99 protein-coding genes and 2 pseudogenes (1 of these 101 running past the window's edge) are annotated in these 115,343 nt (G+C 72.4%); 71 read left to right on the top strand and 30 right to left on the bottom strand.

The window, feature by feature from the left end; genetic code table 11:
- Positions 1-352: 352 nt before the first annotated feature.
- The 18 genes from ACFVST_RS05680 (at position 353) to ACFVST_RS05765 (ending at position 23,455) form a co-directional block, all read left to right on the top strand.
- A complete protein-coding gene (locus ACFVST_RS05680; protein ID WP_390147189.1) occupies positions 353-535 on the top strand; it encodes an SPOR domain-containing protein in 183 nt (60 codons plus the stop codon).
- A gap of 115 nt (positions 536-650) precedes the next feature.
- Complete coding sequence (locus ACFVST_RS05685) at positions 651-1,058, top strand: ATP-binding protein (RefSeq protein WP_390147191.1); 408 nt, start codon at positions 651-653, stop codon at positions 1,056-1,058.
- A gap of 157 nt (positions 1,059-1,215) precedes the next feature.
- Positions 1,216-3,879, top strand: coding sequence for a SpoIIE family protein phosphatase (locus ACFVST_RS05690; RefSeq protein WP_390147193.1), 2,664 nt, complete (start codon positions 1,216-1,218; stop codon positions 3,877-3,879).
- A 35-nt stretch (positions 3,880-3,914) separates the two neighbouring features.
- Positions 3,915-5,009: a hypothetical protein gene (locus tag ACFVST_RS05695; protein ID WP_390147195.1), complete on the top strand. Its 1,095-nt coding sequence runs from the start codon at positions 3,915-3,917 to the stop codon at positions 5,007-5,009.
- Positions 5,010-5,377: 368 nt separating this feature from the next.
- Entirely contained in the window at positions 5,378-7,762 is a 2,385-nt protein-coding gene (locus ACFVST_RS05700) for an ABC transporter substrate-binding protein (protein WP_390147445.1), read from the top strand.
- 137 nt (positions 7,763-7,899) lie between these two features.
- Positions 7,900-9,816: a translational GTPase TypA gene (typA, locus tag ACFVST_RS05705; RefSeq protein ID WP_390147197.1), complete on the top strand. Its 1,917-nt coding sequence runs from the start codon at positions 7,900-7,902 to the stop codon at positions 9,814-9,816.
- A gap of 604 nt (positions 9,817-10,420) precedes the next feature.
- The gene (locus tag ACFVST_RS05710) at positions 10,421-12,073 is read left to right on the top strand and encodes an ABC transporter substrate-binding protein (protein WP_390147199.1); all 1,653 of its coding nucleotides are present in this window, start codon (positions 10,421-10,423) and stop codon (positions 12,071-12,073) included.
- Positions 12,074-12,261: 188 nt separating this feature from the next.
- Positions 12,262-13,188 carry an ABC transporter permease gene (locus ACFVST_RS05715; RefSeq protein WP_390147201.1) on the top strand — a complete coding sequence of 309 codons (927 nt, stop codon included), beginning with the start codon at positions 12,262-12,264 and terminating at the stop codon, positions 13,186-13,188.
- Between the two features lie 33 nt (positions 13,189-13,221).
- Positions 13,222-14,142 (top strand): ABC transporter permease, encoded by a 921-nt coding sequence (locus tag ACFVST_RS05720; protein ID WP_390147203.1) that lies wholly within the window; start codon positions 13,222-13,224, stop codon positions 14,140-14,142.
- Between the two features lie 49 nt (positions 14,143-14,191).
- A complete protein-coding gene (locus ACFVST_RS05725) occupies positions 14,192-15,238 on the top strand; it encodes an ABC transporter ATP-binding protein (protein ID WP_390147205.1) in 1,047 nt (348 codons plus the stop codon).
- Positions 15,231-16,391: an ABC transporter ATP-binding protein gene (locus ACFVST_RS05730; protein ID WP_390147206.1), complete on the top strand. Its 1,161-nt coding sequence runs from the start codon at positions 15,231-15,233 to the stop codon at positions 16,389-16,391. Before ACFVST_RS05725 ends, ACFVST_RS05730 begins: the two co-directional genes overlap by 8 nt.
- Positions 16,392-16,499: 108 nt before the next feature.
- Positions 16,500-16,934 (top strand): VOC family protein, encoded by a 435-nt coding sequence (locus tag ACFVST_RS05735; RefSeq protein ID WP_390147208.1) that lies wholly within the window; start codon positions 16,500-16,502, stop codon positions 16,932-16,934.
- Positions 16,931-17,518 (top strand): GNAT family N-acetyltransferase, encoded by a 588-nt coding sequence (locus tag ACFVST_RS05740; RefSeq protein ID WP_390147210.1) that lies wholly within the window; start codon positions 16,931-16,933, stop codon positions 17,516-17,518. Before ACFVST_RS05735 ends, ACFVST_RS05740 begins: the two co-directional genes overlap by 4 nt.
- 123 nt (positions 17,519-17,641) lie before the next feature.
- On the top strand, positions 17,642-19,273 hold the full coding sequence (locus ACFVST_RS05745; protein ID WP_390147212.1) for an ABC transporter substrate-binding protein: 1,632 nt from the start codon (positions 17,642-17,644) through the stop codon (positions 19,271-19,273).
- Between the two features lie 102 nt (positions 19,274-19,375).
- The gene (locus ACFVST_RS05750; RefSeq protein WP_390147214.1) at positions 19,376-20,299 is read left to right on the top strand and encodes an ABC transporter permease; all 924 of its coding nucleotides are present in this window, start codon (positions 19,376-19,378) and stop codon (positions 20,297-20,299) included.
- Positions 20,292-21,278, top strand: coding sequence for an ABC transporter permease (locus tag ACFVST_RS05755; RefSeq protein WP_390147216.1), 987 nt, complete (start codon positions 20,292-20,294; stop codon positions 21,276-21,278). Before ACFVST_RS05750 ends, ACFVST_RS05755 begins: the two co-directional genes overlap by 8 nt.
- A gap of 25 nt (positions 21,279-21,303) precedes the next feature.
- On the top strand, positions 21,304-22,335 hold the full coding sequence (locus ACFVST_RS05760; protein WP_390147218.1) for an ABC transporter ATP-binding protein: 1,032 nt from the start codon (positions 21,304-21,306) through the stop codon (positions 22,333-22,335).
- Positions 22,328-23,455, top strand: a complete 1,128-nt coding sequence (locus tag ACFVST_RS05765) for an ABC transporter ATP-binding protein (protein ID WP_390147219.1) — start codon at positions 22,328-22,330, stop codon at positions 23,453-23,455. Before ACFVST_RS05760 ends, ACFVST_RS05765 begins: the two co-directional genes overlap by 8 nt.
- Here ACFVST_RS05765 and ACFVST_RS05770 read toward each other — a convergent pair.
- Positions 23,430-25,625: a prolyl oligopeptidase family serine peptidase gene (locus tag ACFVST_RS05770; protein WP_390147221.1), complete on the bottom strand. Its 2,196-nt coding sequence runs from the start codon at positions 25,623-25,625 to the stop codon at positions 23,430-23,432. The two genes, ACFVST_RS05765 and ACFVST_RS05770, sit on opposite strands and share 26 nt — an antisense overlap.
- 379 nt (positions 25,626-26,004) lie before the next feature.
- Here ACFVST_RS05770 and ACFVST_RS05775 point away from each other — a divergent pair, with 379 nt between their 5' ends.
- From ACFVST_RS05775 to ACFVST_RS05810, 8 genes are all read left to right on the top strand, one after another.
- On the top strand, positions 26,005-26,199 hold the full coding sequence (locus ACFVST_RS05775) for a hypothetical protein (RefSeq protein ID WP_390147223.1): 195 nt from the start codon (positions 26,005-26,007) through the stop codon (positions 26,197-26,199).
- A 44-nt stretch (positions 26,200-26,243) separates the two neighbouring features.
- The gene (gene mshB / locus ACFVST_RS05780; RefSeq protein WP_390147224.1) at positions 26,244-27,128 is read left to right on the top strand and encodes an N-acetyl-1-D-myo-inositol-2-amino-2-deoxy-alpha-D-glucopyranoside deacetylase; all 885 of its coding nucleotides are present in this window, start codon (positions 26,244-26,246) and stop codon (positions 27,126-27,128) included.
- A 64-nt stretch (positions 27,129-27,192) separates the two neighbouring features.
- The gene (locus tag ACFVST_RS05785; RefSeq protein WP_390147226.1) at positions 27,193-27,639 is read left to right on the top strand and encodes a DUF6113 family protein; all 447 of its coding nucleotides are present in this window, start codon (positions 27,193-27,195) and stop codon (positions 27,637-27,639) included.
- Positions 27,640-27,868: 229 nt separating this feature from the next.
- On the top strand, positions 27,869-29,920 hold the full coding sequence (locus ACFVST_RS05790) for a hypothetical protein (RefSeq protein ID WP_390147228.1): 2,052 nt from the start codon (positions 27,869-27,871) through the stop codon (positions 29,918-29,920).
- A 104-nt stretch (positions 29,921-30,024) separates the two neighbouring features.
- Positions 30,025-31,023 (top strand): ABC transporter ATP-binding protein, encoded by a 999-nt coding sequence (locus ACFVST_RS05795; RefSeq protein WP_390147230.1) that lies wholly within the window; start codon positions 30,025-30,027, stop codon positions 31,021-31,023.
- Positions 31,020-31,760, top strand: a complete 741-nt coding sequence (locus tag ACFVST_RS05800) for an ABC transporter permease (protein WP_390147232.1) — start codon at positions 31,020-31,022, stop codon at positions 31,758-31,760. Before ACFVST_RS05795 ends, ACFVST_RS05800 begins: the two co-directional genes overlap by 4 nt.
- Complete coding sequence (locus ACFVST_RS05805) at positions 31,757-32,986, top strand: sensor histidine kinase (protein WP_390147234.1); 1,230 nt, start codon at positions 31,757-31,759, stop codon at positions 32,984-32,986. Before ACFVST_RS05800 ends, ACFVST_RS05805 begins: the two co-directional genes overlap by 4 nt.
- Positions 32,983-33,597, top strand: coding sequence for a response regulator (locus tag ACFVST_RS05810; RefSeq protein ID WP_390147235.1), 615 nt, complete (start codon positions 32,983-32,985; stop codon positions 33,595-33,597). Before ACFVST_RS05805 ends, ACFVST_RS05810 begins: the two co-directional genes overlap by 4 nt.
- Before the next feature lie 25 nt (positions 33,598-33,622).
- Here the strand turns inward: ACFVST_RS05810 and ACFVST_RS05815 are convergent, their stop codons facing one another.
- Positions 33,623-34,477, bottom strand: a complete 855-nt coding sequence (locus ACFVST_RS05815; RefSeq protein WP_390147237.1) for a tetratricopeptide repeat protein — start codon at positions 34,475-34,477, stop codon at positions 33,623-33,625.
- A 63-nt stretch (positions 34,478-34,540) separates the two neighbouring features.
- Positions 34,541-35,566 carry a GNAT family N-acetyltransferase gene (locus ACFVST_RS05820; protein WP_390147239.1) on the bottom strand — a complete coding sequence of 342 codons (1,026 nt, stop codon included), beginning with the start codon at positions 35,564-35,566 and terminating at the stop codon, positions 34,541-34,543.
- A 140-nt stretch (positions 35,567-35,706) separates the two neighbouring features.
- Here ACFVST_RS05820 and fdxA point away from each other — a divergent pair, with 140 nt between their 5' ends.
- A complete protein-coding gene (gene fdxA, locus ACFVST_RS05825; RefSeq protein ID WP_390147241.1) occupies positions 35,707-36,027 on the top strand; it encodes a ferredoxin in 321 nt (106 codons plus the stop codon).
- Positions 36,028-36,135: 108 nt separating this feature from the next.
- Positions 36,136-37,245, top strand: a complete 1,110-nt coding sequence (gene dapC / locus ACFVST_RS05830) for a succinyldiaminopimelate transaminase (RefSeq protein WP_390147243.1) — start codon at positions 36,136-36,138, stop codon at positions 37,243-37,245.
- 89 nt (positions 37,246-37,334) lie between these two features.
- Here dapC and ACFVST_RS05835 read toward each other — a convergent pair.
- Positions 37,335-37,610, bottom strand: a pseudogene (locus ACFVST_RS05835) (ATP-binding protein); the annotation flags it as partial.
- Positions 37,611-37,781: 171 nt separating this feature from the next.
- Positions 37,782-38,786, bottom strand: a complete 1,005-nt coding sequence (locus ACFVST_RS05840) for a heavy metal transporter (RefSeq protein ID WP_390147245.1) — start codon at positions 38,784-38,786, stop codon at positions 37,782-37,784.
- Positions 38,787-38,916: 130 nt separating this feature from the next.
- On the opposite strand from ACFVST_RS05840, the gene dapE reads away from it, so the two are divergent.
- Complete coding sequence (gene dapE / locus ACFVST_RS05845; protein WP_390147247.1) at positions 38,917-39,996, top strand: succinyl-diaminopimelate desuccinylase; 1,080 nt, start codon at positions 38,917-38,919, stop codon at positions 39,994-39,996.
- 184 nt (positions 39,997-40,180) lie between these two features.
- Positions 40,181-40,933, top strand: coding sequence for a TIGR00730 family Rossman fold protein (locus ACFVST_RS05850; protein ID WP_390147248.1), 753 nt, complete (start codon positions 40,181-40,183; stop codon positions 40,931-40,933).
- A gap of 87 nt (positions 40,934-41,020) precedes the next feature.
- Here ACFVST_RS05850 and folP read toward each other — a convergent pair whose 3' ends face one another.
- Positions 41,021-41,881: a dihydropteroate synthase gene (gene folP / locus ACFVST_RS05855; RefSeq protein WP_390147250.1), complete on the bottom strand. Its 861-nt coding sequence runs from the start codon at positions 41,879-41,881 to the stop codon at positions 41,021-41,023.
- A gap of 167 nt (positions 41,882-42,048) precedes the next feature.
- On the opposite strand from folP, the pseudogene ACFVST_RS05860 reads away from it, so the two are divergent.
- The 3 genes and pseudogenes from ACFVST_RS05860 to ACFVST_RS05870 all read left to right on the top strand — a co-directional run.
- Positions 42,049-42,351: pseudogene (locus ACFVST_RS05860) on the top strand (DivIVA domain-containing protein); the annotation flags it as partial.
- A 143-nt stretch (positions 42,352-42,494) separates the two neighbouring features.
- Positions 42,495-43,076: a DNA-3-methyladenine glycosylase I gene (locus tag ACFVST_RS05865; protein ID WP_390147251.1), complete on the top strand. Its 582-nt coding sequence runs from the start codon at positions 42,495-42,497 to the stop codon at positions 43,074-43,076.
- Between the two features lie 385 nt (positions 43,077-43,461).
- A complete protein-coding gene (locus tag ACFVST_RS05870; protein ID WP_003966491.1) occupies positions 43,462-43,629 on the top strand; it encodes a DUF3117 domain-containing protein in 168 nt (55 codons plus the stop codon).
- A gap of 165 nt (positions 43,630-43,794) precedes the next feature.
- Here the strand turns inward: ACFVST_RS05870 and ACFVST_RS05875 are convergent, their stop codons facing one another.
- On the bottom strand, positions 43,795-44,448 hold the full coding sequence (locus tag ACFVST_RS05875) for an O-methyltransferase (RefSeq protein WP_390147447.1): 654 nt from the start codon (positions 44,446-44,448) through the stop codon (positions 43,795-43,797).
- 213 nt (positions 44,449-44,661) lie between these two features.
- On the opposite strand from ACFVST_RS05875, the gene sigE reads away from it, so the two are divergent.
- The 5 genes from sigE to ACFVST_RS05900 all read left to right on the top strand — a co-directional run bounded on the left by sigE (position 44,662) and on the right by ACFVST_RS05900 (position 50,013).
- Positions 44,662-45,468, top strand: a complete 807-nt coding sequence (gene sigE, locus ACFVST_RS05880; RefSeq protein ID WP_390147253.1) for an RNA polymerase sigma factor SigE — start codon at positions 44,662-44,664, stop codon at positions 45,466-45,468.
- The gene (locus ACFVST_RS05885) at positions 45,465-46,424 is read left to right on the top strand and encodes an anti-sigma factor family protein (protein ID WP_390147255.1); all 960 of its coding nucleotides are present in this window, start codon (positions 45,465-45,467) and stop codon (positions 46,422-46,424) included. Before sigE ends, ACFVST_RS05885 begins: the two co-directional genes overlap by 4 nt.
- 205 nt (positions 46,425-46,629) lie before the next feature.
- Positions 46,630-48,468: a trypsin-like peptidase domain-containing protein gene (locus tag ACFVST_RS05890; protein ID WP_390147257.1), complete on the top strand. Its 1,839-nt coding sequence runs from the start codon at positions 46,630-46,632 to the stop codon at positions 48,466-48,468.
- 158 nt (positions 48,469-48,626) lie between these two features.
- A complete protein-coding gene (locus tag ACFVST_RS05895) occupies positions 48,627-49,085 on the top strand; it encodes a sec-independent translocase (RefSeq protein WP_390147259.1) in 459 nt (152 codons plus the stop codon).
- Positions 49,086-49,353: 268 nt separating this feature from the next.
- Entirely contained in the window at positions 49,354-50,013 is a 660-nt protein-coding gene (locus ACFVST_RS05900; protein WP_390147260.1) for a hypothetical protein, read from the top strand.
- A 65-nt stretch (positions 50,014-50,078) separates the two neighbouring features.
- On the opposite strand, the gene ACFVST_RS05905 is transcribed toward ACFVST_RS05900, so the two are convergent.
- The 3 genes from ACFVST_RS05905 to ACFVST_RS05915 form a co-directional block, all read right to left on the bottom strand.
- Entirely contained in the window at positions 50,079-51,212 is a 1,134-nt protein-coding gene (locus ACFVST_RS05905; RefSeq protein ID WP_390147262.1) for an Mrp/NBP35 family ATP-binding protein, read from the bottom strand.
- A gap of 70 nt (positions 51,213-51,282) precedes the next feature.
- Positions 51,283-51,849, bottom strand: a complete 567-nt coding sequence (locus ACFVST_RS05910) for a DUF1003 domain-containing protein (protein ID WP_390147263.1) — start codon at positions 51,847-51,849, stop codon at positions 51,283-51,285.
- Positions 51,833-53,194 carry a magnesium transporter MgtE N-terminal domain-containing protein gene (locus tag ACFVST_RS05915; protein WP_390147265.1) on the bottom strand — a complete coding sequence of 454 codons (1,362 nt, stop codon included), beginning with the start codon at positions 53,192-53,194 and terminating at the stop codon, positions 51,833-51,835. Before ACFVST_RS05915 ends, ACFVST_RS05910 begins: the two co-directional genes overlap by 17 nt.
- A 213-nt stretch (positions 53,195-53,407) precedes the next feature.
- On the opposite strand from ACFVST_RS05915, the gene ACFVST_RS05920 reads away from it, so the two are divergent.
- Complete coding sequence (locus ACFVST_RS05920) at positions 53,408-54,166, top strand: hypothetical protein (RefSeq protein WP_390147267.1); 759 nt, start codon at positions 53,408-53,410, stop codon at positions 54,164-54,166.
- A 10-nt stretch (positions 54,167-54,176) separates the two neighbouring features.
- Here ACFVST_RS05920 and ACFVST_RS05925 read toward each other — a convergent pair whose 3' ends face one another.
- Together ACFVST_RS05925 and ACFVST_RS05930 are read right to left on the bottom strand one after the other, a co-directional pair.
- Positions 54,177-54,704: a hypothetical protein gene (locus ACFVST_RS05925; protein WP_390147269.1), complete on the bottom strand. Its 528-nt coding sequence runs from the start codon at positions 54,702-54,704 to the stop codon at positions 54,177-54,179.
- Between the two features lie 35 nt (positions 54,705-54,739).
- Positions 54,740-55,861, bottom strand: coding sequence for a magnesium and cobalt transport protein CorA (locus ACFVST_RS05930; protein WP_390147271.1), 1,122 nt, complete (start codon positions 55,859-55,861; stop codon positions 54,740-54,742).
- A gap of 583 nt (positions 55,862-56,444) precedes the next feature.
- On the opposite strand from ACFVST_RS05930, the gene ACFVST_RS05935 reads away from it, so the two are divergent.
- The gene (locus tag ACFVST_RS05935) at positions 56,445-57,047 is read left to right on the top strand and encodes a suppressor of fused domain protein (RefSeq protein WP_390147273.1); all 603 of its coding nucleotides are present in this window, start codon (positions 56,445-56,447) and stop codon (positions 57,045-57,047) included.
- 27 nt (positions 57,048-57,074) lie between these two features.
- On the opposite strand, the gene ACFVST_RS05940 is transcribed toward ACFVST_RS05935, so the two are convergent.
- On the bottom strand, positions 57,075-58,328 hold the full coding sequence (locus tag ACFVST_RS05940) for an MFS transporter (RefSeq protein WP_390147275.1): 1,254 nt from the start codon (positions 58,326-58,328) through the stop codon (positions 57,075-57,077).
- Between the two features lie 217 nt (positions 58,329-58,545).
- Here ACFVST_RS05940 and ACFVST_RS05945 point away from each other — a divergent pair, with 217 nt between their 5' ends.
- The 3 genes from ACFVST_RS05945 (at position 58,546) to ACFVST_RS05955 (ending at position 61,010) form a co-directional block, all read left to right on the top strand.
- A complete protein-coding gene (locus ACFVST_RS05945; RefSeq protein WP_390147448.1) occupies positions 58,546-59,187 on the top strand; it encodes a DUF6758 family protein in 642 nt (213 codons plus the stop codon).
- Between the two features lie 110 nt (positions 59,188-59,297).
- Positions 59,298-60,164, top strand: coding sequence for a PHP domain-containing protein (locus ACFVST_RS05950; protein WP_390147277.1), 867 nt, complete (start codon positions 59,298-59,300; stop codon positions 60,162-60,164).
- A gap of 240 nt (positions 60,165-60,404) precedes the next feature.
- Positions 60,405-61,010 (top strand): MarC family protein, encoded by a 606-nt coding sequence (locus tag ACFVST_RS05955; RefSeq protein ID WP_390147279.1) that lies wholly within the window; start codon positions 60,405-60,407, stop codon positions 61,008-61,010.
- Positions 61,011-61,103: 93 nt separating this feature from the next.
- Here the strand turns inward: ACFVST_RS05955 and ACFVST_RS05960 are convergent, their stop codons facing one another.
- Positions 61,104-61,256 (bottom strand): hypothetical protein, encoded by a 153-nt coding sequence (locus ACFVST_RS05960; protein WP_390147281.1) that lies wholly within the window; start codon positions 61,254-61,256, stop codon positions 61,104-61,106.
- A gap of 217 nt (positions 61,257-61,473) precedes the next feature.
- On the opposite strand from ACFVST_RS05960, the gene ACFVST_RS05965 reads away from it, so the two are divergent.
- Complete coding sequence (locus ACFVST_RS05965) at positions 61,474-62,433, top strand: NYN domain-containing protein (RefSeq protein ID WP_390147282.1); 960 nt, start codon at positions 61,474-61,476, stop codon at positions 62,431-62,433.
- 42 nt (positions 62,434-62,475) lie between these two features.
- Here ACFVST_RS05965 and ACFVST_RS05970 read toward each other — a convergent pair whose 3' ends face one another.
- The gene (locus tag ACFVST_RS05970) at positions 62,476-63,336 is read right to left on the bottom strand and encodes an alpha/beta fold hydrolase (protein WP_390147284.1); all 861 of its coding nucleotides are present in this window, start codon (positions 63,334-63,336) and stop codon (positions 62,476-62,478) included.
- 97 nt (positions 63,337-63,433) lie between these two features.
- Positions 63,434-65,179 carry a DEAD/DEAH box helicase gene (locus ACFVST_RS05975; protein WP_390147286.1) on the bottom strand — a complete coding sequence of 582 codons (1,746 nt, stop codon included), beginning with the start codon at positions 65,177-65,179 and terminating at the stop codon, positions 63,434-63,436.
- Between the two features lie 579 nt (positions 65,180-65,758).
- Here ACFVST_RS05975 and ACFVST_RS05980 point away from each other — a divergent pair.
- Positions 65,759-66,526, top strand: coding sequence for a ferritin-like fold-containing protein (locus ACFVST_RS05980; protein WP_390147288.1), 768 nt, complete (start codon positions 65,759-65,761; stop codon positions 66,524-66,526).
- Between the two features lie 16 nt (positions 66,527-66,542).
- Here ACFVST_RS05980 and ACFVST_RS05985 read toward each other — a convergent pair whose 3' ends face one another.
- The 4 genes from ACFVST_RS05985 to ACFVST_RS06000 all read right to left on the bottom strand — a co-directional run bounded on the left by ACFVST_RS05985 (position 66,543) and on the right by ACFVST_RS06000 (position 68,521).
- Entirely contained in the window at positions 66,543-66,806 is a 264-nt protein-coding gene (locus ACFVST_RS05985; protein WP_390147290.1) for a hypothetical protein, read from the bottom strand.
- Between the two features lie 270 nt (positions 66,807-67,076).
- A complete protein-coding gene (locus ACFVST_RS05990; RefSeq protein WP_390147292.1) occupies positions 67,077-67,304 on the bottom strand; it encodes a DUF3107 domain-containing protein in 228 nt (75 codons plus the stop codon).
- A gap of 161 nt (positions 67,305-67,465) precedes the next feature.
- Positions 67,466-68,110: a TetR/AcrR family transcriptional regulator gene (locus ACFVST_RS05995; RefSeq protein ID WP_390147294.1), complete on the bottom strand. Its 645-nt coding sequence runs from the start codon at positions 68,108-68,110 to the stop codon at positions 67,466-67,468.
- Between the two features lie 177 nt (positions 68,111-68,287).
- Entirely contained in the window at positions 68,288-68,521 is a 234-nt protein-coding gene (locus tag ACFVST_RS06000) for a hypothetical protein (protein ID WP_390147296.1), read from the bottom strand.
- 269 nt (positions 68,522-68,790) lie between these two features.
- Between ACFVST_RS06000 and ACFVST_RS06005 the strand changes: the two genes are divergently transcribed.
- The 8 genes from ACFVST_RS06005 (at position 68,791) to ACFVST_RS06040 (ending at position 78,509) form a co-directional block, all read left to right on the top strand.
- Entirely contained in the window at positions 68,791-69,843 is a 1,053-nt protein-coding gene (locus ACFVST_RS06005) for an alpha/beta fold hydrolase (protein ID WP_390147298.1), read from the top strand.
- 8 nt (positions 69,844-69,851) lie between these two features.
- Positions 69,852-71,591 carry a DUF3152 domain-containing protein gene (locus ACFVST_RS06010; RefSeq protein ID WP_390147300.1) on the top strand — a complete coding sequence of 580 codons (1,740 nt, stop codon included), beginning with the start codon at positions 69,852-69,854 and terminating at the stop codon, positions 71,589-71,591.
- A gap of 230 nt (positions 71,592-71,821) precedes the next feature.
- The gene (locus ACFVST_RS06015; RefSeq protein WP_390147449.1) at positions 71,822-73,606 is read left to right on the top strand and encodes a DUF3492 domain-containing protein; all 1,785 of its coding nucleotides are present in this window, start codon (positions 71,822-71,824) and stop codon (positions 73,604-73,606) included.
- A complete protein-coding gene (locus ACFVST_RS06020; RefSeq protein ID WP_390147302.1) occupies positions 73,603-74,928 on the top strand; it encodes a hypothetical protein in 1,326 nt (441 codons plus the stop codon). The genes ACFVST_RS06015 and ACFVST_RS06020 overlap by 4 nt, the downstream gene beginning before the upstream one ends.
- A gap of 367 nt (positions 74,929-75,295) precedes the next feature.
- Positions 75,296-76,255: an NAD-dependent epimerase/dehydratase family protein gene (locus ACFVST_RS06025; RefSeq protein WP_390147304.1), complete on the top strand. Its 960-nt coding sequence runs from the start codon at positions 75,296-75,298 to the stop codon at positions 76,253-76,255.
- Positions 76,243-76,992: a spherulation-specific family 4 protein gene (locus ACFVST_RS06030; RefSeq protein ID WP_390147306.1), complete on the top strand. Its 750-nt coding sequence runs from the start codon at positions 76,243-76,245 to the stop codon at positions 76,990-76,992. The genes ACFVST_RS06025 and ACFVST_RS06030 overlap by 13 nt, the downstream gene beginning before the upstream one ends.
- Positions 76,993-77,055: 63 nt before the next feature.
- Positions 77,056-78,234 carry an adenylyltransferase/sulfurtransferase MoeZ gene (gene moeZ, locus ACFVST_RS06035; RefSeq protein WP_390147308.1) on the top strand — a complete coding sequence of 393 codons (1,179 nt, stop codon included), beginning with the start codon at positions 77,056-77,058 and terminating at the stop codon, positions 78,232-78,234.
- 128 nt (positions 78,235-78,362) lie between these two features.
- Positions 78,363-78,509, top strand: coding sequence for a hypothetical protein (locus tag ACFVST_RS06040; RefSeq protein WP_390147310.1), 147 nt, complete (start codon positions 78,363-78,365; stop codon positions 78,507-78,509).
- 63 nt (positions 78,510-78,572) lie between these two features.
- Here ACFVST_RS06040 and ACFVST_RS06045 read toward each other — a convergent pair whose 3' ends face one another.
- From ACFVST_RS06045 to ACFVST_RS06055, 3 genes are all read right to left on the bottom strand, one after another.
- A complete protein-coding gene (locus ACFVST_RS06045) occupies positions 78,573-80,186 on the bottom strand; it encodes an alpha/beta hydrolase (protein ID WP_390147451.1) in 1,614 nt (537 codons plus the stop codon).
- A gap of 157 nt (positions 80,187-80,343) precedes the next feature.
- Positions 80,344-81,909 carry an alpha/beta hydrolase gene (locus ACFVST_RS06050; RefSeq protein ID WP_390147312.1) on the bottom strand — a complete coding sequence of 522 codons (1,566 nt, stop codon included), beginning with the start codon at positions 81,907-81,909 and terminating at the stop codon, positions 80,344-80,346.
- A gap of 114 nt (positions 81,910-82,023) precedes the next feature.
- The gene (locus ACFVST_RS06055; protein WP_390147314.1) at positions 82,024-84,843 is read right to left on the bottom strand and encodes a YbhN family protein; all 2,820 of its coding nucleotides are present in this window, start codon (positions 84,841-84,843) and stop codon (positions 82,024-82,026) included.
- A gap of 150 nt (positions 84,844-84,993) precedes the next feature.
- Here ACFVST_RS06055 and ACFVST_RS06060 point away from each other — a divergent pair, with 150 nt between their 5' ends.
- The 5 genes from ACFVST_RS06060 to nudC all read left to right on the top strand — a co-directional run bounded on the left by ACFVST_RS06060 (position 84,994) and on the right by nudC (position 95,018).
- Positions 84,994-85,404 carry an MGMT family protein gene (locus tag ACFVST_RS06060; protein WP_390147316.1) on the top strand — a complete coding sequence of 137 codons (411 nt, stop codon included), beginning with the start codon at positions 84,994-84,996 and terminating at the stop codon, positions 85,402-85,404.
- Between the two features lie 241 nt (positions 85,405-85,645).
- Positions 85,646-88,978 (top strand): ATP-dependent helicase, encoded by a 3,333-nt coding sequence (locus tag ACFVST_RS06065; protein ID WP_390147318.1) that lies wholly within the window; start codon positions 85,646-85,648, stop codon positions 88,976-88,978.
- Between the two features lie 90 nt (positions 88,979-89,068).
- A complete protein-coding gene (locus tag ACFVST_RS06070) occupies positions 89,069-92,542 on the top strand; it encodes a UvrD-helicase domain-containing protein (RefSeq protein ID WP_390147319.1) in 3,474 nt (1,157 codons plus the stop codon).
- Positions 92,543-92,552: 10 nt separating this feature from the next.
- Entirely contained in the window at positions 92,553-93,974 is a 1,422-nt protein-coding gene (locus tag ACFVST_RS06075) for a dipeptidase (protein ID WP_390147321.1), read from the top strand.
- 96 nt (positions 93,975-94,070) lie between these two features.
- Positions 94,071-95,018 (top strand): NAD(+) diphosphatase, encoded by a 948-nt coding sequence (nudC, locus tag ACFVST_RS06080; protein WP_390147323.1) that lies wholly within the window; start codon positions 94,071-94,073, stop codon positions 95,016-95,018.
- Between the two features lie 14 nt (positions 95,019-95,032).
- Here the strand turns inward: nudC and ACFVST_RS06085 are convergent, their stop codons facing one another.
- Together ACFVST_RS06085 and ACFVST_RS06090 are read right to left on the bottom strand one after the other, a co-directional pair.
- On the bottom strand, positions 95,033-95,275 hold the full coding sequence (locus tag ACFVST_RS06085; protein WP_390147325.1) for a mycoredoxin: 243 nt from the start codon (positions 95,273-95,275) through the stop codon (positions 95,033-95,035).
- A 110-nt stretch (positions 95,276-95,385) separates the two neighbouring features.
- Positions 95,386-96,594: an LAETG motif-containing sortase-dependent surface protein gene (locus tag ACFVST_RS06090; protein WP_390147327.1), complete on the bottom strand. Its 1,209-nt coding sequence runs from the start codon at positions 96,592-96,594 to the stop codon at positions 95,386-95,388.
- A gap of 346 nt (positions 96,595-96,940) precedes the next feature.
- Between ACFVST_RS06090 and ACFVST_RS06095 the strand changes: the two genes are divergently transcribed.
- The 4 genes from ACFVST_RS06095 (at position 96,941) to ACFVST_RS06110 (ending at position 100,489) form a co-directional block, all read left to right on the top strand.
- A complete protein-coding gene (locus ACFVST_RS06095) occupies positions 96,941-99,160 on the top strand; it encodes an ATP-dependent DNA helicase UvrD2 (RefSeq protein ID WP_390147329.1) in 2,220 nt (739 codons plus the stop codon).
- 197 nt (positions 99,161-99,357) lie between these two features.
- Complete coding sequence (locus ACFVST_RS06100) at positions 99,358-99,636, top strand: hypothetical protein (RefSeq protein ID WP_390147453.1); 279 nt, start codon at positions 99,358-99,360, stop codon at positions 99,634-99,636.
- A 167-nt stretch (positions 99,637-99,803) separates the two neighbouring features.
- A complete protein-coding gene (locus tag ACFVST_RS06105) occupies positions 99,804-100,172 on the top strand; it encodes a WhiB family transcriptional regulator (protein ID WP_390147330.1) in 369 nt (122 codons plus the stop codon).
- Complete coding sequence (locus ACFVST_RS06110; protein WP_390147332.1) at positions 100,169-100,489, top strand: hypothetical protein; 321 nt, start codon at positions 100,169-100,171, stop codon at positions 100,487-100,489. The genes ACFVST_RS06105 and ACFVST_RS06110 overlap by 4 nt, the downstream gene beginning before the upstream one ends.
- Positions 100,490-100,990: 501 nt before the next feature.
- Here ACFVST_RS06110 and ACFVST_RS06115 read toward each other — a convergent pair.
- A complete protein-coding gene (locus ACFVST_RS06115; protein WP_390147334.1) occupies positions 100,991-102,445 on the bottom strand; it encodes an ABC1 kinase family protein in 1,455 nt (484 codons plus the stop codon).
- A 47-nt stretch (positions 102,446-102,492) separates the two neighbouring features.
- The gene (locus ACFVST_RS06120) at positions 102,493-103,641 is read right to left on the bottom strand and encodes a TOMM precursor leader peptide-binding protein (RefSeq protein ID WP_390147336.1); all 1,149 of its coding nucleotides are present in this window, start codon (positions 103,639-103,641) and stop codon (positions 102,493-102,495) included.
- Between the two features lie 393 nt (positions 103,642-104,034).
- Here ACFVST_RS06120 and ACFVST_RS06125 point away from each other — a divergent pair, with 393 nt between their 5' ends.
- From ACFVST_RS06125 to ACFVST_RS06140, 4 genes are all read left to right on the top strand, one after another.
- Positions 104,035-104,631 carry a M48 family metallopeptidase gene (locus ACFVST_RS06125; protein WP_390147338.1) on the top strand — a complete coding sequence of 199 codons (597 nt, stop codon included), beginning with the start codon at positions 104,035-104,037 and terminating at the stop codon, positions 104,629-104,631.
- 168 nt (positions 104,632-104,799) lie between these two features.
- The gene (locus tag ACFVST_RS06130; RefSeq protein ID WP_390147340.1) at positions 104,800-106,503 is read left to right on the top strand and encodes a TerD family protein; all 1,704 of its coding nucleotides are present in this window, start codon (positions 104,800-104,802) and stop codon (positions 106,501-106,503) included.
- A gap of 12 nt (positions 106,504-106,515) precedes the next feature.
- Positions 106,516-107,196: an AIM24 family protein gene (locus ACFVST_RS06135; protein ID WP_390147342.1), complete on the top strand. Its 681-nt coding sequence runs from the start codon at positions 106,516-106,518 to the stop codon at positions 107,194-107,196.
- 13 nt (positions 107,197-107,209) lie between these two features.
- Positions 107,210-107,965 carry an AIM24 family protein gene (locus tag ACFVST_RS06140; protein ID WP_390147344.1) on the top strand — a complete coding sequence of 252 codons (756 nt, stop codon included), beginning with the start codon at positions 107,210-107,212 and terminating at the stop codon, positions 107,963-107,965.
- 66 nt (positions 107,966-108,031) lie between these two features.
- Here ACFVST_RS06140 and ACFVST_RS06145 read toward each other — a convergent pair whose 3' ends face one another.
- Both ACFVST_RS06145 and ACFVST_RS06150 read right to left on the bottom strand, forming a co-directional pair.
- Positions 108,032-108,577, bottom strand: coding sequence for an NUDIX hydrolase (locus ACFVST_RS06145; protein ID WP_390147346.1), 546 nt, complete (start codon positions 108,575-108,577; stop codon positions 108,032-108,034).
- Positions 108,574-110,064 carry a zinc-dependent metalloprotease gene (locus tag ACFVST_RS06150; RefSeq protein WP_390147348.1) on the bottom strand — a complete coding sequence of 497 codons (1,491 nt, stop codon included), beginning with the start codon at positions 110,062-110,064 and terminating at the stop codon, positions 108,574-108,576. The genes ACFVST_RS06145 and ACFVST_RS06150 overlap by 4 nt, the downstream gene beginning before the upstream one ends.
- A 191-nt stretch (positions 110,065-110,255) precedes the next feature.
- Between ACFVST_RS06150 and ACFVST_RS06155 the strand changes: the two genes are divergently transcribed.
- The 4 genes from ACFVST_RS06155 (at position 110,256) to ACFVST_RS06170 (ending at position 113,485) form a co-directional block, all read left to right on the top strand.
- Positions 110,256-111,374 (top strand): SDR family oxidoreductase, encoded by a 1,119-nt coding sequence (locus ACFVST_RS06155; RefSeq protein WP_390147350.1) that lies wholly within the window; start codon positions 110,256-110,258, stop codon positions 111,372-111,374.
- A 64-nt stretch (positions 111,375-111,438) separates the two neighbouring features.
- Complete coding sequence (locus tag ACFVST_RS06160) at positions 111,439-111,897, top strand: molybdenum cofactor biosynthesis protein MoaE (protein WP_390147351.1); 459 nt, start codon at positions 111,439-111,441, stop codon at positions 111,895-111,897.
- 213 nt (positions 111,898-112,110) lie between these two features.
- The gene (locus ACFVST_RS06165; protein WP_390147353.1) at positions 112,111-112,296 is read left to right on the top strand and encodes a hypothetical protein; all 186 of its coding nucleotides are present in this window, start codon (positions 112,111-112,113) and stop codon (positions 112,294-112,296) included.
- Between the two features lie 70 nt (positions 112,297-112,366).
- Positions 112,367-113,485 carry a PDZ domain-containing protein gene (locus ACFVST_RS06170; protein WP_390147355.1) on the top strand — a complete coding sequence of 373 codons (1,119 nt, stop codon included), beginning with the start codon at positions 112,367-112,369 and terminating at the stop codon, positions 113,483-113,485.
- Between the two features lie 64 nt (positions 113,486-113,549).
- On the opposite strand, the gene ACFVST_RS06175 is transcribed toward ACFVST_RS06170, so the two are convergent.
- Positions 113,550-114,125, bottom strand: a complete 576-nt coding sequence (locus ACFVST_RS06175) for a PPA1309 family protein (protein WP_390147357.1) — start codon at positions 114,123-114,125, stop codon at positions 113,550-113,552.
- Positions 114,126-114,267: 142 nt separating this feature from the next.
- Here ACFVST_RS06175 and ACFVST_RS06180 point away from each other — a divergent pair, with 142 nt between their 5' ends.
- Positions 114,268-115,343, top strand: partial view of a UPF0182 family protein gene (locus tag ACFVST_RS06180; protein ID WP_390147454.1) — the 5' portion only. 1,903 nt of this gene lie beyond the right edge of the window; only the first 1,076 of its 2,979 coding nucleotides appear in the window; it begins with the start codon at positions 114,268-114,270; the stop codon falls past the right edge of the window.

Below are 115,343 nucleotides of genomic sequence, written 5' to 3' on the forward strand. Positions count from 1 at the left end.
TCCCCCCCCCGGGCTGGGGGGGGGGTCGCGGCCCTGCCCCGCCGGCCCGCGCACCCCACCCGCTCCCCCAACCCCCCGGGGCCCCGGGCCATACGCGCGGACCGGCGCCGCCGTGGTGTGCGCAGGCCGCGCGGAAGTCCGGGCGAGGTCCGCCCGCGAGTACCCCTCCGCGTCCGTAATCCCCCTTCGTGGCCGGGTACTTCTCCCTCTCGGTGTACCTCTTTGTGTAATTCCGTATCCGCTGCGTGAAGGTCGGGCGTACGCTCGGGCATATGCGGAGTGCGGTTGTGTGTGAGATCCCCGCGGACGGGGCGGCCGACGGTGGATTCGGGACGGGCGGGGGAGAGGTGCGATGAGCGAGAGCACGGCGCCCCTGGTCTGGCATGTGATCCGGCAGGACGGCAGCGGATACCGCTACCGCGTGAGCAGTTACGCCACCCGCGCCGAGGCTCAGCGCATAGCCGACAGCCTCGACGCCGCCGCAGGCGCCCGGCTGTACCGCGTCGAGCACGTCACCGCCGCCGGCAGCCGCTGACTCGGCGTCACAGGCTTACGTCACGGGCTTATAGGACATTCATCCGGGATCCGGGGATTGAGCCCGGGGGCAGGGCGGGTATTCACCTTTTGTCCCCATTTGCTCGCTCTGGGAAGTGATCGGCGTGATCGACACGGCCGGGGACTGCGTCGAGTGGACGTTTCCCGCGGACCCCGGTGCCGTACGCACCGCCCGCGCCGCCGTACGCAGCCAGCTCTCCGACTGGGACCTCGACTCGGTCGGCGACACCACCGTCCTTCTGGTCAGCGAACTGGTCACCAACGCACTGCGGCACGCCTCCGGCCCCATCGGCGTCCGCCTGGTCCTCCCCGTCGTACGCCCCGGCAATCTCGTGGTGGAGGTCTCCGACCCGCTGCCCGATCCGCCCCGCGCCCGCCCCGCCACCCCCGAGGACGAGAACGGCCGCGGCCTCCAACTCGTCGCGCACGCCACCCGGCGCTGGGGCACCCGCCGCATCCCCGAGGGCAAGACGGTGTGGTTCGAGCTGCCTCTGCCTGGTTAGAAGACAGGAAGTGCCGGGCTGGGACCGGCCGGAATGAGGTCGCGACCGGTCTGTGATCGTGAACACCGTGTCGCGCGGGGCGGTAGTGCTGGATACTGCGGGGCATCCGCACCCGTTGACCGGTGCCGGACGTGGTGAGCTGGAGGGGACGGTTCGCGTGCGCGAGATACCAGCGAAGGCGTCTGCCGAGGGTCGGTCCGACGACCCGTCGGGCGGACCCGGGGCCGAGGCCGCACACCAGGCTGGCGATGTCCGCTGGCAGAAGGCGGGCGACACCGCCTGGCAGACCAGCCCGCCCGGATCGCTCTACGACTATGTACGGGTCGCCTCCTTCTCGCTGGGTCCCGACGGACTCGTCGACCAGTGGAGCAGCCGCGCCGAGGAACTCTTCGGGGTCCCCGCCGAGCAGGCCGTCGGCCGGGACCCGCTGGAGTCGTTCGTGCCCGCCGGGCATCGCGCCGACGGCCAGCGCAAGATGGCCGAGATCCTCGACGGCCGCGAGTGGACCGGCACCGTGCCCTTCCACCTCCCCTCCTCCGGGCAGCACCCCGGCGGCCTGGAAGGCGTCGCCGAGGTCTATCTGATGCCGACCAGGACCGAGGACGGGCGCCGCGGCGCCGTCTGCATCGTGGTCGACGTACGCGCCCTGCGGCGGATAGAGACCGACCTCGCCGCCTCGCAGGCCATCTTCGGCCAATCCCCGTTCGGCTTCCTGCTGTTCGACACCGCGCTGCGGGTACGGCGGGTCAACCGCCGCTTCGCCGCGGTCTTCGGCGGCGACGCCGAGGAGCACCGCGGCCACACCGTCCACGACTATCTGCCGCGGCCCGAGGCCGACCGGCTGGCCGCCGCGCTGCGCCGCGTCCTGGAGACCGGCGAGTCCGCCACCGACATGCAGTTCGTGGGCCCCGTCCCCGGCTCCGCGGAACGCCGCCACTGGTCCCTCAACCTCTACCGGGTGCACAGCGGTTCGGGCGCGCCCATCGGAGTCGCCGGACTCGGCACCGACGTCACCAGCCGGCACGCCGCCGCCCGCGAAGCCGCTCACGCCCGCCGCAATCTGGCCCTGCTCAACGAGGCCAGCGCCCGCATAGGCAACTCCCTCGACCTGGAGACCACCGCCCGCGAACTCCTCGACGTGGCCGTCCCCGGCTTCTGCGACATCGCCTCCGTCGACCTCTTCCAGGGCCTCCTCAAGGGCGACGAGACCCCGCCCGGCCGGTCCGGGCAGTGGGAGGACACCGCGTCCGGCACCGGCAGCGCCCCGCTGCGCCGGGTCGCCTTCGCCAGCGCCGTCGCCGATGTGCCCTTCGGACCGGAACCGGTCGAGGTCGGCGCCGTCCACCGCTACCCGTTCGCCTCGCCCTGCGCCGACGCCCTGCGTACCGCGCGCTCCCGCCAACTCCCCGCCGACGGCGGCCTGATCCGCTCCACCCTCGCGGTGCCGATGGTCGCCCACGACACCGTGATAGGCCTCGCCCAGTTCGCCAGGACCAAGGGCAGCGAGCCCTTCGGCGAACGCGACCGGGCCCTCGCCTCCGAACTCGCCGCCCGCGCCGCCGTCTGCATCGACAACGCCCGCCTCTACCGCCGCGAACACGAACGCGCCCTCATCCTCCAGCGCTCCCTGCTGCCGCCCGGCGCCCCCGAGGCCGCCGGGCTCGACATCGCCTGCCGCTATCTGCCGGGCAACGCGGCCACCGAGGTCGGCGGCGACTGGTTCGACGTCATCGAACTCCCCGGCCACCGCACCGCCCTCGTCATCGGCGACGTCATGGGCCGCGGCCTGCGCGCCGCCGTCGCCATGGGCGAACTCCGCACCGCCGTACGCACCTTGGCCCTGCTCGACCTGGAACCGGCCGAGGTCCTCTCCGCCCTGGACGAGATCGCCCGCGGCCTCGGCACCCCCGGCGGCATCCCGCAGGCCACCCTCCCCCGAGCCCGAAGGCGCACCGGCGGCGGCACCCCCGCGAGCGGCGCGACCGACGCCGACCTCTCCGAGGTCTACCTCGCCACCTGCGTCTACGCCGTCTACGACCCCGTCACCCGCCGCTGCACCTTCGCCAACGCCGGGCATCTGCCGCCCGTCCTGGTCGAACCGGGCGAGAGCGCGCTGATGCTGGACGTACCCCCCGGAATGCCGCTCGGCGTCGGCGGCGAACCCTTCGAGGAGGTCGAGGTGGAGATCGCGGAGGGCTCCCTGCTCGCCCTCTACACCGACGGCCTGGTCGAATCCCGCGACCACCCCCTGGACGAGGGCCTCCAGGCCTTCCTCGGCACCCTCACCGAACCGGCCCGCCCCCTGGAGGACGTCTGCGACCACGTCCTCGGCAGCCTCTACACCCGCCACGGCGAGGACGACGTGGCCCTGCTGATGGCGCGTATGCAGGGCCTGGCGCAGAACTCGGTCGGCGACTGGACCCTGCCCAGGGAACCGGTCAGCGTCGGCCGGGCCCGCGAACTCTCCCGCGACCAACTCGCCGCCTGGGACCTGGAATCCCTTGCCGACACCACCGAACTGCTCGTCAGCGAACTCGTCACCAACGCCCTCCGCTACGGCGAGGGCGACATCCGGCTGCGGCTGCTGCTCGACAGCACCCTGGTGTGCGAGGTGTGGGACGCCGGCCTGGTGCAGCCCCGCCGCCGCCGCGCCCGCGACACCGACGAGGGCGGCCGCGGCCTGCAACTCGTCGGACTGCTCAGCGCCGCCTGGGGCTCCCGGCGCACCCCCCACGGCAAGACCGTCTGGTTCGAACTCGCCCTGCCCAAGAGCGGCGAGGGCCCCGCCGACCCCACCGAGGCCCTGCTCAGCCTCTTCTGACGGGGTGCCACCCACAGGACCGTACGCTGCACTCCATGAGGGTGGGGACCACGGAGTCGGAACGGGGCGGCCTGCGCGCCCGGAGCAGACGCGCCGCGGCCCGCCTCGGCCGCAACTGGCGCCACCCGCGCCTGAAATGGCCCAAACGCGCGGCCCTCGCCCTGGCGCTGATCCTGCTCCTGCCGACCGCCGCCGCCGCGATCTCGCTGCGCGCCAACTACGCCGGCACCCCGGCCGACGGCACCAAGTCCCGTACCAGGGACGCCTTTTGGCTGGGGCACGCCTGGGTCGACGGCCGCAGGACCGAGTCCGATGTACGCGCCCTCGCCGCCCGCCTCCGCGGCACCGGCATCCGCGACCTGTACGTCCACACCGGACCGCTGGAGCACGACGGCACCCTGCCCGCGCGCCGCCACCCGCGCGCCGCCTGGCTGATCCGCACCGTCCACCGCGCACTGCCCGGCGTACGGGTACAGGCCTGGCTCGGCGACAAGCTCGCCACCGAGACGCCCGACGGGATGCACCTCACCGACCGCGCCGTCCGCACCCGCATCCTGACCGCCACCGCCCAGGTACTCGACGCGGGCTTCAACGGCGCTCACTTCGATCTGGAGCCGCTGCACTCCGGCGACCGCGACTACCTGGACCTGCTGGACCGGCTGCGGTCACTCACCCGGTCCCGGCACGCCCTGCTCTCCGTCGCCGCCCACCAGATCGACCCGCTGCCCGGCCTGCACACCGCGGGCAGCGCCCTCTTCGACCACCCCAAGTACTGGTCGCAGTCCTATTTCGGCCAGGTCGCCCGCCGAGTCGACCAGATCGCCGTCATGTCCTACGACACGGGAATGCAACTCCCCAGCCTCTACGGCGGATACGTCGCCCAGCAGACCGCGCTCGCGCTGGAGGCCACTCCCGAGAGCACCGATCTGCTGATGGGGATGCCGTTCTTCCGCGAGGACACCTTCGGCCACCGCGGCTCGGCCGAGACGGTCCGGGCCGCCATCCGCGGCGCCCGCCTCGGCCTCAGCCGCACCGACCGCACCCGCGAACACTTCGGCCTCGCCCTCTACGTCGACTTCACCGCCCGCGAGCAGGACTGGCACGACTACCGAGACGGCTGGCTGCCCTAGGCCGTGTCGTTTGGATCTCCGTGGTGGAAGGAGCGGGTTCTGGTGCGTGCTCTCGGTGTGCCGGCCGGACGTCCTCGTACTGGACGTACTTGGGTGTTCGGCCGGTGCAGCGAGAGTGCGTGCCAGGGCCCGCGACGCCACGGAGATCCAAACGACATGGCCTAGCAGCCTCCGACCTCTTCGAACGCCCGTTCCCTTTGTTGCGCCGCACGGGTGGGCTTCTGTGGCAGCGGTGCGTGTCTGGACCCGAACGGATCGAACGGTCACCTTCAGTGGGCGATAGATGTGATCAGCTCCATATACCGCCAAACGTGAACAACCCGGTACGTCGTGAGGCGATGGCCGGGCAGGCCCCGGAGGTACCAGAGATGTCCCACGACGGCGTCAGACTGCGCCCGGTCCTGCGTGCTGCCGCATTCCTGACCGCGGGTGTACTCACCGTGCCGTGCCTGGCCGGATGCAGCTCCGACGAGAAGCCCGGACCCCCGGCCGCCGCCCAGGACATCGCGTCCACCGCCCGCGACCGGATCGCCGACGGCGGCACCCTCCGCTGGGCCGCCGACTCGGTGCCCCAGACCCTCAACGCCTTCCAGGCCGACGCCGACGACACCACCTCCCGGGTCGTCGGCGCCGTACTGCCCACCATGTTCCGGCTCGACTCCAACGGGCAGCCGCAGCGCGACACCGACTACCTGCGGTCCGCGAAGGTCGTCGAGACCAAGCCCAAGCAGGTCGTCCGCTACCAGCTCAGCCAGCAGGCGGTGTGGAGCGACGGGCGGGAGATCGGCGCCGCCGACTTCGCCGCCCAGTGGCGCGCCCTCTCCGGCAGGAACTCCGCGTACTGGACCGCGCGCAACGCGGGCTACGACCGGATCGAGAAGATCGAACGCGGCGGCAACGACCTGGAGGTGCAGGTCACCTTCAGCAAGCCGTACGCGGACTGGCGCTCCCTCTTCTCACCGCTCTACCCCAAGGAGGTCATGTCCTCGCCGGACGCCTTCAACGACGGGGCACGCCGCCAACTCAAGCTCGCCGCGGGCCCGTTCGCCCTCGACAAGGTGGACACCGACGCCGGCCAGGTCGTACTGAAGCGGAACCCGCGCTGGTGGGGGACGCCCGCGAAGCTTGACAAGATCGTCCTCAGCTCGGTCTCCGGTGACAAGCGGATGGCCGCGCTGCGGGCCGGGCGGATCGACCTCGCCGATGTCTCCGCGCAGCAGGCGGGACGTATCAGCGAGGCCGCGCGCGCGGGCGGTCCCGCGGGCACCCCGGCTCCCGGACGGGGCAGTGCGAGCGGGGCGCCCGGCTCGCAGCGGTCCGGGGCGGCGGGCGAGGGGGAGGACCACAGGACCGAGGCCCGCGCCCACCCCCGGCAGATGAAGCCGCTCACCGAGGAGCAGAAGGACCTGCGCCGCTACAACCTGCGCAAGTCCCTCGAACCCGCCTACACCCAGCTCGCCCTCAACGGCTCCGAAGGACCGCTCTCCGACGAGCGGGTACGGCGCGCGGTGGCCCGTGCCCTCGACCGGCACGACCTCGCCCGCCTCGTCCTCAGCCCCCTCGGCCTGCCCGCCCGTCCGGTCGGCAGCCATCTCGCCCTGGCCGGCCAGCAGGCGTACGCCGACGGCAGCGGCGCCCTCGGCAAGCAGGACACCAAGGAGGCGCAGGCCCTGCTCACCGACGCCGGCTGGGTGCACGGCGGCCCGGCCACCGCGGACAAGCAGAACAGCGCGGAGAAGAAGGCCGGCGAGAAGGACGAGAAGAAGGCCGGTAACGCCGCGGGCGGCGAGGCCGACGGCGGCAAGGCCGACCACAAGAAGGCCGACGAGGAGAAGGCCGACCAGAAGAAGGCCGAGAAGAGGGACGAGAAGAAGGACGAGAAGCAGGACGACGGCGGGGACGACGGGAAGAACCGGCAGCAGCATCTGGACCGCGGCGGAATGCCCGGCGCGTACGCCCCCGAGGGCACCGCCGCCCCGCACTCCGGTTCCCCCTCGAAGGACGCCGCGGCCCACCCGGGCACCTCCGCCGGGGTGCTCGCCAAGAACGGCAAGCCGCTCACCCTGCGCTTCGTCCTCCCGTCCGGGCCGGGCTCGGAGTCGCTGCGCACGGTCGGGGACCGCATCTCCCGGATGCTGACGAAGATCGGTATCCGCACCGAGATCGCCAAGGTCGCCGACGACAGCTACTTCAAGGACCATGTGGCGGCCGGAGACTACGACATGGCGCTCTACTCCTGGCCCGCCTCCGCCTACCCCGCCACCGACGGCCGCCCCATCTTCGCCAAGCCGGTGCCGGCCGCCGACGGCTCGCTCAACGTGGAGCAGAACTACACCCGGGTCGGCACCGACCACATCGACCAGATCTTCGACCAGGCGCTGACCGAGCTGGACCCGAAGAAGGAACGGGACCTGGTGCGCAAGGCCGACACCCGGATCTGGGCCGAGGCCGGTTCCATCCCCCTCTACCAGCGGCCGCAGCTGGTCGCCGCCAAGGGCAATCTGGTCAACGCGGGCGCCTGGGGATTCCAGTCGCCGGACTACGCGGACATGGGCTTTCTGAAGTCCGGGGCCCGTCCCGGTCCGGCTCCGAGCACCTCCACCTCGCCCGCCGCCACCTCCTCGCCGTCCGGGGCGTCCGGTCCTTCGCGGGCCCCGTCGCCGTCCGCCTCGGCGCCTTCCGCGAAGCCTTCCGCGAAGCCCTCGGACCAGGCGTCGGGGGAGTCCGAGGAGGGTGGCGACGAGGAGGACTGACCGGCCCGCGCGGGCCGTGGTCCCGGCGGCCACGTAACATGGGGTGAGGCCGTGGCGTGTCCAGCCCGGCGGGGCGCGCGTACCAACCGACAGCGGTACGCGCAGCCGATCACTTACTCCGGGAGAAGCGCCACAATATGGCTGGCACCATCGCGCGTCACGACATTCGCAACGTCGCCATCGTCGCCCACGTCGACCACGGCAAGACCACCCTCGTCGACGCCATGCTGAAGCAGGCGGGCGCGTTCGCCGAGCACGCCGCCGACAAGCTCGACGACCGCATGATGGACTCGAACGACCTGGAGCGTGAGAAGGGCATCACGATCCTGGCCAAGAACACCGCCGTGAAGTACCACCCCAAGGACGGCGGGGAGCCCATCACCATCAACATCATCGACACCCCGGGCCACGCCGACTTCGGTGGCGAGGTCGAGCGCGGGCTGTCGATGGTGGACGCGGTGGTGCTGCTGGTCGACGCCTCCGAGGGCCCCCTCCCGCAGACCCGGTTCGTCCTGCGCAAGGCACTCCAGGCCCGGCTGCCGGTGATCCTCTGCATCAACAAGACGGACCGCCCCGACTCCCGGATCGACGAGGTCGTCAACGAGGCCTACGACCTCTTCCTCGACCTGGACGCCGACGAGGACCAGATCGAGTTCCCGATCGTCTACGCCTGCGCCCGGGACGGCGTCGCCTCGCTGACCAAGCCGGAGGACGGCACGGTCCCCACCGACAGCTCCAATCTGGAGCCGTTCTTCAACACCCTGCTCTCGCATGTGCCGGCCCCCTCCTACGACGAGGAGGCGCCGCTCCAGGCGCATGTCACCAACCTCGACGCGGACAACTTCCTCGGCCGGATCGCGCTGCTCCGGGTCGAGCAGGGCGAGCTGCGCAAGGGGCAGACCGTCGCCTGGATCAAGCGGGACGGCAGCATGGCCAACGTCCGCATCAGCGAGCTGATGATGACCGAGGCGCTCACCCGCAAGCCCGCCGAGAAGGCGGGGCCGGGTGACATCTGCGCCGTCGCCGGTATCCCCGACATCATGATCGGCGAGACGCTGGCCGACCCGGAGCACCCGGTCGCCCTGCCGCTGATCACCGTCGACGAACCGGCCATCTCCATGACCATCGGTACCAACACCTCGCCGCTGGTCGGCCGTGGCGGCACCGGCAAGGGCGCCGAGGCGAAGGCCGCGGTCAAGGACCGCAAGGTGACCGCACGCCAGGTCAAGGACCGGCTGGACCGCGAGCTGATCGGCAATGTCTCGCTGCGGGTGCTGGACACCGAGCGCCCCGACGCCTGGGAGGTGCAGGGCCGCGGTGAGCTGGCGCTGGCGATCCTGGTGGAGACCATGCGCCGGGAGGGCTTCGAGCTGACCGTCGGCAAGCCGCAGGTCGTCACCCGCGAGATCGACGGCAAGCTGCACGAGCCGGTGGAGCGGATGACGGTGGACGTCCCCGAGGAGCACATGGGGGCCGTGACCCAGTTGATGGGTGTCCGTAAGGGCCGGATGGACAACATGTCGAACCACGGCTCCGGTTGGGTCCGGATGGAGTTCGTGGTGCCGTCCCGCGGTCTGATCGGTTTCCGTACCGAGTTCCTCACCAGCACCCGCGGTACCGGTATCGCGCACTCCATCCATGAGGGGCACGAGCCCTGGTTCGGGAACCTCAGCACCCGGAACAACGGCTCGCTGGTGGCGGACCGTTCGGGCGCGGTGACCGCGTTCGCCATGACCAACCTCCAGGAGCGCGGCGTCCTCTTCACCGAGCCCGGCACCGAGGTGTACGAGGGCATGATCGTCGGGGAGAACTCCCGCTCCGACGACATGGACGTCAACATCACCAAGGAGAAGAAGCTCACCAACATGCGGTCCGCCACGGCCGATGTGACCGAGTCGATCGTGCCGCCGCGGAAGCTGTCGCTTGAGCAGTCCCTGGAGTTCTGCCGGGACGACGAGTGTGTGGAGGTGACCCCGGAGGCGGTCCGCATCCGCAAGGTCAACCTGGACGCCCGCGAGCGCGCCCGCGCCGCCTCCCGCGCCAAGCACGGCTGACCGAGGCCGCTACCGGCCGGGCCCGGCCCCCGTCCCCCTTCACCGGGTGGCGGGGGCCGGGCCTGCGGTGTTGTGGGGGATTCGCTCTGGCCGGCTCCCGCGCCGGACCCGATGGGATGCCCGAACAGGTCGGAACCGCAACGGTGTTGGCCGAAATTCGACCCCTGGTCTACGCGCGTCATTCACGCTACGCTGCGTGGACCCCGCGGGTGATCTGCTCTGCGGTACGCCGGGTCGGGTTGATGCAGATTCCCCGACTGCAGCGCAACTCATTTACCTCACCCGTGCGTCCGGATTGCGGACAGTCGTGACCGATAGATATGTAACACGTCCGTTTCGCAACCATCTATCTCGGATCGATTTGTCCGGATTTTGGAAGAAGTAGCCGCGAGGTGTGATCGAACCGCAACCAAAAGACTGTGGTCGGCTCGTAGCCCATGGCTGATAGTTGAGCCGGTAGAGCTCGGGTCAATGGGTCACGCGCTGTGGGGAGCGCCGACTCTCGGGCCACACTGGGGCACTTTGATCTTCGACGTCAGGGGTGGCGGAGAAGCGAACGGTGCCCCCTCTTGCAGTGAACAAGTGGACTCATGAGGAGGAACCCATGCGTGGTGCCCAGAGCGCCAAGTGGGTCGCGGGGGCGATAATCATCGCGCTGTCTGCGACGGCCTGTGGCGGCAGCGACGACGGAGACGGCGGCAAGAAGGAGAGCGCCGGCAAGGCCGGCGGCACCTTCAAGCTCGGCATCACCGAGCCGGTCGCCATCGACCCTTACAACGCCCAGGAGTCGGAAGGCATCCTGGTCACGGACAACCTCTTCACGGGTCTGTACGAGCCGACCGCCGACGGCAAGGTCATCCCCCGGCTCGCGACCTCGAAGAAGGTCAGCGGCGACGGCAAGACCTGGACCTTCACCATCAAGAAGGGCACCAAGTTCAGCAACGGTGAGGACGTGGACGCCGCCGCCTTCGTCCGCGGCTGGAACCGCGTGGCCCAGAAGAAGGCCGCCTCCGACGTCGCGTACCACATGGCTGGTATCGACGGCTTCAAGGAGGTGCAGTCCGGCAAGACCGACGAGATGAAGGGCCTCTCGGCGCCCGACGCCTCCACCCTGAAGGTCCAACTCGCCGAGCCTGACTTCGAGTTCGACATCAAGACCACGCACACCGTCTTCAGCCCGGTGCCCAAGGTCGCCGGTGACGCGAAGAACAAGGCGTTCAACGCCGCTCCCATCGGCAACGGCCCCTTCAAGATGCAGGGCAAGTGGGAGCACAACAAGTCGATCACCCTGGTCCGGAACGACGACTACGGCCTGGAGAAGGCCAAGCTCGACAAGGTCCAGATCTCCATCCTGAACTCCAACAACGGTGTCACGCTGGAGTACCAGGGCTTCCAGTCGGGCCAGTTCGACTGGGCGCGTATGCCCGTCCCGCAGCTCCCCGCGGCCAAGTCGAAGTACGAGCCGCAGGGTGAGTGGATCGAGCAGGACACCAACGGCATGAACTACCTGCTGCCGATCACCGACAACGGCCCGCTGAAGGACGCCAAGGCGCGCCTCGCGGTGTCCTACGCGATCGACCGGGACGCCATCATCAAGGGCGTCTTCCAGAACATGCAGACCAAGTCGACGACGATCCTGCCGCCGGTCTTCAAGGACGTGTACCAGAAGGACCTGTGCACGTCCTGCGTCAAGCAGGACAAGGCGAAGGCCAAGCAGCTGGCGAAGGAGGCCGGCCTCAAGCCCGGCACCACCCTCCCGATCGCGTACAACACGGGTGCGGGCCACGAGGAGTGGGTGCAGGCCGTCGGGCAGCAGCTTGAGCAGGTGCTCGGCGTCAAGGTGAAGTCGAAGGGCCAGCCGTTCGCGCAGCTCCTCGCCGACCAGCAGGCCCCGAAGGCCACCGGCGCGTACCGCTTCGCCTGGGGCGCGGACTACCCGACCCCGGACAACTTCCTGTACCCGCTGCTGGACACCGCGTCCATCAACAAGGACGACGCGGGCAAGGTCACCGGTGACAACCGCGGCCGCTACAGCAACAAGAAGTTCGACGCGCTGCTGTCGAAGGCCCGGGGCACCAAGGACCAGGCCGCTCGCAACGCGATCTACAAGGAAGCGGAGAAGCTGGCCCTGGACGAGCAGGCCCTGATCCCGCTCTGGAACCGTACGCAGCTCCGTCTGGCGAACACCAAGAAGTTCACCAACATGAAGATGGACTTCCATGAGGACCCGAACCTCGCCGAGCTCAGCCTGAAGTGACAGGCGGCCGCGTCAGCGGCGTCTGAATCGGGGGCCGTGGTGCCTGAGTTCGGACTCAGGTGGCGCGGCCCCCGGCGACCGTCGGGAGCGGCGCGATCCGCCCTCCCGCCCCCCACCCCTAACCCCCCACACACACTTCGGGGCGAGGGTGCTGCTCGGGATGCGGCAGCGAGGTAGAGAGGCAAGTCATGGGAAGGTATGTGGTCCGCCGGCTGGGCCAGCTCGTCGTGGTCGTGCTCGGCGCGACGATGGTGCTGTTCGCCTGCCTGTTCGTCCTGCCGGGCGATCCGGTGGGACAGATCGCAGGCAGCGACAAGGCGCGTGACCCCGCGGTCATCGAGCAACTGCACAAGCAGTACGGGCTGGACAAGCCCCTTTACGCGCAGTACGGCATGTATGTGGGCAAGTTGGCCAAGGGCGACCTGGGCCAGGACTACACACAGAGCAGGCCGGTGACCGAGATCCTCGGTCCCAAGCTCGTCAACACGGCCAAGCTGGCCGTCACCGCGATGGTCTTCGACATCATCATCGGCATCTTCGCCGGTGTGGTGGCCGCGATGCGGAGATACTCGGTATGGGATGTGTCGGTCACCTTTGTGACCACCATGGCCATCGGTGTCCCCTCCATCGTGCTTGGCATGATCATGCAGCGCATCTTCGTGATCCAGCTCGACTGGTTCCCGCTGATCGGGGACGGCGGGGTCAGGTCGATGATCCTGCCCGCGCTGACCCTCGCCATCATCGACGCGGCGCTCGTGGCCCAGCTCGCCCGGAGCACCATGCTCGAAGTGCTGCGCGCCGACTACGTCAAGACCGCTGTGGCCAAGGGGCTTTCGAAGAGCACGGTGCTCTTCCGGCACATCCTCCGGAACTCCGTCATCCCGGTCATCACCTATCTCGGTATCTCCTTCGGCGTGCTCCTCGGTGGAGCGCTCATCACGGAGACGATCTTCAACTGGGACGGCATCGGACTGGCGCTGATCACGGCGATCCAGCAGAACAACAACCCCATCATCGTCGGGGTGGTGACGATCAGTGTGGCGATCTTCGTCCTGCTGAACCTGATCGTCGACCTGCTGTACGCCGCTCTCGACCCGCGCATCCGCCTCGCCTGACCCCGCTGGGTCGCCCCGAATAGGAGTCACACCATGACCGAACTCGCCACGGGCACGGGGGAGCCGACGGCGGCCGATCCCGCCGCGCCTCCGTCCGCCGAACCCAGCGTTGCGCGCGTCAGCCAGTGGGCCGACATCCGGGCCCGTTTCGTAGCGAACAAGCTCGCCGTCGTCGGCCTCGCCATCGTCTTCGTGCTGGTACTGGTGGCGCTGCTCGCCCCGGTGCTCGCGCCGTTCGACCCGCTGAAGCAGAACCTCACCCAGACCCTCCAGGCGCCCGGCAACGGGCACATCCTGGGCACCGACGCACTCGGCCGGGACCAGTTCTCCCGGCTGATCTACGGCAGCCGGATCGCCGTCGTCGTGGGTCTCGCCTCGATCCTGGTGGCCGCGGTCATCGGGATCGTGCTGGGCGCGCTGGCCGGTTACTTCGGCCGGTTCACCGACACCGTGATCATGCGCGTCGCGGACGTGTTCTTCGCCTTCCCGCTGCTCATCGGCGCCATCGTGATCATCCTGCTGATGGGTCGCGGGGTGCTGCCGGTGGTCCTCTCGCTGGGTATCTTCCAGTGGGCCACCTTCGCCCGCCTGCTCCGCAGCCAGGTCCTGTCGGTCCGCGAGATGGACTACGTACAGGCCGCCAAGGCGCTCGGGGCGGACGGTCCGCGGATCATCCGCCGGCACATCCTGCCCAACTCGATCTCCGCCGTCCTCGTCTACGCGACCAGCAACGTCGGTATCGCCATCGTCGCCGAGGCCTCGCTGTCCTACCTCGGTGTCGGTGTGCCGCCCGAGGTGGCCGAGTGGGGCAACATGATCGCCGCCGGCAAGGACTTCATGGGCGTCAAGGACTACCTGTGGACGTACCCGAGCCTGGCCATCGTCATCACCGCCCTGGGCTTCGTGCTGCTGGGCAACGGTCTGCGCGACGCACTCGACCCGAAGCTCCGGTGAGGCAGCCGTGAGTCGACCCAACGTGAGCAAGCAAGACGAAGGTGATGGCATGACCAGCGTCGAGACCGCCCCCGTCGACCGGGGGGCGTCCGGAACGACTCCGCTGCTCGAAGTGCGCGATCTGCACGTCGAGTTCAAGCTGCGGGACGCCGTGACCAAGGCCGTCAACGGTGTCAGCTACAGCGTGGACGCCGGGGAGACGCTCGCCGTGCTCGGTGAGTCCGGCTCCGGCAAGTCCGTGACGGCGCAGGCCGTGATGGGCATCCTGGACAGCCCGCCCGGACGGATAGCCGGCGGCCAGATCCTCTTCCAGGGCCAGGACATCCTGACCCTGGACGAGAGCGAGCGGCGCAAGCTGCGCGGCGCCAAGATGGCGATGATCTTCCAGGACGCGCTGTCCTCCCTCAACCCGGTCCTCTCGGTGGGCTTCCAGCTCGGCGAGATGTTCCGCACCCACCAGGGCCTCTCCCGCAAGGACGCCAAGGCCAAGGCGATCGAGCTGATGGACCGGGTGCGCATCCCGGCCGCCAGGGAGCGGGTGGGGGACTTCCCGCACCAGTTCTCCGGCGGGATGCGGCAGCGGATCATGATCGCCATGGCGCTGGCGCTGGAGCCGGATCTGATCATCGCGGACGAGCCGACCACCGCGCTCGATGTGACGGTGCAGGCCCAGGTGATGGACCTGCTGGCGGAGCTTCAGCGCGAGTACAACATGGGGCTCATCCTGATCACCCACGACCTCGGCGTGGTCGCGGACGTCGCGGACAAGATCGCGGTGATGTACGCCGGGCGGATCGTGGAGACCGCGCCCGTGCACGAGCTGTACAAGCGCCCCGCGCACCCCTACACCCGGGGGCTGCTCGAATCGATCCCGCGGCTCGACCAGAAGGGCCAGGAGCTCTTCGCCATCAAGGGCCTGCCGCCCAACCTGCAGAAGATTCCTTCCGGTTGCGCCTTCAACCCGCGCTGCTCGGTGGCGCAGGACATCTGCCGCACCGACCTCCCGCCGCTGGTCCCGGTGACCGAGTCGGACGGCACCGAGATCGCCGGCCGCGGCTCGGCGTGCCACTTCTGGAAGGAGACGATCCATGGCTGAGACCGGCAAGCTCTCGAAGTCCGGCGCTGCCGCGGAGGACGCGACGCCCGGTGTGACCGAGGTGGAGACGGTCGACGCCGCCACCGAGGCAGAGGCGGTCAAGGCCCTGGAGGCCGAGGTCGACCGCGGTGAGCCCATCATCCAGGTACGCAATCTGGTCAAGCACTTCCCGCTGACCCAGGGCATCATCTTCAAGAAGCAGGTCGGCGCCGTGAAGGCCGTCGACGGGATCACCTTCGACCTGTACCAGGGCGAGACCCTCGGCATCGTGGGCGAGTCCGGCTGCGGCAAGTCCACCGTCGCCAAGCTGCTGATGATGCTGGAGACCGCCACCGCCGGCGAGATCTTCTACAAGGGCCAGGACATCACCAGGCTGTCCGGGCGCGCCCTGAAGGCGGTGCGCCGCAACATCCAGATGGTGTTCCAGGACCCGTACACCTCGCTCAACCCGCGGATGACGGTCGGCGACATCATCGGCGAGCCCTACGAGATCCACCCCGAGGTCGCGCCCAAGGGCGACCGGCGGGCCAAGGTCCAGGAACTGCTGGACGTGGTCGGGCTCAACCCGGAGTACATCAACCGGTATCCGCACCAGTTCTCCGGCGGCCAGCGCCAGCGCATCGGCATCGCCCGCGGCCTCGCGCTCAACCCGGAGATCATCATCTGCGACGAGCCGGTCTCCGCGCTCGACGTGTCGGTGCAGGCGCAGGTCATCAACCTGATGGAGAAGCTCCAGGACGAGTTCAACCTCTCCTACCTCTTCATCGCGCACGACCTGTCCATCGTCCGGCACATCTCCGACCGGGTCGGTGTGATGTACCTGGGGCGGATGGCGGAGATCGGCACCGACGAGCAGATCTACGAGCACTCCACCCACCCGTACACCCAGGCGCTGCTGTCCGCGGTGCCGGTGCCGGACCCGGAGGCCCGGGAGGGCCGGGAGCGGATCATCCTCGCCGGTGATGTGCCCTCGCCCGCCAACCCGCCGTCGGGCTGCCGCTTCCGCACCCGCTGCTGGAAGGCGGAGGACAAGTGCGCCTCCGAGACACCGCTGCTGGCGGTGCCGGAGCGGTTCCGCGGCGAGGACTCGCCGGTCGCACACGAGTCGGCGTGCCACTTCGCGGAGGAGAAGAACGTCGTCTCCGCGGTGTGACCTACAGCGGGCCAAGTACCGCGCTGAGGTACTGAGTTGAGGGAGTCCCGGCACCAAGCCCCACGGTGCCGGGACCCCGCCTTTTCGTCGACCGGGAGTGCGAACACGATGTCGCTGCACCATGTGGAGTTGTGGGTGCCGGACCTGGAGCGGGCCCGCGCCGACTGGGGCTGGCTGCTGGACCGCCTCGGCTGGCGGCCGTACCAGGACTGGGCGGCGGGCGTGAGCTGGCGCTGCGGGGCGACGTATCTGGTGCTGGAGCAGTCCCCGGCGCAGCGTCCCGGCGGGCATGACCGGATGCGGCCGGGCCTGAACCACCTCGCCTTCCAGCTGCCGGACGCCGACGCGCTGGACGCCCTGGTCGCCGAGGCCCCCGCGCACGGCTGGCGGCTGATGTTCCCGGACCGGCACCCCTACGCGGGCGGCCCCGGGCACCGCGCCGCCTATCTGGAGAACCGCGACGGCTTCGAGGCCGAACTCGTCGCCCCCGCCGAGCCGTTGACCGGTTCCGGTCCCAACGACCGCCCCGAGGGGGAGAGATGACCGGCACCGACGGGTCCGAGGCCCTGCCCTGGTCCGAACTCGACGGCTACGGCCTGCGGTTGAGGGCCTGGCGGGACGAGGACGTGCCCGCCGTGCTGAGCGGGATGAACGATCCGGAGGTCCAGCGCTGGTCGGTCGGCCCGCCGAGCACCATGGACGAGCGCGACGCCCTGGACTGGATCGCCAAGCGGGCCGAGAACCTCGCCTCGGGCCGGTTGGTGCCCTACTGCGTCACCGACGCCGCCACCGGCGAGGTCCTCGGCAGCGTCGATCTGCACCAGGTGGTACGGCAGTTGGGCCACGCCGGGGTCGGCTACTGGCTGCTGCCGTCCGCCCGCGGCCGCGGAGTGGTAACCCGGGCCGTGGAACTCGCCGTGCGCTGGGCGTTCGGGCCGCTGGGCCTGCACCGGATCGACCTCGGGCACGGGATGGCCAACGAGGCCTCCTGCCGGGTCGCCCAGCGCTGCGGCTTCCTCCCCGAGGGCGTGATGCGGGGCTTCCTGCCGTCCACCGTGCCGGGCGTCTACCACGACACCCACCTCCACGCCCGCCTCGCCACCGACCCGGCCCCACCGATCCGATAGCAGGCTCCTCAGCCCGGCACCCGGCTCCTCCGGATGGGTCGGCTGGATATGCGCGCACCGCAATGCAAGGCGATATTTGGCGACAAGTAGCGTTTTGTACGCGAGGTAGCTGAGGAGACACCCATGCGTGGAGCCACGCACGCCAAGTGGGCCGCCGCCGCGGCAGCCGTCGCTCTCACCGCGACGGCCTGCGGTGGAGGCGGCAGCGGGAGCAGCGGAGGCGGTTCCGGAATCGTACGGTCCTCCTGGGGTGACCCGCAGAACCCCCTCGAACCCGCCAACACCAACGAGGTGCAGGGCGGCAAGGTCCTCGACATGGTCTTCCGCGGCCTGGTCCGCTACAACCCGCGGACCGGCAAGGCGGAGAACGCCCTCGCGGACAAGATTGAGAGCAGTGACTCGCAGAACTTCACCGTCACCCTCAAACCGGGCTGGACCTTCTCCAACGGCGAGAAGGTCACCGCCAAGTCCTTTGTGGACGCCTGGAATTACGGTGCCGGCCTCAAGAACAACCAGAAGAACGCCTACTTCTTCGGCTACATCGACGGCTACGACAAGGTCCACCCCGAGACCGGCAAGCAGACCGCCGACACCCTCTCCGGGCTCAGGGTCACCGGGCCGGACACCTTCACCGTCAAGCTCAACCAGAAGTTCTCCACCTGGCCCAAGACCCTCGGCTACGCCGCGTTCTCCCCGCTGCCCAGCGCCTTCTTCACCGACCACGCGGCCTGGTTGAAGAAGCCCGTCGGCAACGGCCCCTACGCCGTGCAGTCGTACGCCCGCGGCAGCCAGATGTCGCTGCGCAAGTGGGACCAGTACCCCGGCGCGGACAAGGCGCAGAACGAGGGCGTCGACCTCAAGGTCTACACCGACAACAACACCGCCTACACCGACCTCACCGCCGGCAATCTGGACCTGGTGGACGATGTGCCGGTCTCCCAGTTGAAGAACGTCAACAGCGACCTCAGCGGGCGCTACCTCAACACCCCGGCCGGCATCATCCAGACCCTGTCCTTCCCGTTCTACGACCAGAACTGGAACACCCCCGGCGCCAAGAAGGTCCGACAGGGCCTGTCGATGGCCATCAACCGCAAGCAGATCACCCAGACGATCTTCCAGAAGACCCGCACCCCCGCCACCGACTGGACCTCACCCGTCCTCGGCGGCGACGGCGGCTACCAGTCCGGGCTCTGCGGCAAGTGGTGCGACTACAACCCGGCCGAGGCGAAGAAGCTCGTCAAGGAGGGCGGCGGACTGCCCGGCGGACAGGTCACCGTCGCCTACAACGCGGACACCGGCAGCCACAAGGAGTGGATCGACGCCGTCTGCAACAGCATCAACAACTCCCTCGGCAACGACAAGGCCTGCGTCGGCGCCCCCACCGGCACCTTCGCCGACTTCCGCAACAAGATCAGCGGGAAGAAGATGACGGCCCCGTTCCGCGCCGGCTGGCAGATGGACTACCCGCTCATCCAGAACTTCCTCCAGCCGCTCTACTACACCAACGCCTCGTCCAACGACGGCAAGTGGTCCAACAAGCAGTTCGACTCGCTGATCGACTCCGCCAACGGCCAGTCCGACAACGCGGCCGCGATGAAGAAGTTCCAGCAGGCCGAGGGCGTGGTCCGGGACGAGATGGCGGCCATCCCGCTCTGGTACCAGAACGGCAGCGCCGGCTACTCGGACAACGTCAGCAATGTGCAGCTCAACCCGTTCAGCGTGCCCGTCTTCAACGAGATCAAGGTCAAGAGCTGACCCCCGGCGGCGGCCGGGCACACCCCCGGCCGCCGCACCCGGGACGGACCCCAACACCCCGCCCCGGATCGCGAGTTGACCACGTCACGCCAGGAGGGCTCCATGGGACGCTATGTGATCCGGCGCCTGCTCCAGATGGTCCCGGTCTTCCTCGGGGCGACCCTGCTGATCTTCCTGATGGTCAATGTGATGGGCGACCCGATCGCCGGGCTCTGCGGGGAGCGCCAGTGCGACCCGGCGACCGCGGCCCGGCTGAAAGCCGACCTCGGCCTCGACCAGCCCGTCTGGCGGCAGTACCTGACCTATATGGGCAACGTCTTCACCGGCGACTTCGGCACCGCCTTCAACGGCCAGCCCGTCACCGAACTCATGGCGAACGCCTTCCCGGTGACGATCCGGCTCACCCTCATCGCCATCGTCTTCGAGATCGTCATCGGCATCAGCCTCGGTGTCGCCACCGGGCTGCGCCGGGGCCGTCCCGTCGACACCGGCGTGCTGATCACCACCCTGGTGGTGATCTCGGTGCCCACCTTCGTCACCGGTCTGCTGCTGCAACTCCTGCTCGGCGTCCGCTGGGGCCTCATCAGACCCGCCGTCTCCACCGAGGCGGCCGTCGGCGAACTCCTCGTCCCCGGCCTCGTCCTGGCCTCCGTCTCCCTCGCCTACATCACCCGGCTCACCCGCACCTCCCTCGCGGAGAACCGGCGGGCCGACTACGTACGCACCGCCATCGCCAAGGGCCTGCCGCGGCACCGCGTCATCACCCGGCACCTGCTGCGCAACTCGCTGATCCCGGTCATCACCTTCATCGGGACCGACATCGGCTTCCTGATGGGCAGCGCCATCGTCACCGAGCGCATCTTCAACATCCACGGCGTCGGCTTCCAGCTCTACCAGGGCATCCTGCGCCAGAACAGCCAGACCGTGGTCGGCTTCGTGACCGTACTCGTCCTGGTCTTCCTGGCGGCCAACCTGGTCGTCGACCTCCTGTACGCCGTACTCGACCCGAGGATCCGCTATGCCTGACACCCGGCAGTCCCCCGGGCCACCGGACGACTCGGCCGTCGCCGCCACCGGGGCCGGCGGCGCCATGGACCTCGCCACCCAGGAGGCCGGCACCCTCGAAGGCGGCCCCGGTGGCGGCCCCGGTGGCGGCGGGAAACCCCGCAGCCTCTGGTCCGACGCCTGGCACGACCTGCGGCGCAACCCGGTCTTCCTCATCTCCGGGCTGGTCATCGCCTTCCTGGTGCTGATCGCCGTCTGGCCCGGCCTCATCGCCCCCGGCAACCCGCTGGCCTGCGACCTGTCCAAGGCGCAGCAGGGCCCCGGCGACGGCCACCCCTTCGGCTTCGACGGGCAGGGCTGCGACGTCTACACCCGCACCGTGCACGGCGCCCGCGCCTCCGTCACCGTCGGCCTCTGCGCCACCCTCGGCGTCGCCCTCCTCGGTTCCGTACTCGGCGGGCTGGCCGGCTTCTTCGGCGGCTGGCCGGACGCCGTGCTGTCCCGGATCACCGACATCTTCTTCGGCATCCCCGTCGTCCTCGGCGGCCTGGTGCTGCTCTCCGTGGTGACCTCCTCCACGGTGTGGCCGGTGGTCGGCTTCATCGTGCTGCTGGGCTGGCCGCAGATCTGCCGGATCGCCCGCGGCGCCGTCATCACCGCCAAGCAGAACGACTACGTACAGGCGGCGCGCGCCCTCGGCGCCTCCAACAGCCGGATGCTGCTGCGGCACATCGCGCCCAACGCGATCGCCCCCGTCATCGTCGTCGCGACCATCGCCCTCGGTACGTACATCGCGCTGGAGGCCACCCTGTCCTACCTCGGGGTCGGGCTGAAGCCGCCCACCGTGAGCTGGGGCATCGACATCTCCGCCGCCTCCCCGAACATCCGCAACGCCCCGCACATGCTGCTCTGGCCGGCCGGTGCGCTGGCGGTCACCGTGCTCGCCTTCATCATGCTCGGCGACGCGGTGCGCGACGCCCTCGACCCCAAGCTGCGGTGAGCGGCCCCGACCGGGAGGAACCCCGATGACCACCGTGGAGACCGAGCCCGCCACCGAGGGCGCCGGCACCGCCGCACTGCTCGAAGTACGGGACCTGCACGTCGAGTTCGGCACCAGGGACGGCACCACCCACGCCGTCAACGGGGTCAGCTACCGCGTGGACGCGGGGGAGACGCTCGCCGTGCTCGGCGAGTCCGGCTCCGGGAAGTCCGTCACCGCGCAGGCCGTGATGGGCATCCTCGACATCCCGCCCGGCCGGGTCACCGGCGGGCAGGTCCTCTTCCAGGGGCGGGACCTGCTGCGGATGCGGGAGGAGGAGCGGCGCCGGCTGCGCGGCGCCAGGATGGCGATGATCTTCCAGGACGCGCTGTCCTCCCTCAACCCGGTCCTCTCGGTGGGCTTCCAGCTCGGCGAGATGTTCCGCGTCCACCAGGGCGCCTCCCGCAAGGACGCCAAGGCCAGGGCGATCGAACTGATGGAGCGGGTACGCATCCCGGCGGCGGCGCAGCGGGTGGCGGACTATCCGCACCAGTTCTCCGGCGGGATGCGGCAGCGGATCATGATCGCCATGGCGCTGGCGCTGGAGCCGGATCTGATCATCGCGGACGAGCCGACCACCGCGCTCGATGTGACGGTGCAGGCCCAGGTGATGGACCTGCTGGCGGAGCTCCAGCGCGAGTACAACATGGGCCTCATCCTGATCACCCACGACCTCGGGGTGGTCGCGGATGTCGCGGACAGGATCGCGGTGATGTACGCCGGGCGCATCGTGGAGCGGGCGCCCGTACACGACATCTACCGGGCGCCCGCCCACCCGTACACCAAGGGCCTGCTGGAGTCGATTCCGCGGCTCGACCAGAAGGGGCAGGAACTCTTCGCCATCAAGGGGCTGCCGCCCAACCTGGCGCATATCCCGCCCGGTTGCGCCTTCCACCCCCGCTGCCCCCTCGCGCGGGACGTCTGCACCAGCGAGGAACCCCCGCTCCACCGGGTGTCCGGGGACGGTGAAGGCCGGTACAGCGCCTGCCACTTCTGGAGGGAGACCCTCGATGGCTGAGACCACCGCCGAGCCCGCGCCGCTCACCCCGCCCACCCGCCGCGAGCGCGTCCTCGAAGTACGCGGCCTGGTCAAGCACTTCCCGCTCACCCAGGGCGTCCTGGTCAAGCGGCAGATCGGCGCGGTGAAGGCCGTGGACGGCGTCGACTTCGACCTCGGGCACGGCGAGACCCTCGGCATCGTCGGGGAGTCCGGCTGCGGCAAGTCCACCGTCGCCAAGCTCCTGGTCCATCTGGAACAGCCCACCGCGGGCACCGTCCGCTACCGGGGCGAGGACATCACCAAGCTCTCCGGCCGCGCTCTGAAAGCCGTACGCCGCAACATCCAGATGGTGTTCCAGGACCCGTACACCTCGCTCAACCCGCGGATGACGGTCGGCGACATCATCGGCGAGCCCTACGAGATCCACCCCGAGGTGGCGCCCAAGGGGTCGCGGCGCCAGCGGGTGCGGGAACTGCTGGACGTGGTGGGGCTCGATCCGGAGTACATCAACCGGTATCCGCACCAGTTCTCCGGCGGACAGCGCCAGCGCATCGGCATCGCCCGCGGGCTGGCGCTGCGCCCCGAGATCATCGTGGCCGACGAGCCGGTCTCCGCGCTGGACGTCTCCGTACAGGCGCAGGTCATCAATCTGATGGACCGGCTCCAGAGCGAGTTCGACCTCTCCTACCTCTTCATCGCGCACGACCTGTCCATCGTCCGGCACATCTCCGACCGGGTCGCCGTGATGTACCTCGGCCGGATCGTCGAGACCGGCACCGACCAGCAGATCTACGAGCACCCCAGCCACCCGTACACCCAGGCCCTGCTGTCCGCGGTGCCGGTGCCCGACCCCTCGGTACGGGAGGCACGGGAGCGGATCATCCTCAGCGGGGATGTGCCCTCGCCCGCCGATCCGCCGTCGGGCTGCCGCTTCCGCACCCGCTGCTGGAAGGCGGAGGACAGGTGCGCCGCCGAGACTCCGCTGCTGGCGGTGCCTCAGCGGTTCCGCGGCAGCGGGCAGCCCGCCGAGCACCCCTCCGCCTGCCACTTCGCCGAGGAGAAGCAGGTGGTGCCGGCGGAGGCGGTGGCGGACAACTCCCCGGCGGCGGGGCCTACTTCAGGTCCAGGGAGCGTTTGAGGAAGTCGACCTGGAGCAGCAGCAGATTCTCCGCCACCTGCTCCTGCGGGGTCATATGGGTCACCCCGGACAGCGGCAGCACCTCATGCGGGCGGCCCGCCGCGAGCAGCGCCGACGACAGCCGCAGCGAGTGCGCCACCACCACGTTGTCGTCGGCCAGCCCGTGCACCACCATCAGCGGCCGGTGCTGCTCGCCCGGCTCCACCAGCTCCCCCTCGTGCACCAGCGAACTGTGCACATACGGCGCCGGATCCGAGGCCGGATGGCCCAGGTAGCGCTCCGTGTAGTGGGTGTCGTACAGCGACCAGTCGGTGACCGGGGCGCCCGCCACCCCCGCGTGGAACACATCGGGCCGCCGCAGCACCGCCAGCGCCGACAGATAGCCGCCGTACGACCAGCCGCGGATCCCGACCCGCCCCAGGTCCAGCGGGAAGCGGGTGGCCAACTCCCGTACCGCCGCGACCTGGTCGTCCAGGGTGCGGGTGAAGTCGCGGTGGACGGCCTTCTCCCGGGCGGGGGAGTGGCCGGGGGCGCCGCGGCCGTCCGCGACCACCACCGCGAAGCCCTGCTCGGCGAACCACTGAGAGGTCAGATAGGCGTTCTGCGCGGCCACCACCCGCTGCCCGTGCGGCCCGCCGTACGGGTCGAGCAGCACCGGCAACGGGCCGTCGCCCTCCCGGTAGTCCGAGGGGAGCAGCACCGCGCACGGGATGCGGTACGAGCCGTCCTCGTCCGCTCCGGTGGCGGACGCGGCCTCCTCGCCGCCCTCCGGGACGACCGCCACCTCGGTCAGCACCGGGCGCGCGGTCAGTACCGGGCGCTGGGCGCCGGAGGCGACGGTGGCGATCCGCTTGCCGTCCCGCAGCACCCGCACCGAGGCGCCGGGCCGGTCCAGCGCCGACGACACCAGTACGGTCAGCGCGCCCGAGCGCACCGCCGAGTGCACTCCGGGCTCCCGCGAGAGCCGCTCCGTCCCCAGCTCGCTGACGCGGTACACATGGATCTCTCCGGTCTCCGGCTCGGCCGCCGCGGCCCCCGCGGAGGCCGAGACCAGCACATCGTCCTCGCCCACATCCAGCACCGCCCGCACATGCAACTGCGGCCCGGTGAGCGGCCGGTCGCCCAGCGACAGCACCCGGGCCCCGCCCTCGTCGGCGATCCGGACCAGGCGTCCGCTGGGCGCCCAGCACGGCACCCCGGGGAAGAGATCGAGCCACACCGGGTCCTCGTCGGCGTGCACCATCCGGGTCGAACCGTCCGCCGGATCCACCGCCAGATAGAGCTGGCTGCGCTGGTCCCGCGCCTGCACCAGCAGCAGCGGCGCACCCGAAGACGACCAGTGCACCTGCGCCAGATACGGGTAGCGGGCCCGGTCCCACTCCACCTCGGTCCGGCCGCCGTCCAGGCCCAGCACGAAGAGCCGCACCTCGGCATCGGGGGTGCCCGCCGCCGGGTACGCCACCTCGGCCGGCTCCCGGTCCGGGCGGGCCGGGTCCGCGATCCACCAGCGGCGCACCGCCGCGTCGTCCACCCGCGCCACCAGCAGCCGGTCCGACTCCGGCGACCACCAGTAGCCGCGGCTGCGGTGCATCTCCTCCGCCGCGATGAACTCGGCCAGACCGTACGAGACGTGCTCGCCCTCCGGTTCGGCGAGCGCCCGGTCCGCGGAGGGGGCGTCGGGGGCGTCCGGGGTCACCGGGGCGACCCGCAGTGCGCCCCCGGTGACATAGGCGATATGCCGGCCGTCGGGAGAGGGACGCGGGTCGAGCACCGGCCCCGGCACCCTCAACTCCCGTGCCGTACCCACCCGTAGCTCCGCGGTGAACAGCCGCCCGGAGAGGGCGAACGCGGCCACCTCCGCCGCCGCGTCCACGGCGTAGCCGACGATCCCGGCGGAGCCCTCCCGGCTGCGTTCCCGGCGGGCGCGCTCCGCGGCCGTCAGCCGCTCCTCGGCGCCGCCCAGCAGCTCCGCCGGATCGGCGGCCACCCGCTCCCGGCCGGTCCCGGTGTCCAGCACCCACAGCCGGTGCGAGCGGTCGGTGCCGGAGGCGGAGCGGAGGAAGGCGATGCGCTCGCCGTCTGGCGAGACCGTGAACGCCCTGGGGGCGCCCAGCGTGAAGCGCTGGGTGCGGGCGTGCTGGCGTGGGAAGGAGAGCGGTTCACTGGTCATCCCCCGAGGCTATGCGCTGCGGCGGCCCGCGCCTAGGCGCTCCCCGGTCGGGCCGGGGTGGGGTGCGCCGGCGGTGCCGGAGGGGGCGGGAGCCGGGTGCCGCGGGCGGTGCCCGACCGGCGGGGCGGGGGTGTTCGGACCCGTTCACCGGCGGTTCTCGGCCAAGCTCCGCGGGGGCTTCGGCCGGGGTCCGGCCGGGCCCGACCGGTGCCCCTCGGCCATGCGCCCCCTTGTGCTGCCGTGCACCCGTCATATGCGGACCATGCGGTGGGGCGGAAAGTTATGATCAGTCGCGCCGGATGGGTAAGTACCCTTCCAGGGACGCCAGTTCGGCGTTCCGTACCGTTAGTGATCCCGTGGATTTTGGAGGTGGACCGCCGTGGCACTCTCGATTTCGGCGGTGGTGCTGCTGGCGATCATCGTCGTCATCCTGGTCAGGAAATCGGGCCTCAAGGGCGGCCACGCCGTGGTCTGCGTCCTGCTCGGTTTCTATCTGGCCAGTTCCTCGATCGCCCCCAGTATCAGCAGGCTGACCACCAACGTCGCCGGGATGATCGGAGGCATCAAGCTCTGACCACCGCGTCCGGCGGCCCAGCCGCCGGCTCGTAGGCTTGCCCTATGACGGAACCCGCCCGTCGTCTGCTCCTGGTGCACGCGCACCCCGACGACGAATCGATCAACAACGGCGCCACCATGGCCAGATACGCGGCCGAAGGCGCCCATGTGGCCCTTGTCACCTGCACCCGGGGTGAGGAGGGCGAGGTGATCCCGGCCGGGCTCGCCCACCTCGCGGCAGACCGGGAGGACCGGCTCGGAGCCCACCGCGCCACCGAGCTGGCCGCCGCCATGCGGCAGTTGGGCGTCACCGACCACCGCTTCCTCGGCGGCCCCGGACGCTACCGCGACTCCGGAATGATGGGCACCGAGCAGAACACCCGCCCCGGCGCCTTCTGGTCCGCCGACCTGGACGAGGCCGCCGGCCATCTGGTCGCCGTCGTCCGCGAACTGCGCCCCCAGGTCCTCGTCACCTACGACCCCGACGGCGGCTACGGGCACCCCGACCACATCCAGGCCCACCGGGTGGCGATGCGCGCCGCGCAGCTCTCCGCCGACCCGTCCTTCGGCCCCGGATCGGGACGCCCGCACACCATCCGCAAGATCTACTGGAACCGGGTACCGCGCTCCACGGCCCGGGAGGCGTTCACCCGACTGGGTAGGATCCTCCCCGAACTGCCGTTCCCCGCCGCGGCCACCGTCGCCGACGTGCCGGGTGTGGTCGACGACGACCGGATCACCACCGCCGTCGACGGCACCGCGTACGCCGCCGCCAAGGCCGCCGCGATGCGCGCCCACGCCACCCAGATCGACGTCGCCGAACCCTGGTTCGCCCTCTCCAACCACCTCGCCCAGCCGCTCTTCACCACCGAGTGCTACGAGTTGGCGGTCGGCGGCCCGGCGCGGAGCACCCCGGAGACGGACCTCTTCGAGGACGTCCCCGCGTGACACCCCCGGCCCCGGCCGGTACCCCCCCAGTCCAGCAACCAGCCATAGCAGAACGGCGAATCGGATGACTCCCCCCACGTCAGATCCGGGCCGCGGTGCGACCCAGGTGTCCGGTCTCTTCCTCGGTCCGGGCGGGCACCGCCCCGGCCCCGGCCGGATCGCCGCGCTCGCCGGGCTCTTCGTCCTCGGTGCGGTGACCGCCGCCGCCGGGACGCTGGTGCAGGCCGCCTGGTTCCCCGGTGGGCTGCTGCTCGCGCTGGGCGGCGCCGCGGGCGTCTTCCTCGGCGGCAGCCGCGCCACCGGCGGCCGCGTCGGCGCCCTCGCCCCGGCCGCGGGCTGGCTGGTCTCCGTGATCCTGCTCACCGCCAGCCGCCCCGAAGGGGACTTCTTCTTCAGCGCGGGCGCGGGCTCCTATCTGTTCCTGCTGGGCGGGCTGGTGGTGGCTGTGATGTGTGCCACGATCTGGCTGCCCTCCCCACCAGCCGCCCCCGGCGCCCGAGTTGGGCGCTGACGTACCGCTTTGTCACCCCGTCGAGCGGTCCGCATCTAGCACGCGCAGTCGCCTCCCGTACGGCATTCCGCCTGGTTCGTGGTGAGTTGACCGTCGGCTGTCCACAACACTGGGGCGCCGACCGGGTCGGACAGTATGGTGGTGCGCGCCATCGAGCCCCTCCCCGTCAACAACCGGGAGGACCCCCGGGCGTGAAACGGGCGGTGGAGCCAAACCAGGAGAACCTGCCTTGAGTCGAGAAACTGACAGTTCGTCCTCCGGTCCCCAGGGGCGCGGCGGAACCGCCTACCCGTCCGGGACGCCGCCCTACGGCTCCCAGGGCGCGGGCGCCGCTGCCGACGAGGGCACGGACACCGGACGGCAGGCCGACAGCGCACCGTCTCCGGAACGCAAGACCGAGACCACGCTGACCACCAGGATCCGGATCAACATCCCCGGTTCCAGGCCGATTCCGCCGGTCGTCATGCGCACCCCCATGTCCGATGTGAACGAGGGCGCGGCCGACGCCGGAGGCCAGGGTGGACCCGGCGCCGAACCGCAGGCCCCCGCCGCCGAGCCCGAGGCGCCGCAGGCGCCCGCGCCGGAGCGCACCAGCGACTGGTTCGCGCCCCGCAAGTCCGCCGGCCAGACCCGCACCGGCACCGGCGGCCCCACGGCCGACACCGGCGCCACCCCGGCCCTCGGCACCGGCCTCGGCACCGGCCCGGACGGCACGCCCGCCGCCCGCCCCCTCGACGCGACTCCGCCCGTCGGCACCCCCAGCCCGTTCGTCACCCCGGGCCCCATGGGTGCCTCCGCGACGCCCACCGACACCGGCAGCAACCCGGTCCTCGACAACGCCCGCGCCGAGCACCCCGACGCCACCAGCTCGCTCTACCGCGACGGCTCCGGTACGCCCGGCGCCCCGGAGTCCACCGGCAGCTTCCGGCGCCCCGGGGACACCGGCGGAGTCGACGTCAGCGCCGCCGTCGCCGCGGGCCCCCTCGGCGCCCCCAGCGGCCCCACCACCGGGCCCGCCCCCGGCGACGGAGCCTTCGCCCCGGGACGCGGGCCGGGCGGCATCACGGCGAGCGATCTGCCGGGCGCCCCGGGCGGCCCGCGGCGGACGAGCGACGACACCGCGATCCTCACCCCGCAGCAGCCCGCACCCGAGACGGGCGGCAGCCGGGACAACATCTCCGGTTCCACCCTCACCAGCGGAATCCCCCCGGTGCCCGCCTCCGGTGGCCCGCGCACCCCCGGCGGCCCCGGTGAGCCGTCCGCCCGGCACACCCCGCCCCAGCTCCCCGACCCGCCCGAGCGCGACAACCGGTCAGGCGACGCCGCACCCAAGAAGAAGGGCCGCAACAAACCGGCCCTGATCGGTGCCGGAGTGATCGTCCTCGCCGGTCTCGCCTACGGCGCCGGGCTGCTGGTCAACCACTCCGACGTACCCAAGGGCACCACCGTGCTCGGCGTCGACATCGGCGGCGGCACCCGGGACGACGCGACCAAGAAGCTCGACGCGGCCCTCGGCGCCCGTACCACGCAGGCGCTCAAGCTCTCCGTCGACGGGGACGAGGTCTCGCTCAGCCCCGACCAGTCGGGCCTGGCCCTGGACACCGAGGCCACCGTGGCCGACGCCGCGGGCAGCGACTACAACCCGGTCACCGTCATCGGCTCGCTCTTCGGCGGCACCCGCGCCGTCGAGCCGGTGATGCCGGTCGACGAGGAGAAGCTGCACGCCGCCCTGGAGCGGGCCGCGGGCGGCGCCGGCAGCGCCACCGAGGGCTCCGTGCGCTTCGTCCCCGGCAAGGCGGTCCCGGTGTACGGCAAGGCGGGCAAGGGCATCGACGTGGCCGGCTCCACCAAGGCCGTGGAGAAGGCGTACCGCACCCAGGTCGAGACCGGCCGCGCCGCCCCCGCGCAGCTGCCCGTCACCACCCGGCAGCCCACCGTGCCCAAGGCGGAGGTCGACCGGATGATGAAGGAGTTCGCGCGGCCCGCGATGTCCGGCATCGTCACCGTCAAGGCCGGTTCCGCGTCCATCCCGTTCGGCCCCGAGAAGTCACTGCCCAAGATCCTCGGCGTCCAGCCGATCGACGGCAAGCTGGTCGACACCTACGACAAGCAGGCCCTCAAGGAGCTGTACGGCAACACCTTCGACGGGGTCCTGATCACCCGCGCCACCGGCAAGAAGACGCCCGTCCAGCCCGAGGACGTCATCTCCGCCATGCGCAAGGCCCTGCTCGGCAAGACCCCGGCCCAACGCACCGCCACCATCGAGACCAACCCGAACTAGGCAGTGCCCGGGGCGAGTTGAAGCCCCCGCCGGGTCCGGCATGACAGATGTCATGCCGGACCCGGTATCCCCGGCACTGCCGTGCGCCGCCCGTGCCCCGCAGGATGAGGGGCATGACGATCAGCACTGCCACCACCGCCGGCCCGGCGGGCGCCCTGACGGAGGTCGTCCGCTTCGAGCGGGTGACCAAGTCGTACGGCGAGGTCCGGGCCGTGGACGGGCTCTCGCTCGAACTGCGGCCCGGCGAGACCGTGGCCCTGCTCGGGCCGAACGGCGCGGGCAAGTCCACCACCCTCGATCTGCTGCTCGGCCTGCGCAGGCCGGACAGCGGCGAGGTCCGGGTCTTCGGCACCTCACCGCGGGAGGCGATCGTCGCCGGCCGGGTGGGCGCGATGCTCCAGAGCGGCGGCCTGATGGACGAGGTCACCGTCCGCGAACTGGTCAAGCTCGCCTGCGATCTGCACCCCGATCCCCACCCCGTGGACGAGGTGCTGACCCGCGCCGGAATCGCCCCGATCGCCGACCGCAAGGTCAACAAGCTGTCCGGCGGCCAGGAGCAGCGGGTCCGCTTCGCGCTCGCCACCGCCGGCGGCAACGATCTGATCGTGCTGGACGAGCCCACCACCGGGATGGACGTCACCGCCCGGCAGGCCTTCTGGGCGACCATGCGGGAGCAGGCCCACCAGGGCCGTACCGTGCTGTTCGCCACGCACTACCTGGAGGAGGCCGACGCCATCGCCGACCGGGTACTGGTGCTGCACCGCGGCCGGCTGCTCGCCGACGGCACCGCCGCCGAGATCAAGGCGAAGGCCGGCGCCCGCCGGATCGCCTTCGACCTGGACACCATGGACGCCGCCGTGCAGGAGCGGTTGCGCGGCCTGCCGTTCCTCACCTCGTTCAGCCTCTCCGGCGACGGGACCGGCGACGGGGACGGCGCCGCGCACACCCCGCGGACCGTCCGCCTCCAGTCCACCGACGCCGACGCCACCGTCCACGCGCTCTACGGCCTCGGCCTGTACCCGCGCAATCTGGAGGTCGCAGGACTGGGCCTGGAGCAGGCCTTCGTGGCGATCACCGCAGCCGAGGAGGCGAAGACCGCATGACCGGCCTGATCCGGCTCGAACTCATCCGGGCCCTGCGCAACAAGAAGTTCCTGTTCTTCTCCGTGCTCTACCCGTCGGCCCTCTTCCTGATGATCGCCGGCACCCAGGACGCGCACACCGAGGTCGACGGCACCGGCCTCACCCTGCCCACCCTCTTCATGGTGTCCATGGCGTCCTTCGGCGCCCTCACCGCCGTACTGATGGGCAACAGCGAGCGCATCGCCAAGGAGCGGGAGAACGGCTGGGTGCGCCAACTGCGGCTGACCCCGCTGCCCGGCCGCGGCTATGTGGTGGCGAAGACCGCCAGCGCCGCCGTGGTGTCGCTGCCCGCGATCGTGGTGGTGTTCATCGTGGCCGCGGCCACCAAGGGCGTCCGGCTGGAGGCCTGGCAGTGGCTGGCGCTGACCGGCGCGATCTGGGCCGGGAGCCTGGTGTTCGCCGCGCTCGGAGTGGCCGTCGGCTATCTGGCCACCGGCGACGCCGTCCGCCCCATCACGATGATCCTCTACTTCGGTCTCTCGGTGCTGGGCGGGCTGTGGATGCCGACCACCACCTTCCCCGGCTGGTTGCAGAAGATCTCCTCCTGGCTGCCCACCTACGCCTACGCCGGACTCGGCCAGTCCATCGAGCTGGGCGACGCCCCGCACGCCAAGGACCTCGCCATCCTGGTGGTGTCGTTCCTGCTCTTCGCGGGCGGCGCGGCCTGGCTCTACCGCAAGGACACCCGGAAGGCATGAGCGGCGGCACGGACGGTACACGCGGCGCGGCGGAGGTGCCGCTGTCCATGGGCGGCCCCCCGCGCAACAGGCGGGCGGAGCGCAGCAGGCTGCTGTGGATCGGCATCTGGCTGGCGTTCCTCGCCGACCCGGTGCACGAGCAGTTGGACGGCCGGCACTCCACCACCGGCACCGTCCTCGGCTGGATCGGCCTCACCGCCTTCGTCGGCAGCTACTTCGTGCTGGTCTTCCGGCATATGAGCCGCCCCGTGGAACGGCACCTGGTGTGGACGGTGCTCGCCCTGCTGCTGGCCCTGGCGCTGCTGCTGTCGCTGACCCTGGGCGAGGCCTGGCGCACGCTGTTCGTGTACCTGTCGGTGGCCTGCGGGGCGACCCTGCCGCTGGCCACCGCCCGCTGGACCATCGTGGCGGTCACCGCCGTCATGGTCGCCGCCGGCCTCCCCGGTGGCAGCGCCTTCGAACTGGGCCTGGTGGTGCCCGCCCTCCTCGGCGGCCTCGCCATGACCGGCGTACGCCAACTCGTCATGGTCACCGTCGAGTTGCGCCGCGCGCGGGCCACCGTCGCCCAACTCGCCGCAAACGAGGAGCGGTTGAGGCTGGCAAGAGATCTGCACGACCTGCTGGGGCACTCGCTGTCGCTGATCACGCTCAAGAGCGAACTGGCCGGGCGGATGCTGCCCGGCCAGCCGGAGAAGGCCGCCGAACAGGTCGCCGACATCGAACGGGTCAGCCGCCAGGCCCTGGTGGACGTACGGGAGGCCGTGACCGGATACCGCCGTCCGCAGCTCTCCGGTGAACTCGCCGGCGCCCAGGTCGCGTTGACCGCCGCCGGCATCACCGCCGAGGTGCCCCAGGTACAGGACGGCGGCCCGGAACTCCCCGAAGGGCTCACCGGGGAACGGGAGTCGGCACTGGCCTGGGCCTTGCGCGAAGCCGTCACCAACGTCGTACGGCACAGCGGGGCCCGCCGCTGCACCGTCACCCTCGGCGCCCGGCAGACCCTGGACGGCGGGCACCTCGAACTGGCCGTCACCGACGACGGCACTGCCGGCCCCACCACTCCGGGCAACGGCCTCACCGGGCTCGCCGAGCGGCTGGACGCGGTGGGCGGGGCACTGGAGGCGGGCGCGGCACGCGGCGGCTTCCGGCTGGTGGCACGGGTACCGCTGCCCCCGCCCACGGCCCGCGAGGACGGCACCGGGGACACCGTAGGATCCGCCGTATGAGCCGCACGATCCGGGTCCTGCTCGCCGAGGACCAGTCGATGGTCCGCGAGGCACTGGCCGCTCTGCTCGGCCTGGAGGACGACATCGAGGTCGTCGCGCAGGCCTCCCGGGGCGACGAGGTGCTCGACCGGGCCCGCGAGCACCGGGTGGATGTGGCGCTGCTCGACATCGAGATGCCGGGCTGCACCGGGATCGAGGCGGCCGCCCGGGTGCACGCCGAACTCCCCGCGGTGAAGCTGGTCGTCCTCACCACCTTCGGCCGCCCCGGCTACCTCCGCAGCGCCATGGAGGCCGGTGCCGACGCCTTCCTGGTGAAGGACGCGCCCGCCGCCCAACTCGCCGCCGCCATCCGCAAGGTGCTGGCGGGGGAGCGGGTCATCGACCCCTCGCTGGCCGCGGCCGCACTCGCCGGGGGCGCCAATCCGCTGACCGAGCGGGAGCGCGAGGTACTGCGCGCCGCGGCCGACGGCGCCACCAACGCGGAACTGGCCCGCACCCTGCACCTCTCCCAGGGCACGGTACGCAACTACCTCTCCGTCGCCATCCAGAAACTCGCGGTACGCAACCGCGCGGAAGCGGTCAGCACCGCCCGCGACAAGGGCTGGCTGTGAGCCGCCGACTCCCCGGAGTTCCAGGTCAGTTGAGCATGGCGCGGGCGGCGCGGGCCTGACCGCGGAGCCGTTCCGCCGCCGCCTCGTCGACCACCGCGACCACCTCCGCGTACGCCTCGTACTCGGCCGCGCCGGACAGGTAGTCGCCGCGCTGCACCAGGAGTTCGGCGCGCTCCTGGCGCAGCTTCGCCGGGTGGGAGGGCAGCAGCAGGGACAGCTCCAGTGCCCACAGCGCCACCTCCGAGTGCTCGGGCCGGGCGGCGGCCCAGGCCCGGATGTTGTTGAGGATCCGCAGGACGACCTCGTCGGTGCGGGCCGCTTCCTGGATGTCGGAGTCGAGCGGCGCGCCCGTCGCGCCCGCCACCAGCATCCGGGCGTCCTCCCCGACGAGGATCCGGCCGCTGTCGAAGGGGTCGGCCAGCACCCGCTCGCCGGGCCGCCCGAAGCCGACCACGAAGTGCCCCGGCAGCGCCACCCCGTACACCGGGCCGCCCGCACGCCGGGCCACCTCCAGCCACACCACGGACAGCAGGATCGGCAGGCCCCGGCGGCGCCGCAGCACCGAGTGCAGCAGGGAGGAGTCCAGCCGCTGGTAGTCGGCGGGCAGCCCGTGGAAGCCATGGCGCCCGCCCAGCAGCTCCCCCACCGCCTCCGCCCAGGCCAGCGGGGTACCGGGCTGATACGGCAACTCCCCGGCCAGGCGGTCGAGTTCCATCTGCGCGGCGTCCATACCGGCCTGGTCCAGCGAGCCGTCCGCGCAGGCCGCCACCAGCAGGCAGAGCGAGGTCAGATCGGGCCGCTCACCGCGGGCCTCCTCGGCGAAGGCCCGCCGCAGTTCGGCGGCACGCTCGGGCGGCGGGGGAACGGGCGGGGCGAACATGACAAGGAGCCTCTCGAAGGGCGGACATGAGGGGGACGGGGAAGCAGGGGTTGACGGGAGAGCCTAGGGCTCGCGGTGGTGGTGGTACGTGTGGTGTACCCGGAAGCCGAGGCCCTCGTACAGGGCGTCCGCCGCCGGGTTCCCGCGTTCCACCTGGAGCCAGGCGGCGCCGGCGCCCTCGGTGAGCGCCTGCCGGGCCAGCGCCGCCATGACCGCGGTGCCCAGGCCGCGCCGCCGCTGCTCCGGTGCCACCTCCACCGCCATGAACCCGGCCCACCGCCCGTCCACCACACACCGCCCGATCGCCGCCGGTACCGGCCCGCCGTCCGGGTCCGGCACCGTGGCGAACCACACCGAGGGGCCGCCGGACAGGACCTCCAGCACCTCGGGGCGCGGCCGGGTGAACCGCTGGTAGCGCCGCAGCCATCCCTCGTCCACCGACCGGGCCAGCCGCACCCGGTCCGTGTCTCCGGTGTCTCCGGTGGTTCCGGCGTCGCCGGTGTCCGCGAGCCGGGCCAGCGCCCCGATCCGCAGTTCCGCGGTCACCTCCAACTCCCAGCCCAGATCGGCCAGTCGGGCGCACAACTCCTCCTGGGTGCCGCGCGCGCCGGTCGCGGTCTGCACATACGCGGGCAGGCCGCGCCGCGCGTACCAGGCGCGGACCGCGGCCAGCGCCTCGGGCAGCGGCAGGCCCGGATCGCCCAGCGGGAGCACCGAGTTGGCGCGGCGGGTGAAGCCGCCCGCGGCGCGCAGCCGCCACTCGCTGAGCGCCTCCTCCTCCACCGGCGGCCAGGCCCGGGCGGCCACCCGCGCCAGCTCCGGATAGTCCGCCGCGGGGCCGCGGCGCCGCGCCGGCGCGTCCGGCACCACCTTGGCCGCGACCACCGAGCCCTCCGCGATCCGGACCGGCTCGCCGGTGCGACGGGTGATAGACATCACACCCTCGGTCCAGGAGGTCAGCACCCCGACCGTGTCGGTGAACGTTTCACCCGCCCCGCCGCCCGTCCGCAGAGAGCGCACAGACACACGTTTGCCGACGTCAGCGGCGGTTATCCGGACTGCGAGACGCCCACCGGCAGCGAATTCCACGGCTCTGCCCACCCCTCCTGTACGGATCATGGCCCGGAACGGAGATACTAGGTGCGGGCATCGACGACGCCGCGCTCCCGCGCGCCTGGCGGCGGGGCCTGAAGAGGCCCGCCAGCGCCCTACCTAGGAGGAACGACAGCGTGACCTACGTCATCGCGCAGCCTTGTGTCGACGTCAAGGACAAGGCGTGCATTGAAGAGTGCCCGGTCGACTGCATCTACGAGGGTCAGCGGTCCCTCTACATCCACCCGGATGAGTGCGTCGACTGCGGCGCCTGTGAGCCGGTCTGCCCGGTCGAGGCGATCTTCTACGAGGACGACACCCCGGAGGAGTGGAAGGACTACTACAAGGCGAACGTCGAGTTCTTCGACGAGCTGGGTTCGCCGGGCGGAGCGAGCAAGCTCGGCCTGATCGAGCGCGACCACCCCTTCATCGCCGCTCTCGACCCGCAGAACCAGTAGGCGGCGGCGCGCTCCGGCGCGCGACCGCGGTCCCGTAGGGCCTGTCCGGCGGTTCCCGCGGGGCAGGCCCTCGGGCGATCCGCCGTACGTACAGGAAAGTGAGCCCCCGTGTCCGCAGTCGCAGCGTCCCTCGCCGACCGGCTTCCCGCGTTCCCGTGGGACAAGCTCGAACCGTACAAGGCGACCGCGGCCGCCCACCCCGGCGACATCGTCGACCTGTCCGTCGGCACCCCCGTCGACCCGGTGCCCGAGGTGGTGCGGAAGGCGCTGGTCGCGGCCGCCGACTCGCCGGGCTATCCCACCGTGTGGGGCACGCCCGAGCTCCGGGACGCGATCACCGGCTGGTGCGGGCGGCGGCTCGGGGCACAAGGGATGACGCACCGCGGGGTGCTGCCCGTCGTCGGCTCCAAGGAACTGGTCGCCTGGCTGCCCACCCAACTCGGCCTCGGCCCCGGCGACACCGTGGCCTACCCGCGGCTCGCGTACCCCACCTACGAGGTCGGCGCCCGGCTCGCCGGCGCCCGGCCCGTCGCCTACGACGACCCGACCGGACTGGACCCGCGCGGCCTGAAGCTGCTCTGGCTCAACTCCCCGTCCAACCCCACCGGCCGGGTCCTGGACGCCGCCGAACTCACCCGCGTCGTGGTCTGGGCGCGGCAGCACGGGGTCCTGGTCCTCAGCGACGAGTGCTATCTGGAACTGGGCTGGGAGGCCGACCCGGTCTCGGTACTGCACCCCGAGGTGTGTGGCGGCTCCCACGAGGGCCTGCTCGCCGTCCACTCGCTGTCCAAGCGGTCCAACCTCGCCGGGTACCGGGCCGCGTTCCTCGCCGGTGACGAGAAGGTCCTCGGGGAACTGCTGCTGATCCGCAAGCACGGCGGGATGATGACCCCCGCCCCCACCCAGGCCGCCGCGGCCGCCGCCCTCGGCGACGACGCCCATGTACGGGCGCAGCGCGAGCGGTACGCGGCCCGCCGTACCAAGCTCCGCGAGGCGCTGCTGGCGCACGGCTTCCGCATCGAGCACAGCGAGGCCGGCCTCTATCTGTGGGCCACCCGCGGGGAGTCCTGCTGGGACACCGTCGCCCACCTCGCCGGACTCGGCATCCTGGTCGCGCCCGGCGACTTCTATGGCCCGGCCGGCGACCACTTCGTCCGCGTCGCCCTCACCGCCACCGACGAACGCGTCGACGAAGCGGCGACCCGTCTGACCGCCTGAACCCGCCCACCGGGGTCTCCGGGAGGCGGGTCCAGGTGGTCGACGGCACGGCCGAGCCGTCAGGAGAGCGGCAGTAGCCCGGTGACCGCGGCGGTCTGGTCGGTGACGGGAGCGGTCTTGCCGGCGGTCTGATCGGCGGCCGGGGCGGCCTGGCCGCCGGTGTCGCCGGCGAGTTCGGTGACGTGCTGCGTGGCGTCACCTGCGGTGTCGGTGACGCCCGCGCCGTCCAGCGTGCTGAGTCCGGACAGGCCGGTGGCGGGCAGGGGTGCCGCGTCGGCGGGGCCGGCCACTCCGACCACGGGCGCCGCTCCCGCTGCGACGAGCAGCGCGGCACGGGCGATCCGGCGGGTCAGGGTGAAGGACATGGTGCTCCTTATAGGGGGGTGGGAGTCGGCAGTTGCGCGTCCGGTCCGCGGGGCGCGGCCATCGCGGCGTCGGCTTCCACCCGATGCCCGGACGCAGTGACTACCGCACGAGCCCCGCGAAGGTTGCGGTACGGCCGCGCAAAGAGTTGGCAATGGGGCGGCGGGCGCGCCTCAGCGTCCGCTCGCCGTGACGATCAGCACCGAGTCGGACCCGCGGCCGCCCGCGGAGTGCGCGGCGGGCGCGTCCGCAGCGCGCCAGGCCCGCGCGCCCGCGCCCGCCGCGCTGGGCTTCCACTGGCGCCCGGCGTAGGCGACCCGTTCGATGTGCAGGGCGGCCGCGTTGGCCACCGCCCAGTGCGCCAACTCCCAGCCGCGGCGCCGCCGTTCGGCCCCGGCCGGTACCGGCACGGTGACCGTGTGCGCGCCGCCCGGCCCGGCCGCGGGCGTCCGCCCGGTGGCGGAGGTGCCGGGGCGGGGTCTCTTGGTGCCGGCGCGGTCCGAGGGGCCGGTGGCCGCGGCCTCGTCGAGGACGCCGCGGCCGAAGTCGCGCACCAGCGCGGTACGCACCCGCTCCGGGTCGCCGCGGCGCCCCGCGGGCCCGCCGCCGCAGCTCAGGCTGGCCGCGGAGTGCCCGGTGAGCGCCGCGGACAGCAGTCTGGCGTCCGGCTCGTGCTGGGCGTAAGCCTCCGGGAATCCGCTGCGCTGGACGCGCTGCGCGGCGACGGTGAGCGGCAGACCGGTGTAGCCGGGCACCTTCGCCAGATGCTCGTAGAAGCGGCCCGCCGAGTAGGTCGGGTCCATGATCTGGTCGGCGGTGCCCCAGCCCTGGGAGGGCCGCTGCTGGAAGAGGCCGAGGGAGTCCCGGTCGCCGTGGTCGAGGTTGCGCAGCCCGGACTCCTGGATGGCGGTGGCCAGGGCGATGGTGACGGCGCGCGGGGGCATACCGCGGGAGGTGCCGACGGCGGAGATGGTCGCCGCGTTCACCGCCTGCACCGCGCTGAGCCGGAACACCTTCCCGTCGCCCCGCCCGGACACCACCTCGCACCGCCCCTGCGAGCGGCCCGAGGAGCCGTACTGGACGACGACATAACCGCCGAGCGCCAGCAGGACCGTCACCGCGGCCCCGGTGCGCAGCAGGCGGCCGTGTCTGGCGGGTCGGCGGGCGGCTCCGGTCACATGCCCAAGGTACCGAAGCCCCGTCAGCCGCCGGTGATCAGGACGTCCTTGCCGGTCCGGGCCGCGGCGGCGTCCGGCGGCGGCCGGTCCTGCGGAGCCGTGGCCGGGTGCCACGGATTAGGGTCGGGGCATGGATCAGAGCCCCCTCGACCTCACCGCGGACGCCGCCCGGCTCACCGCCCAGCTTGTCGACTTCCCCTCCGAGAGCGGCAGCGAGAAGCCCCTCGCGGACGCCGTCGAGGCGGCGCTGCGCACGCTGCCCCACCTCACCGTCGACCGGCACGGCAACAACGTGGTGGCCCGCACCCGCCTGGGCCGCCCGGAGCGCGTCGTGCTCGCCGGGCATATCGACACCGTGCCGATCGCGGACAACCTGCCCTCGCGGCTGGACCCCGACGGAACGCTGTGGGGCTGCGGCAGTTGCGACATGAAGGCCGGGGTCGCCGTCCAGCTCCGGATCGCCGCCACCGTCCCCGCCCCCAACCGCGACCTCACCTTCGTCTTCTACGACAACGAGGAGGTCGCCGCGCACCTCAACGGCCTGGGGCAGGTCGCCGAGGCCCATCCCGACTGGCTGGAGGGCGACTTCGCGGTGCTGCTCGAACCCTCCGACGGGCAGGTCGAGGGCGGCTGCCAGGGCACCCTGCGGGTCCTGCTGCACACCAGGGGCGAGCGTGCCCACTCGGCCCGCAGTTGGATGGGGTCCAACGCCATCCACGCCGCCGCCCCCATCCTGAACCGCCTCGCCGAGTACCGGCCGAGGTATCCGGTCATCGACGGCCTGGAGTACCGGGAGGGCCTCAACGCGGTCGCCGTCCAGGGCGGCGTGGCCGGAAACGTCATCCCCGACGCCTGCACCGTCACCGTCAACTTCCGCTATGCGCCGGACCGTTCGCCCGAGGAGGCGCTGGCCCACGTCAAGGAGGTCTTCGCGGACTGCGGGGTCGCGGAGTTCACCGTCGACGACCACAGCCCCGGCGCGCTGCCCGGCCTCGGCCACCCGGCGGCGGCTGCCTTCGTCGAGGCCGTCGGCGGCACCCCGCAGCCCAAGTACGGCTGGACCGATGTGTCCCGTTTCAGCTCCCTGGGAGTGCCCGCCGTCAACTACGGGCCGGGCAATCCGCACCTCGCGCACAAGCGGGACGAACGGGTCGACACCGCGAAGATCCTGGCCGGCGAGGAACGCCTCCGCGCCTGGCTGATGGCCTGAATCCGACCTGCTCACGTCCTGATATCCACAGGTACCCCCGCAGGTTGTCCACAGGTGTCCCGCGCTTAACCCGCGTAGATCTACGCTGAAGAAGCACGACTACGGTTCGGGCCCCCGCCCGGTGCCGCCCCGGCCTCCGCGCCGGGCCGGCAGCGGGCGGGGCCCGTCAGCGGAGGGAGCGGATATGGGCAATTCCGAGGGCGGCAGGCGTCCCCCGGCGGAGCAGCGGCTGGGCCCGGTGCTGCGCAGACGGGGCCAGATCAAGCCCGGCACCACGGACCAGCGGCTGCTGGACTCGGCCGGACCTTCGGAGTGGGTGCACACCGACCCCTGGCGGGTGCTGCGCATCCAGTCGGAGTTCATCGAGGGCTTCGGCGCCCTCGCCGAACTCCCGGCCGCCATCAGCGTGTTCGGCTCGGCCCGCACCCCCGTCGACTCCCCGGAGTACGAGTCGGGCGTCCGGCTCGGGCGGGCCCTGGTGGACGCCGGCTTCGCGGTGATCACCGGCGGCGGCCCCGGCGCGATGGAGGCCGCGAACAAGGGCGCCTTCGAGGCGAGCGGCACCTCGGTCGGCCTCGGCATCGAGCTCCCCTTCGAGCAGGGCCTCAACGCCTACGTCGACATCGGGCTGAACTTCCGGTACTTCTTCGTCCGGAAGATGATGTTCGTGAAGTACGCGCAGGGCTTTGTGGTGCTGCCCGGCGGGCTCGGCACCCTGGACGAGCTGTTCGAGGCGCTGACCCTGGTGCAGACCGAGAAGGTCACCCGCTTCCCGATCGTGCTCTTCGGCTCCGCCTACTGGGGCGGCCTGGTGGACTGGCTGAAGAACAGCGTCATCGCCCAGGGCAAGGCGGCCGAGAAGGACCTGCTGCTCTTCCACCTCACGGACGACGTGGACGAGGCGGTCGCCCTCGTCAGCAAGGAGACAGCCCGCTAGCTCCAGCCCGCCGGCTCCAAGCCGCGGCCGTGCGGCGCGCCGAGTCGTGGCGCGCCGTGACTGCCGTCCGGCGCTCCCGTGCGGGCGTCAGGCCAGGCCGCGGCGGGCCACGGTGGGTGGGCGGTGGCCCTGGATGGAGGCCACCATGTCCAGCACCTGACGGGTCTCGGCCACCTCGTGCACGCGGTACACCCGCGCGCCCAGCCAGGCCGAGACCGCGGTGGTCGCCAGGGTGCCCAGCAGCCGTTCCCTGACCGGGCGGTCCAGGGTCTCCCCGACGAAGTCCTTGTTGGACAGCGAGACCAGGACCGGCCAGCCGGTCGCCGCCATCTCGTCCAGCCGGCGGGTGGCCTCCAGGCTGTGCCGGGTGTTCTTGCCGAAGTCGTGCCCCGGGTCGATCAGTACCGACTCGCGCGGCACGCCCAGTGCCACCGCCCGCTCGGCCAGTCCGACGGTGACCCGCAGGATGTCCGCCATCACATCCGGGTAGCCGACCCGGTGCGGGCGGGTACGCGGCTCCGCGCCGCCCGCGTGGGTGCAGACCAGGCCCACCCGGTGGCGGGCGGCGACCTCGGCCAGCTCGGGATCGACGCCGCCCCAGGCGTCGTTGAGAAGGTCGGCCCCCGCCTCGCAGACCGCCTCGCCGACCTCGTGCCGCCAGGTGTCCACGCTGATCACCACGTCGGGGAAGCGGCGCCGCACCTCGGCGACGAAGCCGACGGTCCGGCGGGCCTCCTCCGCCGCGGACACCTCCTCGCCGGGCCCGGCCTTCACCCCGCCGATGTCGATGATCGCGGCGCCCTCCGCGACGGCCTGCCCGACCCGGTCGAGTGCCGGCTCGTCGAGGAAGGTCGCGCCCTGGTCGTAGAAGGAGTCCGGGGTGCGGTTCACGATCGCCATGATCACCGGTTCGCGGTCGCCGAACTCGCGCCTGCCCAGCCTGAGCATCCCCTTGGCCTTCCTCTCCCGATCCAGCCCTGATCCGGGCCGCCGGACCCGTAGGCAGATCCCGCCCGGCCGTCTTCGGCCGCCTGCGACCCTAACCGTCGGTGCGACATGGCACGATCGGACCCTGCAAACCGCACGTACCGCATCCAGCCCGGAGGCCCGCGCAGATGCTCCTGTTCCTGTTCCTGGTCGTCGCCCTGGTCGTGGTGGTGGCCGCGGTGACGCTTGTCGCGGTGGGCGGCGGCGAGGGCGGCACCCTGCCCGAGGCCGCGCCCGAGCGCCTTGCCGACCCGCTGCCCGAGCACCGGCCGGTGGACCGCCACGACGTGGAGGCACTGCGGCTGCCGCTCGCCCTGCGCGGCTACCGCATGGCCGAGGTGGACGACGCGCTGGGCCGGCTCGGCGCCGAACTCGCCGAGCGGGACGAGCGGATCGCCCACCTGGAGACCACCCTCGCCGGCACCCACGCCCGCGGCGGAGGCGAGCCGCACTGGTACGGGGGCCCGGACGGGGCGGCCGACCGGGGCGGCAGCACCCGGGCCTCGGTGGAGACGGCCGTCGAGGACGCGGCGGTCGACGAGGAGGCCGACCGCGGCCCCGGCCGGGGGCAGCAGTGAGCGGCGAGGTGCTGGCAGGCCCGGACGGCGCCCTGCGCTGCCCGTGGGCGCTGTCCACCGAGGACTATGTGACCTACCACGACGAGGAGTGGGGCCGCCCGGTCCACGGCGACGACGCCCTCTTCGAACGGCTCTGCCTGGAGGCCTTCCAGTCCGGCCTCTCCTGGATCACCATCCTGCGCCGCCGGGAGGGCTTCCGCGCCGCCTTCGCCGGGTTCCGTATCGGGGAGGTCGCCGCGTTCACCGAGGCGGACCGGGAGCGGCTGCTCGCCGACACCGGCATCATCCGCAACCGCGCCAAGATCGACGCGACCCTCGGCAACGCCCGCACCCTCGCCGACTGGGAGCCCGGACGGCTGGACCGCCTGATCTGGTCCCACGCCCCAAAGCCGGCCGACCGGCCCGCACCCCGCAGCACCGCCGAGGTGCCCGCGGTCACCGACGAGTCGACGGCCCTGGCGAAGGCCCTGAAGAGAGACGGCCTGCGCTTCATCGGCCCCACCACGGCCTACGCCCTGATGCAGGCCTGCGGCCTGGTGGACGACCACCTCAAGTCCTGTATCGCACGCCGTAGTTGACGCCCCACGGCCGCCCGGCCGCCGCCCTCCCCGCACCGGCGAGACGGAGGCATTCCCTCCGGTATATGTCCGTGCGGGTGCTCCCGGCACGGTTCGCGAGGGCGTCGGCTTTCCGGGCGCCGGGTGTGACCTGCGTCAAAGAAATCCGGGCCGGTGTGGAGCCCGCGGTGGCGGAGTATCGCAGGCGGCTCACCGAATTGAGGCGTTTTGCGGAAGTGCGTTGCGCAAGCGATGCCTACCGATGTTGGTCATCGGGTCCTGAGATGCGGGATAATGGCAGGGAAGCAATGTGTTCGACGCCGGTGACGTGTGCCTTGGACGGGCTGCGCGCGCCCTCTCCGGGGCCGTCGGCTGAGATGAGCTGGTTTCAGGAAGGGGAAACAGCATGGCGGCCATGAAGCCGCGGACGGGTGACGGCCCGCTCGAGGTGACCAAGGAGGGGCGGGGCATCGTCATGCGCGTTCCGCTCGAAGGCGGCGGTCGGCTGGTCGTCGAGCTGACCCCGGACGAGGCCGACGCCCTGGGCGACGCCCTCAAGAAGGTAGTCGGCTGACCTTCGTCCGCTACTTCCCGCGCGGGCGGGGATGAGCCGCGACCTCGACTGTTCAGTTGCCCCGGCATCGTACGCGGTGCCGGGGCACTGACGTGTTCGGGGCGAGCCGCCCGGGGATACCGGGACGCGGACAGACGTCCGGCCGCGAAAGGGTGGGACGGAGGTTCAGCGTTTGACCGCGCAGAGCAGACCGTCGCCCACCGGCAGCAGCGCGGGCACCAGCTCCTGGCTCTCCCGCACCGCCCGCGCCAGCTCCCGCAACCGCACCACCTCGGCCGGCTGCGGCCCGACCCCCGTGGTGCGGCCGTCGGCGAAGACGCCCTCGAAGCAGACCAGCCCACCGGGCCGCAGCAGCCGCAACGATTCCGCGAGGTACTCCAGGCACTCGGTGCGGTCGCCGTCGCAGAAGACCAGGTCATAGCCGCTGTCCGCGAGCCGCGGCAGCACATCGAGCGCCCGGCCGGGGATGAAGCGGGCCCGGTTCGAGGCGAAGCCGGCCGCGCGGAACGCCTGCTTGGCGAACTGCTGCCGGTCCGGCTCCGGATCGACGGTGGTGAGCACCCCGTCCCCGCGCATCCCCAGCAGCAGATGGATACCGGAGACCCCGGTGCCGGTCCCGATCTCGGCGACCGCCTTGGCGCCGGCGGCGGCCGCCAGCATCCGCAGCGCGGCGCCGGTACCGGGCGACACCGGGCGCAGCCCCGCCTCCCGGGCCTGCTCCCGGGCCCAGCGCAGGGCGTCGTCCTCGGCGACGAATGCGTCGGCGAACGCCCAGTTCGTCTGCCGGTTGCCGGTAATCGCCCTCTCCTGTCCGCTCAGAGCCCGCTCCCTTCGGGGCTCCCGATCGCTGGCCGTGACTTTATCGTCCCGCGCTGCCGCGTGGCCGGGACGGGAGGTTCCGGACGGGCGGGAACCCGCGCCGGGGGTCGGACGTTTGAGAGGCGGGGAACGGTACGACCGCACACGATCTCCCCGACGGGAACACCAAATTCACGTAAAAACGCTTATCCGGAGCTAACGGGCGAGGTGGCTATGGTAGGGACTCCACTCGACACCACCAGAGCCGACAGGGGAGGTGCGGCGACGCCCGGAGGGCGGGGCGGAGTGCTGAGGCGCTTCTTCAGACCGTCGGGCGAGCCGAAATCTGTGACCGAGACCGCTGACCGATTCCGCTCCCACGGCCACAAGGACGTGGGGGGTGCCGCCGAGCCAGACTCCGCGCCGACCGCGACCTTCGCCACCGATGCCGAATCGCAGGCGTGGACTCCGCCCACCTGGGAGGAGATCGTCAGCACACACAGCGGCCGCGTCTACCGCCTCGCCTACCGCCTCACCGGCAACCAGCACGATGCCGAGGACCTCACCCAGGAGGTCTTCGTCCGCGTCTTCCGCTCGCTGTCGACGTACACCCCGGGCACCTTCGAGGGCTGGCTGCACCGCATCACCACCAACCTCTTCCTGGACATGGTGCGCCGCAAGCAGCGCATCCGCTTCGACGCCCTCGGCGACGACGCGGCCGAGCGCCTGCCCAGCCGCGAGCCCTCCCCCCAACAGGCCTTCCACGACACCCACTTCGACGCCGATGTGCAGCAGGCACTCGACACCCTGGCGCCCGAGTTCCGCGCCGCCGTCGTCCTCTGCGACATCGAGGGCCTCTCCTACGAGGAGATCGCCGCCACCCTCGGCGTGAAGCTGGGCACTGTCCGCAGCCGTATCCACCGAGGCCGTTCCCAGTTGCGCAAGGCGCTCCAGCACCGGTCGCCCGAGGCCCGGGCCGAGCGCCGTGCGCTCGCCGCGGCCGGAGCCCCCGTGCTGGGAGGAGGGGGCGCGGGAGCGTGAGTGGATCACATCCGACACCCGCCGAGCAGCACCTGGGCGACCGGCTCGCTGCTCTGGTCGACGGGGAGTTGGGCCATGACGCACGCGAGCGCGTCCTGGCCCACCTGGCGACCTGTCCCAAGTGCAAGGCCGAGGCCGACGCGCAGCGGCGGCTGAAGAGCGTCTTCGCGCAGGCCGCGCCCCCGCCGCCGTCCGAGAGTTTCCTCGCCAGGCTCCAGGGCCTGTCCGGGGAGGGCCCCGACGACGAGGGCGGCCCCGGCGGTCCCCTCGGCGGCCGGCCCGGCCTCGGCGGTTCCCCCTTCGCCGACCGGGCCTCCTTCACCGAAGGACCCGAGACCCCTTTCGCCTACACCCCGGCCCCGCACACCCCCGTCCTTCCCGGGCGGCAGGGCTTCCGTATCCATGAGGTGAGCCGGCCGGAGCAGGAGCGGCCCGCGCCGCGCGGCCGGCGCCGCTTCGCGTTCGCCGCGGCCGGTGCGGTGTCGCTGGCCGCGATCGCCCTCGGCGGTGTCACCGTCGGAGCGCCCACGGCCTCGGGCGACGGCAGTACCCGGGCCGACGCCAGCCCGATGCGCAGCCAGGGCGGCAGCGGCAGCCCGTCCGGCTCCGATACGCGGCGGCGGGGCGGCGGTCCGCTGCTCACCCAGGGGTCGCGGTCCGGCGGGATGCTCGCCACGCCCCTGTCGCCCGTCGAGGTCAGCGCCCCGCTGCTGCCCGGAGTGCCCGCGCCGGTGGGAGCGCCGCCGGACATGGTCAGCCTGCTCGCGGCACCGATGCTGGCGGGCGGCGCCGCCATGCCCCCGCCGATCGCCCCGGCCGTCCGGCAGGCCCCCGGCTCCGGCAGCTCCGCGGACCGCGAGTCGGCGGCCCCCGCCCCCGGTCTCACCCGCTTCGACACGGGCGCCCCCGCCGAGCCCCTCCCCGCCTCGGACGGCCCGGCTCGCCGGCTCAACTGACCGTACGGGGGCCCGGGTTGGGCCCCCGTATCCCGGTCGCCCGGTCCGCTGGGCGGGCGGCGCTGCGGCTCGTACGCGGAACCTGGTTGAATCCAGGGTGGGCCGCGCCGTCCGCAGCAGGGCGCGTGGTACCGGGATCAGTGGTTGCGGTGGTTCACCGCGTGACTGCCCGCGGCCGTGCCGCAGGCCAGGTGTTGGGGAGAGCATGGGCGAGGGGAAGTCCACAGACCGCACATGGTGGAGCCGGCCCCGCCCGGCCCAGCCCGACCCGGCCCCCGCCACCTCCGATTCCGGAGACTTCACCCTGGCGAAGCCGGCCCCGGCCCCGGGTACGGCTTCGGAAGCCGGCACTCCGGAGGCGGGCGCGGAAGGGCGCGGCGCTGACGGGGGCGGGGTAGCCGTGCCGTCGCCCGAGACCCCTGCCTCCGGCGAGACCCCGGCCGCTCCCAGCAAGACCCCAGCCGGTGACCCGGGGGCGGAACGGCCGCGTCCGCTGCACGACCCCGACCCGTACGGCACGCCGCCCTACGGTGAGCCCGGACCCTGGGCACTCGCCCCGCCCGTACAGCACCCCCGGGCGACACCGCCGCACGGCACCACCACCTCCGGGGCGACGGCCAACGCGGCGCCCGAGTCCCCCGCCGCGCCCCAGGCACCGGCACCGCAAGCACCGGCACCCCAGGCCCCCGCGCCGCCCGCCGTACCGTCACCGGCTCCGGCGCACTACGCCCCGCCGTCCTTGGACAAGCCGCAGCCCTCGCCACCGGGAGCCCCCGCTCCGACCATGGGCGCAGCGGCCCCGCACCAGCCGGCGCCCGACCACGCCCCGGCCCAGGGTCCGTATCCGGGGGGTGGGGGCGACGAGGTCTGGGGGCGGTACGACCCGTGGGCGGTGCGGCCCTTGCAGCAGACCGGTGGGGAGCAGGCCGGGGCGCGGCGGAGTCGGCGCGGTGCCGTGGTGGGCGTGGTGCTGGTCGCGCTGATCGCCGGGGTGCTGGGCGGGGTCGTGGGTGCCGCGGTGGAACGGGAGGGTTCCGTCACCGACGTACATCTGCCGCAGGCCGGGCCCGAGTCCGCGCAGCGGGCGCCGGACAGTGTCGCGGGGATCGCCGCGGCCGCCCTGCCCAGCGTGGTCACCCTGCATGTGCGGGGCGCCCAGGAGCAGGGCACCGGTACCGGCTTCGTGCTCGACGGCAAGGGCCACATCCTGACCAACAACCATGTGGTGGAGCCCGCTTCGGACGGCGGTGAGATCACCGTCACCTTCAGCGGCGGACAGTCCGCGAAGGCCCGGGTGGTGGGCCGCGACACCGGCTACGACCTGGCGGTGGTGAAGGTCAGCGGGGTCACCGGCCTCAAGCCGCTCGCCCTCGGCAACTCGGACAACGTCCAGGTCGGTGACCCGGTGGTGGCCATAGGCGCCCCCTTCGACCTGGCGAACACGGTGACCTCCGGCATCATCAGCGCCAAGGAGCGCCCCATCACCGCGGGCGGCGGCGACGGCGGGGGCAGCGACATCAGCTATGTGGACGCCCTCCAGACCGACGCCCCCATCAACCCGGGCAATTCGGGCGGCCCGTTGGTCGACGCCAAGGCGCGTGTCATCGGTATCAACAGCGCGATCCGCTCGGCGGACGGCGGGCAGGACACCGAGGGCGGCCAGTCCGGTTCCATCGGGCTGGGCTTCGCCATCCCGATCAACCAGGCGAAGCGCGTGGCCGAGGAGCTGATCAACGACGGCTTCGCCACCCACCCGGTGCTGGGCGTCACCCTCGACATGGACTACACCGGCGACGGGGCCCGGGTGGCGGCCCGGGGCAATTCCGGGGGCTCCGCGGTGGAGCGCGGCGGTCCGGGGGCGAAGGCGGGGATCCGCGACGGTGATGTGATCAGCCGGGTCGACGGCAAGGCGGTGCACTCCGGGGAGGAGTTGATCGTCCGGATCCGGTCCCACCGGCCGGGCGACCGGCTGGAGTTGACCCTGCACCGCGCCGGAAAAGAGAAGAAGGTCTCCCTTGTCCTGGGGGCGGCAAAGGGAAACTGACGGCAAACAATCTCGGAAAACCCTCCAGGTGGCGGGGGTGGCGGGCCCGTGGCCAGTACCGGAGCGGCCCCCTCGCCGGGTACCGTGGGCGGGGCCTTATCGGGGGCCGGTGGATGGAAGAGACCTGCTGAGGGCCGGGACGTCACGAGGAGCTGACCGTGTTCAATGACATAGGCCCACTTGAGCTGGTGACGCTCGTCATCCTCGCTGTGCTCGTCTTCGGTCCGGACAAGCTGCCCAAGGTCATCCAGGATGTGTCCCGCACCATCCGCAAGATCCGCGAGTTCTCCGAGAGCGCCAAGCACGACATCCGCAATGAGCTGGGCCCGGAGTTCAAGGACTTCGAGTTCGAGGACCTGAACCCGAAGACGTTCATCCGCAAGCAGTTGGACAACGACGAACTGGGCCTCAAGGAGATCCGCAGCAGCTTCGACCTCAAGAAGGAGATGTCCGAGGTCGCGGACGCGGTGCACGCCCGGGACGGCGAGCCGGCGGCCTCCGCGTCCGGCGGCGGCCGGATCGACATGACGAAGAAGCCCGAGGGGCCGAGCCTGTCGAAGAAGAGCGCTCCCGCGGACACCCGGGAACTCCCCCCGTTCGACGCTGACGCCACCTGAGCCGCCCCCGCTGGGCCGCGCCCCGGCCCCAACCGCCCCCGGCCGCCCGGCCGCTGACCGACCGCACCCCGGCCGATCACCGTCCGGCCTGCTCAGGGGCACCGTGCGGCCCACCCGTTCGACCCATCCGTGCCCCGTCCGGCGGCCGGTGCCCGGTGCACCGGAAGACGGGTCGCTATCCTCCTTGTCGTTGTGCGGACCGGAGTAGAGATCGCCCGAAGGGGGGCGGGCCGCTCCGGACCGACGAGAACTAGGAGGCGTCCGGGCAATGGAGACGACGAGTCGGGTGGGCGAGCGGCCCGCCGCGGAGGGCGGCACACGGAACCGGCCCGTGCCGGGAGACATCGACGGCTTCCTGGCCGCCCCCTTCCCCTGGTACGGCCTCGACGACGCCTTCACGGGTCCTCGAAGACTCCTCACCGTGGCCTCCTCGGGCAAGGGCGCCGTGGAGCACGGTGCGATCGGGCACGGGGACGAGCCGGTCGTCTACAACGAGGGGCGGGACCCTGACGACGTGGACCGGTTCGCCGTCGTCATCACCGTCGGCGCCAGCCCGTCCCGGCGTTCCGCGGACGGCACCGGGCTGCTGGAGGCGACCTCGGTCTCGTCGGCGGCCTGGCTGGCGGGTGTGGGGTTGCTGTCGGTGACCTGGCCCGGGCAGATGGACCACGCGCTGCGCGACGACTGGCTGGAGCAGCAGACCGAGACGGCCTGGGCGCTCGCCGACGACCTGACCGGGTCCGCCTGGTCCTCACTGTCGCTGCCGGTGGACGGTACGCCCGCCGAATTCCACTACCGGGAGTCCGAGTTCGGCTGGATCCTGGCCGGCAGCACCGACCGCGGGGTGCACCTCGGCGCCTACGGCCGCGGGATGAGCGCCTACGGTCTCGGCTTCTCCGTGGTCAAGGACATCACCGCCTACGCCTGAGCCGCACCGCCCGCACACACCGGAGGGGGCGCCGCCCGAAAGCGGCGCCCCCTCCGGTGTGCGGTTCAGAACTTGTTGCTCGGGGTGAGACCGAGGGACATACCGGACAGGCCGCGCTGGCGTCCGCCGAGCTTGCCCGCGATGTCGCGCAGCGCCGCGCCCGCGGGCGAATCGGGATCGGTGAGCACCACCGGCTTCCCCTCGTCACCGCCCTCCCGCAGCCGTACGTCGATCGGGATGGAGCCGATGACGGGGACCGTGGCGCCGGTGGTGCGGGTCAGGCCGTCGGCGACGAGCTGGCCGCCGCCGGTGCCGAAGACGTCGACCATCTCGCCGCAGTGCGGGCAGGGCAGGCCCGACATGTTCTCCACCACGCCGGCGATCTTCTGATGGGTCTGCACGGCGATGGCACCGGCCCGCTCGGCGACCTCCGCCGCCGCCTGCTGCGGGGTGGTCACCACCAGGATCTCGGCGTTCGGCACCAACTGCGCCACGGAGATCGCGATGTCCCCGGTACCGGGCGGCAGGTCGAGCAGCAGGACGTCCAGGTCGCCCCAGTAGACGTCCGCGAGGAACTGCTGGAGTGCCCGGTGGAGCATCGGGCCGCGCCACACCACGGGTGCGTTGCCCGGGGTGAACATCCCGATGGAGATGACCTTCACCCCGTACGCGGTGGGCGGCATGATCATGTTCTCGACCTGGGTGGGCCGGCCGTCGGCGCCCAACATGCGGGGCACGCTGTGACCGTAGATGTCCGCGTCGGCGACGCCCACCTTGAGGCCGTCGGCGGCCATCGCCGCCGCCAGGTTCACCGTCACCGAGGACTTGCCGACGCCGCCCTTGCCGGAGGCCACCGCGTACACCCGGGTCAGGGAGCCCGGCTTGGCGAAGGGGACCTCGCGCTCGGCCTGTCCGCCGCGCAGTGCGGTGGCCAGCTCGCGGCGCTGTTCGTCGCTCATCACGTCCAGGGTGACGTCCACCGAGGTGACGCCCTCCACCCGGGAGACCGCCTCGGTGACGCTTCGGGTGATGGTCTCGCGCATCGGGCACCCGGAGACCGTGAGATACACGGTGACGGAGACGGCGCCGCCCGCGCCGATCTCCACCGATTTGACCATCCCCAGCTCGGTGATGGGCCGATGGATCTCGGGGTCGTTCACCGTCGCCAGTGCTTCGCGCACCGCGTCTTCCGTAGCCATACACAGATAGTACGGGGGCGGTGTGCGTGAGCGGAGGGGTGGTCGCGGGCCTCTCCCGGGGCGGGGGGTCTCAGTCCTCGTGCGGGTCGCCGCGGCCGGGCGGGGCGGAGTGCAGGGGCGGGGGGAGGCGGTCGTCGAGCTGCCTGACCAGGTCCTCCAGTTCGGAGCGGATCCAGTCGCGGGTGGCGACCTCGCCGAGACCGATGCGCAGCGCCGCGACCTCCCGGCTGAGGTACTCGGTGTCCGAGATGGACCGCTCGTTCTGCGCCCGGTCCTGCTCCAGATTGACCCGGTCCCGGTCGTCCTGCCGGTTCTGCGCCAGCAGGATCAGCGGCGCCGCGTACGAGGCCTGGAGGGAGAGGGCCAGGGTCAGGAAGATGAACGGGTACTGGTCGAAACGCAGATGCGTCGGGGCGAAGACGTTCCAGCCGACCCAGGCGATGATCGTCACTGTCATCCAGACGATGAACCTGCCGGTGCCCAGGAAGCGGGCGATCCGCTCGGACATCCGCCCGAAGGCCTCCGGGTCGTACTCGGGCAGCAGCCGGCGGCGGGGGGCCAGCGGCTGGTCCAGGCGGATCCGGGGGGCGCGGCCGGTGATGTCGTTGCGCCCCTCGCGGTCACGTTCGGCCGGCACCGTTCACCTCCCCCGCGGAGCCCGGGGCCTCCTCGGCGAGATGGAACTCGTTCTCCCGCCAGTCCTCGGGCAGCATGTGGTCCAGTACGTCGTCCACGGTGACCGCCCCCAGCAGCGAACCGCGGTCGTCCACCACCGGCGCCGCCACCATGTCGTAGGTGGCGAAGAAGCCGGCCACGGCGGGCAGCGCGGTGTCGGGGGCCAGGGTCTGGAGGTCGTCGTCCAGGATCGAGCCGACCAGGGTGAACGGCGGGTCCCGCAGCAGGCGTTGGAAGTGCACGGTGCCCAGGTACTTGCCGGTGGGCGTCTCGTCCGGCGGGCGGCACACATAGACCTGCGCGGCCAGCGCCGGGGACAGGTCCGCGTTGCGCACCCGGGCCAGCGCGTCCGCCACCGTGGAGTCCGGCCGCAGCACCACCGGCTCCGTCGTCATCAGCCCGCCCGCGGTCCGCTCCTCGTAGGCCATCAGCCGCCGTACGTCGGCCGCGTCGGCGGGGCGCATCAGGGTCAGCAGCCGCTCCATGTCGGCCTCGGGCAGCTCGCCCAGCAGGTCGGCCGCGTCATCGGGGTCCATCGCCTCCAGCACATCCGCGGCGCGCTCCTCCTTCAGATTGCCGAGGATCTCGATCTGGTCGTCCTCCGGCAGCTCCTCCAGTACGTCGGCGAGGCGGTCGTCGTGGAGGGCGGAGGCCACCTCGGCGCGGCGCTTGGGGGAGAGGTGGTGCAGCACGTTGGCCAGGTCGGCGGGGCGCAACTGCTCGAAGGTGGCGAGCAGGTTCTCCGCGCCCTGGCCCTGCTCCTCCAGGGCGAAACCGGTCACCGCGGACCAGTCCACGACCAGCGTCTCGCCCTTGTTGCGCCGGAAGGCACCGCTCTTGCCGCGGCCCTTGCGGATGAAGACGCGGTCGATCTCCCACTCGCGGCGCGCGGGCCGCGGCTGGATCGACACATCGAGGACGGTGACCTCCTCGCCGGTGTCCGCCAGCCGCACCCGCCGGTCCAGCATCTCGCCGAGGACCAGCCGCTCGGTGGGCCGCTGCTCGAAGCGCCGTACGTTCAGCACGCCGGTGGTGATGACCCGGCCGGACTCGATACCGGTGACCCGGGTCATGGGCAGGAAGATGCGGCGGCGGGTGGGGAGTTCGACCACCAGGCCCAGCAGCCGGGGCGGGCGGCGGGCGGCGGTGCGGTGCCAGGAGCCGTCGGCGCTGCGCTCGACGTGGCCGGTCTGGTCGCGGAGCATCGCGACCAGGTCCCGTACCCGGCCGGTCTGGTCGCCGTTGGGGTCGAAGACGGCGGCTCCCGACAGATGCGAGACGAAGATCCGCGGGGCGCCTCCAGCCATGCCGTGCGCCTCCTCCGGTCCACCGGGCCGACCGCCGTGGCGGTGCCGCGCCACCCGGTCTGTCCGTCAACTGAGCGAATACGGCCTCCACGTTAGTCCGTCCCGTTCTGGGGTGCCCTGGCGGGAGCCGCCGTGAGCGGGGGACGGCGGCGCGCCCCGGCACCGGTACGCTGCGGTACGCCGACGACCCGGTACGAGAGGCGGCTTCCCCCTGTGTCTGCGATCGCCCTGCGCCGTTCCCGTGTGCTGACCCTGGTGAGCACGGTGTGTGCGGGGCTGCTGGCCACGGGGACGCTGGCGGGCTGCGGCGGCGGCAGCAGCGGAGGCGATCCGGACGCGGGGACCAACGGGGCGGGCAAGCTGACGGCGGCGAAGATCCAGGCCAAGGCCCGGTCCGCAGCCCAGGCCGCCCGCACCGTACGGCTCTCCGGCACCGTCGTCAGCAACGGCCACCCGTACCGGCTGGACATGCGGCTCACCGGGGACGGCGGCAGTGGTGCGGTGACCTTCAAGGGCCGCACGTTCCGGCTGCTGCGGGTGGGGGAGCACCTCTATCTGAAGGCGGACGCCGAGTTTTGGCAGCAGCGCGACGGCGAGGCCAAGGACTCGGCGGCGGCGCAGAAACTCGACGGCAAGTACGTCAAGGTCCCCCAGGGCGACCCGGCCTACGACCAGCTCTCCGTTTTCACCAGCAAGAAGGACCTGCTGGGCGGGCTGCTCACCCTGCACGGCACCCTCCGCAAGGGCGACCGCGGGCGTACCGGCATGGTCCGCACCGTGGCCGTCCAGGGCGACAAGGGTGCGGGCGGCACCCTCGATGTCTCGCTGGAGGGCAAGCCGTACCCGGTGCGGCTCAAGCGGGCCGGGAACGCGGGCACCCTGAGCCTGACCGACTGGAACCGCGGCTTCGACCTCAAGGAGCCCGCCGACTCGGACACCCTCGACTACGGCCAGCAACTCCCCACGTCCTGACCGCGCAGCCTCAGCGGTCCCCGCGCCGCGCCCGGGACCGGCGACCGAACATCAGTCGCGGTACGGCGGGTTGGGCGGGGCCGCGGGTGATGGCGGGGGTGGGCAGCGGTACGGCGGCGAGCGAGCCCTCGGGGTGGTCGGTGAGCGCGTCCCGCGGTTCCAGGCGCAGCACCCGGCAGTCGACGGCCCAGCGGTCCAGCAGGTGCTCGGCGTCGACCGCGTTGAGGCGCTTGCCCTTCAGCTCGCCGGTCGCCGTCTGCCAGGCCTCGGTGCCGGGCGTCAGCTCCGCGACCCGGGCCGTCCAGGCGACGAGCCGCCCGCCCTTGTCCTTGCTGCGGACCGTGACCCGGGCGGTGCCGCCGTCGGTGAGGCCGGGCAGCGGCTGCTCGTCCGGGCCGTCGCCGACGAGGAGTGCCGCGCCCTCGTGCCAGACGTGCCACAGGGCGCGGGCGGGTCCGGTGGGGCCCTGCACCCAGATCAGGCCTGACTTCTTGGTGGCCTCCTCGACGAGGGCGCGGCCGAGCAGCTCAGATGTCATGGGGGAAAGCGTATGGCCTGCCGGTGGGGCGGTGGTCAGAGCCAGCCGTTGCGCTTGAGGATGCGGTGGATGCCGAAGCAGATGGCGACGGTGACGCCGACCACCAGCGGGTAGCCGTAGCGCCACTTGACCTCGGGCATGTAGTCGAAGTTCATGCCGTAGACCCCGCACACCATGGTGGGGACCGCGATGATCGCCGCCCAGGAGGTGATCTTGCGCATGTCCTCGTTCTGCGCGACGGACGCCTGGGCGAGGTTGGCCTGGAGGATGGAGTTGAGCAGCTCGTCGAAGCCGACGACCTGCTCCTGTACACGGGTGAGGTGGTCCGCGACGTCCCGGAAGTAGTTCTGGATGTCGGGGTCGATGAGCCGCATCGGGCGCTCGCTGAGCATCTGCATCGGCCGCACCATCGGCGCCACCGCCCGCTTGAACTCCAGTACCTCGCGCTTGAGTTGGTAGATCCGGCCGGCGTCGGTGCCGCGTGAGGTGCCGCGGCCCTTGCGGGGGGCGGAGAAGACCTCGGTCTCCACCTCGTCGATGTCGTCCTGCATGGCGTCGACCACCGCGAGATAGCCGTCCACCACATGGTCGGCGATGGTGTGCAGGACCGCGGAGGGGCCCTTGGCGAGCAGCTCGGGGTCGTCCTGGAGGCGGTGGCGCAGGGCGCGGAGCGAGCCCTGGCCGCCGTGCCGGACGGTGATGAAGAAGTCCCGGCCGGTGAAGCACATCACCTCGCCGGTCTCCACGATCTCGCTGGTGGCGGTGAGTTCGGCGTGCTCCACGTAGTGGATGGTCTTGAAGACGGTGAAGAGGGTGTCGTCGTAGCGCTCCAGCTTGGGGCGCTGGTGGGCGTGGACGGCGTCCTCCACGGCGAGCGGGTGCAGGCCGAACTCCCGGGCGATACCGGCGAATTCCTCCTCCGTCGGCTCGTGCAGGCCGATCCAGGCGAAGCCTCCGTTGCGGCGTACCTGGAGCATCGCCTCGTGCGGGCTGAGCATGGTGGCCGAGGGGACCCGGCGCCCTTCGCGGTAGACGGCGCAGTCGACCACGGCGGTCACGGCGGCCGGGTCGCGGGTGGCGTCGTAGGCGTCGTACGGGGCGCCGTTCTTGCGGCCGGCGGGGCGGACGGCGGCGCGCAGGTCACGGATCATCGACATGGGGCAGGCTCCTCTGGACAAGGGCCGCCTGGCGACGGGTGGAACTGCCCGGAATGGGGACGTTCTGCAGACCGCCCCGAGAAATCTCGGGGAGCGGAGTTTGGCACGTCCACAAAGCGGGGAGCACCGCAACGTCGCGGTGGCAGCTTCGCTACTGACTCGGATCTGACCGATCGCAAGGATCAGCGGGGACGAAGCGCTCTTCCTACGGGTAGCGGCCCTCGGGCGCGGTACCGGCGCGGGGGGAAGTAGCTCGCGCGGCCGGACGGCGCCGCGGCTACCTGCTCAGCGGTCGGAAGAGCGGGTGGTACTGCACGGTCGACTTCGGTCCATTGCAGCCCCACCTCCTCCGGCCGGTCCCCCGTGGGGGAGTCCCAGAGGCCGGGGTGTTGACGCACGCGATGCCGCGTGCTGCCCCGACCAGCGGTCAAGCGTAGCAGCCGTGCGAGCTGTCAAGCCCCACTTTGCCCTGTGCATACCCGGGGGCTGTGGTGCGGGCCGCCGCACGGAGGCGGCGCCGGGCCGATGGCGGCCGGTGGCGCCTGGTGTCGGTGCGACCGGGCGTTCTGCCTATGCTCGCGCCATGGCTGACGTTCTCCCTCTCGTCGAGGAGCAGTTGCGTATCGCGTTCGGGGTGCCCGAGGCGCGGGCCGCGGTGACCTTCCTCGGTACCGACCGGATCGAGGTGCTGCGTTTCACCGGCGCCGAGGACGCGGAGGGCCGGCCGCTGGTGCGGTACGCCACCCTCGGGATGTCGGCGAGCCCCATGACCGATCCGACGGCGGCGCTCGCCGATCCGGAGCGCGGGCCGCGGGCCGAGCTGGTGCTGACGGTCGCCGCGGGCCGGGCCGGTACCGACGCGGTGCTCCGCCCGCTCGCCGTGCTCGCCGCCTCCCCGCAGGTGGAGGGCCTGGTGGTGGCGCCGGGTGCCTCCCTCGACGTGGGTGAACCGCTCTGGCCCGAGGCGCCGTTCACCTCGGTGCTGGTCGCGGAGGGCGGCGGTCTGGTGCCGGATCTGGAACTGCCGGCGCCGAAGGAGGCGGTGCGTTTTCTGCCGCTGCTGCCGATGACGCCCAACGAGGCGGCCTGGAAGCGGGTGCACGGGGCGGCCGCGCTGCGGGAGCGGTGGCTGGACGCGGGGACGGACCTGCGCGATCCCCTGCGCAGGTCCGTACCGCTGGACTGAGTCCGGTCAAGTCGGCTGGTTCCGCCGTCAGTTGGCGAAGACGGAGACGCTGTCCTCGGTGGCGTGCCGCGGCTCCAGCTCCGCCGCCTCGTGGGTGAGGGCCCGGCGTCGCACCAGGACCACCACCGCACCGGCCAGCGCGGTGACCGCGGCCACCACGAACGGGATGTGGATATCGGTCCACTCCTCGATCTTGGGCGCCAGGAACGGCGCGGCGGCCGCGGCGAACCAGCGCACGAAGTTGTACCCGGCGCTGGCCACCGGGCGTGGTGCGTCGGAGACGCCGAGGGCCAGCTCGGTGTAGACGGTGTTGTTGACGCCGATGAAGGCACCGGAGAGGACGGTGCACACGACCGCCGCGGTGTGGCTGCCGTAGCCGAGGACCAGGACGTCGGCGGCGAGCAGTACCAGGGAGCCGCCGAGCACCTTCAGGGAGCCGAAGCGCTCCTGCATCCGCGGGGCGACCAGGACCGAGAAGACCGCCAGCAGCAGCCCCCAGGCGAAGAACACGGCACCGCTGCGGTACGGGCTCATGTCCAGCACGAAGGGCGTGAAGGCCAGCACCGTGAAGAACGTGTAGTTGTAGAAGAACGCCGAGGCCGCCACCGAGGCCAGACCGCCGTGGCCGAGTGCCTTGATCGGGGCGAGCAGCGAGGTCTTCTCCGCGGGCCTGGGCTGCTCCTTGAGGAAGGCCGCGATGCAGAGGAAGCCGACCGCCATCAGGGCGGCCGTGCCGAAGAACGGGTAGCGCCAGCTCGCGTCACCGAGCACCGCGCCGACCAGCGGGCCGCAGGCCATACCGAGGCCGAGGGCCGACTCGTAGAGCAGGATGGCCGCGGCGCTCCCGCCGGCCGCGGCGCCGACGATGACGGCGAGCGCGGTGGAGACGAAGAGGGCGTTGCCGAGCCCCCAGCCGGCCCGGAAGCCGACGAGTTCACCGACCGAGCCCGAGGTGCCGGCCAGCCCGGCGAAAACCACCACCAGCGCCAGGCCGGCGAGCAGCGTCTTCCGCCCGCCTATCCGGCTGGACACGAAACCGGTGACCAGCATGGCCACCGCGGTGATCAGGAAGTACGAGGTGAACAGCAGGGAGACCTGGCTGGGGGTCGCCTCCAGGCCCTTGGCGATGGACGGCAGGATCGGGTCGACGAGTCCGATGCCCATGAAGGCGACCACGGAGGCGCCGGCCGTGGCCCAGACCGCTTTCGGCTGCCGCAGGATGCTGGTGGAGCCGGAGTCGAACGGGTCCCCTTCCGCGGTCCCTCCGGTGCTGCTGCTCATGTGTGTGGTCCTCCGTGCCTACCGGTGATGACCGGTGAACGTGATGGTTGCCGTTTGCACATAATAAATTAGAGACCCTAATGAATGCAAGCTGCATCTAGTTTTCCCGGGGGAGCGGCGCGGTACGGATGGAGCGGGCCGGGCGGGTGCCGGTGCCGGTCCGGGGCGGTTGATCGTCCCTTGACGCGGCGACGACCAGGGAGGACTGTTGAGCGGTATGAGGGGCGAACCCAGTTGCCCGAAGTGCGGTGGCCGGGTCAGGGCTCCCGGACTCTTCTCCGACGCCTGGCAGTGCGATGTGCACGGCACGGTGTATCCGCTCCAGCCCGTGATCCCGCCCAGTGTGGAAGCCCTCGGCGTCGTCGTGAACCGCGCCCGGGTGCCGGTGTGGATGCCGTGGCCGCTGCCCATCGGCTGGCTCTTCACCGGTGTCGCCAGCGCGGGGGACGACCGCAGCGGCGGCCGGGCCACCGCGGTCGCCTGCTCCGGACCGGGACCCCTCGGCGGTATCGGCGAACTCGTCCTGGTGGCAGAGGAGTTGGGCGTCGGCCTCGGCGCCCGTTACGCCGGGCTCGACGGCCCCGACCCGGGCGCCTGCCTCGACGTGGAGAAGCCCCCGCAGGCCAAGGTCTTCGCCGCCGGCCGCCCCACCCCGCTCTGGCATGTCACCGCCGCCCCCGGCGACCGGGCCGTCTTCGCCGGCGAGGCCCTCGGCCTCTGGCTCTGGGCCGTCGTCTGGCCCGAACAGGCCGGCCTGCTGATGTACGACGAGCTGGTCCTCGCCGATGTACGGGACGCCGGTGCCGAGGTGGATCTGCTGCCCTGCGGGGCGCTCTCGCCGCGGCTGCTGTCGCCCTGACCCGGGGCGCGGGGCGCCGTCCGGGGCCGGTTACCCTGGAGCGTCACCCTTTGTCTGGCCCGCCTTCCGCCCGCCGGCCGTCCGCCCCGTCAGAGCCTGGAGTCCGCGTCGTGCGCATCGATCTGCACACCCACTCCACCGCCTCCGACGGCACCGACAGCCCGGCGGAGCTGGTCGCCGCCGCCGCGGCCGCCGGTCTCGACGTGGTGGCCCTCACCGACCACGACACCACCCGCGGGCACGCCGCCGCGGCCGCCGCCCTGCCGCCCGGCCTCAGCCTGGTCACCGGCGCCGAACTGTCCTGCCGCCTCGACGGCACCGGACTCCATCTGCTCGCCTACCTCTTCGACCCGGACGAGCCCGAGCTGCTGGCCCGCCGCGAGCTGGTCCGCGACGACCGGGTCCCCCGCGCCCAGGCCATGGTGGAGCGCCTGCGCGGGCTGGGCGTCCCCGTCACCTGGGAGCAGGTCGCCCGGATCGCCGGGGACGGCTCCGTGGGGCGGCCGCACATCGCGGAGGCCCTGGTCGAGCTGGGCGTCGTGGCCAGCGTCCCGGACGCCTTCACCACCGAGTGGATCGCGGACGGCGGCCGCGCCCATGTGCAGAAGTACGAGCTGGACCCCTTCGAGGCGGTCCGGCTGGTCAAGGCGGCCGGCGGGGTCGCCGTCCTCGCGCATCCCGGCGCCGCCCGCCGCGGCCACAGCGTGTCCGAGGTCTCCATCGCGGAGCTGGCCGCCGCCGGACTCGACGGCATCGAGACCGACCACATGGACCACGAGCCCGCCGTCCGCGAACGCCTCCGCGGCCTGGCCGCCGATCTCGGCCTGTTGCCCACCGGCTCCAGCGACTACCACGGCACCCGGAAGACCTGCCGCCTCGGCGAGTTCACCACCGACCCGGAGATCTACGGCGAGATCACCCGCCGTGCCACCGGCGCCTTCCCCGTCCCCGGCGCCGGCGGTACCGAGGTCGCCTGAGCCCCGAAGCCCGCCCCCTCCGGTCGGGTCTGATCGGGCCTCCGCTGCGCAACCCCGTGACAACCGGCGGCCGCCGTGGTCGAGTACGCCATGCCCTGACTCCGGCCACCGTGTACGCGGGCGAAATCTCCTGCTCTCCCCGTCCGGGCCGCCGAACGCCCGGGAATGTCCCGCAACCGTCGGCCGCATCCCCCGCGCGATCCCGCCTGACGGCCACCCACGACCCTGCAAGGCAACACCGTGTTCGACTTCACCCTCTTCGGCTCCCTCTTCCTCACCCTCTTCGTGATCATGGACCCGCCGGGCATCACCCCGATCTTCCTCGGGCTGACCTCCGGCCGCCCCGCCAGGACCCAGCGGCGAATGGCCTTCCAGGCCGTGTGCGTCGCCTTCGGCGTGATCGCGGTCTTCGGGGTGCTCGGGCACCAGATCCTGGACTACCTCCATGTGTCCGTCCCGGCGCTGATGATCGCCGGCGGGCTGCTGCTCCTGCTGATCGCCCTGGACCTGCTCACCGGCAAGACGGACGAGCCGAAGCAGACCAAGGACGTCAACGTGGCCCTGGTACCGCTCGGGATGCCGCTGCTCGCCGGGCCGGGGGCGATCGTCTCGGTGATCCTCGCCGTGCAGAAGGCGGACTCGGCGGGCGCCCAGGTGTCGGTGTGGGCGGCGATCCTGGCGATCCACGCCGTGCTGTGGTGTGTGATGCGCTACTCGCTGCTGATCATCCGCGTCATCAAGGACGGCGGGGTGGTCCTGGTCACCCGGCTCGCGGGCATGATGCTCTCCGCGATCGCCGTCCAGCAGATCATCAACGGCGTCACCCAGGTCGTCCACGGCGCCTGACGGGTGCGGACGCGCCGACGCCCGAGCCCCGCAACATCGGTGCGGGGCTCGGGCGTTGACGTCTTTCCGGTGACGCGGGCTACGCGTACCGCGTTATGAGGCGGGAGATTCGTGGGGCCGGATGTAGAGGCGCTGCCCGGTGGCGGCGGCCTGCTGAACGATCCGGTTGACGTAGGCGGCGTCCACCACGGTGCTGTCCACAGCGGAACCGTCGGCGTCGTCCAGGCGCATGATCTCGAAGCGCACAGGCTTCTCCCTTCGTCTGGTGATCCTCCTGAGGAGAACTTCTCTGATGCGGAACGCCCGGCACAGCAGTGCCTTGCGTCCCACCACGTTCACCTGGTCCAACGGTTCGGCGGCGTCAAACATTCCCTACACTAAGGAAAACTTTCGCGTATCTAATTACTGATGTCTCACCACCGGGTTTGTCGCTCCGCAGGGGCAGCGCGGACAATGAGCGGCCATGACTGACGCACCCCGAGCCGGCGGCCCCGCCCCCGGATCCACCGAGCCCGAGTCCGCCGCGCTCGACCGGCTCGACGCCCGGCTCACCGCGGGCCTGGACCGAGCCAACGAACTCCTCGCCCGGGTGCTCGCCGAGGTCTCCAGAACCCCGTCCACCCACGCGATCTTCGTCGACGCCGGCTATGTCTACGCGGCCGCCGGCCGGATCGTCGCCGGCACCGAGGACCGCCGCGCCTTCGACGTGGACGCCGGAGGTCTCATCGAGGCCTTCATCGACACCGCCCGCACCGTCTTCGCCGACAGCCGACTCCTCCGCGTCTACTGGTACGACGGCGCCCGGCGCCGTATCCACACCGCCGAGCAGCAGGCCATTGCGGAACTGCCCGACGTCAAGGTCAGGCTCGGCAACCTCAACGCCCACAACCAGCAGAAGGGCGTCGACTCGCTGATCAGGTCGGACCTGGAGTCACTCGCCCGGCACCGCGCGATCAGCGACGCCGCACTGGTCGGCGGCGACGAGGACCTGGTCTCCGCGGTCGAGGCCGCCCAGGGCTACGGGGCCCGCGTCCATCTCTGGGGCGTGGAGGCCACCGACGGCCGCAACCAGGCCGACGCCCTGCTCTGGGAGGCCGACAGCCAGCGCACCCTGGACCTGCGGTTCTTCAAGCCCTTCGTCACCCGCCGTACGGTCGCCAGCCCCGAAGGCGGCAGCACCCAGCGGCCCACCCGGGAGGACGTCTGGTTCGTCGGCGCCCGGATCGCCGCGACCTGGCTCGCCGAGCGCGGCCGGGACACCCTGGCCGAACTGCTCCCCGGCCACCCCTATCTGCCGGGCTCCGTCGACCAGGAGCTGCTGGTGGAGGCGGAGGGGCTGCTGAACTACTCGCTCCGCGGCCAGTCCGACCTGCGCCGCGCCCTGCGGGACGGCTTCTGGGAACACCTGCGCACCCGCCTCTGAACTCCCGTTCCCCGGACCGTAGTTGAGCTAGGAAGCCGGTGCTCAACGGCAGCGGTCCCAGAAGTCGGCCAGGGCGGTGGCCGTGGCCTCGGGCCGGTCGGTGTTGGGCGAGTGCTGGGCGCCGCGGACCACGGTGCGGTGGGCCGACAGCCGGTCCGCCATCGCGTCCAGCAGCGGCACCGGCCAGGTGTCGTCCCGCTCCCCGGACACCACATGCATGGGCAGCGGTACCGCCGCCAGCTCCGCGACCCGGTCCGGTTCGGTGCACAACTGCCGTCCGGTGGCGGTGAGTTGGGCCGGGCTGTTGGACAGCCAGCGCCGCCGCAGCGCGTCCTGGCCCGCACCACCGGGCCCGGTGTCGGTCTCCTCCGGCGGCTCCAGCTCCTGCATCGCGTCCCACACCTGCGCCATGTCGAGCACCGCCAGCGCGTCCTGCAACAGCTTCACCCGCTGCTGCTGCCCGGTGGAGATCCGCCCCGGCCCCGAGGACATCAGGGTGAGCGACCGGAACGGCGCCCGGTCCAGCAGCACCGCCGCCCGCGCCACCAGACCCCCCAGCGAATGCCCCACCAGATGCACCGGCCCCTCGTCCACCGCGGCCGCCTGCGCCAGCACATCCAGCGCCAACTCCCGCTGCGCGTAAGGCGCTTCGTCGTCCGCCGGACCCTTGGACTCGAACTGGCCGCGGCCGTCCACGGCGACGGTGCGGTAGCCGGCGGCGGCCAGCGGCAGATGGAGGGCGATGAAGTCCTCCTTGCTGCCGGTGAACCCGGGCAGCAGCAGGGCGGTACCGCGGCGGGTGCCCCCGGCGGGCGAGTCGATGGCCGCGAACTCCCCGCGCGGGGTGGCCAGTACGGTCCGGCGGGTGCCGGGGGGCGGGACGAAGGTGGGCGGCCGGCTCATGCGCCGGATGCTACCCGCGCTCCGCGGCCGGACGCCGCCGGAAACGGCGGAAGCGCCCACCGGCAGCCGGTGGGCGCTCCCATGGTGCCAGCGGGGCTCAGTCCTCCTGCGGGGCCGCGGCCCGGCGGGTCCGGGTGCGGCGGCGGGGGGCGGCCGGAGCCGACTCGTCCGCGACGGCCGCGGACTGCGCCGGCGGCGCACTGCTCGCGGCGGCCTTCTTACGGGTACGCCGCGGCCGGGCCGGCGCGGCCTCCGCGGTCTCCGCCACCTGCGCCGGGATGGCCGACTCGCCACCCGCCACAGCCTCCGCGGCCACGGCGGACTTGCGGGTACGGCGACGCGGCGTGCGCACCGTGGTCCCGCCGTCGGTGTCGGCCGCTGCGCCCTCGGCGAGTGCGGTCTCCGCGGCCGGAGCCGGCACGGAGTGCTCGGCGGTGGCAGCGGCCCGGGTACGCCGGCGGCGGCGCGGGGTGTGCGACGCGGTCGCGTCCTCGGTCAGGGTGTCCTGGCCGGCGGCGGAGGCGTCGACGGGAGCGCCGGCCCGGGTGCGCCTGCGCCGCCGCGGGGTGCGCTCGGGGCGCTCCCGCTCGGCGTCCTGCGTCCGCCCGCCGCGCTCGCGGGGCCCGGAGCGGCCGCGCTCACCGCGGCCACCGGTCTCGCCGAGGTCCTCGACCTCTTCGGCGGCGAGCCCGGCCCGGGTCCGCTCGGCCCGCGGCAGTACGCCCTTGGTGCCCTCCGGGATCCGCATCTCGGCGAAGAAGTGCGGGGAGGTCGAGTAGGTCTCGGCCGGGTCGTTGAAGTCCAGGTCGAGCGCCTTGTTGATGAGCTGCCAGCGCGGGATGTCGTCCCAGTCGACCAGGGTGATCGCGGTGCCGGAGTTCCCCGCGCGGCCGGTGCGGCCGATGCGGTGGAGGTAGGTCTTCTCGTCCTCCGGCGACTGGTAGTTGATCACATGGGTGACGCCCTCGACGTCGATGCCGCGGGCGGCGACATCGGTGCAGACGAGGACGTCGACCTTGCCGTTGCGGAAGGCGCGCAGCGCCTGCTCGCGGGCGCCCTGGCCGAGGTCGCCGTGGACCGCGCCGGAGGCGAAGCCGCGGCGCTGCAACTGGTCGGCGATGTCCGCGGCGGTCCGCTTGGTACGGCAGAACACCATGGCCAGGCCGCGGCCCTCGGCCTGGAGGATGCGGGCGACCATCTCCGGCTTGTCCATGGAGTGGGCGCGGTAGACGTGCTGGGCGATGTTGGCGACGGTGGCGCCCTCGTCGTCCGGCGCCGCGGCCCGGATGTGGGTGGGCTGCGACATATAGCGGCGGGCCAGCCCGATCACGGCGCCGGGCATGGTGGCCGAGAACAGCATGGTCTGGCGGCGCACCGGCAGCATCGCGATGATCTTCTCGACGTCGGGCAGGAAGCCCAGGTCGAGCATCTCGTCGGCCTCGTCCAGCACCAGGCACCGTACGTGGCCCAGGTTGAGCTTCTTCTGCCCGGCCAGGTCCAGCAGGCGGCCCGGGGTGCCGACGATCACGTCGACGCCCTTCTTCAGGGCCTCGACCTGCGGCTCGTAGGCGCGGCCGCCGTAGATCGCGAGGACGCGGACATTGCGTGCCTTGCCGGCGGTGAGGAGGTCGTTGGTGACCTGGGTGCACAGCTCGCGGGTGGGGACCACGACGAGGGCCTGCGGCGCCTCGGTCAGCTCCTCGGGCTGTGCGCGCCCGGCCTCCACGTCGGCGGGCACGGTGACCCGCTCCAGCAGGGGCAGACCGAAGCCGAGGGTCTTGCCGGTGCCGGTCTTGGCCTGGCCGATGACGTCCGTGCCGGAGAGGGCGACGGGGAGCGTCATCTCCTGGATGGGGAAGGGGTTGACGATACCGACGGCCTCCAGGGCCTCGGCGCTCTCGGGGAGGATTCCGAGCTGTCGGAAGGTGAGCGGCTGCGTAGTCAGGGTGTTGCCTCTTCTGTGAGACGCGGCGCGAGGCGAACGCGGGGGTCGTGACCGTGCCGGGGACGACCGGCCGCCTTACGAGGCTGGCCGGGTGGCGCGGGACCACTGCCGACGCTCCAGCGCTCGTACCGCTGAGGGGTGCCCCTCTCTGCCGCACGCCTTTGACGTGCTGCCGGAGGGCTGTCGGGGTCGGAGCCGATCGGGCCACCGACCGGGCATCCTCATGCATGTCCATGCGCTTGCGTCATGGACGGACCCGTCGATCGTTTCGAACGCTCCGCACGTCGCACACCCTGCGCGTCAGATGCTCTGACACGGCACTGGTACCGGCGTACACGGCCTCGAATAAACCGTCGGGCTCTTTACCACCATACCGCGTGCGGTCGCATTCGCGATGGGCGAAGTGTGTACGTAGTCGTTGTCACACTGCTCCCGGGGGGCCTTGCGGGGGGTCGGGGGCGGGCTATTGTGCGCTCTATGAGCACGCGTGACACGGCCGCTGACACACCCGCCACCGACGCCGACGAGGGCGGTGCGCCCCCGGAACGCACCGGGGTCGCCGCCCAGGACTGGGCGACCGCCGCCGCCGATCCGCAGTACCGGGCCGCGGTCATGGACCTGCTCGGCGCCCTGGCGTACGGGGAGCTGGCGGCGTTCGAACGGCTCGCGGAGGACGCCAAGTTGGCGCCGACGCTGGCCGACAAGGCGGAGCTGGCGAAGATGGCCTCGGCCGAGTTCCACCACTTCGAGCGGCTGAGGGACCGGCTGGCCGCGATCGGCGCGGAGCCGACCGAGGCGATGGCCCCGTTCCTGGCGGCGCTGGACGGCTTCCACAAGCAGACCGCGCCGTCGGACTGGCTGGAGGGCCTGGTCAAGGCCTATGTCGGCGACTCCATCGCCTCGGACTTCTACCGCGAGGTGGCGGCCCGGCTGGACTCGGACACCCGGGCCCTGGTGCTCGGGGTGCTGGACGACACCGGCCACGCCAGCTTCGCGGTGGAGAAGGTACGGGCCGCGATCGAGGCGGACCCGAGGGTCGGAGGGCGGCTGGCGCTGTGGGCCCGGCGGCTGATGGGCGAGGCCCTGTCGCAGTCGCAGCGGGTGGTGGCCGACCGGGACGCGCTCTCCACGATGCTGGTGGGCGGTCTGGCGGACGGCTTCGATCTGGCGGAGGTAGGCCGGATGTTCTCCCGGATCACCGAGGCCCACACCAAGCGGATGGCCGCCCTGGGGCTGGCGGCTTAACGGCGTCCGGCCGTCGTCAGGCGGTGGCTGAGCGGCGCAGCCGGCCCGGCCGCAGCAGCAGGCTCAGCAGGGCGACGGCCACGGCGAGCGCACCGAGCAGGGTCAGCACGGTGTGACCGGAACCGAGTGCGCTATGTGTGAGGAAGGCGCCGAGCAGACCGCCCGCGGCGCCGGTGCCGACGACCAGCCCGCGGGCGGGCAGCCGCCGCGCCAGGCTGCCGAGCGCCAGCAGACTCACGGCCACACCGACAGCGGCGGAGGCGAGTGCTTCCCAGAACATATGAGGTCCCTCCGCGGCGGGGTGCGTCTCGGACACCAGTGGTACGAGTTGGTCCTGCCCGGTCTACCCCAGGCCGACGGAACACAATCCTCCGCTAGGGGAGAACTGTGTGCCAGCGGTGAAGGGCGGCCGGGTTCCGGCCACCGCGGACGTACCCGGTGGGGGGTCCGGCGCAGCACGACGGCCCGGTGGTCGGCCTCGCGGCTCGTCCACCGGGCCGTCGCCCGGTACTGGTGCGCAGTGGGTCCGCGGCCGCGGAACCACCCGCGGCTACAGCGTGCTGAAGCCGACCTTGCGTGTGGTCGGCTCGCCCAGCTCGACGTAGGCCAGCTTCTCGGAGGGGACCAGGACCTTGCGGCCGTGGTCGTCCACCAGGCTCAGCAGCGGTGCCTTGCCGGCCAGCGCCTCGGCGACGGCGGTCTCGACCTCCTCGGCGCTCTGGCCGCTCTCCAGCACGATCTCGCGGGGCGCGTACTGCACGCCGATCTTGACCTCCACGACCTTGTCCCTCCGACGGTCAGTGAGATGCGCGGCCTGCCGCGCCGTACCCGCACACATTAGCCCGGTACGGGAAGCGCAAATGCCCCCGGTCGGCACGCCGGTAGCGAACACCGGGTGGGATCCGGGGGCGGTCCCGGCCGTGGGGCCGGGGGAGTGCGTCAGGAGTGCGGCTCGGCGCCCTGCAACGGGAAACCGGCGATACCGCGCCAGGCCAGCGAGGTCAGCAACTGCACCGCGGTGTCCCGGGGGATGGTGCTCCCGCTGGACAGCCAGTACCGCGCGACGACCTGGGAGACGCCGCCGAGGCCGACCGCCAGCAGCATCGACTCCTCCTTGGAGAGGTCGGTGTCCTCGGCGATCACATCGGAGATCGCCTCCGCGCACTGGAGGCTGACCCGCTCCACCCGCTCCCGCACCGCGGGCTCGTTGGTGAGGTCGGACTCGAAGACCAGGCGGAAGGCGCCGCCCTCGTCCTCTACATAGGCGAAGTAGGCGTCCATGCTGGCCGCGACCCGCTGCTTGTTGTCCGTGGTGGAGGCGAGCGCGGTGCGGACCGCCTGCAACAGGGCCTCGCAGTGCTGGTCCAGCAGCGCCAGGTAGAGGTCCAGCTTGCCGGGGAAGTGCTGGTAGAGCACCGGCTTGCTGACGCCGGCGCGCTCGGCGATGTCGTCCATCGCGGCGGAGTGATAGCCCTGGGCGACGAACACCTCCTGAGCGGCGCCCAGCAACTGGTTCCGCCGGGCACGGCGCGGCAGCCGGGTGCCGCGCGGGCGTGCCGCCTCTGTCTGCTCGGTGGCTGTCACGCCGCCTCCCAAGATCGTCCGTGTGCGGTGTGCGCCGCGCCGCCATCGTACTTTTCGGTAACTGTGATGCGCGCGGTGCGGGGGCAGGATTTCACGTACCGGACAGGTGCGGGACCTCTGCATAGACGGGCATAGTTCGCAAAAGTGATGGCCTGTGTCCGTGGATGGGTCTTTTGGTCAGCGGTAGTCGTCCTCATCCAGCTCGACCACCCTGGCCTGTTCTGCGCGGTCGCCTTCGTCGGCGGTGTCCGGATCGCCGTGCTCGTTCCGCACCTCCGTCTGTCGCGCCGCGACCTCGGTGTGCTGTTCGGCGGCGTCCGCCTCCGGGGCCTCGGTGTCCTCGGCCCGGTCGCGGGCCGAGTCGGGGTACGCCTCGTCGAACGTCTCTGGGTCGCTCGGGTCGACGCTCATCAAGCTGTCCTCATTCCCGGGCCGGGTGCCGCCGCCGGGTGGCGCGCCGCCGCCCGTGCCCTGCGGGCCGTGGTCATGTACGCGGCTGTGCGGCCGTGCCCGCCTGCGCTGCACGCGGGTGCGCCCGCCCACCGCCCGGCTCTCCGCCTTCGAGCGTAGGAGAGAGTCCGGCGGCGTGCCATGCCGCCGGCGGAGGGCGGGGGAACAACGGTGCGACGTGTGACGGCGAACACGCTTTGAGGGGCGTGATCGTCTCGTAACATTGCCGCATGTCTTCGACCGACCTGCCGCCCGTGCCCGCCGCCGTCCAGCCCTTGGTGGGAGCGGCCGTGGCGGCGGGGGAGCGGGTCCGCTCGGTGGGCCTGCCCGGTCTCACGCTCCAGGTGCGCGGCAGGCCGCCCGCCCGGGACGGCCTGCCGCCCGCCCTCTTCGTGCACGGACTCGGCGGGTCCGCGCAGAACTGGTCCGCCCTGATGCCGCTGCTGGACGGGCAGTTGGACTGCGAGGCGGTCGACCTGCCCGGCTTCGGCGAGTCCCCGCCGCCGGACGACGGGGACTACTCGGTCACCGCGCACGCCCGCGCCGTCATCCGCTATCTCGACGCCGCCGGCCGCGGCCCGGTGCACCTCTTCGGGAACTCGCTGGGCGGCGCCGTCACCACCCGGGTCGCCGCGGTCCGCCCCGACCTGGTCAGCACGTTGACGCTCATCTCGCCCGCCCTGCCCGAACTCCGCGTCCAGCGCGACGCGGTGCCCACCGGACTGCTCGCCCTGCCCGGCGCCGCCCGCCTCTTCACCCGCCTCACCCGCGACTGGACGGCGGAGCAGCGGGTCCGCGGCGTCATGGCCCTCTGCTACGGCGACCCGGGCCGGGTCTCCCCCGAGGCCTTCCGCGCCTCCGTCGAGGAACTCGAACGCCGCCTCGCCCTGCCCTACTTCTGGGACGCGATGGCCCGCTCCGCCCGCGGGATCGTCAACGCCTACACCCTCGGCGGCCAGCAGGGACTGTGGCGGCAGGCGGAACGGGTCCTCGCCCCCACGCTGCTGGTCTACGGTGGACGCGACCGACTGGTGTCCTACCGCATGGCGCAGAAGGCCGCCCGGGCGTTCCGGGACTCCCGGCTGCTGTCGCTGCCGGACGCCGGTCATGTGGCGATGATGGAGTACCCCGACACGGTCGCCGGGGCGTTCCGCGAATTCCTCGCCGACACGGGACGAGCCGCGTACGGGGACGGCCCGGCCGGAATCACACAGACCACGGCGGGCGCAGGTGCCGCCGCGACCGATACGGACGAGCCGGGCCGCACCGGCATGGGGAGCTGACAGGGCGCGTGGGACGTCACAGCCGCCGGGAACCGGCAGACCAGGACGACAGCACCCGCGCGGCCTCCGCCACCCCGGGCCGCCGCAGAGCCACCCCCCGACCCCCCAACGGGCCCACCGGCTACGGCACTTCGGCACCTGGTCCACTCAACGACCCGGCGGGCTACGGCACTTCGGCACCGCTCACGCCCAACGAGCCCGCCCGGCACCGCACTTCGGCCCCCGAGCCAGGGCCGGCGGCACACGGCACCCCCGGGTCGGGCACCCCCGGGTCGGGCACCCCCGGGCCGGGCGCCCCCAGGTCGAGCACCCCCGTGTTCGGCACGGCCGCGTTCGGTACTCCGGGGTTCGGGCGGCCGGGGGCGGGCGGTGCGCCGGTGTCCGGTCCGCGGGCCGACGGGCCTGCCGGGTACGGGAGTTCGGGGCGGGGGGCGGCACCGGATCCCGCAGGACCCGGCACGCCCGCGCAGGGGACCCCGGCGTTCCGCTGGCCCGGTCCCGCGCTTCCCGAGACCGGTGCGGGGGGCGATGCCGGGGGCGCCGGAGTCGGGGCCGTGGTCCGCGGCGGGCATCCCGAGCACCGTGAGCCGGGCGGCGGTTGGGGCGCGGTGAGCGGGGCCGAGGCCTCTGCCGGACCCGACGCGCCCTCCGTACCGCGGCACACGCCCGCGGGTGGCACGCCCCGCCCGGTGCGGCGGCCCGGTGGGCCGGGTGCCGTCGGGCCGGTGCGGTCGGCGGCCGGACCCGGGGCCGTGGCGCCACCGGAAGGGCCGCGTATACCCGGTCCGCGCCGTGAGTATCTGGACGCCTTCGACGACGAGGACGTCTTCGCCCCCCGCGGCTCCCGATTCCCCGTCGCCCTTCAAGACCCGGGCGCCGGGCGGGAGTTGGAAGGCTGGGGCGAGCCCGACGGGCGGGACGGTCTCGACGGGGACAGCGAGGAGGGTGGTCCGGAGGCGCCGACCCGGAGCAAGGGTGGCCGCGGGTTCACCTTCACCGGGATCGCCGCCGCGGCGGTCACCACCGTGCTCGCCATCGTCGTGGCGGGCCAGGTCGCCGACGGGCGCTCCGGATCCGGCGGCACCCGGCGCGACGGTTCCGGCGATGAGGCCTCCCGCCAGGACCAGCGGCCCGCCCCCGCCGCCCAGGTCGGCTACGCCCAGAAGATGAGCCGCAGTTACCCGCTGTCCCCCAAGCTGAAGGGCTCCGGCGCCTTCAGTGCCGTGCCCGGCCGGGACCGCGCCCCGGGCAAGGGCCGGCAGCTCCGCTACCGCGTCGATGTGGAGAAGGGCCTCGCCCTCGACGGGAAGCTCTTCGCCCAGGCCGTCCAGAAGACCCTGAACGACAAACGGAGTTGGGCCCGCGACGACCGCGCCTTCGAGCGGATCTCGTCCGGGAGGCCCGACTTCGTCATCACCCTGGCGAGTCCGGGCACCACCGCTGTCTGGTGCGCCAAGTCGGGCCTCGACACCACCGAGGACAACGTCTCCTGCGACTCGGCGGCCACCGACCGCGTCCTCATCAACGCCTACCGGTGGGCGCAGGGTTCCAAGACCTACGGCCCCGACCAGATGCACGCCTACCGGCAGATGCTCATCAACCACGAGGTCGGCCACCGGCTCGGCTTCAACCACGTCAACTGCACCCGGAACGGCGCGCTGGCCCCGGTCATGCAGCAGCAGACCAAGTTCCTCAGTCACAACGGCATCACCTGCAAGCCCAACCCCTGGCCGTTCCCCAACGCCTGACACGGCCAGACCGTCGCCGGGCGCACCACCCTGCGCCTCACGCTGAGTGAGTTTTTGCGCGTCCAAGGCCACGGAACGCGACCGGTGCGGGAAAGTTACGCGCGTTCACCCCTTTTGGTGGTGCGATGGACAACCGTCCGTCGCGCCACCGCCCCGCCTGCATACCTTCGTCCCGCTGCGAGCCGCCGGAGCGCCGGCGGCTCACCCAACGGGAGAACGGGGGTGTGCTCGTGCGGATCGGACTCCTCGCGGAGGGTGGTCCTCCGTATGCGGACGGTGCGACCGGGCTCTGGTGCGACCGACTGGTGCGCGGGCTGGAGCAGCACGAGTTCACGGTCTACGCGCTCGACCGGGACGCGCGCCGGGAGGTCGCCCGGCCGTGCCCGCTGCCCGCGCAGGTCCGCGCCGTGCACACCGCCCCGCTGTGGACCCCGGCCGAGGAGAACGCGGGCTACCGCCGCCGCGGCCGCCGCCGCTTCACCGACGCGTACACGGAACTCGCCGAAGCCCTCTGCGCCCCGCGCCCCGGGCCCGGCCCGATCGAGCCGACCCGGTCCAGCCCCCAGGCGGACCGTTTCAGCAACGCTCTGTACGCACTGGCCGAGCTGGCCCGTGAACTCGGGCCGCCCGGCGCCCTGTTCCGCTCCGAGCCCGCGGTCCGCGCCCTGGAACGGGCCGGCCGCAGCCCCGGCGCCCCCCTCCCGGTACGCGCCGCCCGCGTCACCGATCTGCTCACCGTCGCCGACCGGCTGGAACGCGCCCTGCGCCCGCTGGCCCTGGACTGGTACGACGAGGGCCTCGGCCGGGTGGATGTGGCGCACGCCACCACCGGCGGCCCCGCCGCCCTCGCCGGCCTGATCGCCCGCCACTTCTTCGGCACCCCCCTCCTCCTCACCGAGTACGGAGCCCAACTCCGCGCCCACCACCTGGAGTTCGGCCCGGACCACCGACCCGAGGGGCAGCGGCCCGAACCGGCTCCGCAGGCGCGGCACGAGACGCCCGGGGCCGCTCCGGTACGGGCACTGCTCGGCGCCTTCCACGGGCTGCTCGCAGCCGAGACCTACCGCCGGGCCGACGTGATCACCTCCGGCAACGCGCAGACCCGGCGCTGGCAGGAGCACTGCGGCGCCGACCGCGCCACACTGCGCACCGTCCACCCCGGGCAGGACGCGGCGCCCTTCGCGGAGGTGGGGGAGAGCGGCGACGGGGGCGAGCCGGGCACCCTGGTCTGGGTGGGGCGGATCGAGCCCGCGAAGGACCTGGTCTGCCTGCTGCACGCCTTCGCCGAGATCCGCCGGGCCGAGAGCACCGCCCGGCTCCGGATCATCGCCCTCCCCGATCCGCGGGACTCCGGCGGTGACCCGGAGCCCGGGGCACAGTCCGGCTGCGGTACCGGAACCGCCGGCGGCCCGGCCGAGGCGGACGGCTATCCCGCCCAGTGCCGGGCGCTCGCCGCGCAGCTCTTCCCCGACGAGGCCGACGGCCGGCACAGCATCGGCGCGAACCCGGTCTCCTTCGAGGAGCTGGGCGGTCCCGAGGCGCCGGACCTCGCCGAGGTGTACGCCGGGGCGGGAGTGGTGGTGCTCTCCAGCGTCATCGAGGGCTTCCCCACCGGCCTGGTCGACGCGATGTTCTGCGGCCGCGCCACCGTGTCCACCGACGCCGGGGCCGTGGTCGAAGTCATCGGCGGCACCGGTCTGGTCGTCCCGCCCCGCAACCCCAAGGCGCTGGCCGAGGCCTGCCTCTCCCTGCTGCGCGACCCCGGGCGCCGCGGACTGCTGGGCGCCGCCGCCCGCGCCCGAGCCCTCGAACTCTTCACCGTCGAGCAGAACGTCATGGCATTTCACGGCATTTACCTGGACCTGGTCTCCCACTCCCCGGCCCGCCCGATCGAGCCCGCCCAGCCCTTCGCCCTCCCCGCCGAAGCCCGACTCCCGGTGCCCTGGCGACCCGAACCCGCCCTCCCCTCCTGGACCGCGCAACCCGCACCCGAACCGGCCGAGGCGATCCGATGACCACGGAGGCAGCGACGGACGACACTTCTGGGGCCGGTGGGGCCGGCGGTGGCACCTCGGGCGGTGGGGCTTCGGGCGGTGGGGCTCCCGACGCCGGTACTTCGGCCGGTCGGGCCTCCGAGGCGACGGCTTCCGATACGACCGCCTCCGACTCGGCTGCCACCGAGGTGACGGCTTCCGTCTCGACCGCCTCCGACGCGACGGTGCCCGACGCCGACGCCGATCCCGGGGCGGCCGGATTGCCCGCCCCCGTTGTGCCGCCCGCCCGACGTGGTAGCGCCGACCCGGTCAAGGCGTTGCTGCACCGCCACCGCGACCTGTGTGAACGGGCCGTCGATCCGCTGGAGATCGCCGCCGGGCTGGAGGCGCACGGGATCACCGATCGCGCCGCCGCCCGCTTCCGGCACCGCGATGTCTTCTCGCTCGCCGAGGAGATGTACGCCCGCTCCGCCCACGACCCAGGGGCGGCCGGAACGCCCGCCCCCGCACCCGCGCCGGGCCACACCGGCTGGTGGTGCGTCGCACTGCTGCCGGGCCTGGCCGGAGCCCTCACCCTGGCCGCGATCCGGCTCACCGAGGGCCGGGCCCAACTCGCCGCCGCAGCAGTCGGGTTGGCCGCCACCGCCATGGCACTGCGCCTCGCGCTGCGCCACGGCCCGCTCCGTGGCCGCGCCCGCCGCACCACCCGGAGCTGGGGCTGCCTCCTGGTGGCCTATGCGGCGGTCGGCGACGGACTGCTGCACGAGGCGGTGTCCGGTGGGCCCGACGGACGCTGGCCGGTGGCCACCGCGCCGCTGCTCGCCCTCGTCTGCGCGGTGCTGCCCGCGGCCTGCGTCAGCCGGTTCTTCGCCGCCCGCGCGGGTCGTGCGGTGCGCGGCAGCAGAGGGCTGACCGAGTTCGCCACGTTCGCCCGGCCGCTGCTGCTGGGCTCGCTCGCGCTGTATCTGGCGGCGCTCGCCGCCCTGTTGTGGGGCGCGCACACCGTGCTCGGCGAAGACTCCGCGCTCCTCGGACCGGGCTGCCTGGGCGCCCTGCTGCTGCTCGGCAGACTGCTCACGGTGTACGGCTTCACCCATGCGCCGGCCGTGATGCTGGGCGCCGCCGCCTGTGCCGAAACGGCCGCTCTGGCCACGGTGTTCATCTCCTGGCTGCCCGGCTGCGAACCGTTCGGGGTGCCCGTGGTGCAGGCCGTCGACCTCGGCGGTCCTGGGGTGGTGCAGTCACTTGCCTGCGGCGGGGCGGCCCTGGTCCTCCTGCTCCATGCGGCGCGCGTACTGACCCGGGCCTCCGCCCATGCACCCGGCCGCCCGGAGCCCACCTGACGACGATCGGCCCGCCCATGCCATCCGGACCGGCGCCCGCCCCGACGGCCCCCAGGACCGCAGCGGCCGCCGCCGTTCGACGCAAAAGCCCCGAATCCCCACAGCCAGAAGCCCAGAAGCCGCGAAGCCGAGAACCGGCCGACCCCGCCGAAGCACCCCCGAGAACCCGGCCCACCCAGCCGGAGCCCACCGACCCCGACCGCAGCCCGGCGAAGTCTCCGGAACCCGAAACACCGCCGCTGTCGCGCGCCCCGGCCGCACCCGGCACCGGAGCGACCCGCCCTCCCCGCAGAACGCTGCAACCGCTCGAAGGAGAACGCACGATGACCCAGACCCTCACCCCCCGCTCCACTGTCGGAGGTGCCGCATGAGGGTGCTGCTGATCGGAGCCGGCGGATACCTCGGCCGGTTCGTGGCCGACCGGCTGCTCGCCGACCCCGCCGTCCAACTCACCGCACTGGGCCGCGGCGATGACGCCGACGTACGGTTCGACCTCGCCACCGGCAGCCCCGGGGCGCTCACCCGTTTCCTGGACGCCGTACACCCCGGCGTGGTGATCAACTGCGCCGGCGCCACCCGGGGCGGCGCCCGTGAACTGACCCGGCACAACACCGTCGCCGTCGCCACCGTCTGCGAGGCGCTGCGCCGCAGCGGATGCAGCGCCCGGCTGGTGCAGATCGGCTGCGGCGCCGAGTACGGCCCGAGCCAGCACGGCTCCTCCACCGCGGAGGACGCGGTGCCGCGTCCCGGCGGCCCCTACGGCGTGAGCAAGCTCGCCGCCACCGAACTGGTCCTCGGCTCCGGCCTGGACGCCGTGGTGCTGCGGGTGTTCTCCCCGGCCGGGCCCGGCACCCCGGCCGGCTCCCCGCTAGGGCGGCTCGCCGAGGCGATGCGCCGGGCCATGCAGTCCGGCGACAGCGAACTCAAGCTCGGCGGGCTCGGAGTGCAGCGCGACTTCGTCGATGTACGCGACATCGCGCGGGCCGTGCACGCCGCCTCCCTGTCCGCCGCGCAGGGTGTCGTCAACATCGGCTCCGGCCGGGCCGTGCGGCTGCGCGATGCCGCCGCGGTACTGGCCAGAGTCGCCGGCTACGGCGGTGCCCTGCATGAACTCGACGGCCCCGCACACCCGTTGCGGAGCACCATCGGGCACCCTCGCGGCGAGCACGACCACCCGGTGCCCGCCGCGTTCCCGTACCCCGACGGGTGCGGCAGTTGGCAGCAGGCCGATGTGCGCACCGCTCGCGACCGGCTCGGCTGGCGCCCCCGGATCAGTCTGGAGGAGTCCCTGGCGGACATCTGGATGGAGGCGGCATGTCGCATCTGACCTGCAGTACGCAGAGCGGCGCGGGCACCAGCACCGGGCTGGGCATCGGGGTGCCCGGCCTTGCGCACCCGCTGCTTGCGCCCGCCGAGTGGGCCGGGCTGACCCGCCCGCACACCCCGCTGCACTGGGTGGCGCTCGATGTGTCGGGCGGCCCGGGCTCCCGCCCCGACCCCCGCTGCCTGGACGCCTCGGGCCGGCTCACCCAGAGCGGGGCGACCGTACTCGGCCGCCTCGAACTCCGTTACGGTACGCGGGACTTCGGCGAGCTGGTGTCGGACGCCCACCGCTATCTGGACTGGTACCGGGTCGGCGGCTTTCTGCTCGACCGGTGCCCCACCGAGCGCATCGACCTGCCGCAGGTGCGCCGGATCACCTCCACGCTGCGGGCGATGCTGCCGGGCGCGCACCTCGTCCTCGGCCATGGCGGGCACCCCTATCCCGGTTACGCGGAGACCGGGGACCAACTGATCACCTTCGCCGGGCCGTGGAGCGAATACCGCTGGTCGCAGGTGCCGCAGTGGACCGCGGACTATCCGGCCGCCCGCTTCTGCCACCTGGTCCACGGGGTGCCGCGCAGTCATCTGGAGGAGGCGCTGAGAATCGCCCGCTGGCAGGGCGCGTCCACGATCTGGTTCACGGATCGGACGGATCCGGGGTGCGGGGCCGGCGCCTGGGAGGGGATGCCCGGGTACTGGGATGAAATCGTCTCGCGTATCGGACCACGTGTCTCGGAATGAAGAAGGGCGTGGCAGTGTTACGGCAAGAACGACCCTTCCGATATACCGACCAACGGAGTCCCCGTGTCGCTGCCACCCCTGGTTGAGCCCGCATCCGAGCTCACCGTAGACGAGGTCCGCAGGTACTCCCGCCACCTGATCATCCCCGATGTGGGCATGGACGGGCAGAAGCGGCTGAAGAACGCCAAGGTGCTCTGTGTGGGCGCCGGCGGTCTCGGTGCCCCGGCCCTGATGTACCTGGCCGCCGCCGGTGTCGGCACGCTCGGCATCGTGGAGTTCGACGAGGTCGACGAGTCGAATCTGCAGCGCCAGGTCATCCACAGTCAGTCGGACATCGGCCGGCCCAAGGCCGAGTCGGCCCGTGACACGGTCAAGGGCATCAACCCGCTGACCGAGGTCGTCCTCCACCAGGAGCGGCTGGACTCCAGCAATGTGATGGAAATGTTCAGCCAGTACGACCTGATCGTGGACGGGACGGACAACTTCGCCACCCGCTACCTGGTCAACGACGCCTGTGTGCTGCTGAACAAGCCGTACGTCTGGGGCTCCATCTACCGCTTCGACGGGCAGGCCTCCGTCTTCTGGGCCGAGCACGGCCCGTGCTACCGCTGCCTCTACCCGGAGCCCCCGCCCCCCGGAATGGTCCCCTCCTGCTCTGAGGGCGGTGTGCTGGGCGTGCTCTGCGCCTCCGTCGGCTCGATCCAGGTCAACGAGGCGATCAAGCTGCTGGCCGGCATCGGCGACCCGCTGCTCGGCCGTCTGATGATCTACGACGCCCTGGAGATGCAGTACCGCCAGGTCAAGGTCCGCAAGGACCCGAACTGCGCGGTCTGCGGCGAGAACCCGACCGTCACCGAGCTGATCGACTACGAGGCCTTCTGCGGTGTCGTCTCCGAGGAGGCGCAGGAGGCGGCGGCCGGCTCGACCATCACTCCCAAGCAGCTCAAGGAGTGGATCGACGACGGCGAGAACATCGAGCTGATCGATGTCCGCGAGCCGAACGAGTTCGAGATCGTCTCCATTCCGGGCGCCAAGCTGATCCCGAAGAACGAGTTCATCATGGGCTCCGCCCTCGGTTCGCTGCCGCAGGACAAGAAGATCGTCTTGAACTGCAAGACGGGTGTCCGCAGTGCGGAAGTCCTGGCGGTCCTCAAGTCCGCGGGCTTCGCGGACGCGGTCCATGTCGGCGGCGGCGTCATCGGCTGGGTCAACCAGATCGAGCCGGAGAAGCCGATCTACTGATCAACCCCCTTGGCGGGCTGCGGTGTTGGGCCGCAGCCCGCCTTCTGCGTGTGGTGTCCGACCGCCGCCCTCGTCGGACGTCCCGGGCCGCATCCGGCGGGAACGGCGGTGTCTGGCAGGCTGGGGGCATGAAACCAGGTGGTGACGACGCGCGGACGGGCCGCAGGCTCACCTGGATCGGCGGTGGCGTCGGCTTGCTCATCGCTCTCGCCATTCCACTGTCGAGCATCCTCCTCTACCTCGTCCTCTCCTTCATCGCCGCCGTCTTCGACTGACACCTCACTGCCCAGAGGATCCGGAGCGGGCTCCCACCGATCCGCAGCCGGGCACGGACCCGGTCAGGAACAGATGGTGCCGTCCTTCGGCACAGTGCCGCGCAGCAGATAGGCGTCGACCGCGCCGTCCACGCAGCGACTGCCGCCGCCGTAGGCACCATGGCCCTCTCCTTTCCACGTGAGCAGGACACCCACCCCGTCGCCCAACTCGTCCGCCATCCGCCGGGCCCCTTCGTACGGGGTGGCCGGGTCGCCGGTGTTGCCGACGACCAGGAGGGGTGCGGCGCCCGGGGCGCTGACCTCGGGTGTCCGGTGCAGGCCCGGTACCGGCCAGGAGTGGCACCAGCCGGCGGTGTCCCAGGCGAGGAACTCCCCGAAGACCGGTGAGACCCGGCGGAACTCCCCGAGCCGCCGCTCGGCCTGGCCTGGCGTGGGCCGCTGGGCGTCGTCGCGGCAGGATATGGCCCGTTGGGAGTGGCTCTCGGTGCCGTAACTGCCCGAGGGATCACGGTCGTTGTACAGGTCGGCGAGGCGCAGCAGGGGGCGGCCGTCGTCGTGTGCGGCGGCGGTCAGGGCCCGGGTGAGCAGGGGCCAGCTCCGCTTGGAGTAGAGGGTCGCGGTGATGCCGGTGACGGCCAGGGACTCGGTGAGCCGGCGGCCGTCGGCGGCGGGCAGCGGGTGGGAGTCGAGCCGGTGCAGCAGTGCGGCGATCTTCCGGGTGCCGCGCGCCGGGTCCTGATCGGTGGAGGCGAGGTAGTCGTCCAGGGCGCGCTGGAAGCCGCGGGCCTGGCCCCGGGCGTGGCCCACGCCGTCCTGGGTGGGATCGACCACCGCGTCCAGCAGGAGGCGGCCGGTGCGCTCGGGGAAGAGGTGGGCGTAGACGCCGCCGAGTTGGGTGCCGTAGGAGATGCCGAAGTAGTGGAGCCGGCGGTCGCCGAGGACCTGGCGGATCAGGTCCAGGTCCCGGGCGGTGTCCTCGGTGGACAGGTGCGGCAGCAGGCCCCCGGCGTTCTTGGCGCAGCCGCGGGCGAACTCGGCGGAGTAGCGGAAGTAGGCGGTGCGTTCGGAGCGGTTGTCCGGGGTGAGGTCGAGGCGTTCCGCCTCGCGGAGTTGTGCGTCGCCGAGGCAGCGGATGCCTTCGCTGGCGCCCACGCCGCGGGGGTCGAAGCTCACCAGGTCGTAGCGGCCGCGGAGGGCGGTGTACTGGTCGGCGAAGGACGGGAGCAGGTCGACGCCGGAGCCGCCGGGACCGCCGAAGTTGAACACCAGGGAGCCGATCCGTGGGCCCTTGCCGGTGGTGCGGGCGCGGATCAGGGCGACGTCGAAGGTCCGGCCGCCGGGGTGCGCGTAGTCGAGGGGGACCTTGAGGGTGGCGCACTGCCAGGGGGCCGGGGGCCGCTCCCCGTCGGCGTTCTTGCCGCAGCGGCCCCAGGCGGGGTGCTGGCCGGTCAGCGTCTGGGGCAGACCGTCCGGGTTCTTGCCGGCCGGTGGTGCGGAGCCGGTGGGGGAGGCGCGCTGCGAAGGGGCGCCGGAACCGGGCGGCCCGCTGTCCCTGCCTGCGCCCGACGTACCGCCCGAGCCGCAGCCCGCGACCAGCAGCAGCACCGCGAGCACCGCCCCCGCCCAACGCATCCGACGCCCTGAGACCACCGTCGAGAACATCACCGAGACCGCCATCGAGACCACCCCCCAAGTCCTCCCGGGTGGAGGACGACGTCGTCATCGTAGGGAAGCGGCCATGGCCCACCCCGTTCGTTGTCCACAGCCCTGACCACGCGATATGACAAGTGCCGGTACGACAAGTGTCAGTTCGGGGAGTGAGCGGGGCGGAGGCTCAGGGGGCTGTGGATTTCGGGCACACCGTTCCCGACTGGGGTACCTTCCCGTTCAGCAGATAGCCGTCCACCGCGCCCCGTACGCACTTGTCGCCGCTGTCGTAGGCGCCGTGCCCCTGCCCCCGGTAGGTGAGTTCGACGCCCACTCCGCTGCCCAGGGCCTGGGCCATCCGCCGGGCGCCCTGGTACGGGGTGGCGGGGTCGCCGGTGTTGCCGACGACCAGGATGGGTGCGGAGCCGGGGGCGCTCACATCGGGATGCTCGCTCGCCCCGGGCACCGGCCAGTCCGTGCAGCTCAGCATCCCCCATGCCAGATAGTCCCCGAAGAGAGGTGAGGCCTTGCGGAACTCGGGCAAGCGGGCCCGTACGTCGGCGGCGGTGTAACGGGCTTTGGCGTCCGCGCAGTTGATGGCGACGTTGGCGGCCTGGATATTGCTGTAGTGGCCGTCCTGGTTGCGTCCGTTCATCGAGTCGGAGAGCGCCATCAGGATCCGGCCGTCGCCCTTGTACGCCTGCTGGAGGCCTTCGGTGAGGTAGGGCCAGAAGTCCTTGGAGTAGAGGGACTGGGCGATGCCGTTGGTGGCCGCGGTCTGGGTGAGGTCGCGGGGGAAGAGGCCCGGCAGGGGCTTCTGGTCCAGCTTCTTCAGCAGGGCGGCGACGCGGTTCTGCACGTCCTGCTCGCTGTTGCCGACGGGGCAGCCGCCTGCCTTGGCGACGCAGTCCTTGGCGTAGTTGTCCAGCGCCAGTTGGAAGCCCTTGGTCTGGCCGAGAGCGCTCTGCTCCGGGTCCTGGGTGGGGTCGACCACTCCGTCGAAGACGGCCCGGCCCACGTTCTTGGGGAAGAGGTGGGCGTAGACGCCGCCGAGTTCGGTGCCGTAGGAGATGCCGAAGTAGTGGAGCTGCCGGTCGCCGAGGACCTGGCGCATCAGGTCCATGTCGCGGGCCGCGTCGGTGGTGGAGACATGGGGGAGGACGCGGCCGGAGTTCTTCTCGCAGGCCTGGTTGAAGCCGCGGGTGTTCTGCACCAGTTGCTTCTGCTCGGCCGTGTCGTCGGGGGTGGCGTCCTGCTGGAAGTAGTCGTCGAGCTGCTGGTCGTCCTTGCAGCGGACGCCGTCGCTGCGGCCCACTCCGCGCGGGTCGAAGCTCACCAGGTCGTAGCGGGTGCGCAGGGCCGTGTACTCCTTGCCGAAGGCGGGCAGGGTGGTCACGCCGGAGCCGCCGGGGCCGCCGAAGTTGAAGACGAGGGAGCCGATGCGGCGGTCCGCGGGGCCACTGGCGCGGGCCCGGATCAGGGCCAGGCCGATGGTGTCGCCCTTGGGTTTCGACCAGTCGAGGGGCGCCTTCATGGTGGCGCACTGCCACTTGGCGCCGCCCGGCAGCGGGGACGGGGCGCCGCCACCGCCTTCCGATTCCGAGGGGGCGCCGCAGTCCTTCCAGTCGAGCTTCTGACTGGGCAGGTCCTTGACCGCCGTGTCGTCCGAACCGCCGCAGGCCGCGGTGGCGGAGGCGAGCAGAGCGGTGGCGGCGAGCAGAACACAGGGGCGGAACCGGTACGGATAGGGCATGTCACCCATCCTGCGGGCGTGGCTCTCGGCCCGCGCGCGGGGCGGCGTCCGTGCGGGTGAGCGACCGGCCGCCGCAGCCGCGGGGCGGTCCTGCGGCTACCAGGCCTGCCAGGCCTACAGGGCTCCCTTGCGGGTCAGGTGGTTGAAGGCCAGCCAGCCCGGCAGTACCGGAAGCCACAGTGTCAGCAGCCGGTACAGCAGCACGGCGGGCGCCGCGACCTCCTTCGGCAGCCCCACCGCGATCAGGCCGACCGTCAGCGTCGCCTCCACGGCGCCCACCCCGCCCGGAGTCGGCGCCGCCGAACCCAGTGCGTTGCCGGCGAGGAACACCACCGCGACGCTGGCGATGCTGAGGGACGCCTTGTCACCGCCGAAGGCCCGGATCGACGCGTCCAGGCACATCACGAAGGTCGCCGTCAGCAGCAGCATCCCGCCGATACCGGTGATCAGCTTCTGCGGGCGCTGGAGCACGTCCAGCATCCGCGGCACCACCCCGGCGAACAGCGACCGCACCCGCGTCACCACGAATTTCCGCAGGAACGGGATGGACGTCACCACCAGCACCAGCACCGCCACCGTCAGCAGCCCGGCGATGACCGTCCGGGACGGCGACAGCGACGGGGTCTTCTCGGTGCCGGTGAGATAGCCGAAGGTCAGCAGCATCAGGATGTGCGCGCCGAGCCCGAAGAGCTGCGAGGCGCCGACACTGGCCACCGCGAGCCCCGGCCGTACCCCGGCCCGTTGCAGGAACCGCGTGTTGAGCGCCACCCCGCCGACCGCCGCCGGCGCCACGATCTTCACGAACGAGCCCGCGACCTGCGCCGCCACCGTCCGCGGGAACGGCACCCGCTCCGGTACGAAACCCAGCAGGCTCATCGCCGCCGCCACATAGCTGAGCGCGGAGAACAGCACCGCCATCGCCACCCAGCCCCAGTGCGCCTGCCGGAAGAGGGTGCCGAACTCGATATGGGTGAGCTGGGTGAGCAGGAAGTACGCGCCGATCGCCCCGGCCATGAAGCTCACCAGGGTCCGCGGCCTGATCCGTTCCAGCCGGGCCGGTTCCACCGGGGCCTGCGGCCGGATCAGCAGCACCTGGTGGCGGATCTGGCTGAGCAGGTCCTCCTCCCGGGCGCCCTCCACCGCCTCGTCGATCGCCCGCTTCTCCGCCTGCTTCTCGGCGCGCAGCGTCTTCTTGTCGAGTTTGTCGACGGGTACCCGGCTCGCGCCGCCGCCCTGCTCCCGGGCGCCCTCCTCGGCCTCCGCGAGCCGGGCCAGCTTCGCCTGCCGGGACGCTTCGAGTACCGCCTCCCGCTCCCGCTCGGACCGCTCGCGCGCGAGACGCCGCAGCGTCGCCCGGGTCGAGCGGGTCAGCGCCAGCGGTTGCAGCAGCGGCAGGCAGTCCGCCACCACGTCCGTGCCGAGCACCGCGAGCGCCGAGGCGACCGCCCGCTCCGCGCCGACCCGCAGCCCCAGCGTGGTCAGCAGTTGCGCGATGTCCATCCGCAGGATCAGATCGCCCGCGGCGATCTCGCCGCCGCTGAGATCGGTGAGGATCACCGAACCGGAACGGTCCACCAGGATCGCGTCACCCGCCAGCCGCCGGTGCGCGATCCGCCGCGACTGGAGCGCGCGCACCTGCCGCCAGGTGCCGTCCAGCAGGGCGTCGGTGATCTCCTCGTCCGGCAGCGAGTCCAGGGTGCGGCCGCCGGTGTGCTCGTAGACCAGCATCACCGCGTCCGGGCCCAGCTCCGAAGTGGCGATCAGCTTGGGGGCGTTGGCGCCGGCCGCGATCGCCGCGTACGCCAGCAGGGCCTCCTGTTCCAGGGCCTGGCGCAGGGTCTGGAGGCTGCGGCGGGTGGTGAAGGAGCGCAGGGTGAGCCGCCGCCACACCCGGTAGAAGAAGCCCTGCGCCTGCTGCTCGCGGTCGACGACGGTGACATCCAGCGGCGGCCCGTCCTCCAGGGTCACGAAGTAGCGGCGGCCGCGCTCCGCGGCATCCGCCGCCTCCGCGCCGCCCGGCTGCGCCTCCGGCCGGGCCGCGCGGGCGCTCACCGGACGGAAGCCGACCCGCCGCAGCCCCGCCAGCAGCGTCTGCCCGGTGGGCCGCACATTGGGCGAGCCGACCGCGTACACCGTGCCGTACGCGACGGTCCAGCCGATGAGGACGGTGAGGGCGATGGAGAACGGCGTGGTGTAGCCGGCGACGAGCATGGCGAAGGCGTCCAGCAGCAGCACCACCCACAGCACGACCCGCCAGCGCGGTCTGCGGGACATCCCGACCGCCGTCATATAGGCGATGACCGGGGCGAGATAGCCGTGCACCGGATCGGTCAGGACGTGGATGTCGCCGGGGGAGGGCTGGGTGAGGGCCTCCTGGATGGACGAGGGGGCGCCCTTCGACACCCACAGGTCGGTGGCGAGCGTCACGCCGTGGGCCAGGACCGCGGCCAGCACACCGTCCGCGATCCGCAGCCCGTCCCGTTTGATCAGCCGCTCGATGGCGAAGGCCACCGGCACCAGCAGCACCGCGATGCTGGAGGCCAGGCCGGCGAACTTGATCAGCAGGTCGGGGGCCTGGCCGGTGCCCTTGTTGATGTCCTGTTCGAGCCCCGAGGTGGTGCCGTGCGCGAAGGCCGCCACGGCGAGCAGCACCGCGATCGCCAGCAGGCCCACCAGCAGCCGCATCAGGTCCGAGGGGCGGTGCACCCGGGCCGGCAGCAGCGGCTCGTCGACCTCGACCTCTTCCACATGGGCGCCGTCGGAACCGTCCCCGTCGCCCGCGGCGTCGGACCGGGTCGCCCCGGAGGGCGGCGGGGCGGGCGGCTCAGTGCCGCCGTCGGGCGCGGGCGGGCGCGCCGCACCGCCGGACGTGCCGGTCTCCTGCCCGGAGTGCACGCCCTGCTGCTCGGTCGCGTCGTCTTGATCTCGTATCACCAGTCACCGCCCGCACGATGGTGGCATGGCCCACCGGAGCAGTGGGGCATCAGGGTGCAATGCGGGGTCCCACAGTGTGCCGCATCGCGGGGGGCCCGGCGCGATCGGCACCGGGTCACGGTGTCCGAGGCGTGCGGCAGGATGGGGCGGATGAGCGAGCAGAGCCGGCCGGAGCCTTCCGGCCACCCCGGACCGCCCCCGGACGACACCGGACCCCCGGCGCTGCCCGCGTACGCGGAGCGCGTCCTGGACGTCGCCGAGCTGATCCCGCCGGGCCGCGTGATGACCTACGGGGATGTGGCGGAGTGGCTGGAGGAGGGCGGTCCGCGCCAGGTCGGCCGGGTGATGGCGCTGTACGGCGGCGCGGTGCCCTGGTGGCGGGTGGTGCGTGCGGACGGGGTGCTGCTGCCCGGCCACGAGCTGCGCGCCCTGCGGCACTACCGGGACGAGGGCACCCCGCTGCGTGAGGCCGGCCGCGCCACCGCCGGCCATGTCCCCCGGCTCGATCTGCGCCGCGCCCGCTGGGACGGCGGACCGCACACTCCGGAGGACCACCCCTGACGGCCTCCGCCGCCCCGTGAACCGGAGCGGGCGGAATGGCCCGTACGGGGGACGGCGTACGGGGCGGGCGGCCCGCCGCGTAGCGTGCACGGCAGGCGTCCCACCCGTCCCGTTCATCCCACTCATCCCGTCACCCCGTTCCCCGGGCGCCCGCACCGGCCGACCGGGCCACGGCACCCGCCGCGGCCCGTGACCCCATCGAACGGCATGTACCGCACACCCACCAGGACCGGCGATCCACGTGAGCTCCCCTTCCACTGACCGGCACCCGCCGCACCAGCGTGTGCGGCGGGGGAGCCCGGACGCGTACCGGCTGGTGCTGACGGAGCCGGCGCCGGTGGAGCCCCCTCGTCTTGACGCAGCCCAGCGCGGCGTGGTTGACCACACCGGCGGACCGCTGCTGGTCCTCGCCGGGCCCGGCACCGGCAAGACCACCACGCTGGTGGAGGCCGTCGCCGCCCGCATCGCCCGCGGCACCCCGCCGGAGCGGATCCTGGTCCTCACCTTCAGCCGCCGCGCCGCCGTCGCCCTGCGGGACCGGATGGCGCTGCGCATCGGCGCCGCCCACGCCCCCCGCGCCACCACCTTCCACTCCTTCAGCTACGCCCTGGTCCGCGCCCACCAGGAGGCCGACCGCTTCCGCGAGCCGCTCCGCCTGCTCTCCGGACCCGAACAGGACGTCGCCGTACGCGAGTTGCTGGCCGGGCAGATCGACCTGGAGCGGGCCGGGCTGCGGCATGTGCGCTGGCCCGACGAACTGCGCGCCTGCCTCACCACCCGGGGCTTCGCCGACGAGGTGCGCGCCGTGCTCGCCCGCAGCCGGGAACTGGGGCTCGGCCCGGACGCACTCGGCGCCTTCGCCGCCCGCACCGGCCGCCCCGACTGGTCCGCGGCCGCCGACTTCCTCGCCGAGTACCTGGACGTACTCGACCTCCAAGGGGTCCTGGACTACGCGGAGTTGGTGCAGCGGGCGGTGCGGCTCGCGGGGAGTCCGGCCACCGCGGCCGACCTGGCCGGGCGCTATGACGCCGTCTTCGTCGACGAGTACCAGGACACCGACCCCGCCCAGGTGCGGCTGCTGCACGCGCTCGCCGGACAGGGCCGCACCCTGTACGCCTTCGGTGATCCGGACCAGTCCATCTACACGTTCCGCGGCGCCGATGTGAACGGCATCCTCGACTTCCCCGACACCTTCCCCCGTACCGACGGCGGGCCGGCGCCGGTGCATGTGCTGCGGACCGCGCGCCGCAGCGGGGCGGGGCTGCTGGCGGCGACCCGGCTGCTCACCCGGCGGATGCCGGTGCCACGGCTGCCCGCCGCCCTGGTCCGCGCCCACCGGGAGCCGGCCGCGGTGGACGACGGGGGCCGCGTCGAGGTGTACACGTACCCGACCGCCGGGGCGGAGCTGGACAACATCGCCGATCTGGTGCGCCGGGCCCATCTGGAGGACGGGGTGCCCTGGGGCGAGATAGCCGTCCTCACCCGCGCCGGGGCCCGCTCGCTGCCCGCGATGCGTCGCGCGCTGACCGCGGCCGGGGTGCCCCTGGAGCTGGACGGCAACGATCTGCCGCTGCGCCATGAACCGGCCGTCGCCCCCCTGCTGACGGCCCTGCGGGTGGTCGCCGAGGCGGCGGCTCGGGAACCGGCGAGCGGTGGCGAGGACGGCCCCGGGATCGACACCGAGACCGCGCTCACCCTGCTCGGCTCGCCGCTCGCCGGACTGGACGCCGCCGACCTGCGCCGACTCGGGCGCGCCCTGCGCGACGAGGAACGCGCCGCGGGCGATCCGGCACCCCCGCCCTCCGACGTCCTGCTCGCCCGCGCCCTCGCCGAACCGGAACGCCTGGTGGCCCACGACCCGTCCTACGCCCGCGGCGCCCGCCGCCTCGCCGAACTGCTGCGCACCGCCCGGGAACGGCTGGCCGCCGGGGGCACCGCCGAGGAAGCCCTCTGGGAGCTGTGGAGCGGCACGTCCTGGCCGCGCCGGCTGGAACGCACCGCCCGCCGCGGCGGCGCCGCGGGCCGCAGCGCCGACCGCGATCTCGACGCCCTCTGCGCCCTCTTCGCCACCGCGGCCCGCGCCGAGGCACGGACCGGGGGGCGCGGCGCGCTCAACTTCCTCAGCGAGGTCGAGGCGCAGGACATCGCCGCCGACACCCTCACCCGGCGCACCGTCCGCCCCGACGCGGTCCGCCTGATGACCGCACACCGCGCCAAGGGCCTCCAGTGGCGGCTGGTCGTCGTCACCGGAGTGCAGGAGGGGGTCTGGCCCGATCTGCGCCGCCGCGGTTCGCTGCTGGAGGCGGACCGGATCGGCCGGGACGGCCTCGCCCAGCCCCTCGGCCCCGGCGCCCTGCTCGCCGAGGAGCGCCGCCTCTTCTACGTGGCTGCCACCCGCGCCCGTGAACGCCTGGTCGTCACCGCGGTCAAGGCCCCCGCCGACGACGGCGACCAGCCGTCCCGCTTCCTCACCGAACTCGGCGTGGAACCGAAGGACATCACCGGGCGCCCGCGCCGGCCGCTGTCCGTCGCGGCGCTGGTGGCGGAACTGCGGTCCACCACCGTCGATCCCCGGGTCTCCGCGCCGCTGCGGGAGGCGGCCGCGCTGCGCCTGGCCCGGCTCGCCGCCCTGGACGACGGCGAGGGCCGCCCCCTGGTGCCCGCCGCGCACCCGTACCGCTGGTGGGGCATGGACGATCCGACGGACAACCGGGTGCCGCTGCGGGATCGGGACCAGCCGGTGGTGCTCTCCGGGAGCGCCCTGGACCAACTGGCCAACACCTGCGCCCTCCAGTGGTTCCTCAGCCGTGAGGTGAAGGCCGACGCGCCCGCCACCGCCGCCCAGGGCTTCGGCAATGTGGTGCATGTGCTCGCCGACGAGGTCGCCTCCGGTGACACCCCCGCCGATCTGGACGTGCTGATGGAGCGGCTGGACTCGGTGTGGGACGCGCTGGCGTTTGACGCCCCGTGGAAGTCCGTCCAGGAGAAGGAGAACGCCCGCGCCGCCCTGGAGCGCTTTCTGCACTGGCATGTACGGGACCGGTCCGGCCGCACCCCGGTCGCCGGGGAGCACGCCTTCGATGTGACGTTGAACGCGGGCGAGGTGGATGTGCGGATCCGCGGCTCGATGGACCGGGTGGAGCGGGACCGGGCGGGCCGCGCCTATGTGGTCGACTTCAAGACCGGCAAACAGGCGCCGACCCGGGCCGAGGTCGCCCGCCATCCGCAGCTCGCCGTCTACCAGTTGGCGGTGGGGCACGGCGCCGTGGACGAGGTCTTCGGCGGCGAGCGGCCCGAGCCGGGCGGCGCGGAGCTGGTCCAACTGCGGCAGGGCGCCACCGCGAAGGACGGCGGCGAGGACCTGCCCAGGGTGCAGACCCAGGAGCCGCCGGCCGCCGACGCGACGGGTGACGGGGAGGCCGGGGACGGCGACTGGGTGGGCGGGCTGCTCGCCAAGGCCGTGGGAAAGGTCCTGGACGAGCGCTTCACCCCGAGCGCGGGCCAGCACTGCACCCACTGCGCCTTCACCGCCTCCTGCACCGCCCGCGCGGAGGGCCGCCATGTCATCGAGTGAGGCCAGTGAGTCGACCGAACGGAGCCGCGGCGCCGCCCGCCCCAACGCCCCCACCCCCGTTGTCATAGTGCCCCGTTAACCTCGGTCGACGTGACGCCACACCTGACCGACCCCGAGCAGCTCAAGGAGTTGCTGGGCATCCCCTTCACCCCGGAGCAGACGGCCTGCATCATCGCGCCGCCCGCCCCGCAGGTGATCGTGGCCGGGGCCGGTTCCGGCAAGACGACGGTGATGGCGGCCCGGGTGGTGTGGCTGGTCGGTTCCGGGCAGGTCGCGCCCGAGCAGGTACTCGGCCTCACCTTCACCAACAAGGCCGCCGCCGAGCTGGCGGAGCGCGTCCGCAAGGCCCTGGTCCGCGCCGGGATCACCGACCCGGACGCGCTCGACCCGGACCATCCGCCCGGCGAGCCCGTCATCTCCACCTACCACGCCTTCGCCGGGCGGCTCCTCACCGACCACGGGCTGCGGCTCGGCCTGGAGCCGACCTCCCGCCTCCTCGCCGACGCCACCCGCTACCAGCTCGCCGCCCGCGTCCTGCGCGAGGCCCCCGGCCCCTACCCGGCCCTCACCCGCTCCTTCGCCGACCTGGTGAGCGACCTCCTCACCCTGGACGGCGAGCTGTCCGAGCACCTGGTCGAGCCGGAGCAACTCACCTCCTACGACGAGCAGTTGCTCACCGAGCTGGCCACCGCCCGCCTCAGCAACGCCGAGCTGCGCCGGGTGCCCGAGACGGCCGCCGCCCGACTCCAGCTCACCGAACTGGTCGGCCGGTACCGCACCGCCAAACGCGGCCGCGACCTGCTGGACTTCGGCGACCAGATCGCCCTCTCCGCCACCCTGGCCGCCCGCCGCCCCGAGGTCGGCGCGCTGCTGCGGGACGAGTTCCGGGTGGTCCTCCTGGACGAGTACCAGGACACCTCCGTCGCCCAGCGGATCATGCTCGCCGGCCTCTTCGGGCAGGGCACCGGCCATCCCGTCACCGCCGTCGGCGACCCGTGCCAGGCCATCTACGGCTGGCGCGGCGCCTCCGTCGCCAACCTGGACGACTTCCCGGAGCACTTCGCCCACGCGGACGGCGAGCCGGCCCGCCGGTACGCCCTCAGCGAGAACCGCCGCAGCGGCGGCCGCCTCCTGGACCTCGCCAACTCCCTTGCCGCACCCCTGCGTTCGCTGCACGCCGGAGTCGAGGCCCTGCGCCCGGCACCCGGCGCGGAACGGGACGGGACGGTGCGCTGCGCACTCCTCCCGACGCACGCCGAGGAACTGGCCTGGCTCGCCGACCGCATCGCCCACCAGGTGCACACCGGTACGCCCCCCGGCGAGATCGCCGTACTCTGCCGCACCGCCGGGGACTTCGCCGAGATCCAGGGCGCCCTGGTGGCCCGTGAGGTGCCGGTGGAGGTGGTGGGCCTCTCGGGGCTGCTGCATCTGCCGGAGGTGGCCGATCTGGTCGCCGTCTGCGAGGTCCTCCAGGATCCGGGGGCCAACGCCTCGCTGGTGCGGCTGCTCACCGGCCCCCGCTGGCGGATCGGCCCCCGCGATCTGGCCCTGCTCGGCCGTCTCGCCAGGCTGCTGGTGAGCCGCCAGACCCCGGAGGGCGACCGGGACACGCGGCTGGCGGAGGCCGTGGAGGGGGTCGATCCGGCGGAGGTGACCTCCCTGGCCGACGCCCTCGACACCTTCCTGGAGTCCCCCTTCACCGCGGACGCCGCCACCGGCCGCACCCCCGGGGACCCGTCCGCCGGGCTGCCGTTCTCCCCGGCCGCCCGGGTCCGCTTCGCCCGGCTCGCCACCGAACTGCGCGAGCTGCGCCGCGCGTTGGCCGATCCGCTGATGGACGTACTGCACCGGGTGCTGGCGGTCACCGGACTTGAGGTGGAGCTGACCGCGTCCCCGCAGGCGCTGGCCGCCCGCCGCCGCGAGACACTGGCCAACTTCCTCGATGTGGCCGCCGCGTTCGCCGCCTCCGACGGCGAGGCCACCCTCCTCGCCTTCCTCGGCTTCCTGCGCACCGCGTCCCGTTACGAGAAGGGCCTGGACAACGCGCTGCCCGGCGGGGAGAACACGGTCAAGGTGCTCACCGCGCACAAGGCGAAGGGCCTGGAGTGGGATGTGGTCGCCGTCCCGGGGCTCGTCGCGGAGGCCTTTCCGAGCAGCCGCGGGCGGGAGAAGTGGACGGCGCAGGCCAAGGTCCTGCCGCACGCCCTGCGCGGGGACGCGGCCACCCTGCCCGGGCCGCCGGCCTGGGACGCCAAGGGCCTGAAGGCCTTCCACGAGGAGATGAAGCAGCACCAGCACACCGAGGAACTCCGCCTGGGATACGTCACGTTCACCCGCCCCCGCACCCTGCTGCTGGGCTCCGGCCACTGGTGGGGCCCCACCCAGAAGAAGCCCCGCGGCCCGTCCGACTTCCTGCACGCGCTCCACCGGCACTGCTCCGCGGGGTACGGCGAGACCGAGGTGTGGGCGGAGCCGCCCGCCGAGGAGGAGAATCCCGCACTGCACACCGCGGCCGCCGAGCACGCCTGGCCGCTGCCCCTGGACGAGGAGGCCCTGGCCCGCCGCCGCCGCGCCGCCGCCCGCGTACTCACCCACCTCGACAGCCCGCCCGCCCCCGCACCCTCCCACCAGGACCCGGAGTGGCCCCCGCCGCCGGAGGACGAGCCTCCGGAAGACGCCTACGGCGACGAGTCCGGTGCCGTCGACCTCGCCTGGGAGGACCTGCCGCGCGAGCGCCCCACCGCCGGGGCACGGCCCACCGTCCCCCACCCCGCGCCACCGCCCGAGGACGGCATCCCCTTCGACGCCGAGCCCGATCCGGCCGGGCCCGAGCCCGTCGACCCCGAGCCCGTACTCACTCCGGAGGAGACCCGTACCGTGGCCTCCTGGGACCGTGATCTGGACGCGCTGACGGGGGAGTTGCTGCGGGCCCGGCGGACGGTCACCGAGGTGCCGCTGCCGCCTTCGCTGACCGCCACCCAGCTCCTCCAGCTCGCCGCCGACCCGGACGGACTGGCCCGCGACCTCGCCCGCCCCATGCCGCGCCCACCGCAGCCCGCCGCCCGCCGCGGCACCCGCTTCCACGCCTGGATGGAGTCCCGCTTCGAGGAACTGCGGCTGCCCCTGCTGGAGCCGGAGGAACTCCCTGGTGAGGACGCGGAGATCGCCGACGAGCAGGACCTCGCCGAGCTGAAGGCCGCCTTCGAACGCACCCCGTATGCCCGGCGCACCCCGTACCGGGTGGAGGAGCCCTTCCAACTCGCCGTCGCCGGGCGGGTGGTGCGCGGCCGGATCGACGCCGTCTACCGGGACGGCGAGGGCGCGGACACCCGCTACGAGATCGTCGACTGGAAGACCGGCCACCGCCCCGAGGCCGATCCGCTCCAACTGGCCGTCTACCGGCTGGCCTGGGCCGAACTGCACGGCCTCGCACCGGAATCCGTTATCGCCACCTTCGTCCATATCCGTACCGGCCGGATCGTGCGCCCGGCCCCCCTCCCCGGCCGCGCCGAACTGGAACATCTGCTCCGCCCCGCGGATCCCGACCGCCCCGGCAGGCCGTAGGCTCGACGGCATGAGCGAGCCCAGGGCCAGGGCTGACAGTGCCGTCAGCGCCGTCCGTACGTACGTCCGTGAGCACCGTGCCGCCTTCCTCGGCGATCTGGCGGAATGGCTGCGCATACCCTCCGTCTCGGCCCAGCCCGAGCACGCCGCGGATGTACGGCGCAGCGCCGAGTGGCTCGCCGGGAAGCTCGCCGCCACCGGCTTCCCCACCACCGAGATCTGGGAGACCCCCGGCGCCCCCACCGTCTTCGCCGAGTGGCCCGCGGACGACCCCGCCGCCCCCACGGTCCTGGTCTACGGCCACCACGACGTGCAGCCCGCGGACCGTGCCGACGGCTGGCACACCGAGCCCTTCGAGCCCACCGTCGCGGACGGGAGGCTGTACGCGCGCGGCGCCGCAGACGACAAGGGGCAGGTGTTCTTCCACAGCCTCGGGGTCCGCGCCCACCTCGCCGCGACCGGCCGCACCGCCCCCGCCGTCCACCTCAAGCTGCTGGTCGAGGGCGAGGAGGAGTCCGGTTCGCCGCACTTCCGCGCGCTGATCGAGGAGCACGCCGGGCGGCTGGCCGCGGACATGGTCATCGTCTCCGACACCGGGATGTGGTCCGAGGACACCCCCACGGTCTGCACCGGGATGCGCGGCCTCGCCGAGTGCGAGATCCGGCTGCACGGACCCGACCAGGACATCCACTCCGGTTCCTTCGGCGGCGCGGTGCCCAATCCGGTCACCGAGGCGGCCCGCCTGGTCGCAGCCCTCCACGACGACCGGCGGCGGGTCGCCGTCCCCGGCTTCTACGACGGTGTGGTCGAACTCACCGAACGCGAGCGGCAGTTCTTCGCCGAGCTGCCCTTCGACGAGGCGGCCTGGCTGCGCACCGCCCAATCGCACGCCACCCTGGGCGAGGCCGGATACACCACCCTGGAGCGCGTCTGGGCCCGCCCCACCGCCGAGGTCAACGGCATGGGCGGCGGCTACCAGGGCCCCGGCAGCAAGACCGTCGTCCCCTCCTCGGCGATCCTGAAGCTCTCCTTCCGGCTGGTCGCGGGGCAGGACCCGGACCAGGTCGAGAAGGCCGTCCGCGCCTGGATCGACGGCCGGCTGCCCGCCGGTGTCCGAGCCGAAGTGGCCTTCGGCGCCGCCACCCGCCCCTGCCTCACCCCGCTCGACCACCCGGCGCTGCGCTCCGTGGTACGCGCCATGGAGCGGGCCTTCGAACAGCCGGTGCGGTACACCCGCGAAGGCGGTTCGGGACCGGCCGCCGACCTTCAGGACGTCCTCGCCGCGCCGGTCCTCTTCCTGGGCATCTCGGTGCCCTCCGACGGCTGGCACGCACCCGACGAGAAAGTCGAACTCGACCTGCTCCTCAAGGGCGTGGAGACCGCCGCCCACCTCTGGGGCGATCTGGGCGAGACCTGGCACGATGCGCGCTGACCGCCGACCGACCCAGCCCACACGGCACACCGGACCGGCCGCCAGCACGCACCGGCCCGCCGAACACCCGACGCACCGGGGGAGTTGGAAGCAACCGTGACCACCTGGACCGACCGCAGCGCCGACCGACCGCTTTCCCTCGCCACCCCCAGCGGCATAGACCGCGCGGCGCACCACCGGCTGGACGAGCCCTGGCTGGCCGCCGCCTGGAGCCACCCCACGACCCGCGTCTTCGTGGTGTCCGGCGGCCAGGTCCTCATCGACCAGACCGCGGACGGCCGTACGGAACTGGTGACCACGGCGTCCTTCGACGCGCCGCTGACCGAGGCGCACCGCTACTTCCTCGGCACCGACGACGAGGGCATCAGCTACTTCGCGCTGCAGAAGGACTCGCTGCCCGGACGGATGGACCAGTCGGCCCGCGCGGCCGGACTGCGTGAGGCGGGGCTGCTGCTCTCCCCGCGCGACGCGGGCCTGATGGTGCACGCCGTGGCCCTGGAGAACTGGCAGCGCCTGCACCGCTTCTGCTCACGCTGCGGCGAACGCACCGTCATCGCCGCCGCCGGCCATATCCGCCGCTGCCCCGCCTGCGGCGCCGAGCACTATCCGCGGACCGACCCGGCGGTGATCATGCTGGTCACCGACGACCGGGACCGGGCGCTGCTCGGGCGGCAGGTGCACTGGCCCGAGGGGCGCTTCTCCACGCTGGCGGGCTTTGTCGAACCGGGTGAGTCCATCGAGCAGTCGGTGCGGCGCGAGGTCTGGGAGGAGGCGGGCGTCGTCATCGGCGAGGTCGAGTATGTGGCGAGCCAGCCGTGGCCGTTCCCGTCCAGCCTGATGCTGGGCTTCATGGCACGCGCCTCCTCGGCCGAGATCAGCGTGGACGGGGAGGAGATCTCCGAGGCGCGCTGGTTCTCCCGCGAGGAGCTGACCGCCGCCTTCGCCTCCGGTGAAGTCCTCGCCCCCTACGGCATCTCCATCGCGGCCCGCCTCATCGAGCTCTGGTACGGCGAGCCCCTGCCGAAGCCCCGCACCGCACGCTGACGCACCAGCGGGCGTCAGGCGCCGAGCTTCTGCTTGACCTGCGCCAGCGACGGGTTGGTCAGCGTGGACCCGTCGGGGAAGAGCACGGTCGGCACGGTCTGGTTGCCCCCGTTCGCCTTCTCCACGAAGGCCGCGGACTCCGGGTCCTGCTCGATGTTGACCTCTTGGTACGTGATGCCCTCGCGGTCCATCTGGCCCTTCAGACGGCGGCAGTAGCCGCACCACGTGGTGCTGTACATCGTCACAGTGCCCGGCATGTCTGTTGTGCTCCTTCACGGCTCAGGGGTGCGTGTTCGCACTGGACCGAACGTCCGGGAAGCGGCCCGCATTCCCGGCCCGCTTCCCGGCGCGTACCTCAGCGCGTATGTCAGGAGGAACTGCCCGACCTGCGCCGGCGTGCCACCACCACCGCGGCCCCGCCGACCAGCAGAGCGGCCGCCGCGGAACCGGCCAGCAGTGGGGTGCTGCCGGAGCCGGTGGAGGCCAGCTTGCCGCCGGACGGTGCGGGGGAGTGGCCGCCGGTGGTCCCGCCGGTCACGACGCCCGGGGCCGGGGCCGAGGGTGTGGCGGTGACCTCGTCGCCATGGCCGCCCTGGGGCTTGCCGCCGGACCCGCCGCCGGTGGTGTCGCCCGGCTCGCCGTCCCCGCCGCCGGTGACCTCGACCTTGAGGGAGGCGGTGTCGTTGGAGGTCTTGGGGTCGAACTCGGGGTGGATGTCGTAGACCGAGGTGGCCTTCACCTTGCCGGTGGAGGTGGTCGCCCCGGCCTTGATCTTCAGGCCGAAGGTGTAGCGGTGCACCGAGCCGACGTCGAAGGTGGCGTCCTCGGGCCAGCACACATAGCGGGGCTTGCCCTTGGTGCCGCCCGGCCCGCTCGGCCCGTCGACGCCGAACGGCGCGCACTCCTTCGGTACTTCGACGGCCTTGGTGCCCTTGGGGATGGTCACCAGTACGGCGGGCTGGTCGTCGCTGTCGTCGAGGTGCACCCAGCCGGGACCGTCGTTGCGGTGCCCGGCGGTGACATGCACGGTGTCCCCCGGCTCGCCCTTGGCGCGGTCGCCCTCGGCGGCCAGGTCGGCGGAGCTGTCGGCCTTGGCCTGGAGCTGGTGGTAGCTCTCGTCGTAGCCCTCGCCCGGCTCCTTCCCGTCCGCCGAGGTGCCGTACTCGACGGTCTCCAGCAGGGCGTTCGGCAGCACCTTGAAGGGGACCGGGACCTTGGTGTGGGCGCCGGGGGCGAGCTGTAGGTCGAGGTGGCAGACGGCCTGCTGCACCTTGTCCTTGCCGGTGGTGTAGGTGCAGCCGTCCTCGTGGGCGGGGAAGTCCAGGCCGCGGGTTATCCGGGTGCGGAAGACGACTCCGTCCACGGCCGCCTTGCCGCGGTTGGTGATCGTCACCTGCTCCGCGTTGGCCTCGCCCAGGGTCAGATCGGTGGTCTGCAACTCCGACACGATCAAATCGGGCCCGTCCTCGGCCGGTTCCGCCGCCGCGGAGGGCGCCAGGGCCAGCACGGGCAGCGCGGTGGCGGCGGCCACCACGGTGGTCGCGGCGGTACGGAGACGGGTGCGGTGCTGGGGCACGGTGGCTCTCCTGCGGTGGGGTGAGAGATGTGCGATGGCCTCGGCCCCGCGACCCGGAGGCCGCGGGAAGTACGTTCGCTGGGTAGACGCCGGAACGGCAACGGAGGTTGTAATTCCGGTAGTTGGCGACGGCGGCGACCGCTCTCGGGCACCGCCGGAACTGCGTATGGCCCGTCACGTTAGCCCTTCACAGCCCTCCGCAGAAGTTGTCCACAGGCCGCCGTGAAAGCCGTCCACAGTCCGCCGCCGAAACCGCCGAGCGTGGGATGAGCATCCGGTATGACCAATACCGCCTGCCTGTGGACAACCTGCCGGGGCACCGGAGGCGACCTGGCAGCATGGCGGGGTGACCTCAGCAACGCACTCCACCCTCTTCCCGCAGGACCCGCACCCGGGCAGGTCCACCGCGCCACCCCAGGGCGCGGACGCGGTGCTGGACGGGCTCGACCCGGAGCAGCGTGAGGTGGCGACGGCCCTGCACGGCCCGGTCTGCGTCCTGGCCGGCGCGGGCACCGGCAAGACCCGCGCCATCACCCACCGCATCGCCTACGGCGTGCACGCCGGCATACTCCAGCCCGCCACCGTGCTCGCCGTCACCTTCACCGCGCGCGCCGCGGGCGAGATGCGCGGCCGGCTCCGCGCCCTCGGCGTCCCGGGGGCGCAGGCCCGCACCTTCCACTCGGCCGCGCTGCGCCAGCTCCAGTTCTTCTGGCCGAAGGCGGTCGGCGGCCCGCTGCCCCGGATCGTCGACCGCAAGTTCCAGCTCGTCGCCGACGCCGCCGCGGCCTGCCGTATCCGGCTGGACCGGGGCGAGTTGAGAGACACCATCGCCGAGATCGAATGGTCCAAGGTCACCCAGACCGTCCCCGCCGACTATCCAGCCGCAGCCGCCGAGGCGGGCCGCGAGGTGCCGCGCCCCGCCGCCGAGATCGCCCAGCTCTACAGCGCCTACGAGGCCCTCAAGCGGGACCGCGGAATGATCGACTTCGAGGACGTACTGCTGCTCACCGTCGGCATCCTGGAGGACCGGCACGACATCGCCGAGCAGGTCCGCGCCCAGTACCAGCACTTCGTGGTGGACGAGTACCAGGACGTCAGCCCCCTCCAGCAGCGGCTGCTCGACCTGTGGCTCGGCGAGCGGGACAGCCTCTGCGTGGTGGGCGACGCCAGCCAGACCATCTACTCCTTCACCGGCGCCACCCCCGACCACCTGCTCGACTTCCGGCTCCGCCACCCCGGCGCCACCATCGTCAAACTCGTCCGCGACTACCGCTCCTCCCCCCAGGTCGTGCACCTCGCCAACGGCCTCCTCGCCCAGGCCGCGGGCCGCGCCGCCGAGCACCGGCTCGAACTCGTCTCCCAGCGCGAGAAGGGCCCCGAGCCCAGATACACCGAGTACGCCGACGAGCCGGCCGAGGCCGAGGGCGCCGCCCGCCGCATCCGCGACCTGATCGCCTCCGGCGTCCCCGCCAGCGAGATCGCCGTCCTCTTCCGCACCAACTCCCAGTCCGCCACGTACGAGCAGGCCCTCGCCGACGCCGAGGTGCCCTACCAACTGCGGGGCGCCGAGCGGTTCTTCGAGCGCACCGAGGTACGGGACGCGGGCGCCGCCCTGCGCGGTGCGGCCCGCTCCGGCGGCAACGACCGGCTGGTAGAGGAGGCGGTCGACCTGCCCTCCCAGGTGCGGGCGGTGCTCTCCACCCGCGGCTGGACCACCCGCCCGCCCGCCGGATCCGGCGCCGCCCGGGACCGCTGGGAGTCCCTTGCCGCCCTGGTCCGCCTCGCCGAGGAATTCGCCGCCACCCGCCCCGGCGCCACCCTCGGCGAGTTCGTCGGTGAACTGGACGAGCGGGCCGGCGCCCAGCACGCACCCACCGTCGAGGGCGTCACCCTGGCCTCCCTGCACGCCGCGAAGGGCCTGGAGTGGGACGCGGTCTTCGTCGTCGGCATCGCCGAGGGCATGATGCCGATCGCCTACGCCAGGACCGACGATCAGATCGAGGAGGAACGCCGGCTGCTCTACGTCGGCGTCACCCGCGCCCGGCAGCATCTGTCGGTGTCCTGGTCACTGGCCCGCTCCCCGGGCGGCCGGGCCGGCCGCAGACCCAGCCGCTTCCTCGACGGACTGCGTCCCGGCTCAGCCGGACCGGGCGCCCGTACGGCGGGAGCGGCGGGCGGTATCGAGCGGGGCACCGCCACCGCCGCCGAGGAACGCCCCCGCCGGCGCACCCGCACCGTGGCCCGCTGCCGGGTCTGCGGCCGCACCCTCACCGAAGCCGGCGAGATGAAACTGATGCGCTGCGAGGACTGCCCCTCCGATATGGACGAGGGCCTCTACCAGCGGCTCCGGGCCTGGCGCGAGTTGCAGGCGGGACGTACCGGGCAGCCCGCGTTCTGTGTGTTCACCGACAAGACGCTGATCGCCATCGCCGAGTCGGTGCCGGAGGAGGAGCACGATCTGGCCCGGATCCCCGGGGTCGGGCTCCGCAAAGTTCGCCGGTTCGGCACCGATGTGCTGGCCATCTGCGCAGGTCAGGACCTTGCGCCGGAGGCGGTCGAGGGCTGATGCGAAGTCGTCGCAAAAATAGTTTGCGCCCGCGCGGGGAATCCCCATAGGTTCTTAGCAACGGAAACGGTGGCTTCTTCGAAGCCCCGGTTCCGTGCTGTACTTGAAAGCATCGGACCGGTTCACCCCGGTCCCCGAGACGCCGAGAGGAGGCGATTCCAGTGATCAGCACCAACACCATCATCACGGCCCCGGCCATGACCGATCGCTCGGTCGTCGCTTCCTGCCCGCTCGGCCTCTCCCGAGGCACCGGTCTGTCCGGCATCTCCGCCGTGCGTTCCGGCGCCGCCCTGCCCATCGCCGGTCTTCCCGTCCGCGAGGGCAATGAGCGACCGACCAAGGCACCGGAAGCAGTAGCAGCGGCGCAGGCTCATGCCTATGCCTTCGCGGCAGCCGGTGCCGGATTCCGGAAGCAGAACAAGCAGCACACGATGTGGGCCTTCCGTGGGCTCGATCCCTGGAGTGATCCAGTCTGATCCTCGATCAGACCGGCGCCTTCAGGGCCGCGGAACCCCACCCGGGATCCGCGGCCCTTCTGTTTTCCCCATCCGGGACTACGGAGCGAAGGGGCCCGGGGACAGAAACCCGGTACCAGATGCCACCCGGCCGACCGGCCGGCACGACCAGACGAGGAAACAACACCGTGCAACTCGAAGCGCACGCCCCGTCCGTACCGCAGTCTCACCCGATCTCGCCGCCCGGCTCCACGGAGGACCCCGCCTTGACCCCCCTGACCGCGCTCACCGCGCTCGACGACGCCATCGAGAACCTCGGCGTGCCCGTACCCTGCCGCTCCTACGACCCGGAGGTCTTCTTCGCCGAGTCCCCGGCAGACGTCGAGTACGCCAAGTCCCTCTGCCGCACCTGCCCGCTCATCGACGCCTGCCTCGCCGGCGCCAAGGAGCGCCGTGAGCCGTGGGGCGTCTGGGGTGGAGAACTCTTCATCCAGGGCGTCGTGGTGGCCCGGAAGCGTCCGCGCGGCCGCCCCCGCAAGAACCCGGTCGCCGCATGAACGCCACCGGAACGATCGACCGACCTCTGAAGCACGACCCCAGGAAACAGGCCCCGATGAAGCCATCCGTCAACGACCCCGCGAAGGCCACGCCTTCGGACACCACCAGCGGCGCGATCGCCTCGCGTCAGAACAGGAACCGCGAGATGCAACTCATCCCAGAAGCCCTGGCGCGTGCGCATATGCACGACACCATGCGCCAGGCCGAGGCCGGTCGTCCGGCCGCCCGCCTGGTGGCGGCGCGGCGGATGCAGCGCCGCGCCGAACGCGCGTCGCTCCGCGCCCGCCGCGCCCTGGCCATGGCGGTCATGCAGTAATCCGGGACTGGGCCGCACCCCCGCGGCCCAACCGGCCGAAGTTGTCCCCCGGGGGAAAACTTCGGCGGTACGGCACTCCTCGGGGGCCGGTCCACCAGGACCGGCCCCCGAGGCACGTCCACACCGCCTGGCCCGGCCCGTACGACCGAACAACAGCCCTTCCCGGGAAGGGAGTTGAGGCTCAGGCGGCTCCCTGTGCGGTGCGCGTCGGGGGCTCGCACCCGCCTTGGCCGGAGGCCTCGCACTTGCCCCGGCCGGGGCTTTCGGCCTCTAGGCCGTGTCCGGAAAGTCCCTCCCCCAGCCTCCGGCCGGGAGGTGCCCCCAGCCCCGCGACGCCTGGCACGCACTCTCGCCGCACCGGCCAAACGCCCAAGTACGTCCAGTACGAGGGTGTTCGGCCGGCACGCCGAGAGCACGCACCATGGGGGCACCTCCCAGCCGTCAGGCTGGGGGAGCCGCGGGGCCGCCCTCCGGGCGACGGCGGGACTTTCCGGACACGACCTAGGCCTCGCCCGGTACCGCGGCGGCGGTGCCCTCCTCGGCGGGTTCCTCGGCCGGCTCGTCGGTGGTCGGCTGCTCGGGCAGGTCCGCGGTGGCCTGCTCCGGTACCTCCGCGGCGGCGGTCTCGGCGGACGGGTCGAGGAAGCCCGGCAGCCAGGCCTCCAGCTCCTCGCGCATCCGCACCTCCGCCCCCAACTGGCACAGCACGCCGGTGGTGCTCAACATCGCCCGGTGGATCAGCACATACGACGGCGGCAGGTTGAACTGCTTGCCCAACTGGCGGGCGGGGGAGCGCAGATCACCTATACGCGAGGCCTCACTCCGCAACCAGCTACGGGTGAACTCGAACGACTCCTCGCGGGCCGGCTCGATGACCGGCAGCAGGTAGTCGAGCACCGCCGCCGCGTCCAGATCGTCCTTGTCCTTGAGGAACCCCTCCTCGCACAGCATCTGGTACACCGCCTCGGCCTCCCCGTCCAAGGTCATCCGCACCGCGACGCCGATCATCGGCGGCAGACCGCCCGGCAGCCGGTCCACGGTGCCGAAGTCCAGTACGCCCAGGCGCCAGCCGCCGTCCTCGTCCGGCACCAGGCGGAAGTTCCCCGGGTGCGGGTCCGCGTGCATCAGGCCGGTACGGGCCGGGCCGGAGAACAGGAACCGGGTCAGCAACTGGCCTGCGCGGTCCCGCTGTTCGCGGCTGCCGTCGCTGATGACTTCGGACAGCGGCACCCCGTCCAGCCACTCCGTCACCAGCACCTGCTCGCACTGGTGCACCACCCACGGCACCACCACATCCGGATCCTCGGCGAACTCCTCCGCATGGGTCTGCTGCGCCGCCGCCTCCAGGCCGTAGTCCAACTCCTCGGCGACCCGGTCCCGCATCTCGGCGATCAGCGGTTTGACGTCGATGCCGGGGTTCAGCGGTCCCAACAGGCGGGCGAGGCGGCTGAGTTGGTTGAAGTCGGAGAGGAGCGCCGCACCCGCACCCGGATACTGCACCTTCACCGCGACCGCCCGACCGTCCTTCCACACCGCCCGGTGCACCTGCCCGATTGAGGCGGCCGCCGCGGGCTCGTCCTGGAACTCCAGAAAAGACTCCCGCCAGTCCTCGCCCATCCGCTCGGCCAGCACCGCGTGCACGGTACTGGGAGGCAGCGGGGGCGCCGCCTCCTGGAGCCGGGTGAGCGTGGCCCGGTAGGGACCGGCGATCTCCTCGGGCAGCGCGGACTCGAAGACGGACAGCACCTGCCCGAACTTCATCGCCCCGCCCTTCAGTTCACCCAGCACCTTGAACAACTGCTCGGCGGTGCGCTGCTGAAGCTCCCGGCTGACCAGGTCGGCTGACTCGCCCACGATCCGCTTGCCGAGCCCCCAGGTGGCGCGGCCCGCGAAGCTCAACGGCAGTGCGGCCAGCTTCGCGGTGCGTGTGACAGCCTTCCGAGGTAGATCAGACATGCGCTCCTCCAGGACCAGACAGCGGTGCCGCCTTCAGCGGTTGACGGTCATTGTGTCGTGCCGGGGTGGACCGGGGCGGCGCCTCCCCTCGCTGCGGTCCGCGACGCCCCCTGTGTGTCCGGATCCCGCGCACCGCATGGGCAGCCAGGGTGCGGCCGTACCGCCCGGGAGTGCCAGTGCAGCCGCGGGACCGCGGCCTCCCAGCGGGCGCCCACCGTGGCCGGTCTCGCTCCGTCGAGGAAGGACAGGGCGTGGCTCGCGGCGAGGCCCGCCACCGCGGTGGTCAGCGCGAGATCCCCGGTGGGGACGCGGCTGCGGCGGCCGGAACGCCACTGCGCCACCAGCCGCGGCCACGCCGGATCACGCTCCGCCCGCGCCCCGGCCAGGCACTCGGCGCAGGCCGTCTCACCCGGCACCACCAGCGGGCCCAGTACCGCCGAGCCCTCCAGGGTGCCCGCGAAGAGGTGCGGTACGCCCGTCGACAGCAGGTCCGCAACGGCCAGCGGATCGGGCGCGAAAGCGTCCAGGCCCTCCCGCGGAGCGACGATCACCAGCGCCAGAGGGACACCGTCGGCACCGGGGCCGGCGCGGGCCGTGGCGCGCGGTGGCCGCTCGGGCGCCGCCCTCGCCACCGCCCGCCGTGCCGCATCCGCCCGCCGTCTGCCCACCGCCTCCACGGGCAGCCCGCCCGGGGCCACATCCCACGGCTCCACCCGCCCGCCGTCCGCCACCTCGACCCGGCCGACCCCGGCACCAGCCAGTACGGCGGCCGCCACCGAGCCCACCCGGCCCGCGCCCCGCACCTGGACTCTGAGGGCACGCCGGGCCGCGAGCCGGGTCAGCCCGCCGCCCGGCTCGGGGCTGGTCACCGTCAGGGAGGCCAGGTCGGGCCGGAGCCGGTCCAGCGTCTGTGGGCGTACCCGCAGGGCCTGGACGCCGGGGCCGCCGCCGGTGGCGTCGTCCAGCAGGCCGGCGCCGACCAGCCGGGCCAGCAGGGTGTCCGCGTCGTCCGCCCGCAGCCCCAGAGACACGGCCTCCGCACGGAGTTGGGGCACGCTGCGGGTGCCGTCGACCAGGGTCAGAAAGCGTCCGGTGGCCGTGTCGACCGGGCCGAGGAGGACCGCGTGGGCGGGGGCGGCACCGAACTGGAGCGTATGGAGATCGCGCCAGGCGCGACGCAGTGCAGGCTTCAGCAAGGGATGCCCCAGCCCGGCCACTTCCCTCCCCGCCCGCGTCTCCGGCCGTCGCGCCACCGGCCGCGTCACCGTCACCGTTTGCGTCTGCGTCTGCATCACGTGAACACCCCTTGCTTCTCTCGGTTCTCTGGGTTCTCTCGGTTCGTTCGTCGTCCCGCTGTGCTGCGGAACGGACTCAGCGTGCCCCCGGCCCGGGTGCTCGTGCTGAAAGTTGTCCACAGGCTCGGGAGTTCGTCATACGAGTACGAGGAGCGGGAGGAGCGCGATGAGTCGGATGAGGGGGGTGAATGTTATGAATGGGATGAGTCGGATGAATCGTGCGGACGGGGAGGGGCTCGCGTGGGTGCGTCCCGGGTCGGGGTTTCTGTCAGAGCCAGCGGGTACGGTCGGAGCGTGTCCGCCGACCCGCTGCACCGTGCCTCCACCCCACCGCGCCGCACCGCGAGCCAGCCTCCCGCAGGCCGTGCCGCGGGCCAGGTCGAGGTGCGCCGGAGCGCCCGCCGCCGCCGTACGGTCTCGGCGTACCGGGAGGGGGACCGGACGGTGGTGCTCATTCCGGAGCGGATGTCCGCGGCGGAGGAGGAGCGCTGGGTCACGGTGATGCTGGACAAGCTGGCGGCGCAGGAGAGCCGCCGGGTGCTGGGGGACGGCCAACTCGCGGAGCGGGCCGCGCAGTTGTCGGAGCAGTTCCTCCGGGGCGAGGCCCGGCCCGAGAGCGTGCGCTGGGTCACCAACCAGAACACCCGCTGGGGTTCCTGCACCCCGGCGGAAGGCAGTATCCGGCTCTCGCACCGGCTTCAGGGGATGCCGGAGTTCGTCGTCGACTATGTGCTGCTGCATGAGCTGGCGCATCTGCTGGTGCCGGGGCACGGGCCCGGTTTCTGGCGGTTGCTGGAGGCGTATCCGCGGACCGAGCGGGCCCGCGGCTATCTGGAGGGTGTGGTGGCCGCCGACCGGCTGCCGCATCTCTCGGCCGACCGCACCGGGTGATCCACCGGCCGGAAGGCCCGTCCCGCCCGGCGATCTCCGGGCCACCCGACGGGCCGTTCCGGGGGCATCGGTTCTGTACCGGCTCTGTACCGGCTGCCGCCCGGCCTGGGATTAGCCGCTAGCCTGGCGCGACGCAATCACCTTCGGGATGGGGGACGGTCGTAACGCATGGCCAGGGAATTCCAACGCGGCCACAAGGCCAGGATCAGTGACCTGACTGCGGGGACGGATCTGTATGTGGGTGTGCAGATCGCCGGCCCGGGGCTGGGCTTCGACATCAGCTGCTTCGGTCTCGACGCGGACGAACGGCTCTCCGACGACGCCTACTTCGTCTTCTTCAACCAGCCCAAGAGCCCCGAGGAGGCGATCCAGCTCCTGGGCGCCCAGGCCGGCGACACCGAGTCCTTCCGGGTCACCCTGGACCGCATCCCGGCGAAGATCCAGAAGCTGGCGTTCACCGCGACCCTCGACGGCGCCGGCCAGATGTCGCAGGTCGGCCCCGGCTATCTGCGGATCGTGGCGGGCGGCGAGGAGGTGTGCCGGTACTCCTTCGACGGGTCGGAGTTCTCCACCGAGCGCGCGGTGATGCTGGGCGACATCTATCTGAAGGACGTGTGGCGCTTCGCCGCGGTCGGCCAGGGCTTCGACGGCGGACTGGAGGCGCTGCTGCGGAACTTCGGCGGTGAGGTGCTGGAGGAGGAGTCCGCGCCCCAGCAGCCCCAGCAGCCGGACGCGGTACCCGGTTTCGCGCCGCCCGCCCAGGCCGGGGCGCCCGCCCCCTCGTTCGCCCCGCCCGCCGGAGGCGCCGCCCCGCAGCCGCCCCCCGCCCAGGCCGCCCCGCCCGCCTTCGGTGCCCCCGCCGCCCCCCAGGCCCCGCAGCCCGCGGCGTTCGCCCCGCCCGCCGGCAGCACCCCGCCGCCCGGGAACCAGGCGCCGCCCGAGAACCCCTCGGTACACGGCGCGCCGACCATCATCGCCCCGCTCGCCCCGCCCGGCGGCCCCGTGCACCCGCCCGGCCCGGCGCCCGCCCCCGGCCCGCACGGGGTCCCCGGGCAACTGCCGCCGCCCGGGCAGCCCTTCGGCCAGACCCCGCCGCCGCCCCCGGGCTATGGACAGCCCGCACCGCCCCCCGGCTACGGCCAGCCGCCTCAGCCGGGCGCGCCCACCCCGCCGCCGGGGTACGGGCAGGGCACTCCGCCGGCGCCGGTGACACCCGGGGTGATGGGCGCGCTCAGCCTCTTCAAGGAGGCCGCCAACGGCCAGCGTTGGACCCAGCAGAACAAGAAGCTGGTCCGCGTCGACCTCGGCGTATCCGAGCAGCCGGTCCTCGCCCGCCAGGGCAGCATGGTGCTGTACCAGGGCAAGGTCGAGTTCTCCTACAAGGGCGCCGGCATCCGCGGCCGCATCGTGGGCAACGCCACCGGCCAGGAGCTCCAGTTGATGCGCTGCTCCGGCCGCGGCCAGGTGTTCCTCGCCGAGAGCGCCTCCTATCTGCACCCCATCGAGCTCCAGGGCGACGCGATCTGCGTCTCCGCGGAGAACGTCCTCGCCTTCGACGAGACCCTCCAGTACGAGGTGCGCCGGATCGAGGGGCACGGCATTCCCGGCGGCGCCCTCTTCACCATGCAGTTCCAGGGCACCGGCACCGTGATCGTCAAGACCCACGGGGTGCCGGTGGTACTGCCGGTGACCCCGACGACCTTCGCCGACTGCAACGCGATCGTCGCCTGGTCCGCCGCCTCCCAGGTGATCGTCTCCAGCCAGGTGCAGATGCGCCGCAACGCCTACCCGGGCGCCAGCGGCGAGAGCATCAACCTCCAGTTCCGCGGCGCGCCCGGCAACTTCATCATCGTCCAGCCGTACGAGGTCTGAGGGGCCCGAGTCATGAACCAGCAGCTCGCGGGCTTCGCGCCCGCACCCGTCGCCGCCCGCATGGAGAACCACGGCAACCACATGCTGAAGGTCGCCATGCAGAGCGGCCAGGACCTCTTCGCCCGCGTCGGCTCGATGGTCGCCTACGAGGGCTTCGTCCAGTACGAGCCGAACCCGTCGGCGGTACGGCAGATCGCCCGGGACTGGATCACCGGCGAGGGCGCCCCGCTGATGAAGTGCTCCGGCGACGGCCTGCTCTACCTCGCCGACTACGGGGCGGACGTCGTGGTGGTCAATCTCTCCGGCGACGCCCTCTCCGTCAACGGCACCAACCTCCTGGCCTTCGACGCGCACCTCCAGTGGGGCGTGGAACGGGTCAAGGGCCTCGCCAAGTTCGCCGGGCAGGGCCTGTGGAACATCCAGGTCTCCGGCCAGGGCTGGGTCGCCCTCACCACCCGCGGCACCCCCATCGTGGTGGACTGCGGCAGCGGCGAGGACGAGACCTATGTCGACCCGGACGCGCTGATCGCCTGGTCGCCCAACCTCAAGGTCAAGGGCAAGCGCAGCTTCAAGGCCGGCTCGCTCATCGGGCGCGGCAGCGGCGAGGCCTACCAGATGGGCTTCTCCGGGCAGGGCATCGTCGTCGTACAGCCCAGTGAGGACAGCACCGACCGCCTCCGCATGAGGGGCTGAGGGGGACACCACCATGCAGAGCCCGCTTTTCGGCTACACCGAGCAGCAGACCCAGGACCGCTGGTCGCTGCAGAACCCGCAACTGCTGCGCGTCGCCCTCGAAGGCCACGACGACGTCCTCGCCCGCAAGGGCGCCATGGTCGCCTACCAGGGGCTGATGGAGTTCGAGGGCGAGTACCAGACGCACGGCCAGCGCCATGCCCGCGCCCACACCGGCGAGGGCCTCGACCTGATGCGCTGCCACGGTCAGGGCGTCATCTACTTCGCCAACCTCGCCCAGCACATCCACCTGGTCGACGTGGACCAGGACGGCCTCACCGTGGACAGCGCCTATGTCCTCGCCATGGACTCCACCCTCCACCACGAGGTGATCGCGGTGGACAGCCAGTACGGAATCTCCGGCTCCGGCAAGTACCAACTGGCCATCACCGGCCGCGGCAAGGTAGCCCTGATGACCTCGGGCCACCCCCTGATGCTGATGGTCACCCCCGACCGCTACGTCAACGCCGACGCGGACGCGGTCGTCGCCTGGTCCAACGGGCTGCGGGTGCAGATGCAGGCGCAGACCCACTCCTCCGGCGTCTGGCGGCGCCGCGGCCACACCGGGGAGGGCTGGGAGCTGAGCTTCATGGGCCAGGGGTACGCCCTGGTGCAGCCCAGCGAGGTGCTCCCGCCGCAGCAGGCCGACATCGGCGGGGGCCTGATGGCCCAGTACGGCATGGGCCAGCAGGGCGCCCGCGGCGCCAACCAGGGCAACGTCTGGAACTGACCCGGAACGAGAGGCAGTTGGGGCGCACGCGCTATGGCGTGCGCCCCAACTGCCGTTCAGTACAAGTCAGTTGCTCAGCCGCTGCCTGGTCGCCGCCACCAGCCGCACCACCGACTCGTCCGCCACCGCACCGACCTCCGCATAGGGGAACCAGCGCAGATCCAGCGACTCCTCGCTGATCGCCTCCACCGCGCCGGGCGGGGCGATCGCCGCGTACTGCACATCCAGGTGCCAGGCGCAGGGGGTGTGGTGCCGGTCCAGGCGGACCGGGCCGCCGGGGAGGAGGCTGAGCCCGGCGACACCGGACTCCTCGGTGGCCTCCCGCAGCGCGGCCGCCGCCAGGCTGCCGTCCTCCGGCTCGCAGTGCCCGCCCATCTGCAACCACATCCGCATCTTGCGGTGGAGCGTCAGCAGGACCCGCTCCCGCTCCGGGTCGACTACCAGGGCGCTGGCGGTGATGTGGCCGTCGCCGCAGGCCTTCCACATACCGTCGGGCCGGCTCGCCAGATGGTCCAGGTAGAGCCGGCGCAGCCGCTCCTGCTCCGTCCCGGCGCCGTGGCCCGATGTCCCGTAGCCCTCCAGGACCAGGAGGGCGTCCGCACGCAGACTCACCGGCGGCCGTCGCCCTCGCCCTCGTCACCGGGCTGTGAGTCACCGGGCTTGGCGTCGCCCGGCTCGGCGTCGTCGGGCTTGGTCCCGCCGTCGTCCTTGGTGAGGTCCGGGGACTGGCGGGTGCCGCCCGCTGCCTCGCCGAGCATCTTGTCCAGCTCGGAGAAGTCCAACTGCTCGCGGTGCACGAAACCGTCCGGGTCGTCCAGATCGGAGGCGGTGGGCAGCATGTCCGGGTGGGCCCAGATGCCGTCCCGGCCGTCCACCCCGCGGGCGTCGGTGAGCGAGGCCCACAGCCGGGAGGCGTCCCGCAGCCGGCGCGGGCGCAGCTCCAGACCGATCAGGGTGGCGAAGGTCTGCTCGGCGGGGCCGCCCGTCGCCCGGCGGCGGCGCAGCGTCTCCCGCAGCGCGTCCGCGGAGGAGAGCCGGGGCTTGGCCGCGGCGTGCACCACCGCGTCCACCCAGCCCTCCACCAGCGCGAGCGCCGTCTCAAGCCGGGCCAGGGCCGCCTTCTGCGCCGGGGTGTCCTCGGGCTGGAACATGCCCTGCTGGAGCGCCTCCTGCAACTGTTCCGGATTCTGCGGATCGAGCTGCCCGACCACGTCTTCCAGCTTCTGGGTGTCCACCTTGATGCCGCGGGCGTACCCCTCGACCGCGCCGAACAGATGCGAACGCAGCCACGGCACATGGGAGAAGAGCCGCTGGTGTGCCGCCTCCCGCAGGGCGAGATAGAGCCGCACCTCCTCCAGCGGAACCCCGAGGTCCTTGCCGAAGGCCTCGATGTTCACCGGCAGCAGGGCCGCCTTGTCGGACGGGCCGAGCGGCAGGCCGATATCGGTTGACCCGACCACCTCGCCCGCCAGCACCCCGACGGCCTGCCCGATCTGGGTACCGAACATCGCGCCGCCCATCGAGCGCATCATCCCGATCAGCGGGCCCGCCATGGCCTGCATCTCCTCCGGGAGCACATCGCCCATGGCGGCGCCGACCCGCTCGGCCACCGGATCGACCAGCTCCTTCCACACCGGGAGGGTCGCCTCGACCCACTCGGCGCGGCTCCACGCCACCGAGGAGGCCGAGCCGGACGGCAGGGACGTCGCGCCGTCCAGCCACACGTCCGCGAGGCGCACCGCCTCCTCCACCGCGGTGCGCTCCGCGGGGCCGACGCTGGCGTCCTTGCTGCCGTCGGAGGTGCCCTGGGAGACGGTCTGGCGGGCGATCTGCTGGGCCATGTCCCAGTTCACCGGGCCGCCCTCGTAGGAGAGCATCTGGCCGAGCTGCTGGAAGGCGGCGCCGAGGTCCGACGGGTTCATCGAGCCGAACATCGCGGCGAAGGGATTGTCACCGCCGGAGCCGCCGGCGCCGAGTCCGAAGCCGAAGGGGTCGGCAGGTCCCTGGCCGGCCCCGCCCTGCTGGTCCTTCTTCCTGCCCTCGTCGCCGTCCTCCGGCTCCTCCGGCGGAAGGCCGAAACCGAATGGGGTGTCACTCACGGGATTCCTCGGCTCGTCGGGCCGCCGGTTCGGTCCGACGGCGGCTGCCCTGCATCACCACCCAGCGTAGACACCCGCGGCGGTTCCGGCCTCGGTGCTTCGCCGACCGGACGCCTGCGGCAGGATAGGAGACCGCCTGCCGCGTGCGCTGCATCTGCGTACGTACTGAAGACAACCGCTGGAGATACCTGGTGAGTTCCCTGGATCCGCAGGTTCGCGGAGCGCGAAACCCGTCGGGCGGCGGGGCCGCGCGCGGGCCCGTCGTCGCCGTGACCGGCGCCGCGACCGGAGTGGGCGCGCTGCTCACCGAACGGCTCGCGGCGTCCGAGGAGATCCGGCAGGTCGTGGCCATCGACGAGCGCCGCGGCGACTGCACCGACGCCCGCTGGCATGTACTGGACGTACGGGATCCGGCCATCGCCGAGAAGCTGCGCGGCGCCGACGTCGTCGTCCATCTCGCCCTGGATCTGGACCTGGAGAGGGACGCCGCGGCCCGCTCCGCCTACAACGTCCGCGGCACCCAGACCGTGCTCACCGCGGCCGCCGCGGCCGGGGTGCACCGGGTGGTGCTCTGCACCTCCGCCATGGTCTACGGGGCGCTGGAGGACAATCCGCTGCCGCTCGCCGAGGACGCGGAACTACGCGCCACCGCCGAGGCGACCGGCGTCGGGGACCTGCTGGAGGTGGAGCGGCTGGCCCGCCGGGCACCGCGCGCCCACCCCGGCCTGAACGTGACGGTGGTCCGCCCCGCCGTCCTGGTCGGCGCCGGCAGCGACACCGCCCTCACCCGCTACTTCGAGTCGCCCTGGCTGCTGGTGGTGACCGGTTCCCGCCCCGCCTGGCAGTTCTGCCATGTCGAGGACCTGTGCACGGCCCTGGAGTACGCGGCGCTGGAGAAGGCGGAGGGGGAGCTGGCGGTCGGTTGCGAGGGCTGGCTGGAGCAGGAGGAGGTCGAGGAGCTGAGCGGGATCCGGCGGATGGAACTGCCGTCCGCGGTGGCCCTGGGAGCCGCGGCCCGGCTGCACCGCATCGGCCTCACCCCGTCACCCGCGGGGGACCTCTCCTACACCATGTATCCGTGGGTGGTCAGCGGCAGCCGGCTGCATGACGCGGGCTGGCGGCCGCGCTGGACCAACGAGGAGGTGCTGGCCGAGCTGCTGGAGGAGGTCGCCGGGCGGCGCACCCTGGCCGGCCGCCGCCTCGGACGCAAGGACGCCACCGCGGCGGGCGCGGCCGGCGCGACGGTCGCCCTCCTCGGCACCGCGGCTGTGGTCCGCCGCGTCCGCAAGGCCCGCCGCGGCCGCGCGTAGCCCGCTCCCCGCCGTTGTCCACAGGCCCCCCGGGACTCAGGACCGAGTCCATATGATGTCCGGTATGGAACGTACGTATGGGCACCCCGGGGAGCTGGCTGCCGAGGATCCGATCCGACTGCTGGGCATCCGGGAGGCGCCGCTCTCACTGGACGAGGTCTTCCGCGCGGTCGGCGACGACGCGGCCGGGGGCACCGCCCTCTTCGTCGGCACGGTGCGCAACCACGACGGTGGCGCCGACGTGGACACCCTCGGCTACTCCAGCCACCCCACCGCGGAGGCCGAGTTGCGCCGCGTCGCGGAGAAGGTCGCGGCCGGGTACCCGGTGCGGGCGCTGGCCGCGGTCCACCGGGTGGGCGAGCTGTCGGTGGGCGATCTGGCCGTGGTGGTGGCCGTCTCCTGCCCGCACCGAGGCGAGGCCTTCGAAGCCTGCCGCAAGCTCATCGACGACCTCAAGCACGAGGTACCGATCTGGAAGCATCAGAGGTTTTCGGACGGTACAGAGGAATGGGTGGGCGCGTAGCGCCTCGTTGAGGGGTGGTGGTCGGGCGACGGGAGGGCGGGTGGGGGCCTGTTGAGAAGGGGCGGCCGCTCCCATGAGTTGCGGCTGTGGCGCTGAACGGGCGCTGTTCCGGCTCGGTTTGCGTAACCCGCCCCCGCCTACGAGCGTTGACGCTGCGAATGGTTAATCTGCTGATCATTCGGTAGCGGTTGCTCGGGGTGTTGGGAGGTCGGTATGGCAGCGCTCGCCTGGTTGCTGATTCCGCTGTTCGCCGCGTGCGGGGCGGGGCTGTGGGGCAGTTGGGCCGCCCGGCACCGCAAGACGCACGACGGGCCGGAGTTGGCCGGGTACGCCCGGTTCCGCGAGGCCATGGAGGGTTCGCACACCGAGCCCGCCGACACCGTCTCGGACCCTGTCTGACCCTCCGCTGCGGGCTCCCGTACGGGCGGCCCCGGAGTGCTCGCACAGAGTCGTCCCGTACTGTCGTTCCATGCCACGCCGCACCGCGACGATGCTCGCCTCGACTCTGATGCTGATCGCCTTGCTGTGCACGGGAGTGTTCATCAGCGTGCCGTACTCGGAGATGTCGCCGGGGCCCACCGTGAACACCCTTGACGATCACGCCGGGGAGCCGGTGCTGCAGATCACCGGGCACAAGACGTACGAGACGACCGGGCATCTCAATATGACGACGGTCCGCGTCACCAGTGCCGACTACCGGATGAATCTGGTGGAGGCGGTCTACGGCTGGCTGGCCAAGGACACCCTGGTGGTGCCGCATCAGGCGGTCTACCCGGACGGGCAGACCGAGGAGCAGTCCACTCAGGAGAACGCCGAGGAGTTCAGCCAGTCCCAGGAGAGCGCCAAGGTCGCGGCGTTGAGGGAGCTGGACATCCCGGTGAAGTCCTGGGTGATCGTCTCGACGGTCGTCAAGGGCTCCGCGGCGGAGGGCCGGCTGCACGCCGGTGATGTCATCCGCAGTGTGGACGGGGTGGCCGTGCACCGGCCGGAGGACGTTGCGAAGTTGGTGACGAAGCACAAGCCGGGGCAGCGGACCACGTTCACGGTGGTGCCGGTGAAGACGAGGCTGGTGCGGAAGGGCTCGCCGTCCGCGGCGCAGCCCGTTCCGCAGCAGTCGGTCCGGCAGTCCACCAGGACGAAGCAGGTCACGCTCACCACACGGAAGGCGAAGGATGGGCGGGCCGTGGTCGGTATCGAGGCCGGCACCGACCACACGTTCCCGTTCGGCATCGACATCAAGTTGGCGGATGTCGGTGGGCCCAGCGCCGGGCTGATGTTCGCGCTCGGCCTGGTCGACAAGCTCAGTCCGGACGATCTGACCGGCGGCCGCTTCATCGCGGGCACCGGCACCATCGACGACAACGGCAAGGTGGGCCGGATCGGCGGTATCCAGATGAAGACCATCGGGGCCCGCAACAAGGGCGCCCGCTACTTCCTCACCCCCGCGGGCAACTGCGCGGCGGCCGCGGCCGATGTGCCGGACGGCCTCACCCTGGTGAAGGTGAACACCATCCACGACGCGCTCGGCTCCCTGGAGAAGATCCGTACCGGGCACACGAGTTCCCTGCCGAGCTGCTCCAAGAGCTGATATCGCGGCGGGAGTTGGGGCCGGCGCGCGGCCGCCGGACACACCGGGGGCCGCGCGCCGTCGTTCACTCCGCGAAGGTCGCCGCCAGCGCGTCGGCGAGACCCGGCACCAGGTCGGAACCGGTGAGGACCTCGGTCGCGCTGTCCTTCGCGCGCAGCCGCAGCGCCGACTCCCGTGCCCCGTCCCGCAGTACGGCCACCGTCATCCGCACCTCCTGCCGCTCGGGGTGCTCGGCCACCCAGGCCGCCAGCCGCGTCTCGTCGGCTTCGCCGTTTTCGTCCACATATGTCGGAACGGCGGCCTCGGCGGACGGCGGCAGCATCAGCCGTTCCACGGTGAGGGCGCAGCCTGCGACGGCGTCCGGCCAGGCGATGGTGGCGAGGAACTCGTCCAACGGGCCGCCGGCCGGCACCTCTTCCTGCTCGATCGGCGTGAGGGCGCCGGCGTTCGGGTCGTCGGTGAGGCCGAGGCGGTCGGCGAGTTGGGGTTCCTGGCCGCGGAGTTGGGCGGTGTCCACGAGGGCGAAGAGGCGGGCGGGCCGGTCCCAGCCGAGACCCGAGGCGTACTCGTCGATCTCCAGTACGGCGCGGGTCAGCGGGGATGCGGCCATCGGGGGGCCGGAGGGGGATGCGTTGGGCATGGTCAATATCCTGCCTGGTTCGGGGCCGGAATCGGGAACTGAGTAAAGCCTCAGTAAGTTGCACCAGTGGGCCCTGCGAACGCCTGGCCCTCCGACCAGCCACAGCTACGCGAACTTCGAGGTGCGCACCTTGGCTTTCCAGATGCCGGACCGCGGCGGAGGCCCGACGGGGCCACGGATCAGAGTGGGCCGCCCGTCCAGGCGTGCCCGGACCCTGCTCATGACCCTGGGCGTGCTCGCCGTCCTGGCCATGGCCTTCGTCATGTTCTCCGGGTTCTGGACGGACTGGCTCTGGTACCGGTCCGTGCACTACTCGTCCGTCTTCACCACCACTCTGTGGACGAAGATCGGGCTGTTCTTCGTCTTCGGGCTGCTGATGGCGCTCGCCGTCGGGGTCAACATCTGGCTGGCGCACAAGCTGCGGCCACCGCTCAGCGCGATGTCGATAGAGCAGCAGAACCTCGACCGGTACCGCATGGGCATCGCGCCCTACAAGAAGTGGCTGCTGCTGGGGATCACCGCGCTGGTCGGGCTGATCGCCGGGGCCTCCGCGGCCGGCCAGTGGCGTACCTGGCTGATGTGGATCAACGGTGTGCCCTTCGGGCAGAAGGACCCGCAGTTCCATCTGGACGTCTCCTTCTACGCGTTCGACCTGCCGTGGTACCGCTTCCTGCTCGGCTTCGGCTTCGCCGCGATGGTGCTCTCCGTGATCGCCGCCGCCGTCACCCACTACCTGTACGGCGGGCTGCGGGTGACCAGCCCCGGCGCGCGCGCCACCGCGGCGGCCACCGGCCATCTCTCGGTGCTGCTCGGCCTGTTCGTCGCCCTCAAGGCGGTGGCGTACTGGCTCGACCGGTACGGCCTGGCGGTGAAGTCCAGCGACTTCAAGGCCACGGGGAACTGGACCGGTCTGCGCTATGTCGACGCCAACGCCTACCTCCCGGCGAAGACCATCCTCTTCTGCATCGCGGTGATCTGCGCCCTGCTCTTCTTCGCCACGCTGTGGCGCCGCACCTGGCAGTTGCCGGTGATCGGCCTGGGCCTGATGGTGCTCTCCGCGATCCTCATCGGCGGCCTGTACCCGGCGATCGTGCAGAAGTTCCAGGTCCAGCCCAACGAGCAGGCCAAGGAGGCCCCGTACGTCGAGAAGAACCTGGAGGCGACGCGGGCCGCCTACGGGATCGGCGGCACCGAGGTCAAGAAGTACCCGGGCCAGAG

Origin of the sequence: Streptomyces sp. NPDC058045, from assembly GCF_042885635.1 — a bacterium.
GTDB lineage: Bacteria > Actinomycetota > Actinomycetes > Streptomycetales > Streptomycetaceae > Streptomyces.

Coding starts and splice junctions, on each gene's coding strand:
- ACFVST_RS06020 (WP_390147302.1), top strand. CDS start 73,603: ATGACCACGGAGGCAGCGACGGACGACACTTCTGGGGCCGGTGGGGCC.
- ACFVST_RS05745 (WP_390147212.1), top strand. CDS start 17,642: ATGCGTGGAGCCACGCACGCCAAGTGGGCCGCCGCCGCGGCAGCCGTC.
- ACFVST_RS06110 (WP_390147332.1), top strand. CDS start 100,169: ATGAACGCCACCGGAACGATCGACCGACCTCTGAAGCACGACCCCAGG.
- ACFVST_RS06085 (WP_390147325.1), bottom strand. CDS start 95,275: ATGCCGGGCACTGTGACGATGTACAGCACCACGTGGTGCGGCTACTGC.
- ACFVST_RS05850 (WP_390147248.1), top strand. CDS start 40,181: ATGGGCAATTCCGAGGGCGGCAGGCGTCCCCCGGCGGAGCAGCGGCTG.
- ACFVST_RS05710 (WP_390147199.1), top strand. CDS start 10,421: ATGCGTGGTGCCCAGAGCGCCAAGTGGGTCGCGGGGGCGATAATCATC.
- ACFVST_RS05715 (WP_390147201.1), top strand. CDS start 12,262: ATGGGAAGGTATGTGGTCCGCCGGCTGGGCCAGCTCGTCGTGGTCGTG.
- ACFVST_RS06025 (WP_390147304.1), top strand. CDS start 75,296: ATGAGGGTGCTGCTGATCGGAGCCGGCGGATACCTCGGCCGGTTCGTG.
- ACFVST_RS05925 (WP_390147269.1), bottom strand. CDS start 54,704: ATGACATCTGAGCTGCTCGGCCGCGCCCTCGTCGAGGAGGCCACCAAG.
- ACFVST_RS05755 (WP_390147216.1), top strand. CDS start 20,292: ATGCCTGACACCCGGCAGTCCCCCGGGCCACCGGACGACTCGGCCGTC.
- ACFVST_RS05915 (WP_390147265.1), bottom strand. CDS start 53,194: ATGGCTGGAGGCGCCCCGCGGATCTTCGTCTCGCATCTGTCGGGAGCC.
- ACFVST_RS05970 (WP_390147284.1), bottom strand. CDS start 63,336: ATGAGCCGGCCGCCCACCTTCGTCCCGCCCCCCGGCACCCGCCGGACC.
- ACFVST_RS05735 (WP_390147208.1), top strand. CDS start 16,500: ATGTCGCTGCACCATGTGGAGTTGTGGGTGCCGGACCTGGAGCGGGCC.
- ACFVST_RS06040 (WP_390147310.1), top strand. CDS start 78,363: ATGAAACCAGGTGGTGACGACGCGCGGACGGGCCGCAGGCTCACCTGG.
- ACFVST_RS05695 (WP_390147195.1), top strand. CDS start 3,915: ATGAGGGTGGGGACCACGGAGTCGGAACGGGGCGGCCTGCGCGCCCGG.
- ACFVST_RS05750 (WP_390147214.1), top strand. CDS start 19,376: ATGGGACGCTATGTGATCCGGCGCCTGCTCCAGATGGTCCCGGTCTTC.
- ACFVST_RS05725 (WP_390147205.1), top strand. CDS start 14,192: ATGACCAGCGTCGAGACCGCCCCCGTCGACCGGGGGGCGTCCGGAACG.
- ACFVST_RS06160 (WP_390147351.1), top strand. CDS start 111,439: ATGGAACGTACGTATGGGCACCCCGGGGAGCTGGCTGCCGAGGATCCG.
- typA (WP_390147197.1), top strand. CDS start 7,900: ATGGCTGGCACCATCGCGCGTCACGACATTCGCAACGTCGCCATCGTC.
- ACFVST_RS05930 (WP_390147271.1), bottom strand. CDS start 55,861: ATGTCGATGATCCGTGACCTGCGCGCCGCCGTCCGCCCCGCCGGCCGC.
- ACFVST_RS06005 (WP_390147298.1), top strand. CDS start 68,791: ATGTCTTCGACCGACCTGCCGCCCGTGCCCGCCGCCGTCCAGCCCTTG.
- ACFVST_RS05945 (WP_390147448.1), top strand. CDS start 58,546: ATGAGGGGCGAACCCAGTTGCCCGAAGTGCGGTGGCCGGGTCAGGGCT.
- ACFVST_RS05815 (WP_390147237.1), bottom strand. CDS start 34,477: ATGTTCGCCCCGCCCGTTCCCCCGCCGCCCGAGCGTGCCGCCGAACTG.
- ACFVST_RS05765 (WP_390147219.1), top strand. CDS start 22,328: ATGGCTGAGACCACCGCCGAGCCCGCGCCGCTCACCCCGCCCACCCGC.
- ACFVST_RS05730 (WP_390147206.1), top strand. CDS start 15,231: ATGGCTGAGACCGGCAAGCTCTCGAAGTCCGGCGCTGCCGCGGAGGAC.
- ACFVST_RS06170 (WP_390147355.1), top strand. CDS start 112,367: ATGCCACGCCGCACCGCGACGATGCTCGCCTCGACTCTGATGCTGATC.
- ACFVST_RS05900 (WP_390147260.1), top strand. CDS start 49,354: ATGGAGACGACGAGTCGGGTGGGCGAGCGGCCCGCCGCGGAGGGCGGC.
- ACFVST_RS06050 (WP_390147312.1), bottom strand. CDS start 81,909: ATGCCCTATCCGTACCGGTTCCGCCCCTGTGTTCTGCTCGCCGCCACC.
- ACFVST_RS06100 (WP_390147453.1), top strand. CDS start 99,358: ATGACCGATCGCTCGGTCGTCGCTTCCTGCCCGCTCGGCCTCTCCCGA.
- ACFVST_RS05965 (WP_390147282.1), top strand. CDS start 61,474: ATGACTGACGCACCCCGAGCCGGCGGCCCCGCCCCCGGATCCACCGAG.
- folP (WP_390147250.1), bottom strand. CDS start 41,881: ATGCTCAGGCTGGGCAGGCGCGAGTTCGGCGACCGCGAACCGGTGATC.
- ACFVST_RS06140 (WP_390147344.1), top strand. CDS start 107,210: ATGCAGAGCCCGCTTTTCGGCTACACCGAGCAGCAGACCCAGGACCGC.
- ACFVST_RS06175 (WP_390147357.1), bottom strand. CDS start 114,125: ATGCCCAACGCATCCCCCTCCGGCCCCCCGATGGCCGCATCCCCGCTG.
- ACFVST_RS06060 (WP_390147316.1), top strand. CDS start 84,994: ATGAGCGAGCAGAGCCGGCCGGAGCCTTCCGGCCACCCCGGACCGCCC.
- ACFVST_RS05985 (WP_390147290.1), bottom strand. CDS start 66,806: ATGTTCTGGGAAGCACTCGCCTCCGCCGCTGTCGGTGTGGCCGTGAGT.
- ACFVST_RS05770 (WP_390147221.1), bottom strand. CDS start 25,625: ATGACCAGTGAACCGCTCTCCTTCCCACGCCAGCACGCCCGCACCCAG.
- ACFVST_RS05795 (WP_390147230.1), top strand. CDS start 30,025: ATGAGGGGCATGACGATCAGCACTGCCACCACCGCCGGCCCGGCGGGC.
- sigE (WP_390147253.1), top strand. CDS start 44,662: ATGGTAGGGACTCCACTCGACACCACCAGAGCCGACAGGGGAGGTGCG.
- ACFVST_RS06135 (WP_390147342.1), top strand. CDS start 106,516: ATGAACCAGCAGCTCGCGGGCTTCGCGCCCGCACCCGTCGCCGCCCGC.
- ACFVST_RS05940 (WP_390147275.1), bottom strand. CDS start 58,328: ATGAGCAGCAGCACCGGAGGGACCGCGGAAGGGGACCCGTTCGACTCC.
- ACFVST_RS06165 (WP_390147353.1), top strand. CDS start 112,111: ATGGCAGCGCTCGCCTGGTTGCTGATTCCGCTGTTCGCCGCGTGCGGG.
- mshB (WP_390147224.1), top strand. CDS start 26,244: ATGACGGAACCCGCCCGTCGTCTGCTCCTGGTGCACGCGCACCCCGAC.
- ACFVST_RS06130 (WP_390147340.1), top strand. CDS start 104,800: ATGGCCAGGGAATTCCAACGCGGCCACAAGGCCAGGATCAGTGACCTG.
- ACFVST_RS06075 (WP_390147321.1), top strand. CDS start 92,553: ATGAGCGAGCCCAGGGCCAGGGCTGACAGTGCCGTCAGCGCCGTCCGT.
- ACFVST_RS05975 (WP_390147286.1), bottom strand. CDS start 65,179: ATGACGCTCCCCGTCGCCCTCTCCGGCACGGACGTCATCGGCCAGGCC.
- ACFVST_RS06030 (WP_390147306.1), top strand. CDS start 76,243: ATGTCGCATCTGACCTGCAGTACGCAGAGCGGCGCGGGCACCAGCACC.
- ACFVST_RS05800 (WP_390147232.1), top strand. CDS start 31,020: ATGACCGGCCTGATCCGGCTCGAACTCATCCGGGCCCTGCGCAACAAG.
- ACFVST_RS05740 (WP_390147210.1), top strand. CDS start 16,931: ATGACCGGCACCGACGGGTCCGAGGCCCTGCCCTGGTCCGAACTCGAC.
- ACFVST_RS05890 (WP_390147257.1), top strand. CDS start 46,630: ATGGGCGAGGGGAAGTCCACAGACCGCACATGGTGGAGCCGGCCCCGC.
- ACFVST_RS05870 (WP_003966491.1), top strand. CDS start 43,462: ATGGCGGCCATGAAGCCGCGGACGGGTGACGGCCCGCTCGAGGTGACC.
- ACFVST_RS05680 (WP_390147189.1), top strand. CDS start 353: ATGAGCGAGAGCACGGCGCCCCTGGTCTGGCATGTGATCCGGCAGGAC.
- ACFVST_RS05700 (WP_390147445.1), top strand. CDS start 5,378: ATGTCCCACGACGGCGTCAGACTGCGCCCGGTCCTGCGTGCTGCCGCA.
- ACFVST_RS05980 (WP_390147288.1), top strand. CDS start 65,759: ATGAGCACGCGTGACACGGCCGCTGACACACCCGCCACCGACGCCGAC.
- ACFVST_RS06045 (WP_390147451.1), bottom strand. CDS start 80,186: ATGGCGGTCTCGGTGATGTTCTCGACGGTGGTCTCAGGGCGTCGGATG.
- dapE (WP_390147247.1), top strand. CDS start 38,917: ATGGATCAGAGCCCCCTCGACCTCACCGCGGACGCCGCCCGGCTCACC.
- ACFVST_RS05785 (WP_390147226.1), top strand. CDS start 27,193: ATGACTCCCCCCACGTCAGATCCGGGCCGCGGTGCGACCCAGGTGTCC.
- ACFVST_RS05810 (WP_390147235.1), top strand. CDS start 32,983: ATGAGCCGCACGATCCGGGTCCTGCTCGCCGAGGACCAGTCGATGGTC.
- ACFVST_RS05760 (WP_390147218.1), top strand. CDS start 21,304: ATGACCACCGTGGAGACCGAGCCCGCCACCGAGGGCGCCGGCACCGCC.
- ACFVST_RS05805 (WP_390147234.1), top strand. CDS start 31,757: ATGAGCGGCGGCACGGACGGTACACGCGGCGCGGCGGAGGTGCCGCTG.
- ACFVST_RS05935 (WP_390147273.1), top strand. CDS start 56,445: ATGGCTGACGTTCTCCCTCTCGTCGAGGAGCAGTTGCGTATCGCGTTC.
- ACFVST_RS06115 (WP_390147334.1), bottom strand. CDS start 102,445: ATGTCTGATCTACCTCGGAAGGCTGTCACACGCACCGCGAAGCTGGCC.
- ACFVST_RS05905 (WP_390147262.1), bottom strand. CDS start 51,212: ATGGCTACGGAAGACGCGGTGCGCGAAGCACTGGCGACGGTGAACGAC.
- ACFVST_RS05720 (WP_390147203.1), top strand. CDS start 13,222: ATGACCGAACTCGCCACGGGCACGGGGGAGCCGACGGCGGCCGATCCC.
- ACFVST_RS06000 (WP_390147296.1), bottom strand. CDS start 68,521: ATGAGCGTCGACCCGAGCGACCCAGAGACGTTCGACGAGGCGTACCCC.